At 50.0% G+C, this 115,343-nt stretch carries 83 protein-coding genes, 1 tRNA gene, 2 pseudogenes and 1 riboswitch (2 of these 87 cut by a window edge); of the genes and pseudogenes, 24 read left to right on the plus strand and 62 right to left on the minus strand.

From position 1 onward, the window contains the following. Positions 1–10,085, plus strand: partial view of a non-ribosomal peptide synthetase/type I polyketide synthase gene (locus ABEB26_RS09315; protein WP_345721703.1) — the 3' portion only. 2,311 nt of this gene lie to the left of the window's left edge; only the last 10,085 of its 12,396 coding nucleotides appear in the window; its start codon lies off the left edge, out of view; it ends in the stop codon at positions 10,083–10,085. Between the two features lie 135 nt (positions 10,086–10,220). Here ABEB26_RS09315 and ABEB26_RS09320 read toward each other — a convergent pair whose 3' ends face one another. Further along, positions 10,221–10,829, minus strand: coding sequence for a hypothetical protein (locus ABEB26_RS09320; RefSeq protein WP_345721704.1), 609 nt, complete (start codon positions 10,827–10,829; stop codon positions 10,221–10,223). A 402-nt stretch (positions 10,830–11,231) separates the two neighbouring features. On the opposite strand from ABEB26_RS09320, the gene ABEB26_RS09325 reads away from it, so the two are divergent. Together ABEB26_RS09325 and ABEB26_RS09330 are read left to right on the plus strand one after the other, a co-directional pair. Continuing rightward, on the plus strand, positions 11,232–15,146 hold the full coding sequence (locus tag ABEB26_RS09325) for an NACHT domain-containing protein (RefSeq protein ID WP_345721705.1): 3,915 nt from the start codon (positions 11,232–11,234) through the stop codon (positions 15,144–15,146). Positions 15,147–15,166: 20 nt separating this feature from the next. Further along, the gene (locus ABEB26_RS09330) at positions 15,167–16,540 is read left to right on the plus strand and encodes a caspase family protein (protein ID WP_345721706.1); all 1,374 of its coding nucleotides are present in this window, start codon (positions 15,167–15,169) and stop codon (positions 16,538–16,540) included. Positions 16,541–16,576: 36 nt separating this feature from the next. On the opposite strand, the gene ABEB26_RS09335 is transcribed toward ABEB26_RS09330, so the two are convergent. The 20 genes and pseudogenes from ABEB26_RS09335 to ABEB26_RS09430 form a co-directional block, all read right to left on the minus strand. Continuing rightward, entirely contained in the window at positions 16,577–18,193 is a 1,617-nt protein-coding gene (locus tag ABEB26_RS09335; protein WP_345721707.1) for a PAS domain S-box protein, read from the minus strand. Positions 18,194–18,514: 321 nt separating this feature from the next. Further along, a tRNA-Arg gene (locus tag ABEB26_RS09340) sits at positions 18,515–18,591 on the minus strand. Between the two features lie 469 nt (positions 18,592–19,060). After that, positions 19,061–20,020, minus strand: a pseudogene (locus ABEB26_RS09345) (hypothetical protein); the annotation flags it as partial. A 136-nt stretch (positions 20,021–20,156) separates the two neighbouring features. After that, positions 20,157–20,714 (minus strand): TetR/AcrR family transcriptional regulator, encoded by a 558-nt coding sequence (locus ABEB26_RS09350; protein WP_345721708.1) that lies wholly within the window; start codon positions 20,712–20,714, stop codon positions 20,157–20,159. A gap of 131 nt (positions 20,715–20,845) precedes the next feature. Further along, complete coding sequence (locus tag ABEB26_RS09355; protein WP_345721709.1) at positions 20,846–22,045, minus strand: M16 family metallopeptidase; 1,200 nt, start codon at positions 22,043–22,045, stop codon at positions 20,846–20,848. Beyond that, the gene (locus ABEB26_RS09360; protein ID WP_345721710.1) at positions 22,042–23,265 is read right to left on the minus strand and encodes an insulinase family protein; all 1,224 of its coding nucleotides are present in this window, start codon (positions 23,263–23,265) and stop codon (positions 22,042–22,044) included. Before ABEB26_RS09360 ends, ABEB26_RS09355 begins: the two co-directional genes overlap by 4 nt. Then, positions 23,262–24,527: an MFS transporter gene (locus tag ABEB26_RS09365; protein ID WP_345721711.1), complete on the minus strand. Its 1,266-nt coding sequence runs from the start codon at positions 24,525–24,527 to the stop codon at positions 23,262–23,264. The genes ABEB26_RS09360 and ABEB26_RS09365 overlap by 4 nt, the downstream gene beginning before the upstream one ends. Continuing rightward, positions 24,524–27,223, minus strand: coding sequence for a class IV lanthionine synthetase LanL (gene lanL, locus ABEB26_RS09370; protein WP_345721712.1), 2,700 nt, complete (start codon positions 27,221–27,223; stop codon positions 24,524–24,526). Before lanL ends, ABEB26_RS09365 begins: the two co-directional genes overlap by 4 nt. Before the next feature lie 68 nt (positions 27,224–27,291). Next, positions 27,292–27,444, minus strand: coding sequence for a hypothetical protein (locus tag ABEB26_RS09375; RefSeq protein WP_345721713.1), 153 nt, complete (start codon positions 27,442–27,444; stop codon positions 27,292–27,294). Positions 27,445–27,508: 64 nt separating this feature from the next. Beyond that, positions 27,509–27,661, minus strand: coding sequence for a hypothetical protein (locus ABEB26_RS09380; protein ID WP_345721714.1), 153 nt, complete (start codon positions 27,659–27,661; stop codon positions 27,509–27,511). A gap of 325 nt (positions 27,662–27,986) precedes the next feature. Further along, positions 27,987–28,781, minus strand: coding sequence for a bifunctional hydroxymethylpyrimidine kinase/phosphomethylpyrimidine kinase (gene thiD / locus ABEB26_RS09385; RefSeq protein ID WP_345721715.1), 795 nt, complete (start codon positions 28,779–28,781; stop codon positions 27,987–27,989). Beyond that, positions 28,782–29,402, minus strand: a complete 621-nt coding sequence (locus ABEB26_RS09390; protein WP_345721716.1) for a TenA family protein — start codon at positions 29,400–29,402, stop codon at positions 28,782–28,784. 114 nt (positions 29,403–29,516) lie between these two features. Continuing rightward, positions 29,517–30,167, minus strand: a complete 651-nt coding sequence (locus tag ABEB26_RS09395) for a CbiQ family ECF transporter T component (RefSeq protein ID WP_345721717.1) — start codon at positions 30,165–30,167, stop codon at positions 29,517–29,519. 11 nt (positions 30,168–30,178) lie between these two features. After that, positions 30,179–31,528: an ABC transporter ATP-binding protein gene (locus ABEB26_RS09400; RefSeq protein ID WP_345721718.1), complete on the minus strand. Its 1,350-nt coding sequence runs from the start codon at positions 31,526–31,528 to the stop codon at positions 30,179–30,181. After that, positions 31,521–32,036 carry an energy coupling factor transporter S component ThiW gene (gene thiW, locus ABEB26_RS09405; protein ID WP_345721720.1) on the minus strand — a complete coding sequence of 172 codons (516 nt, stop codon included), beginning with the start codon at positions 32,034–32,036 and terminating at the stop codon, positions 31,521–31,523. Before thiW ends, ABEB26_RS09400 begins: the two co-directional genes overlap by 8 nt. A 10-nt stretch (positions 32,037–32,046) precedes the next feature. After that, a complete protein-coding gene (gene thiE / locus ABEB26_RS09410) occupies positions 32,047–32,658 on the minus strand; it encodes a thiamine phosphate synthase (protein ID WP_345721721.1) in 612 nt (203 codons plus the stop codon). After that, on the minus strand, positions 32,645–33,469 hold the full coding sequence (gene thiM / locus ABEB26_RS09415; RefSeq protein ID WP_345721722.1) for a hydroxyethylthiazole kinase: 825 nt from the start codon (positions 33,467–33,469) through the stop codon (positions 32,645–32,647). The genes thiE and thiM overlap by 14 nt, the downstream gene beginning before the upstream one ends. Further along, complete coding sequence (cytX, locus tag ABEB26_RS09420) at positions 33,459–34,769, minus strand: putative hydroxymethylpyrimidine transporter CytX (protein ID WP_345721723.1); 1,311 nt, start codon at positions 34,767–34,769, stop codon at positions 33,459–33,461. Before cytX ends, thiM begins: the two co-directional genes overlap by 11 nt. 80 nt (positions 34,770–34,849) lie before the next feature. Further along, a riboswitch (TPP riboswitch) is annotated at positions 34,850–34,964 on the minus strand. A gap of 14 nt (positions 34,965–34,978) precedes the next feature. After that, positions 34,979–36,268 carry an NAD(P)/FAD-dependent oxidoreductase gene (locus ABEB26_RS09425; RefSeq protein WP_345721725.1) on the minus strand — a complete coding sequence of 430 codons (1,290 nt, stop codon included), beginning with the start codon at positions 36,266–36,268 and terminating at the stop codon, positions 34,979–34,981. A 149-nt stretch (positions 36,269–36,417) separates the two neighbouring features. Continuing rightward, on the minus strand, positions 36,418–37,614 hold the full coding sequence (locus ABEB26_RS09430; protein ID WP_345721726.1) for a hypothetical protein: 1,197 nt from the start codon (positions 37,612–37,614) through the stop codon (positions 36,418–36,420). Between the two features lie 146 nt (positions 37,615–37,760). On the opposite strand from ABEB26_RS09430, the gene ABEB26_RS09435 reads away from it, so the two are divergent. The 4 genes from ABEB26_RS09435 to ABEB26_RS09450 all read left to right on the plus strand — a co-directional run bounded on the left by ABEB26_RS09435 (position 37,761) and on the right by ABEB26_RS09450 (position 40,318). After that, positions 37,761–38,402: a DUF1990 family protein gene (locus ABEB26_RS09435; protein WP_345721727.1), complete on the plus strand. Its 642-nt coding sequence runs from the start codon at positions 37,761–37,763 to the stop codon at positions 38,400–38,402. Next, positions 38,395–39,117: a DUF1990 domain-containing protein gene (locus ABEB26_RS09440; RefSeq protein ID WP_345721728.1), complete on the plus strand. Its 723-nt coding sequence runs from the start codon at positions 38,395–38,397 to the stop codon at positions 39,115–39,117. Before ABEB26_RS09435 ends, ABEB26_RS09440 begins: the two co-directional genes overlap by 8 nt. Beyond that, positions 39,114–39,737: a hypothetical protein gene (locus ABEB26_RS09445; RefSeq protein WP_345721729.1), complete on the plus strand. Its 624-nt coding sequence runs from the start codon at positions 39,114–39,116 to the stop codon at positions 39,735–39,737. The genes ABEB26_RS09440 and ABEB26_RS09445 overlap by 4 nt, the downstream gene beginning before the upstream one ends. A 134-nt stretch (positions 39,738–39,871) precedes the next feature. Beyond that, a complete protein-coding gene (locus ABEB26_RS09450; protein ID WP_345721730.1) occupies positions 39,872–40,318 on the plus strand; it encodes an Rrf2 family transcriptional regulator in 447 nt (148 codons plus the stop codon). 84 nt (positions 40,319–40,402) lie between these two features. Here ABEB26_RS09450 and ABEB26_RS09455 read toward each other — a convergent pair whose 3' ends face one another. The 3 genes from ABEB26_RS09455 to ABEB26_RS09465 form a co-directional block, all read right to left on the minus strand. Beyond that, positions 40,403–44,521 (minus strand): Ig-like domain-containing protein, encoded by a 4,119-nt coding sequence (locus ABEB26_RS09455; RefSeq protein WP_345721732.1) that lies wholly within the window; start codon positions 44,519–44,521, stop codon positions 40,403–40,405. Positions 44,522–44,730: 209 nt separating this feature from the next. Then, the gene (locus tag ABEB26_RS09460) at positions 44,731–45,372 is read right to left on the minus strand and encodes a response regulator (RefSeq protein WP_345721733.1); all 642 of its coding nucleotides are present in this window, start codon (positions 45,370–45,372) and stop codon (positions 44,731–44,733) included. 2 nt (positions 45,373–45,374) lie between these two features. After that, positions 45,375–47,123, minus strand: coding sequence for a sensor histidine kinase (locus tag ABEB26_RS09465; protein ID WP_345721734.1), 1,749 nt, complete (start codon positions 47,121–47,123; stop codon positions 45,375–45,377). A gap of 479 nt (positions 47,124–47,602) precedes the next feature. Here ABEB26_RS09465 and ABEB26_RS09470 point away from each other — a divergent pair, with 479 nt between their 5' ends. Beyond that, the gene (locus ABEB26_RS09470) at positions 47,603–49,126 is read left to right on the plus strand and encodes an MFS transporter (protein WP_345721735.1); all 1,524 of its coding nucleotides are present in this window, start codon (positions 47,603–47,605) and stop codon (positions 49,124–49,126) included. A gap of 159 nt (positions 49,127–49,285) precedes the next feature. On the opposite strand, the gene ABEB26_RS09475 is transcribed toward ABEB26_RS09470, so the two are convergent. Next, complete coding sequence (locus ABEB26_RS09475) at positions 49,286–50,722, minus strand: undecaprenyl-phosphate glucose phosphotransferase (protein WP_345721736.1); 1,437 nt, start codon at positions 50,720–50,722, stop codon at positions 49,286–49,288. Next, the gene (locus ABEB26_RS09480; RefSeq protein ID WP_345721737.1) at positions 50,700–51,620 is read right to left on the minus strand and encodes a glycosyltransferase family 2 protein; all 921 of its coding nucleotides are present in this window, start codon (positions 51,618–51,620) and stop codon (positions 50,700–50,702) included. Before ABEB26_RS09480 ends, ABEB26_RS09475 begins: the two co-directional genes overlap by 23 nt. Positions 51,621–51,761: 141 nt before the next feature. Here ABEB26_RS09480 and ABEB26_RS09485 point away from each other — a divergent pair, with 141 nt between their 5' ends. Together ABEB26_RS09485 and ABEB26_RS09490 are read left to right on the plus strand one after the other, a co-directional pair. Further along, positions 51,762–52,751, plus strand: a complete 990-nt coding sequence (locus tag ABEB26_RS09485) for a class I SAM-dependent methyltransferase (RefSeq protein WP_345721738.1) — start codon at positions 51,762–51,764, stop codon at positions 52,749–52,751. Positions 52,752–52,826: 75 nt separating this feature from the next. Next, entirely contained in the window at positions 52,827–52,994 is a 168-nt protein-coding gene (locus ABEB26_RS09490) for a hypothetical protein (RefSeq protein ID WP_345721739.1), read from the plus strand. A gap of 57 nt (positions 52,995–53,051) precedes the next feature. Here the strand turns inward: ABEB26_RS09490 and ABEB26_RS09495 are convergent, their stop codons facing one another. The 21 genes from ABEB26_RS09495 to galE form a co-directional block, all read right to left on the minus strand. Further along, positions 53,052–53,960, minus strand: a complete 909-nt coding sequence (locus tag ABEB26_RS09495; RefSeq protein ID WP_345721740.1) for a hypothetical protein — start codon at positions 53,958–53,960, stop codon at positions 53,052–53,054. 99 nt (positions 53,961–54,059) lie between these two features. After that, the gene (locus ABEB26_RS09500; RefSeq protein ID WP_345721742.1) at positions 54,060–55,001 is read right to left on the minus strand and encodes a hypothetical protein; all 942 of its coding nucleotides are present in this window, start codon (positions 54,999–55,001) and stop codon (positions 54,060–54,062) included. Positions 55,002–55,109: 108 nt separating this feature from the next. Continuing rightward, entirely contained in the window at positions 55,110–55,655 is a 546-nt protein-coding gene (locus ABEB26_RS09505) for a hypothetical protein (protein ID WP_345721743.1), read from the minus strand. After that, positions 55,652–55,843 carry a hypothetical protein gene (locus ABEB26_RS09510; protein WP_345721744.1) on the minus strand — a complete coding sequence of 64 codons (192 nt, stop codon included), beginning with the start codon at positions 55,841–55,843 and terminating at the stop codon, positions 55,652–55,654. The genes ABEB26_RS09505 and ABEB26_RS09510 overlap by 4 nt, the downstream gene beginning before the upstream one ends. Positions 55,844–55,852: 9 nt before the next feature. Then, complete coding sequence (locus ABEB26_RS09515) at positions 55,853–57,037, minus strand: H-type lectin domain-containing protein (RefSeq protein WP_345721745.1); 1,185 nt, start codon at positions 57,035–57,037, stop codon at positions 55,853–55,855. 15 nt (positions 57,038–57,052) lie between these two features. Next, positions 57,053–57,526: a hypothetical protein gene (locus ABEB26_RS09520; protein ID WP_345721747.1), complete on the minus strand. Its 474-nt coding sequence runs from the start codon at positions 57,524–57,526 to the stop codon at positions 57,053–57,055. 12 nt (positions 57,527–57,538) lie between these two features. Further along, complete coding sequence (locus tag ABEB26_RS09525) at positions 57,539–59,620, minus strand: hypothetical protein (RefSeq protein ID WP_345721748.1); 2,082 nt, start codon at positions 59,618–59,620, stop codon at positions 57,539–57,541. A 2-nt stretch (positions 59,621–59,622) separates the two neighbouring features. After that, positions 59,623–61,692, minus strand: a complete 2,070-nt coding sequence (locus ABEB26_RS09530; protein ID WP_345721749.1) for a baseplate J/gp47 family protein — start codon at positions 61,690–61,692, stop codon at positions 59,623–59,625. A 1-nt stretch (position 61,693) separates the two neighbouring features. Next, positions 61,694–62,137 carry a GPW/gp25 family protein gene (locus tag ABEB26_RS09535; protein ID WP_345721750.1) on the minus strand — a complete coding sequence of 148 codons (444 nt, stop codon included), beginning with the start codon at positions 62,135–62,137 and terminating at the stop codon, positions 61,694–61,696. Positions 62,138–62,149: 12 nt separating this feature from the next. After that, the gene (locus ABEB26_RS09540; RefSeq protein WP_345721751.1) at positions 62,150–62,545 is read right to left on the minus strand and encodes a PAAR domain-containing protein; all 396 of its coding nucleotides are present in this window, start codon (positions 62,543–62,545) and stop codon (positions 62,150–62,152) included. A gap of 9 nt (positions 62,546–62,554) precedes the next feature. Next, complete coding sequence (locus ABEB26_RS09545) at positions 62,555–63,223, minus strand: phage baseplate assembly protein V (RefSeq protein ID WP_345721752.1); 669 nt, start codon at positions 63,221–63,223, stop codon at positions 62,555–62,557. Beyond that, positions 63,223–64,191, minus strand: coding sequence for a hypothetical protein (locus ABEB26_RS09550; protein ID WP_345721753.1), 969 nt, complete (start codon positions 64,189–64,191; stop codon positions 63,223–63,225). Before ABEB26_RS09550 ends, ABEB26_RS09545 begins: the two co-directional genes overlap by 1 nt. Positions 64,192–64,195: 4 nt before the next feature. Then, positions 64,196–67,846: a coiled-coil domain-containing protein gene (locus ABEB26_RS09555; protein ID WP_345721754.1), complete on the minus strand. Its 3,651-nt coding sequence runs from the start codon at positions 67,844–67,846 to the stop codon at positions 64,196–64,198. Between the two features lie 18 nt (positions 67,847–67,864). After that, entirely contained in the window at positions 67,865–68,440 is a 576-nt protein-coding gene (locus ABEB26_RS09560; protein WP_345721755.1) for a hypothetical protein, read from the minus strand. 14 nt (positions 68,441–68,454) lie between these two features. Further along, positions 68,455–69,747, minus strand: coding sequence for a hypothetical protein (locus tag ABEB26_RS09565; protein WP_345721756.1), 1,293 nt, complete (start codon positions 69,745–69,747; stop codon positions 68,455–68,457). Continuing rightward, positions 69,740–69,880, minus strand: coding sequence for a hypothetical protein (locus ABEB26_RS09570; RefSeq protein WP_345721757.1), 141 nt, complete (start codon positions 69,878–69,880; stop codon positions 69,740–69,742). The genes ABEB26_RS09565 and ABEB26_RS09570 overlap by 8 nt, the downstream gene beginning before the upstream one ends. Before the next feature lie 5 nt (positions 69,881–69,885). After that, positions 69,886–70,224 (minus strand): hypothetical protein, encoded by a 339-nt coding sequence (locus tag ABEB26_RS09575; protein ID WP_345721758.1) that lies wholly within the window; start codon positions 70,222–70,224, stop codon positions 69,886–69,888. Positions 70,225–70,238: 14 nt separating this feature from the next. Further along, positions 70,239–70,748: a hypothetical protein gene (locus ABEB26_RS09580; RefSeq protein WP_345721759.1), complete on the minus strand. Its 510-nt coding sequence runs from the start codon at positions 70,746–70,748 to the stop codon at positions 70,239–70,241. A gap of 10 nt (positions 70,749–70,758) precedes the next feature. Next, entirely contained in the window at positions 70,759–71,841 is a 1,083-nt protein-coding gene (locus tag ABEB26_RS09585) for a phage tail sheath C-terminal domain-containing protein (RefSeq protein ID WP_345721760.1), read from the minus strand. A gap of 569 nt (positions 71,842–72,410) precedes the next feature. Next, the gene (locus ABEB26_RS09590; RefSeq protein WP_345721761.1) at positions 72,411–72,887 is read right to left on the minus strand and encodes a PaaI family thioesterase; all 477 of its coding nucleotides are present in this window, start codon (positions 72,885–72,887) and stop codon (positions 72,411–72,413) included. Between the two features lie 24 nt (positions 72,888–72,911). Beyond that, on the minus strand, positions 72,912–73,898 hold the full coding sequence (galE, locus tag ABEB26_RS09595) for a UDP-glucose 4-epimerase GalE (protein WP_345721762.1): 987 nt from the start codon (positions 73,896–73,898) through the stop codon (positions 72,912–72,914). Positions 73,899–74,135: 237 nt separating this feature from the next. Here galE and ABEB26_RS09600 point away from each other — a divergent pair, with 237 nt between their 5' ends. The 8 genes from ABEB26_RS09600 to ABEB26_RS09635 all read left to right on the plus strand — a co-directional run bounded on the left by ABEB26_RS09600 (position 74,136) and on the right by ABEB26_RS09635 (position 83,210). Beyond that, positions 74,136–75,077, plus strand: a complete 942-nt coding sequence (locus tag ABEB26_RS09600; RefSeq protein ID WP_345721763.1) for an STM4015 family protein — start codon at positions 74,136–74,138, stop codon at positions 75,075–75,077. Between the two features lie 11 nt (positions 75,078–75,088). Beyond that, positions 75,089–76,021, plus strand: coding sequence for an STM4015 family protein (locus ABEB26_RS09605; RefSeq protein WP_345721764.1), 933 nt, complete (start codon positions 75,089–75,091; stop codon positions 76,019–76,021). Continuing rightward, complete coding sequence (locus ABEB26_RS09610) at positions 76,018–77,139, plus strand: STM4014 family protein (RefSeq protein ID WP_345721766.1); 1,122 nt, start codon at positions 76,018–76,020, stop codon at positions 77,137–77,139. Before ABEB26_RS09605 ends, ABEB26_RS09610 begins: the two co-directional genes overlap by 4 nt. Before the next feature lie 136 nt (positions 77,140–77,275). Then, complete coding sequence (locus ABEB26_RS09615) at positions 77,276–78,079, plus strand: STM4013/SEN3800 family hydrolase (RefSeq protein WP_345721767.1); 804 nt, start codon at positions 77,276–77,278, stop codon at positions 78,077–78,079. Then, the gene (locus ABEB26_RS09620) at positions 78,066–79,385 is read left to right on the plus strand and encodes an STM4012 family radical SAM protein (protein WP_345721768.1); all 1,320 of its coding nucleotides are present in this window, start codon (positions 78,066–78,068) and stop codon (positions 79,383–79,385) included. Before ABEB26_RS09615 ends, ABEB26_RS09620 begins: the two co-directional genes overlap by 14 nt. Further along, positions 79,382–80,248: an STM4011 family radical SAM protein gene (locus ABEB26_RS09625; RefSeq protein ID WP_345721769.1), complete on the plus strand. Its 867-nt coding sequence runs from the start codon at positions 79,382–79,384 to the stop codon at positions 80,246–80,248. The genes ABEB26_RS09620 and ABEB26_RS09625 overlap by 4 nt, the downstream gene beginning before the upstream one ends. A 303-nt stretch (positions 80,249–80,551) precedes the next feature. Beyond that, positions 80,552–82,063: a glycogen synthase gene (locus ABEB26_RS09630; RefSeq protein ID WP_345721770.1), complete on the plus strand. Its 1,512-nt coding sequence runs from the start codon at positions 80,552–80,554 to the stop codon at positions 82,061–82,063. Continuing rightward, positions 82,050–83,210, plus strand: coding sequence for a hypothetical protein (locus ABEB26_RS09635; protein WP_345721771.1), 1,161 nt, complete (start codon positions 82,050–82,052; stop codon positions 83,208–83,210). Before ABEB26_RS09630 ends, ABEB26_RS09635 begins: the two co-directional genes overlap by 14 nt. A 69-nt stretch (positions 83,211–83,279) precedes the next feature. Here the strand turns inward: ABEB26_RS09635 and ABEB26_RS09640 are convergent, their stop codons facing one another. Further along, a complete protein-coding gene (locus ABEB26_RS09640) occupies positions 83,280–84,245 on the minus strand; it encodes an asparaginase (RefSeq protein WP_012189385.1) in 966 nt (321 codons plus the stop codon). A gap of 291 nt (positions 84,246–84,536) precedes the next feature. Here ABEB26_RS09640 and fxsT point away from each other — a divergent pair, with 291 nt between their 5' ends. Further along, positions 84,537–86,768 carry an FxSxx-COOH system tetratricopeptide repeat protein gene (gene fxsT / locus ABEB26_RS09645; RefSeq protein WP_345721772.1) on the plus strand — a complete coding sequence of 744 codons (2,232 nt, stop codon included), beginning with the start codon at positions 84,537–84,539 and terminating at the stop codon, positions 86,766–86,768. Between the two features lie 367 nt (positions 86,769–87,135). On the opposite strand, the gene ABEB26_RS09650 is transcribed toward fxsT, so the two are convergent. The 3 genes from ABEB26_RS09650 to ABEB26_RS09660 all read right to left on the minus strand — a co-directional run bounded on the left by ABEB26_RS09650 (position 87,136) and on the right by ABEB26_RS09660 (position 90,977). Continuing rightward, positions 87,136–88,728: a choice-of-anchor Q domain-containing protein gene (locus ABEB26_RS09650; RefSeq protein ID WP_345721773.1), complete on the minus strand. Its 1,593-nt coding sequence runs from the start codon at positions 88,726–88,728 to the stop codon at positions 87,136–87,138. An 84-nt stretch (positions 88,729–88,812) separates the two neighbouring features. After that, entirely contained in the window at positions 88,813–89,586 is a 774-nt protein-coding gene (gene eutC / locus ABEB26_RS09655; protein WP_345721774.1) for an ethanolamine ammonia-lyase subunit EutC, read from the minus strand. Continuing rightward, entirely contained in the window at positions 89,586–90,977 is a 1,392-nt protein-coding gene (locus ABEB26_RS09660) for an ethanolamine ammonia-lyase subunit EutB (protein WP_345721775.1), read from the minus strand. Before ABEB26_RS09660 ends, eutC begins: the two co-directional genes overlap by 1 nt. Positions 90,978–91,306: 329 nt before the next feature. Between ABEB26_RS09660 and ABEB26_RS09665 the strand changes: the two genes are divergently transcribed. Continuing rightward, the gene (locus ABEB26_RS09665; RefSeq protein WP_345721776.1) at positions 91,307–93,565 is read left to right on the plus strand and encodes a hypothetical protein; all 2,259 of its coding nucleotides are present in this window, start codon (positions 91,307–91,309) and stop codon (positions 93,563–93,565) included. A gap of 236 nt (positions 93,566–93,801) precedes the next feature. Here the strand turns inward: ABEB26_RS09665 and ABEB26_RS09670 are convergent, their stop codons facing one another. The 3 genes from ABEB26_RS09670 to ABEB26_RS09680 all read right to left on the minus strand — a co-directional run bounded on the left by ABEB26_RS09670 (position 93,802) and on the right by ABEB26_RS09680 (position 103,564). After that, positions 93,802–96,051 (minus strand): glycoside hydrolase family 3 C-terminal domain-containing protein, encoded by a 2,250-nt coding sequence (locus ABEB26_RS09670; protein WP_345721777.1) that lies wholly within the window; start codon positions 96,049–96,051, stop codon positions 93,802–93,804. A gap of 448 nt (positions 96,052–96,499) precedes the next feature. Further along, positions 96,500–99,982, minus strand: coding sequence for an ATP-binding protein (locus ABEB26_RS09675; protein WP_345721778.1), 3,483 nt, complete (start codon positions 99,980–99,982; stop codon positions 96,500–96,502). A gap of 162 nt (positions 99,983–100,144) precedes the next feature. Further along, a complete protein-coding gene (locus ABEB26_RS09680) occupies positions 100,145–103,564 on the minus strand; it encodes a glycosyl hydrolase (RefSeq protein ID WP_345721779.1) in 3,420 nt (1,139 codons plus the stop codon). A gap of 337 nt (positions 103,565–103,901) precedes the next feature. Here ABEB26_RS09680 and ABEB26_RS09685 point away from each other — a divergent pair, with 337 nt between their 5' ends. Next, positions 103,902–105,950 (plus strand): S9 family peptidase, encoded by a 2,049-nt coding sequence (locus ABEB26_RS09685; RefSeq protein ID WP_345721780.1) that lies wholly within the window; start codon positions 103,902–103,904, stop codon positions 105,948–105,950. Positions 105,951–105,988: 38 nt separating this feature from the next. Here ABEB26_RS09685 and ABEB26_RS09690 read toward each other — a convergent pair whose 3' ends face one another. The 4 genes from ABEB26_RS09690 to ABEB26_RS09705 all read right to left on the minus strand — a co-directional run bounded on the left by ABEB26_RS09690 (position 105,989) and on the right by ABEB26_RS09705 (position 110,451). Then, a complete protein-coding gene (locus tag ABEB26_RS09690; RefSeq protein ID WP_345721781.1) occupies positions 105,989–106,939 on the minus strand; it encodes an NAD-dependent epimerase/dehydratase family protein in 951 nt (316 codons plus the stop codon). A gap of 59 nt (positions 106,940–106,998) precedes the next feature. Further along, complete coding sequence (locus ABEB26_RS09695; RefSeq protein WP_345721782.1) at positions 106,999–107,607, minus strand: TetR/AcrR family transcriptional regulator; 609 nt, start codon at positions 107,605–107,607, stop codon at positions 106,999–107,001. A gap of 322 nt (positions 107,608–107,929) precedes the next feature. After that, positions 107,930–108,745, minus strand: coding sequence for a tryptophan synthase subunit alpha (trpA, locus tag ABEB26_RS09700; RefSeq protein WP_345721783.1), 816 nt, complete (start codon positions 108,743–108,745; stop codon positions 107,930–107,932). 23 nt (positions 108,746–108,768) lie between these two features. Further along, entirely contained in the window at positions 108,769–110,451 is a 1,683-nt protein-coding gene (locus ABEB26_RS09705; RefSeq protein ID WP_345721784.1) for a class I adenylate-forming enzyme family protein, read from the minus strand. 122 nt (positions 110,452–110,573) lie between these two features. On the opposite strand from ABEB26_RS09705, the gene ABEB26_RS09710 reads away from it, so the two are divergent. Together ABEB26_RS09710 and ABEB26_RS09715 are read left to right on the plus strand one after the other, a co-directional pair. Further along, positions 110,574–111,113 carry a hypothetical protein gene (locus ABEB26_RS09710; RefSeq protein WP_345721785.1) on the plus strand — a complete coding sequence of 180 codons (540 nt, stop codon included), beginning with the start codon at positions 110,574–110,576 and terminating at the stop codon, positions 111,111–111,113. An 81-nt stretch (positions 111,114–111,194) separates the two neighbouring features. Next, the gene (locus tag ABEB26_RS09715; RefSeq protein WP_345721787.1) at positions 111,195–112,313 is read left to right on the plus strand and encodes a hypothetical protein; all 1,119 of its coding nucleotides are present in this window, start codon (positions 111,195–111,197) and stop codon (positions 112,311–112,313) included. A 22-nt stretch (positions 112,314–112,335) separates the two neighbouring features. Here ABEB26_RS09715 and ABEB26_RS09720 read toward each other — a convergent pair whose 3' ends face one another. Both ABEB26_RS09720 and ABEB26_RS09725 read right to left on the minus strand, forming a co-directional pair. After that, positions 112,336–112,884, minus strand: a complete 549-nt coding sequence (locus ABEB26_RS09720) for a hypothetical protein (RefSeq protein ID WP_345721788.1) — start codon at positions 112,882–112,884, stop codon at positions 112,336–112,338. Positions 112,885–113,032: 148 nt separating this feature from the next. Beyond that, positions 113,033–113,530: a pyridoxamine 5'-phosphate oxidase family protein gene (locus ABEB26_RS09725; protein WP_345721789.1), complete on the minus strand. Its 498-nt coding sequence runs from the start codon at positions 113,528–113,530 to the stop codon at positions 113,033–113,035. 122 nt (positions 113,531–113,652) lie between these two features. On the opposite strand from ABEB26_RS09725, the gene ABEB26_RS09730 reads away from it, so the two are divergent. After that, positions 113,653–114,585, plus strand: a complete 933-nt coding sequence (locus ABEB26_RS09730) for an aldo/keto reductase family protein (protein WP_345721790.1) — start codon at positions 113,653–113,655, stop codon at positions 114,583–114,585. 53 nt (positions 114,586–114,638) lie between these two features. On the opposite strand, the gene ABEB26_RS09735 is transcribed toward ABEB26_RS09730, so the two are convergent. Together ABEB26_RS09735 and ABEB26_RS09740 are read right to left on the minus strand one after the other, a co-directional pair. Further along, entirely contained in the window at positions 114,639–115,106 is a 468-nt protein-coding gene (locus tag ABEB26_RS09735; protein ID WP_345721791.1) for a hypothetical protein, read from the minus strand. Between the two features lie 233 nt (positions 115,107–115,339). Next, positions 115,340–115,343: pseudogene (locus ABEB26_RS09740) on the minus strand (lectin OAA family protein); its annotated part runs 389 nt beyond the window's last position; the annotation flags it as partial.

A 115,343-nucleotide genomic window follows, 5' to 3' on the forward strand; every position in this document is an offset into this window, starting at 1 on the left:
TCGATCCAGCGTTCTTCAAGATTAGCCCAGCTGAAGCGGCAGTCATAGACCCGCAACAGCGGATTTTGTTGGAATTAGCCTATCAAGCCTTAGAGCACGCTGGCTATGCAGGTGGGCGACGGCTTGGCAGGCGGGTTGGCGTGTTTATTGGGGTCGGAGAATCGGCATATCAGCAGTTGCTGCTCCCCCTAATTGATAGTGACTCACCATTACATCCCGCAACCGTCACCGGAACGATGCGCAATCTGATTGCGGGACGCATCGCCCATTGCCTTGATCTCAACGGGCCGGCAATCGCGATCGATACAGCATGTTCATCAAGCTTAGTGGCGTTACATCTGGCCCGAACAAGCTTGCTAGCTGGTGATTGCGATATGGCGATCGTCGGCGGAATTAATCTCAATCTGAATAATACAGCGCACCAGCTGCTGGGGCTGGCTGGGGCATTATCACCAAGTGGGCGTTGTCGGGCTTTTGATGCTCAGGCTGATGGAATTGTGCTAGGCGAGGGCGCAGGCATCATCATCTTGGAACGTCAGGCAATTGCCCAACAGCACAGCGATCCGATCTTGGCCTTGATTCGTGGTTCAGCGATTAACAACGATGGTCATGGCCTCAGTCCCATGGCTCCCAACCCAATTCGCCAAGCCGAGGTACTCGAGCAGGCCTATCGTAACGCGGCGATCGATCCAGCAAGTGTCTCGTATATTGAGGCTCATGGCACTGGAACGGCCATTGGTGACCCGATCGAAGCTCGCTCATTAGCCCAAATCTTCCCTCCCGCAACTGCTGGCGAAACTCGCCTGATTGGCTCGGTCAAAACTAATATTGGCCATTTGCTGAATGCGGCGGGCATTCCGTCGTTAATCAAAGTGATTTTAATGCTGCAACATGGCCAAATTCCGCCATCACTCCATTACACAAAACCCAATCAGCGCATTGCACTAGCAGCTAGTGGTTTGGCAATTAACAGCACATTAACTCCATGGTACGGCCCGCAACCGCTACGGGCGGGAATTAATAGTTTTGGATTTGGCGGAACGAATGCTCATGTGATTCTTGAAGCTGCGCCAAATGCTAACCAGCCACAAGTAATCAGCACGAATCATTCATTCCAACTATTAGCGCTTTCAGCACGAAACCAAACGGCACTAGGCCAGCTTGCTGAGGCATTAGCCAAACGTCTGCACAGCGATCAGACCCTCAGTGTGGCAGATGTGTGTTTCAGCATGACCGAACGCGAGATTTTTGAACAACGGGCAGCCATCCTGATTGATCCGACAAAGGAGCCACGAACCGAGCTTATTGCAGCCTTAGAGCAGCTAGCCACAGCTCAGCCCAACCCCGCAGTTATCCAAGCATCGACGAATGGTCACCACGGTAAAATAGCCTTGCTGTTTGCAGGCCAAGGCGCTCAGTATCCCCAACAAGGCGCAGTGCTTTATCAAGAGCAAACAATTTTTAAAACAACCCTCGATGCAGCATCAGCCCAGTTAGGGCTGATCAATGGCCGAACCCTCCTTGAGTGGTGTTTTGATCCCGATGTCGATAACACGATGCTGGCTGATACCGCGATTACGCAACCGCTGTTGGTTGCATTTGAAGTAGCCTTAGCGCGACTGGTGATCAGTTGGGGGCTTGCCCCAGATGCAGTGGTTGGGCATAGTGTTGGTGAGCTAGCAGCAGCATGTATCGCCGGAAGCCTCAGTTTTGAAGCGGTTTTAGAGCTTGCTCGAGCACGTGGTCAGCTCATGGCAACTCATGCCGAGCCAGGCATGATGGCAGCAGTTTTTGCCCCAGCAGCGGTGGTGCAGGCGGCGATTGCCCCGATGGCAGCCGATTTGAGCATCGCTGCCTTCAATACACCTAACCAAGTGGTGATTGCCGGAAAAAATCAGGCCGTTACGCAGGCCTTGCAACGCTTGGAATACGATGGCTATACGGCGATCAGCATCAACCAGCAGATGGCCTATCACTCGCCATTAATCCAAGCCGCCGCCCAACCAATCGCCGCAGCAGCGGCAGCGCTCGTCCCAAATCCGCCAAGCATCCCGATGCTGAGCAGCGTAAGCGTCGATTGGATCGGTGGTACTACAACGATCGATGCAGCGTATTGGGCAAACCAAGCAATTCAGCCAGTACAGTTTGCACCTGCAATCGAACGATTAATTAATGAGGGTTTTAGCACGTTTGTTGAAATTGGCCCGGGCAGCACGCTGGCGGCCTTTGTCCGCCAAACTTTGGCCCAACGCAATGGGCATATCGAGGCACTGTTGCGCAGAGGTGAAAATGATCATGCCAGCATTCGGACTGCCCTCAGTCGCCTGTGGGTCAAAGGAATTGATCTCGATATGGCGGCAATCGTCACCAGTTTGGCTGGTGGTCGGCGGGTCACGCTCCCAGCCTATCCATTTGCCCGTGAACGGCACTGGCTCCCAACGCCAGCAGCAAGCCCACAACCTAGCGCTATAACATTGCATTCAAAACAAACCGCCTTGTACAATAATCAGCAAATCGCTGCCGTAACCCTCAATCCCACGTCAAACGGCTATAGCTTGCAGCTCAAAACCGCCGATGGCCAGATTTTGCTCAAATTGGATGATCTTCAGCCCGAGCAGCCCACACCGCCGCCAGCGCTACCAACTCAGGGCTTGCTGCATGCGATCAGCTGGAACGAGCTAGCACTACCAACCCAAACAACCACAATCAATACCTGGCTGATTATTAGTCCGATGGCGCATGAACTTGCCACAAAGCTTGCCAGCGCAAGCCATGCACTTGGGCAGCAGTGCCTGATTGTAAGCAGTGATTCGTTAGCAAGCGAACGACCAACGTTCGCAGACCAGCCCTATGGCGTGATTTTCCTAGCGGATTGTGGCCGCTTGCCAACAATTATCCACGCCGATGAGCTTGATCAGGGAGTCTTAGAACTCTTACAAGCAACCCAATCAATTCTGACATGGCCCGACCAACCAGCAGGCTTATGGGTGGTTACAGCTGGCGCATATGCCCCAAGTGCTGATGAGGATGTTGCTGCTGAACGAGCACTGGTTGCCGGGCTGGGTGCGGCAATGCCTGATCAGAATACTGGCTTTCCATGTGTGGTGATTGATCTGCCATGGGCTGCTGATGCTGGGGAGCAGGCCAAAACGCTGGTTCAAGAACTTGGAGTGCAACCAATCAGCGGAGTATTTGCTTGGCGCGATGGCAAGCGATTAACCCGTACCATCGCGCCGCTGCCAGCGGAACTACCATCGCCCAATGGGTTGGCACCAGCCGAACCAGCAGGCCGTGTTATTGTGATTGTTGGCGGAGCGGGTGGGGTTGGGGCACAGCTGGCGCGACATCTCGCCACCCGCAACCAGCCAAAACTGATCCTGCTTGGTCGATCACCGCTTGATCCTCAACGAGCTGGGTTGCTGGCCGACCTTGAATCACTTGGAGCCGAGGCCCACTATCATCAAGTTGATATTTGTGATGCGCAGCAAGTTGAAGCCTTGATTGCCAAACTAACCATCACCACCAGAATTTTCGGGATTATCCAAGCAGCAGCAACCCTTGATGTTGGCTCGCTCTCGGCCAAGCAGCCTGAGCAATTTGCCGCCGTCCTTGCACCAAAAGTTAAAGGAACCTGGCTACTAGCCCGAACCCTCGAACGCTATGGGCAGCAACCAGCATTTTTTATCACCTGCTCATCGATTGCAGCGGTAATCGCGGGGATTGGCGGCGGGATTGCCGATTATGTGGCAGCCAATGCCTTTCTTGATGCCTTTGCCGCAAGCGAACGACGAGCCGGACGCACAATGCTCGCCTTAAATTGGGCGGCATGGGATGGTATTGGCTTGGCTGCAACGCCCTTGGTAACTAATCGACTTAAGCTGCATGGTTTGCCTCCATTGCAGCCAAACCATGCATTGCAAGCATTTGATCAAGCGCTAAATAGCCAGCATAGCCAGTTAGTGGTCTTGGCTCCATATAGCAATACTACATCGACCGAACTCGACACAAGCCTCCCAGCAGCCTCGCTTGAGCAAACCAGTTTAAGCAAACTGCCAGAAACTTCAAGCCCAATTGCCCAACAGCTTCAATCATTAATTGGCAAAGCCTTGCGGATCGCTCCAGCCAGCATTTCGCCCGATGCTTCATTTCTATCACTTGGGCTTGATTCGCTGCAAGCGGTTGATCTCGTGAAACAGCTTGAACAATCTACGGGTAGAGTCTTACCACTGACCTTATTTTTCGAATTCCAAACTATTCGAGCCTTGGCCGAGCATCTCGACACAACCGAGTGGCCGCAAACAGCGAGTGCCTCAACGGCATCAACAACAGGCGCAAGCGCTGAAGATTCGTTTGCGCTCGCACCATCACAACTGGCCTTCTACCTTGGTAACCAACTCTACCCTGAAATGCCAACCTTCAGCTTCGTGCGCCAAGATATTGCGGGGCCGCTGGATCAAACAGCCTTGCAAGCGGCTCTGGGCTATTTGGTAGAACGCCATTTGCTGCTGCGCTGCCAATTCGAGCCAATCGATCAACAGCAAACAAAACCACGCCAGCGGATCATCCCAGCCGATCAGCTGCCAATAGCGCTGTGGTTTGAGCAACACGAAGCACCAGCTGATTTGGAGTCGTTGGAAGCTGCATTGTTCAATTATTCCTTTGATCTGCATCAAGCGCCACTCTTTCGGGTTATGCTCTATCGTCGGGCTGAAAACCGTTGGGTGCTCTGTTGGCTACTTCACCATAGCATCGCTGATGGCTGGAGTATGCAGATTTTGCTGACTGAGTTGTGGCAGGTATATACCCAACAAACCCAAGGACAACCAGCCAAACTGCAAACCATCGCATGTCAATTTAATCAGTATGTAAACCAAACATTGCACAACAGCACTAGTGTACAGGCTGATCATGATCGGGCTTGGTGGGAAACCCAGATTCAACAACAACGGGCAGCCCTCGCATGGACGCTACCCCACGATAGTGTCGATCCAAAACCTAGCCAACCAGCGATCAGCAGTATTCGCCAACAGTTTGATCGTGAAACCAGCATTGGGCTACGCCATTATGCAGCAGCACTTGAGGTATCACTGTTTCATCTTTTATTAGCAACCTATGCCCATCAATTGGCAAACTGGAGCCAAGCAAATGCCATTAGCATCAATGTTGCAGAACATGGACGCGATATCAAACTCGCGGGGATTGAATCTATGGTTGGTTGCTGCGCCGATCAACTTCCACTGCTTTTGCAGGTGGAAAATAGAGCAACTAGCGCCGCCCTTGCCTCAGTCGTTCGCGATCAATGGACAACCATCCAACAGCATCGTACAATCGCGGCGCGTGATTTGACACACTTGTGCAGCGCACATTCGCACGAGTTGCGTGCGCCTGGAGCGGCCTCGTTCAGTCTTGCTCGCTTTTTCGGAGAGCTGCCCAACGATTGCCCAATAACTATTCACGACCTGGTTGCTCGCACGGCCACCCCATCTACGCAGCTCTCGTTGCTAATTTGGGAATTTAATCAGACGCTCCAATGCATGTGGACATACCAAACCAGCGCCTTTCAAGCCCAAACCATTGCCGACTTGGCCAATGGGTATCAGCAAGAACTCACGGCGATGGTGCAACCAATCGATGTCGATAGAACGACTCCTGATACACCAAGCCCTCAGTTCAGCCCAATCGAGCAAGTTCTTACCCCTCAGCGTATCCTTAACCAATGTTTAGGTCAACCAGAGCAAATTGCCGTTCGAGAGGGGGGCGCATCTTTAACGTATGGAGCGCTAGCCGATGCTGCGCATCAAGTAGCAAACTGGCTTAAGCTGCATAGTATCCAGCCAAATCAACCAGTCGGGCTGTTAACCCAACCAAGTATCGCCAGTATTGTGGGCATGGTTGGCGCTTTGTGGGCAGGAGTTACTTGGATTGGGCTAAATCCAGATTATCCTAGCCAAAAACTTCAAAATCAACTCCAACAGGCCGAAGCCCAGTTGCTCTTGCATCACGAGGATACGCGGCTGCTAGCCGAGCAGATTCAGCACAGTGGCACACCAACGTTAACAAGTGGCTGTTTAGATCGCCTCATGCAGAGTTCGCCTTTAATCCAAACGGCACAATCGAAGGTGCTAACCACAGCAGCCGATACGATCGCCTATATTATGTTTACTTCTGGCTCGACTGGAACACCCAAGGGCGTACCGATCACCCATCGATCACTGGCAACTTATCTTCAATGGCTGACTGAGACATTCGATTATAGCCCCAACGATCGGCTCTTGCTGACGGCGGCACTCAGTTTTGATGCAGCCATCAGTCAAATTCTTGGCCCACTGACCTCCGGCGGCACAGTGATTGTGCTTGAACCGCTGGTTATTCGTGATCCAAAAGCGCTGCTGGCTGCGATTGAGCAGGAGCGACCAACAATCTGGCGCTCAGTGCCTGCCTTATGGGAACGCTTGATCAGTAGCATTGAGCAACAAATCGCCGAAGGCCAGCCAGCCCCAGTGCTAGCAGAATTGCGGATAATTGGCGTAGGTGGTGAGGCACTACCTGCCAGCTATGTTCGCCGCTGGATGGATCTCTATGGCGAACGGCAGCAGATTGTTAATCATTATGGGCCAACCGAAGCAACCATCAATGCAGTTTGCTATCGGATTCCCGCGCGACCTACCGAAACAACCTTGCAAATTCCAATTGGCAAACCGATCAGTGGAGTTATTACTCGAGTGCTTGATAGGCAGGGCCAAGTTTGCCCACCGCAGGAGATCGGCGAACTACACCTTGGAGGCCTAGGTCTATCGCCAGGCTATCTAGGACAACCCGAGCTTACGGCACTCCAGTTCGTTCCTGATCCATCCCGATCCAGTGAGCGCTTATATCGGACAGGCGATCTTGTGCGCGAATTGTCCGATGGAAATCTCGTCTTTATGGGGCGAGCCGATCATCAAATTAGTTTAAACGGCTATCGAATTGAACCCCTCGAAATTGAAGCAGCGCTACTGGAGCATCCATCAATTACCAATTGTGTTGTTTGTCTGGAAACCGAAGATCAGCACTCGCCAATGCTTGTCGCGTATCTTGAGTCAAACGCTGAACTCCCATCAACCGCAATGGTGCGCCGCTGGCTACGAAACTTATTACCAGAGTTTATGATTCCCCAGCGTTTTTATCGAGTACCAAGTTTGCCAACCACCAACTCTGGCAAAATCGACCGATCGCGCCTGCAACTGCTACCGAGGATTGAACCAAATCTGAGTAACCATGGCAACCTGCCAAGCACCCCAACCGAGCAGCTGCTAGCCGAAATCTGGCAGAACGTATTGAAACTGCCAGCGGTGCAGCGCGAGGATGATTTTTTTGATCTTGGTGGCGACTCATTACGCTTGCTTCAGGTCTTGAGCCAGCTGAAAGGCAGGGTTCCCAACCTACCACGGGCCGCGATGCTCTATCAACAACGAACCTTAGCCGCCTGCGCTCGCCTCATCGATGCTGAAGTTGTTGCCCCAAACAGCCAAATACCAATGCCAAACCTTGCTGCTCGTAATGGAGACCAGCCTAAACTAGCCAACTTTGCCCTAACTTCGATCCAAAAAGGATTTCTACTGGCAGAAGCACTTGATCCGAATGCAGCAACAACGTGGTGTGCCAGCCTCATGGTAAACGGCCCATTAGATCTCAATTGCCTGAGGCAAGCTTTTGAGGCACTTGTACATCGCCATTTGATGCTGCGCGTGCGGATTGACAGCCAAGCACGGCCACCATATCAGCGCGAAGAGCCAAACCATCGCCCCCAGTTAAGCTTCGCTGATTTAATGGATGATCTTGCAGCTGGAATTGACGAGCAGCATGTGATCACAACTCACTGGCAAGCAGCCCAAGCTCAGCGCTTTAATCTCGCGCATGATCCACTTTTGCACATGCAGGTACTTCGGCTAAGCCCAAGCCGCCATGTGTGGTTAATTAGCGGCCATCATATTATTGGCGATGGCTGGAGCACATGGATCTTTGGCCAAGAACTGCTCTGGCTTTACGATAGTTTTGGGCGCGGCGAAATTCCGGCCTTACCAGCACTTCGTTCAACATTCATCGATTATGTCAATCTTTTACAGCAGCAGCCAAATCTGCTCTCGTCGCATGCTGAGTATTGGCGCAACACCTTTGCAACGCCCTATCATCGACCCATACTTTCAGTGAGCAGTCAAGCTTCAGTCAAGCCAGCCAGTTTTTTAAAGGAGATTCGCAGTTTACCTACGAACAGGGTTAAACAACTACGCCAAATCGCCACAGCTGCGGGATTGACTCCCTATCTTGTACTTTTGACAATCTTTGTCCATCAACTGCGTAGGCTGAGTGGGGTTGATGATCTGGTGATTGGAACCGCCCATGCTGGACGCGATCTCGATCTGCCTGATATCGAGCGAATCTTTGGATGCTTTGCAACGGCGCTACCGCTCCGCATTTCGCAGCCAAACCACACTCGCTCATCAGTGCACGACTTATTGCAACCAGTTGCGCAGGCATTTAGGGCAGCCTATCTCCATGCATTACCACCAGCGGAGATTAGCCGAATTCTTGCAACCACGATCAATCCTCAGGCAAGCGAGCTAGCAGCGATTACTGTGACTGGTGCTCAATTTTTCTTTACCTTCTTAGATTTCGATGCACTAGGAGAATTAACTAGTCAAAGCCTCACGATTGATTGGCAGGCTTCTGAAACGGAAATAAACCCGCCACTTGGAGCAACAGAAATTCTCTTAGCAGTGCGGGTGGTCAATGACACGCTTCAATTCACGCTCCAAGCTGCTGCGGATACGCTAGAACAAAGCACCGTGCACTCAATGATCGAGCAGATGCTTGCCGATCTCATGAGTCTAGCGCTACCAGCATCCGATCGTCCGATTCGCTTTAGTTCAGCCAATCAAGCCCCGAGCACCCTGCTACCATCAACGCTTGATGCTGCACTAATCGGCTATCTACCCTCAAGCCCAAGCATGGCAAAGGTGTTGGGGCTACAAGGAGCCAGCGATATTGTGCGCGAACAGCTGCGCCGCTTGTTGTTCCCCCAAGGTCAGCCACGTTGGGTTGAAGTGCTACAAACCTCAATTGGCGCTTCGGCCATGCTCTGTCTGCCATGGTTTGCCGAAGAACTGCATAGCGAGAATGCACCTCGCCTTGAAGCGGAAATTGCCAAGGGCATGCTGATAGCTCAAACCCAAGGAGTACGGTGTGTCTCGTTGGCAGGCATGCTCCCAGCGCTTAGCGGCTATGGGTTTGGGGTTCTACGGATGCTAGCAGGCAATAATCAAGCAACTCCGGCCTTGACTACTGGCCATGCTACGACAGTCGTCGCGGTTGTCCAAACCATTGAGGCAGCACTTAAGGCAACGAGCCGTCTGCTAGAAGGCTGCGCTATGGCATTTGTTGGCCTTGGTTCAATTGGCCAAGCGGTATTGCAGGTGCTGCTCAAGACCTTGCCCCATCCTCGTTCGTTGATTTTGTGTGATACGACAGGCCATATGCCCCGTCTGAAGGCACTGGCTCAATCCCTGACTCAGGATCTAGGTTATCAAGGAACTATCAGTGTTATGGCGAGTGAGGGCAAGGTTCCCGCCGCAATCTATCAAGCCCAAGTCATTGTTGCCGCCACCAGTAGCCCAGAAATTATCGATGTTGAACGCCTTCAAGCCCGAACAATTGTCATCGATGATTCTTTTCCAGCTTGTCTTGACACAGGAGCGGCGATCCAGCGGATGCAACGCGCTGGCGATGTGCTGATCGTGGGTGGTGGTCAATTGGCATGCTGCCCCAGCCAACGCACAATTGATCTGCCAATTGATAATCCCATGCTGCGCCAACGGATCATGGCCGAAGTTATTCCAGATAGCACAGCTAGTTGTCAACTTGAGGCATTGTTGTGGGCTGCCAATCCAAGCCTGCCCCTGACCCATGGGCTAGTTAGCGCAGAAGCCGCGTTACGCTATCGCCAAGCAGCAATCCAAGCTGGTTTCAGCGCTGCGCCATTACATTTACAGGGCTTTCAGCCTGATCTAAAGCTGCTATCCGCGTGGCACGACGAACCAGCGAAATAAGCTCATTTAGACCGTTGACAGTAAGCGGCCCTATCCAGCGCCGCTTATTGCTGCAAACTGAGGGCGGTAGAGGTAAACCCCTGACTTACATCTTGGGGTTTCAGTTAATGTTGCCCTAGTAACTGGCATATTTACTTACCCAATCAATTGTTTAATTTGCGCATCTAAGGTGATATTGTTTTGTTGCAAAATACCTTGGGCTTCACGTAATTTCTTACGAGCTTCAGTAATCAAGGTTAGTGCATGATGAATTTGGTCAGTCGTAGCATCATCGGCATCATGGGTGATAGTTTGTAGGGTCAGCATGAGTTGGCGCAAGCTCAAGGAGGTGGTTGTTGTGGCAATGTGAGGATCATTATGGTCAGCAGGCAATCCATCTGGCTGCATCATAAGCTGGTTATCATCACCAGTTGTAACCAGTGATCGATCAGCATTACCACCGATTGCCACTCCATGATCACGCTGATTCTGCTGGACAACTGATCCATAATAATGCTGGATGATCGTGCTGACCTTACTACCAGGCAGGGGATCATCACTTTTAATGTTGCGCAGGGCTAATTCTTGGTTAAGTTGTTGAATCGAGGCTAGCTCGCTATTAATCTGATTGGTAAGATTAATAGGGATCAACGCGTCGCCAAATTGGCTGGCTTGAGGCATCAGGATTGTTAAGTTTTTGCGGTGGATCTCACGTAAGCCCAAAAGGGTGGCATCGGGCAAATAGGGGTAGGTATCAGCACTCATAATATTCTCCTCTCGATAGTTAAATATACCATTTCAAAGTGAAAATCCTCAAATTAGGTCGACGATAATTTCCTAACAAGCCGAGCATACGAACATCATTGAGTATACCATATTTTTTCTACAAAAATTACTATAGACTATTTCTATGCCTAACATTTTTTAGCAAAAATCTCATTAGATTCAGGCGCTATTTCCGATTAATTTGAGGTACAATAGGCTGGCGTACACGACAATCAACAGTCAATTGTAAAATTGCCATTCAGGGTATGATCTCGGCGGCCAGCCCGATGGTTTGGCATTCGAGAATTTATGCTTAGCTACAAACGCTGTCAACCCATGCAGTTTCAAAGGCTTCTACTAACTTAGAGGTTAACAATCCACTCCAACAACAGAGGTCTTGCAATGAGCACTGATCAAGTTCACCACAATACGTATAATTTCATTAATGCCACTATTTCGCACAGTGCGATTGGTGATGGTGCGCAAACCATTAATCAGAACCAAGTCTCAACATTAGATCTTATCGAGGCGATTCGCCAAACCAGTATAAGCTTGCATGCATATCCTAGCACTATAGCCGACCAGTATATCGAGCGAACTGAAGTTCAAACCATTACACAATGGATCATCGAAGCACCTGTGACACAACAGTTGGGCATGTTGCTCGATCAGCCAGGTGCTGGTAAAACGGTGGTCTTGCAACATGTGCTGAAACAACTCGCGCAGGCTGGCGTTTTAGTGTTGGTGATCAAAGCTGATGCCCTGCGAGACATCCGTTCAGCAACAGATTTAGCCGCCTATCTCAATTTACCCGTAACAATCGAAACGATTGCCAATACCCTTACAGAGCAACGCCTCGTTGTCATGATCGACCAGATCGATGCCTTATCGCTAACCCTTGCCCGCGATCAAGGTACGCTTGATGTTATGTTGGAGACCATCGCGCGGCTCCGCCAAATGCCCCATGTACGGATCATTAGCGCTTGTCGTACCTTTGATTTAAATAATCATCCACGCCTAGCGGGCATTAAAGTCGATCAGAAATTTAGCTTAGAGCCGCTGAATCAAGCTCAGATCACCACGCTCTTAACTCGTTTAGCGCTTGGATCAAGCCATTTCTTGCCAGCTCATTGGGAGTTACTCAAGGTTCCGCTGCATTTAAGTGTCTATGTAAAAATTATGCGCGATGACCAAATTCAGCCGCCCGATCAGTTTCGATCGCTCCAAGATCTGTATGGCGAGTTGTGGAATTTGCATATCCAACACGCTCCGCCAGCAATTGATGCTAGCGAACTGGCAACCGTGATCTATCTACTCGTTGATAGGATGCAAGCAGCCCAACAAATTACGGTTGCTACAAGTGTGCTCGATTTGTATCCAAAAGCCTTGAATTATCTTCTGCATACGGGCTTATTGCATAAAACCCAAACAAACGTGGCATTTTTTCATCAAACATTTTTCGATTATTGCTATGCTCGGCGATTTGTTGCAACCAACCAATCGCTGGCAGCGACAATCCTTGCAGGCTCACAAGGGCTTTTTGAGCGTTCGCAGCTGGTTCAAGTTTTGGCCTATCTACGCGGCAGTAATCCAATAACCTATCTCCGTGAGCTAAAAGCTCTATTTGAGGCAAAAACACTACGCGCCCATCTCCAGCAATTACTCTTGCAATGGTTTGGCAACTTAAGTGCTCCAACAAGCAATGAACTTGCAATCGTTCGACGCTGGAGTAATGATCTCAATCAGCTAGGGCAATTTTTTAACTATGCTAGCCAGAATCTTGACTGGTTTAAGGTTCTTGACCAAGCAAAGCTTATCTTGGGGTTAATTCAAAGCCAGAATGAACAAAAAATCGATGTAGGCTTAGAATTTCTCTATCAATTTATCAATCAGCAAACTCAAACAGTTATCGATTATATCCAGCCCTACTTCGGTACAAACACCGAATGGGATGCAAAAATTGCAGCCGGGCTTACCCATATTCGTGATTGGAACAATGAAGCGGCGCTAATCATGTTTTGTCATTTATTAGAACAAGAGGTGATCAGCAGCCATCATCTTTATAATCTAGCATCCAATCCACAGTTTGCTTGCCGTGCCCTCAAGGTCTATCTCGATCAACGCTTGGATGGGTTGGTACAAACTGCAACCCAACCCAACGAAAAGCTCTCTACTGCACATTATGAGCTATCTACAGAGCTTGAGCACTATTTCTTTGGGGAGTATGCGGTTAGCGAAATTCTGCGTCAAGCTACAACCCATAATCCAAGGGCAGTCGTTGAATATATTTTGCCTTCACTGCTCAAAATAACCGATCTGCACGAACGCGAAATATTTACCGCTGAATCATACCCCTGTAGCTCAATTTCGATGTATTGGTATGGCGAGCATGGGCCAAATGATGCTGGAACAATTGCCCTGCTGATTGCTCAAAGCCTACGGACGTGTGCCCAAGTGCATAAACAGCTCTTCGAGCAGATTGCTGCTGAGCTAGTTACCCACGAAACTCTAGCCGCGCAACGAATTCTCGTGTATGCCTACATGGCTGAACCAGAATATTACAAAGACGCTATTGTTGATTACCTCTTAGCTGATCAGCGGCGCTTGAAAATTGGTGAGCCATTAGAAGACCCCAATTATGAATCGTGCATGCTCTATGGCTCAATCGTGCCATTTATCAGTGCTGAACAACGTCAATTCTTAGAAGCACGGATTCTTGAATTACATCCCGCCTGGGAGCGCCGCAATGGCGAATCATATGGAATTACTCAATTGCGCTTTCTAAAAGCAGTCGCTCCTGAATATCTCTCTGATCAGGCGTATCAACGCCGCCAAGAATTAGAACGCAAATTCCCTGAATTTCGCTTACAACCACCCCAAGGAGTTCATTCTGTATGGGTGGGATCGCCAATTGCACCAGATCAAATTGAACGGATGGGTGATTCAGCTCTATTTAAAGCGATGCAACACTATGATCAATCCACGGGATGGGGTGGGATTCGCGAGCACCATTTTGGTGGTGGAGCCGTCGAATTTTCGCGCCTGATTCAAGATCAAGCCAAAATTAATACCGATCGCTTTGTTAACTTTTTGGGCAAATATGGCTCTAGGCTTGAGCCAATTTATCTGTGTGCCATTCTGACAGGGCTAGCCGAATCGGCGCTAGCAGGCGATTCGATTTTTAGCTTGATTCAACAATATGCAACGCATGTTGAAGGCACAGCACGCATGGATATTTGTCGAGTCTTAGCCAAACGATCAAAAGAGGCTGTTCCAATCGCTTTAATCGACCTGCTGAAAGATTGGGCCTTGAACGATCCTGATCCGACAACTGAACCATTGAGCCAGCCCGATACTGATCAACTGCAACCGGAAGCCCACCTTCAACGCGGGATTAACAGTGTTCGTGGCACAGCAATTGAGGCCTTTTGTGTGTGTGGAATGGCACAAACCGCATTTCTTAATGAGGCAATATTTGAAGGTTTAACCGCTGCCACGAATGATCCGTCAATAGCAGTTCAAGCCAGCATCTTGTATAGCATTAATAAGGTTATGCATCTGAACCCAGAACGGAGTATTGAACTATTAGCCCACATTTTAAATCGCCACCCAACATTATTTGAAAGTGGCGTAACCCATCAACTGCTACATCGGTCGTACTTCCGTTTTTTCGCCCAAATTCGACCATTACTTGAACAACTACTTGCGCATCAGCATGATCAAAGTCGCGGGGTTGGGGCAAAAATTGTTTGTTTAGCAGCATTAAGCAATCCAGCAGCACGCGATTTGGCACAACGCAGCCTTGCCGGTGATGTGGTCTTACGTCAAGGAGCAGCTCAGGTATATGCCCGCAACATCACTCACCCAGCCTATTTTGCGGTTTGTCTTGAGCAACTCCTGCGCTTGATTGATGATCCTGCTGCCGAAGTGCGCAAAGCCGCTAGCGAATGTTTTGAACAACTGGATCTTGAGCACCTTGAGCCAACCCGCAATTTGATTGAAGCTCTATTGCAAGCACCCACACTCGTTGATGGTGTTGCTAGCCTAATTAAATATCTTAAGCTAATCGCGCTTGAGGATGTGGATTTAGCGCTTGAGGCAACCAAAACGATTGTGATGCGGCTTGAGACAGACCAACCAAGCGATGGTTTCCACCATAGCCGAATGCAAACAGAATTGATCAGCATTCCCTTGAATATCTATCTGCATGCCGATAATCCGACGATTAAGGCTCAGGCAATGGATCTATTTGAGCAATTTATTACCAGCCAGCCGGGGAATGCGCAGCAAATTTTAGCTGATTGGGATCGACGCTAACTGATTAATCTGGAGGAATTATGCAATTTGATCATGGATATGCCTTATTGATTGGGGTAGGAGCGATTAGCAAATATGCTGAATGGTCATTACCAATGACGGTTAACGATGCCACAATCCTTAAAAGCTTGCTGATCGATCAACATTTTTGTGGTTATCCTGATAATCAACAGCATATTCGGCTACTCACCGATACTGCTGCAACCAAAGATTCGATTCTCGATGGGCTTGACTGGCTAGCAACCTGTGCCGACAACGATCCAGCAGCCACGATTCTCTTTTTTTACTCTGGCCATGGCTGGATTGATAAACAAACCGGAGCCTACTATCTTGTCCAGCATGATGTTAGCCCAGTCAACCTCGCCGAGACGGCATTATCGGCCCACGATATTACCGAAAAGTTACGGGCAATTAATGCCCAGCGTTTACTAGCGATTTTCGATTGCTGCCATGCCCAAGGAATGGCAACCTCCAAGGGTGAGCTAGCTAAGCCTGTCGAATTACCAACCAACCTTGAGATTGCGGCATTACCAAAATCCTTGGTCAATGATCTAAAACAGGGCCAAGGCCGAGCAGTATTTACTTCATCATTAGGCAATCAGCGATCATGGATGCGCGATGAAACCATGAGTCTATATACCTACCATTTAATTGAGGCCTTGGAAGGCGCAGGCAATAAAGCGGGCGATACAACCGTGCGCATCTCAAACCTCATGAACTATCTCGGTGCAGTGGTTCCTGCTAGTGCTCAAATGATGGGCAGAGAACAAACGCCCTTTTTTGATACGGCTAGCGAAGATTTTCCGATCGCCTTGCTGCTAGGCGGCAAAGGCCTTGGAGTAAATGGCTGGGTCAAAGCAGAGCCATCAACATCGTCGATTCCTAGTCGCCAGGTTACGCAATCGGCAGGCGATCATGCAATTCTAGTTGGCGGTGATGCCAAGCATACTATTTTCAACACAGGTAATGGCAATCAATTCAAGCAATCACACTATACGCTTAAAGGCAATCAGATTGAAAACTCGGCAATTGGTGATGGCGCAAATGTCACCAATAAAGGCAATCTAAACATCAGCGGAAGCACGGTCGGTTCGGCTGTGGGCATTAATTATGGCACTATCAGCCAAGAATCGCCAGGCAAATCTGCGCCAATCACGCTCGGGGCAATCATTAAATTAGCCGAAACAATTGCTGAACAGATGCGTGATGAAGAATGTTGGGAACAACTTCAACTTGTTCTGGTTCAACTCAATGCCGCTCTACGGGCTGAAAAGCGAGCTGATACTCATGTACGTTCGACTAAAATTCAGCTAGCATCGAGCAGCATCACAGCGCTGACGGCCAGTCACAGCGAATGTATTGCCTTAGAACAGCAGATCAAACAACTGATTTAGTCAATCATAGAACCATCAATCGAGTAGCCTGCTCGCCTATTGCAGCGATCGGATTGCATAGGTGATTCCTTGTTGCAGGCTACTCTGAGTGCTGATTGCCCGGAAATCAACCCCCAATGTAACAAGCGTTTGGGCCAACTCGGGGCGAATACCTGTGATGATCACGCGAGCACCAAGCAATTGCACACTGGTAGCAGCCCGAATGAGTAATCCAGCCACCTGGGTGTCCATCACGGGAACGCCCGTCACATCGACAATCGCGATATGGGCTTTGTGCGTATGCACACCATCTAATAACGTTTCCATCAAGTGCTGTGCTCGTGCCGTATCAACACTACCAATCAATGGCATTAGCACGACCGTATCAGCAATTGGAATCAATGGGGTTGAAAGATCGCGCAAGGCTTGCTGTTGCGTCCGAATAATTTCTTCATGCAAACGCTGGCGTTCGGCCTCAGCCTGCTTTTGATCACGAATATCGTGGGCGATCAGTGAATAAAAACTGGGCTGTTGATCACGATCATAATGACACAAAACTTGATAATGCATTGGGAGTTGATTGCCCTGGGCTATTTGCAGATGATAATCACCCATCCAAGAACCATGGGTTTGAGCATGGCGCAAGGTTTGGTCAATCCATGTTTGGTCGCCAGCATCGCGGTAGAGCTGCCGCAACGTTAGCGGTTCAGCAGAGGGAGTTAATACATGCTGCACAACCTGGCGAGCAGCAGGATTTAAATATTGGATCTGGCCTGCGACATCGGCAATCATTACCAGATCAGGGGTTGCGCTTAAAATCGTGTCAAAGCGGGTTAAAAGGGCTTCGGCTTGTTTTTGTTGGGTAATATTCAGCAAAACGCCATCCCACAGCGTTGCCCCATTGTCCAATTTGGTGGGTCTTGAAGCACTTTGTAACCAATGTTCTTGACCATTGATCACGACTAGCCCTTCCCAATGCCAAGCAGCAAGGCTTTCTGCAGAAGCCAGCATGCCTTCATGAAAACGGCTACGGTCAGCAGGATGCATAGTTTCGGTCACAATGCTTGCTTGGTGCATAATTGCTTCCGGCTCCTGACCATAGAGATCACGGCTGCCTGTGCTGACAAATGGAAAGCTCATGGTCATATCAGGGTTCAGCAACAGTTGATAAACCATACCTGGTACGTTATCAATGATCCGTTGTAAACGCGTCTCGTTATTCGTGCGGCCTATTGAGGATTCGCTCGTCTTACTCAGATCACGTGAAATACCAACGGTTCCGATAATCGCCCCATCACGGTTGCGAACAGCATGCTTATTGGTCGCAAACAGATGCACTTCACCGCTATGATGGGTGACTGGCTCACAGGCTATCTCTAATGACTGGCCAGTTTGAAACACCTGAGCATCATCACGAATATATTGTTGGGTATAATCGGGCTGATTAAAATCGGCATCAATCACATCTTGGAGTTGTTGCTTACCCATCCCATAGTATTCGCGAAAGGCGCGATTGGCGTAGCGAATGTGCGAGCCTGGGCCTTTGTATAAAATTAAATCGGGGAGGGTATCTAAAATTTGTTCGTAGATTAAGAGCTGTTCCCGCAGGCTATCAATCGTTTGCTGAACGTCGTGAGGGGTTTGATCTCCAGCTTGATCGTTCTTTTTTGCCATTATAGGACTCCCCAAGCTATGGCTTGATCCCAACTGTGCGGATAGTATGAAAGAGCAAAAACTGAAATCCCAACGATCTATGGTCTGAATTAATCTGATGCGGAGAAGTGCAAGCGGATACCTAGTTAGGCATTAAGCTGCTGCATACATGTGCAGGTGACCAGCATAGCAGGTCAACAGGTCGATGTCACTAGGAAGATAGGCTAGAACGGTGACTAAAGCTAGGGTGATTCCTAGGGGTCATGCACGTATGTCCTGAAGATTATAAGCTATTCTGGTTAATAGGTCAGCTAAAGTTTTAGATTTAATGGGAGGAAGAATTGGCACGGACGGCGGGACTCGAACCCACGACCGTCGGTTTAGAAGACCGATGCTCTATCCAACTGAGCTACGCCCGCCAATAATGCAGGGTCATGCTTAACCATGACCCTTAGAGTATAGCATATTCTCCCAACTTGTTTGCCAGCGTTACTTTAGTTTACGCACAACTGGCGACCAGACTCGATAGCCGTTGGCAATAATGCTCGCTTGAACTGTTGCTGCGTTAATTTGGGCAGTATTGACAATAACTCGCCGTTCATTGGTGCTCACCGTTGCCCGAAAGCTAATTACAGCACTCTGCGAATTGGGAATTATGCCACTCCATTGCACACTATTGTTGCTAATGCTTGGTGTAGCCAAATTACTGGGGTTGATCGTGGCACTAGCTGGGACAATCGCCAAGCCATCCGGCAATTGATCATTCATGGTTTGAGCACTACCATTCCCAATAATCGTAATTGCATAGCGTAATTGTTGACCTTGATCAACCCCACCAAATTCGGCAAGTTTGCTTGGTTGGGGTGCAGCGCTGGCGACAACCGCAGCTGAATCGGCGTTGAGTTGTAGGCTTGAGCTATCGACAGCTTCAAAATGATCGCCGCGAATTTGATCAAACGAACTGACTAAATCATCATCATCCCAATTAGGATTAGGTGCACCTGAAATATACCAATCTGAGCCATTATCAGCCACAATGATGCCATAGCGTTGCATTGCCCGTAAAATAACTTGCATGTCGCTTGAAAAACCCGAAATATCAAAGCTTGATTTTAGTCGAAAGCGCATGCCCATGGGTGGTACATTCTGATCGGTAATCGATGAAGCAAAATGGCGGGCTGGCCAAACATAGGCTCGTTGTGAACGTTGGATGGTGAAACGAATTGCGTGCTTAATTTCGCCTGCCTGAACTTCTTCATAGCGCACTAAGCCAGGCAAAATCGGCAAACCCGCTGCATCAGCAGAAGTCCATGTATCAGGGCGCAGCGCATTTGAACGTAAATCAAAAATCGCCCCATTACTAGCATTCCAGGTTGTATCATTGAGCTTCGTAGCATTATAAAGCTCATAGAGTTTACATTCGCCCTCGCGAACGACTAGCACGTGGTGGTCACTGCCATGTTCACGCGGCGCGTTGGGCGGCACTGGATATTGGCCTGAGCCGGTCGTTGGGTCGCTCTCATCAGGATACTCAACAAAATTCACGGTTACGGTTGGTTGATTGGCGGGCACAACCACATACGGAATCCCAATATCGCCACCATTCCACTGGGCCGCGCCAAAATCGGGGTGCAAAGTTTCGCTACCACCGATACTCGCAATATATTGGCTCGAACGGGGATGCACTGGCAAGTTATCAATCGGCGTATTCCAAATATTATCAAGCGGGAAAACTGGGCACTGACCAATGGTTGGTGAGCTTTGGGGACTCGGCGGAAAATTGGTTGGATTGCTGGGAGTACTATTGGCAACTGGGGCATTCGGCCACTCGCCACTACAAGCGGCCATCAAACTAACAACAAGTGCAAGAACGATCATCCGACGCATCAAGACCTCCTTTGGTTTGCTGCGAATCATCAAGCATCGCCATAGGCAGTCTACCATAGCCTTTTGCCGCTGTCGCTATTTAGCTTTAATCAGGATCTTACTCGCTAGCACTTGGCTCGCTCATTGGCCGAATTAGCAATTTATTGACAAATTCGGCCATTTGGTCGGGCGTATATTGCGTGCCACGCTCAAACCACCAGCGCATCAACGACATCATGCTGGCCACAAAATGGTAGGAAACTAAATCGGTCGGCAGACTACGCCCGGCAAACGAGCGCTCGCCCTCAGAAATGCCAAATTCAATCATTGGCCCGAGCAATTGTTCAGCAATTGGGCTACGCAACAACACGCGCAAGACATCGCGATATTGATTGGCAAAACGAAAGGCATTCAGGGTATTTTGTTCGGCAGCAATTGTCGAATCGGGCGGAATTAAAAATTGCTGGCCCTCGATCAGCATTTCGCCAACCACCGCATACAAAAGCGCCTCTTTATCGGGATAATGGCGATAAAAGGTTTTATTGCCAACGTTAGCCCGTTGAATAATCGCCCGTACAGTCACCGCCTCGTAGCCTTGCTCAATAATTAATTCAATAAATGCTTGACGCAAAGCCTTGAGCGTGCGCTGAATTCGAATATCCTCTTGTTGTTGCATAGAATGTTCCCTCAAATCGATCAATCAGCCGTAATAGCTAGCTATATAACACACATTGTGTCATATACAGTATAGCATAAGCAATTAGATCGAATGAACCATGCACCAACATTGAGTCTATAACACAGCTACTAGCCTGAATGCTGGGCAACAATCAGCGTGCGATATTCTGGAATAAAGTGCTGCTGGATGCGTTGCGATACAGTCGCAACATCAAGCGTTGTTAGGGTTTTGTACAAATGCTCAAGGCTGGTTTGTTGGCGTTCGATCGTCTGTAATTCGCTGAGCAACTGTTCAGGCTGCTCGTAACGAATCGCATACCGCAACAACAAGTGGCGCTTAAGTTGGTCAAGTCGCGGCTCATCAAGCGTCAGGGCAAAGTGCTCAAGCTGCGTCTGCATTAGGTCAGCGAGTGCCTGCGGTTGGCTATGGCTAGCACTAATCGCACTATAGCCAAAATAATCATCACCACTGTATTCACCCTGCGCTCGTAACTTGCCCAAAGGGCTGCCCAGGCCCAATAATCCTTCTAAAACCAGCTCGCTGGTTAATCGGCGCTCAAGCCAAGGAATGGTTAATTGATCTTTATAGGCGATTCGAAGCGCTGGCTGGGGATTATTGCTAGCGATGTGTTGAATTGGCATGCGCGGATGGGGTGGCTCCTCAGGCAATTGATCATTAATCCAAGGATTGGGATGCGCTTCAAGCCAGCCAGATCGATCAAGTTGATTCAAACGCTCTGATGGCCCCGCTAACCAAAGCGTCATATGCTGGGGCTGATAAAACGCTTGATGCAGCACTTGGAGTTCAGTCAAACTAATTTTTGCAACATCAGCAACCGTACCTGTCACTCCATAGCGAATCGGATGTTGTTGATAGAGCGTTTCCAGCATTGTTCGATACAATTGATACTTGATTTGAGCATCACGCTGGCGAATTTCATGAGTAATAATTTGTTGTTCATGCTGCAACCACTCGTAATCAAAGCGTGGGGAACACAGCACTTCCAGCGCATGTTCCAACTCCGACCACACCAGTTTGGTCGTCCATGTATTAAATTGGGTTGTCCACCAGCTGGTTAATGCATGATATTGGGTCAGCGATTGTTCACCGAAGGCTACGGCAAGTTGCTTGCTGAGCAAATGTTCGAGCAGATGAGCAGCTCCAATTGGAATTACCATGGGTGGTTGGGGAGCAGCAATCCAAGCGCCACAACTGCCTAAAGGTATCACAATCCTAATCAGGATGCGTTGCCAAGTTGGCTGTTCAGCCAGCGCAATATTAAAGCCCTCGGCATGACGATAACGGCGAACTGGCGCGATCTGTTTCATTGGACACCTCGAATGTTGACCAAGGCGGCTGGTTGCAGCTGTTGTAACGCTTGACCCAAGGCGTGTGGGTCAGGCGAAAATGTCAGGGCTTGGCGCGGAGCGATCGGTTGGCCTAAGAGATCCAACATCACACAATGATCAAGCAAGCGGCGTGGATTCTCCCACAGCAAACACTGCTCACGATCAAGCATTGCTTGGGCATAGGCTTGTTCATCCAAGCCAAAGCGACCAGTTTGCAACTCGGCCAAGGTTTGCTCAATTAATTGTTGGGCCAAGGGTTGAGCTTGATCAACTAAAAGACTTTGCATTGCAACCATACCATTCAGCCGATTGGCATGAACTTTGATCGCATAGGTTAATTGATGTTGTTGGCGTAATACCTGCAACCAGCGCGATCGCGGAAACGCCCCCAACAAGCCAAGGCTTGCTTGAAACATGGCATAATTTGGTGCAGCCAAGGTTGCACCACCCGACCATGCCATACTCATTTGTGAGGGAATATGCGGTTGATACTCATGAATTAATAGGCGCTCTCGTGAGATAGCTGGAGCCGGATCATAATAACGCAATGGCTGGCGTTGGCCGATCCATGGTTGCAGCCATGCAGCAACCATCTCGCCAATTGCTTGCGCCGCATCGGCTACCACAAGATAGACAATTAATGGTGCTTGCTGGCTGATCATACGCCAGGCTGCTTCGGCCTCGCCAGGGTGCTCTAGCCCTTGACTAGCAATATTTGAATCATCAGGCTGAAGCGCTTCGAGACAGCGGGTAAGGCTGGCAAGTTGGGGGTTAGTCCGTTGTTGCAGATACTGTTGCTCAACGATTCGCCGCGCTTGTTGCATACGCAGATCGGCAGAATCAGCTTGATCAAACAATGGTTGCTCAAACAGCTCAGTTAACATCGGTTGGATGCGCTGCAAGGCTGCGGCAAGCTCACTTGGCGTAGTAGCTTGGCTGACCCAATACCAAGTCAGGGTTGTAATGGTTTCGCGCTGACTAGCCAGCCATTCGGGACAAAAGCCAGTTTGATTAAGCCATGTTTGGATCTGCTGCGGTTGTTGAGCACGCTGTTGGAGTAATTGCCCAAGCATATAGTTGGCAAATGGCGCTAAAGGAGATTGCCAAACCAACCACATGGTCGTTGTCCAAACTGTCGGGGCTTGAATGACACGCAGATACACGCCAGTAGCCACTTGCAATTGCACAACCTCGCTCATAATAAGGCTCCCTCAGAGCGTGGGTCTGGTTGCGGCTTGTGATAATACAATGCCCGCCAAGCACCGAAAGCCACCAAAGCGGCCCCAATGCTATAGACCCATTGCACCCCAATTTGGTCGGCAAGCGCACTACCAAGCGCAATTCCTAGAGGATTAGCAATATTAGCGATCATGCCAAAAAGATTGAAAACTCGCCCACGTAGATGACTTGGCGTTTCTTGTTGGAGTGCGGTATAGACTGGCATTTGATTAAAAACTAGCGCAATGCTCATCGTCGTTGTCAAAAAGAGGCTCAACGGAACCCAGGTTGACCAACCTAAACTCAGCGCACTCAGGCTAGCTCCAATTAATCCAAGGCTGATTGATTGATTGAGGCTGAGTTTTTGGCCCACCATCTGAAGTAGCAGTCCGCCAATAATTCCACCTACGAGGCTGGCCGTGCTTAACAAGCCATAAACACTGGGATCGGCGTTCAGCACAGTCGTTACCAGCGCTGGAGTCAGGGTTGAATAGAGTGCACTCCCAAAGTTAACCACAATCACAATACTACTTAAAAAGCCCAACAAATGGCTCAAGCGCAGATAATCGATTCCCTCACGCATATCTTGCCAGATGGCTTTAGGCGTAACAGCTCGCGGCGCTTTAGGGGTTGTTGCCGCCAACGATGGCAACCAGAGCAACCAAACTGCTGAAAAAATAAATGAAAGCGCATTCAAAGCCATGGCCCACTCAGGCCCAATCCAAGCGATCAGCAAGCCAGCAATGGCCGTAAATGCAACGCCCATCATGCGGCTAGCCATATTGGCGGCAATATTGGCAGCAAGTAAGGTTTCTGAGGCCAGTAGATCGGGCATGGCGGCACTACGGGCTGAGCCAAAAAACATGCCAACGATGCTAAGGGCAAAGCTTACCCCATAAAACAGCCACAATGGCGGCTGATCAGCGAAAAGCATCGCGCCCACAAGGCTGGCTACCAAGAGTGCCCGCACCAGATCGGCGACTACCAAAATAGTTTTGCGGTTCCAACGATCAACCAATGTGCCAATCAAAAAGCCAACCAGTAACGTGCCAAGCAGTCCAGCGATTGCCACCCCACCGGTTTGCATGGCCGAGCCAGTGCGCTGATAGATAAACCACATGATTGCCAATTTATAAAGAATATCGCCAAAGGTTGAGACAAGCTCTGCCGTAAAGAGAATGCGGAAGTTGCGGCTTGCAATAACCAAACGCCAGGCATGACTGGTTGAAAGTGGTTGTTTCATCCGATCCTCCCCTCGGCTACAACATTGGTTAATGGTAATGCAACAGGATGCGCTAGATCGATAGTGGGGTTAAGCCGAAGCAGGAATGACCCAACGCCAGCATTGCCAACCATCAAATCAGCATTAAACGCGCCCGAACCATCAGATTCCCAGAGATATACGCCATCGGCATTATGGCCGCGCAAAAGCAATAGTTGGGCTAAATCGGCGGCTCGCTCGCGCCAAATTGGCTTTCCGGTTGCCTTGGCAACTTCAATCAAAGCTAGGCCTGCCCCAGCAATTCCATGACAGATGCCTGCCGGAGCACCGCGACAGCCCAACCAAGCACTCGTCGCCGCTTGTTCGGCTAAATCAGCATAGCGTTGCTCGCCCGACCACGTATAGAGACGCGACCAAAAGAGGCTTACCCCACCAGCGCCATTACAAAAATGAGGCCAGACCAGCTGATTCTGGACTGAGTGGGGCCAACTAATGCCAGCGCCATGAGCAACTGTAAGCTGAGCATCAATCAAGGCTTGGGCAACGTGTCGAATCGGCAAATCAAAAAGCGGATCATTGGTTAATTCAGCAGCGGCAATTAAGAAACTGCCAATGCCTGCATTCCCATGAGAGTAGCCATAGTGGATGTCAGGTGCTTGACCCATCACTAATTCCCAGCCAATCCCACTATGTAATGGCACGGCATGCGCGACCAACTGCTTGGCAATCGTGCGAACGCGCTCAATCCATTCGGCTTGCGGGAAGGCTTGGGTTGCCGCCAGATAGATCCAGCCTAAGCCAGCTAAGCCATGAGCGAGATCGGCATGCGGACACTCCATCAGATCAAGCCGTTCAAGCAGGGCCAATAATTCTGCTGAAGCAGTAGTTAAACCGCGCTGTTTGGCAACCGCAATCGCCAACCATGCCACACCGCCACAGCCAAAATATAGCCCAGGAATCGTCGCCAAATGGGGATTACGTTCGATCCAGGTTAATGACCAAGCCAATGCCGCTTCAGCCTCAAGCAAAAAGCGCTCTTGGCCAGTCGCTTGATAGAGATCAAGTAGAAAAAGGCCCGTGCCAGTAGCACCATATTGAATTGAGATTGGCAACATCGTGTAGCCACCACCACCGTGCGGCCAATAGCTTTGCGGATTATCAGGCTGGGCAGTTTGGAGCAGCCAAGCTCCAAGTTTATGCGCAAGTGCTTGAGCATCAGGGAGTGGAAATACGGAGCCAGTTTCAGCAGCAGCGTGATCACCATTAAAGTAGCTAGTAATTTGCTCGCAAGACACTGGCTTTGCTTGGGCATCGTTGGTAGCCAGCAAGGCTAAGGTTAATTCGCGTAAATGGGGCGGCGCATCAGGGCGCAAACGAGCCAACAATTGACGAAAGCGATCCATTGTTGGCTGTTGATCAGCGGCAATCAACGGATTAGTCAAGGTTAATAAGAAGAAAAGGGTTGCGCCAAAGGAAAAATAATCATCAGCAAAACTTAACTGATGTTTGGAGTTACGGCTAGCATCACGCGCAAAACCACGCGTCCATCCATAAAATGCTGGCGTTTCAGCCTCAAGGCAATGGCTAATTTCAAGATCAATTAATCGAAGTTTACTGTCGGGGCACACCATTATATTATTTGGATTGAAATCATGCAACACTATTTGCTGTTCATGCGCTACACGCAACATCAACCAAAGAGTTTGGGCGATTTGCTCAACCTCACTTAAGCTTAAGGGTTCGCCAATTAAACTCCGCTGGGTTAACCACGCACGCAATGAAGTGCCTTCGATATATTCTAAAACAAGGAAATGATTATCTTCTTGAATGAAGTGTTGATAGACTTGGGGAACAAAACCACTTGCGCTGAGTTTGGTCAGCATGGCATATTCATGCTGAATTCGTGCTCGGGCATCGCGATCGTAACTATCGGTACAGGCAAAACGCCGACCTTCTTTGATCACGACTAAGCGTGGCGGCTCAAGCGAGCGATCATCAGCCAAATAGACTCCGCCTTTCGCCGTTTGACGGAGCGCCTTGCGAATCCGATAGCGCGTTCCGAGCATGCCGGACTGAGGCTTAGAGCGTTGGGTCAGCCCCGCAGCTTCAAAAGGGTCGGTTACCCAAGCGGGCTTGGAAAACCAAGGGTCACGTTTATCGGGAACTGTCGTGCCATCGGGAGTCTGCAGCAGTGGAATCACAACGCCAACAGGAGAAACGCTCATCTGCACAGCAAAACCACCATAACGATAGTGCACCAAACTACCAGGAACCAGCGCCTGATCACTTGGAATCGCTGGCCCAGCCAAACCAATGGTTGCCTGATGTAATTGTTGGGCTAAATCAACTGCCTGTTGATCATTCGCTGGATAAACGGTAATAAACTTACCTACTTGACTCCGCTGACCAGGCAATCCTTCATTTAATACTGCAAGCGAAGCAATACTTTTGCTGAGTTTGAACTCAACGCCAGCTGCAAGCAGAATTGGTAAAACGCGTTGGAGCACATGCGGAGCGCTGGTAGGAGTCGCAGAAACATGCAATTTCCAGCCTTGGCGCGGTAGGCGACATGCTGGCAAACCAGCAAGCTGCAACCATTGACCATCAATCGTCACCTGACGTTCAGGCAAGGCTTTGATAGACTCCGCAACTAAGGCCTGGAGCGGCTCTTGCAAATTAAGCTTAATAACGTTTGAGCTCCTTGATTGATCAGCCATAGCAACTTCCTTTAGCGTTAACAAGTGAAGCTGGGAGCCATGTGGCCCCCAGCTTCGCAAGAGAATCTTTATTGTTGTTCAACCACGCCCGTCCATCCGCAAGTCCATGCGCAAGTCCAGGTACAATCAGCAGCATCAGCAGCAGTATCGCTTTCGCCTTCGAATTTGTGCAATTCAGCGACGCTTACTACTTCTTCGTCGATCAACAAAGTGGTTTCCATGAAGAGATTCCTCACAAACTAAAAGCTGATAATCAAGAAAGAACAACAAGAGAACTAATGCGAATTAGAGTTGTTCGACGACACCCGTCCAACCACACGTCCATGCGCAAGTCCAGGTGCAATCAGCAGCATCAGCGGCAGTATCGCCTTCGCCTTCAAATTTGTGCAATTCAGCGACACTTACTACTTCTTCGTCGATCAACATGATGTTTTCCATGAATGGATGTCCTTTCTGAATAGATTCGGAAGGTTTAGAGAAGAGAGAGGTTTACTTGCAAGTAAAGATCAAACACTGTGTCTGCCGCTAGTATGCCAAATCGCCCACGCTTAATAAACTGCCAAAACGATAGTAAAAGCGATAGCTAGCTGATATATCACTTTTTTCAAAAACCGATACATTGTTGCAAATTCAGATAAGCTGATTTGATAAACAACTTTATTTAAATGTTATGATAAATAAGGTAAATTTCCACAAAATATTAAGTAGCCAGCACCATCTCTGGCTACTTAATCGCGATATAGTTCAAATAGCTTAATTGCGTTTAAACAGTTCGCTCACTCAGCCAAACCCAATGATTAACTGGACTATGACCAGCTCCAATCGATTCGGCACTAGCAATCGCCTCGTATAAAAATGCATGCGCTTGGCAAACCGCACTCACCAAATCTGCGCCTCGTGCCAGCAATGCCGTGATCGCCGCCGCATAGGTGCAGCCAGTGCCGTGGGTGTTGGGGGTGTCGATTCGCTCTGAGCGCAGTTCGAGCACCTGTTGACCATCGGCAAATAAATCCAGCGGCTGGCCTTTGAGATGCCCACCTTTGAGCAAAACTGCCTTCGCTCCAAGTTTCAGCAAATCATCCAAGGCTGCATACATCGTGCGTTCGTCATCAATTTCGCGGCCCAGCAACACGCTGGCTTCAGGCAAATTGGGGGTAATTAGGCTGGCAATTGGCACTAATTGCTCACGCAAAGCCTGCACCGCATCCTCAACTAATAGGCGATCACCACTCTTGGCCACCATCACCGGATCAACCACCAATGCCACAGGATATCGGCGCAGGCTATTCGCAACCGTTTCGATGATCGTGGCGTTGCCAAGCATGCCCGTTTTAATCGCATCGGCCCCAATATCAGCTAAAACCGCCACGATTTGGCGTTCGATCAAACTTGGGCTAACTAATTCAAAAGCTTGAACACCAAGCGTATTTTGCGCAGTAATCGCCGTAATCACACTACTGCCATAGACTTGATAGGTATGAAAGGTTTTGAGATCGGCCTGAATTCCCGCGCCGCCGCCCGAATCGGAGCCAGCGATGGTTAATGCTTTTGCTCGCATTTAGTTCCTCCAAACTGCTTCAAAAAAATCATATTCACATTGCATGGCATAGCGATAGGCTTGGGCGGTGCTGGCCAGATTGTAGCTATGTTGATTGACCAGTTGCTCCAATTGCCTCGCCAAGGTTTCAAATTCGTTGCTGCTATAAGTTTCGATCCAAGCACTATAGCGATGGCTGGCGGTTTGAGTAGCAGCTAACGATTGACCAAGGTAGGCATATAAACGCATACAGGGAGCCAGCGCCGCCGCCAATGTGCCCAAATCGCTTGACCATGCCGTCAGTTGTAGAAAATCGGTGTAGCGCTGGGTAGCCGGATTAGGCTGCACCACACTCAAATCAACCTGCCAATCGGCAGCAAAGGCTTGATGCAGTTGTAACTCTTGGATCACACCGCCAGCTAGCTGATGAAAGGTGCACACGCTAGCCCAATTTGGGGCTTTGGCCGCTGCCAAACTATAAGCCCGTGCAAAACTTTGCAGAAAAAAGCTATCTTGCCCAATATAATCAGCGAAGCGTTCGATGCCCAGTTGACCAGTTGCCAGCCCCTGCACAAACGGGTGCTGCAAACAAGCCTGGGCTAATAAACGATTAACCTGCCATAAATTCGCCGCATAATCCATGAACAATATCCTTAATTAATTGCAATCCCTCACCCCAACCCCTCTCCCACTGCGGCGGGCGAGGGGCTTTTGGTTTGGTGGTTCCCTTCACCTCGCTCGGCGGGGGTGAGGGAGTCAGAACCAAATCAGCAAACTGAGACCACTGAGCACAAGCAAACTCCAATCTTGCCAACGCCACGGGTACGATTGCAGTATGGTCGGGCATTGATCGCTCAGGCCACGGGTATGCAAAGCTTCGGCCAAATCATCGGCATGTTGCAAAGCTTGAGCTAAAATCGGCAAAACCAGCCAGCGCCCATTCCACAGCAAATACCAATGATCATTGCGAATACCCCGGCTGGCCAAGCTAGCTCGCGTTTGTTGGACAATCCGCAGCATTGCGGGCAATGTACTCAAGCTGCCTTCCAGCAAACGCACCAGATTTAGCGGCAAGCCAAGTTGGTATAGGCTGTCGATCAAAGCACTTGGCTCAACCAACGCAAACAGGAGTAAACCAATAATCCCCAAGCATGCCAGCCGCAAGCTCGCTTGGAGCGCAATCGACCATGTGCTACTCAAACCTAAACTCAGCCCAAGCAAGCCACAACTTATCAGCATGAGCCCAACATGCGGCCACATTGCAGCGCGAATCCGCCACCAAAGCCAGCCATAGATCAAACTCAGCGCCAACAATTGCTGCCACCAACAACCGAGCCAAAGCAAGCTATGCCCAATTGCTGCCACCAAAGCCAAGCATGCCAATGGATGCCAGCGCTGCGAACTCATAAATGGATCATTCATGCGCCAGCCGTTACTTGGGGCAAACGCAACCAACGCGATGTTAAGCTACCCAGCCAAGCCAAATCATGGCTACTAATCAAAGCCGACACCTGTTGAGCCAAGGTTTGTAACAGTTCGCGCAATTGCCAGCGGCCTGCATAATCCAAGCCGGCGGTTGGCTCATCGAGCAACAAAACCCGTGGTTTGTTCAATAGCGCACATGCCAGGGCTACACGCCGTTGCTCACCGCCACTCAACTGAAACGGTGACCGTGCCAGTAATTCAACTAACCCAAAACGCTCGATCAGCTGCTGCCGCCAGGTTGGGTCAGCACAGGTTAGTTCTTCAGCCACAGTTGGCCAATAGAAAAAGCTGCGCAGATCTTGCGGTAGACTAGCAAGATAAGCCGCCCGTTGATCGGCCCGTTGTTGAGTAATTGAGCGTTGTTGATAGCAGATCCAGCCTGTTTGTGGGCGCAGCACGCCACTGGTTAATTGCAAAAGGCTGGTTTTACCGCTACCGTTCGGCCCAACCAAACCAACCTGAGCACAATCAAGTTGCTCGCTAAAGTTGGCAAAAATTGGGCATTGGTTGCGCTTGTAGTTAAGTTTGTGCCATGTCAGCATTGGTTCGACGGTTAATTCATTTTGTGAAACAGACCATTCTTCGCTTTGCAAAATTTCGACAATAGGCCCATCGTAGATTAATTGGCCCTTTTCAAAGCTCAAAGCGCGAGTTGCCAAATCGCTCAGCAATTGCGGGCGTTGCTCGGCAATCACTAAAGTTGTGCCTTGCTGCTGCAATTGTTGAATCACCTGGCGCACCAACCGCACACCCGCCGCATCCAAAGCGGCACAAGGCTCATCAAGCACCACCAAAACTGGGTTACGCGCCAACAAATTGGCAAGTGCTAACCGCTGAATCTCACCGCCAGAAAGGCTCTGCGGTTGGCGTTGCAATAAATCCAGCAAACCAAAACGCTCTGCCAACTCGCTGACCTTGGCGGCAATTGTCGGGCGCGGCAAGCCTTGCTGGGCCAAGCTCCAATCCAGATCACGCGCCACCGTGTGGCCCAAAATTTGGTTGGCAGGCCGTTGACTCAAACTGCCAACCAATTGGCTCCATAGTTGCGAATTAAGTTGCTCAGTTGCATGGCCTGCAATCCGCACCAAGCCAGTTTGTTGACCAGGATAGCGATAAGGAATCAGGCCATTGAGCATACGACAAACCGTCGATTTGCCTGCGCCATTGGCTCCCAGCAACAACACAGATTCGCCCCGCGCCAAGCTAAACGACCACGGCCCAAGCTCAGCTGGCGATTGGGCATAACGAAAACGATACTTAGCAACGACAACAAGCTCACTCATCGGCGGACAATAAACGGGCTTTGCGCAATAATCCAAGGCTAGCCAACGCCAACAACGCGCCAACCAACGACGAAATTGCAAACGGCGTGAGCATGGCGATCAAGGCGGGACTTTTGCCCATTGCCAACGGCGCAACCAGCACCGCTGCCACCGTCGCGCCAATCAAACCAGTACCAACCACCTCGCCAAGCACTGCTAGCCAATCGCTGCGCCAATGTTGATAGAGCAAACCAGCCAAGAGCACGCCGATCATGCTACCAGGGAAGGCCAAGGGCGTGCCAGTACCTAATAAATTGCGTACCAATGCGATCACAAAAGCAATCGCCAAACCCCACCATGGCCCGACCAACACCGCTGCCAACACATTGATCAGATGTTGGGTTGGCGAGATTTTAGCAATTCCCGTGGGGATGCTCATTGGCGAAAGTGCCAAGCCCAAGGCCGCTAAGACAATGCTATAGGCTAAGCGCCGCGTCGATTGGCGCTGTTTTTGAATCAAACTAGTCATTGGTATTTCCTTAATCTGCGAGAAATTCACGACAGGCTTGGGTTGGATTGGTGGCATTCAGCAGTGCCGAAACCACCACAATTCCCGCCACGCCGCAGGCTCGTACCTCTGCAACGTTATGTTGAGTAATTCCGCCAATTGCCAGCACTGGGCAATCCACAGCTTCAACAATTGCTCGCAAGCCCGCATGACCTAAGGGCGCACCAGCATCGAGTTTAGTGCTGGTAGCGGCAAATGGCCCAACCCCGAGATAATCAACACCCAATTTTTCAGCCCGTTGGGCATCGGTCACACCCTCAGGCGAGTAGCCAATCAAGCCCTTGAAACTGGCGCGTGCCAAATCCAAAGGCAAGTCATCAACGCCCAAATGCACGCCATCAGCGCCAAGCGCCAAGGCCAAGCCCAAATCATCGTTGATAAGCAAGGGAATTTGGGCAATCCTAGTTAGTGGCAGAATCGCTTGAGCCAGCTGAGCGGTTTGCCGTACAGTCAGATTCTTGGCGCGAAGCTGTAATATGCCAATGCCGCCAGCCAGCAGCGCTGCTGTCATGGTCAAGGGGTCGCGCAAGCCAAGTGTGGCGGTATCCAACACCGCATACAAACGCCAATCAATCTGCATCATGCTGCTCCATGAGATAGTTAAGCAGACTGTTATCAATTAATTCAGCAATTGCCCCAAGCTGATCAAATAGAGCCACGCGAAAACTAGCTGGGCCAAGCGCATGCATGGCCGCAACTTCCGCCGCCATGCCGAAGCCAGCGATTGCGCTGACCGTCGCCAACATGGCATCATTGGTAACTGCGGCGAGTGCGCCAATCAGGCTGGTTACAATGCAACCAGCTCCAGTAATTTGGCTCAGCCATTGATGCCCATGCTCAAGCTGAATCCAGTTTGTGCCATCACTAACCACATCGATCACACCCGTTAGGCCAACCACACAGCCATAGCGCCGCGCCAATTGGCCTGCCACCAGCACTGGATCATGCCAATCATGACCGACATCAACGCCATGCGCCACACCTGTTTGATCGATCAAGGCCAAGGCTTCGCCCAAATTCAAGCGCAAAATGGTTGGCTGAACGATAGCGATTAATTCCAAGGCCGCTTGTTTGCGCCAAGCGGTCGCGCCAACCCCAACTGGATCAAGCACAATTGGCAGGTTTTTGGCTTGGGCAGCTCGTCCGGCTTGGGCTAGCAGTTGCATCCGTTCAAACGTTGGCGTGCCCATGCTCAAAACAAGGGCACGTTTGTTCAACTGGCTAAACTCGGCTGGCTCGATCGCCATAATTGGCGCAGCGCCAACCGCCAGCAGCGCATTAGCCACATCATTGGCCGTCACCAAATTTGGCACGACATGCACCAAAGGGCGTTGCTGACGTAATGAATGCCAACAATCGGCAAGGCTGCTTGATGTGAACTCTTTAGACCGCACGTTGCAAGGCCGATTGCTTGGTAAACAAACCAATGTTGCTCAACCCCCAATAGATCAATCCAGCGCTAATAAGGCTTGGAATCGTCGCCCCAAAGGTCGGATACCACGCATTCAGGCCATGAAACAGGCCAATTCCCAGAATCCAAGCTACTAAGCCACGCCAATTTAAGCCAGCGTGATACCAATAACGGCCATTGACACGATCTAATGCTGTTACATCAAGTTGGCGCTGGCGTAGACCAAAATGATCGACCAGTATAATCCCAAACAGCGGCGCGAAAATTGAGCCAAGCAGCAATAAAAAGCCTTCATACCGCGCCATTGGCACAACCAAAGCCACTCCAGTGCAGATTAAACCAAAGGCTAAGGCCAGCATTTTGAGGCTAATGCGGCTGCTCAAATGGCCTGCCGAAACTGCCGCCGAATAAATATCAGCAAAGGCATTGTCCGATTCATCGACCAAAATCAGGCTTAGAGCCAAGGCTCCACCAGCCGCGCCTAGAATTGCAGGCAGCACTTGTTGGCCAAGCAAACTGAGGGTAAAAACCACGCCCAAGCCATAAAACCAAACATTCGCGGCAAAATTGCCCAAACCACTGCCCCAAAACGTTGGCCGCGCACCCTTGGCATAGCGGGTATAGTCGGCAATCAAGGGCAACCACGAAAGTTGCATCGCAATCACCAAATCAAGCGCTGTGCCAAAACCCAGTTCACCAGTTCCCCGATGGGCAAATAACTCGGCGAAACTGGTCAATTGAAAGGCTTGGTAGGTCAGCCAAAGCGCCGAGCCAGTTACCAGCCAAATGCCCCAGGTGCGCAAAAATCGTCGCACAATTGTTAGCGGTCCGCCCCAAGCCATGGCGGTTACCAGCACGCCCCAAAGCACCGTCCAAATGCTGGCGGGCAGATCAAGCCCAGCGCTACGAGCAATTGCATCAGTCGCTTCGCTCATCACAATAATTTCAAATGCGCCCCAACCGATTAATTGAATCAGATTGGCCATGGTTGGGGCAATTGACCCGCGAACGCCCAAGGCTGGGCGCAACAAGGCCATGGTTGGCAAGCCTGTATCGCTGCCAATTACGCCGACCATGGCCAATAGTGCAGCACCAACTGCCGAGCCAAGCACAATCGCCAAACAGGCCATACCAAAACTCAAGCTTGGCACGAGCAAAGCCCCAGCGCTCAGCACCAGCAAGCCCACCCCAAGGCTCGACCATAAAGCAAAACAATCGTGGAATCCAAACGAACGTTGATCCGTAGCAATCGGATCAAGCACAGAATCAGGCGATTCCTGCATACAAAGCACCTCCACACGGGCGTGCGGTAGGCGTTGAGCAACAAAAAACCATCGCCAACGGGTAAAGGTTAGCGATGGTTTCCAATCGTCAAACGCTTCCCTACGCTGGTATAAACCAGATCAGGTTCTGAGGGTTAGCGGCATCAATCGGTCCGACCTCTCAGCCAAGCTCACTTGGCTCCCCTAGCTTTGGTGTGGTAGCCACACCTTTAGTTGTTGGTTTGCATTATATCCAAAGCTGGCGCTACGTCAAAATCGGCCTGCTTGCGATTGGCGGTAATCAAACGAATTGCTTGATCATAAAAGAAGTAGTTGTAGGCCCAATTAATCAGCACTACCAGCCGATTACGGAAGCCAACCAAGCTCATCAAGTGGATAAATAGCCACACCACCCAAGCCGGAAAGCCCCAAAATTGCAGGCCAAAGATATGCGCCACCGCTGCGTTACGGCCAATCGTCGCCATCGAGCCACGGTCGCGATAGGCAAAAGCTTGGGTTGGTTGATGTTGAAGCTGCTGCAAAATATTCTTGGCTGCCGTAACCGCCTGCTGAATTGCCACGGGCGCAACTTGAGGCAAGGGCTTGCCCGCCTGCTCAAGATAGGCCAAATCGCCAACAATAAATACCGAGGGATCGTCTGCCAAGCTCAAATCAGGCTGAACCCGCACCCGATTGCCGCGTGCTAAGGCCAATTCAAGGCTTTGAGCCAATTCAACCCCGCGCACACCTGCCGCCCAAATCAAGGTATGGCTGGCAATCACCTCGCCACCCTTGAGATACACCTGATCGGCGCTAGCTCCTTCGACGGCAGTATTCAAACGTACTTGCACGCCCATTTTTTCCAAGCGCTGAAGTGTTTTTTGCTGCAAGCGCGTTGGCAACATGCCCAACACTTTATCGGTGGCTTCGAGCAAAATCACCTGGACTTGGCTATTTTCAAGTTGTGGAAAATCGCGCACCAAAACATGCTTGACTAATTCGCGAATTGCTCCGGCCAATTCAACACCAGTTGGGCCGCCGCCAACCACCACAAATGTATGCAAGGCTTCGCGCACCTGTGGATCACGCTCGTAAGCCGCACGTTCAAACATGCTCAATAAATGATTGCGCAACTGCTCAGCATCATTTAAATTTTTCAAGCCAAAGCTATGTTGCTCGATTTCACGATTGCCAAAATAGTTGGTTTGGCCGCCCGCCGCAACAATTAAATAATTGTAATCGAAGCTGCCCATCGTGGTAAGCACGTGTTTGCTAGCGCGATCAATCTGCTCCACGCGGGCCATCAAAAAGCGCACGCCCGGCCAATTATGCATAATTCCGCGCACCGGATAGGCAATTTGCTCTGGCTCCAAGCCAGCCGTCGCCACTTGATACAGCAGCGGTTGAAAACAATGATAATTTTGTTGATCGATCAATAACACATCGACTTTTTTGCCTGCCAAGGTTTTGGCAGCTCGCAGACCTGCAAAGCCCGCCCCAATAATAATTACTTTTTGCATACTCGGCCTCCTGTTGTTACCGCACGTTGTGAATTCTACACCTTTGTGAAGTAAATAACAATAGGCAATTTGTACGATTTTTCACATAATGAGTTACAAAAATGCCCTGTTCGCGTAGAACAAGGCATTTTCAGGCCAACGGGCCAGCTTTAGTTACTTTTGTTTAATGATTTCTGTCTGTGACGAGCCCTATATTCAGCATCAGCCTGTTTGCTGACAACTTCCAAACCAGGATGTTGGGCGTTAGGATAGCCCAAATACGCATCAAGCACAGGGATGCTACTTGGCAACCCAAAACTATCTAACAGGTTGAGTAATGGTACATCCATACCGACTTTGCAATAAGCAGTATCGGCAATAATTGCCACAACTTGGCGTTGTAAAGGCGTTAGTATATGATCATGGTCAACCTTACGTGTTCCAAATACAACAAGCAATGCCGCTTTTAGATGACGTTCATACGGATGTTGCTCAATCGCCTGCACAAAATAAGGAGCACAAGTATCACGAACCGTAGATTCAACTTCCAATAACCAGCAGGCTAAATCAAGCCAAAAACCACCAGTTAATACTAACGATTCATACTGCATAATTAATCGAGGATCATGCTGCTCAATTACATCTACTAAATAATTGTTGATCGACAAGGGAATTGGCGCAGGTAGAGTTTCAGACACAATCACCATTGCGGAGGTCAATTTTAAGAGATCATCTGTTGCCTTAGTAAACAATTGCTGAGCAATTGATAAAGCCTCGGTGCAATTCCAGCGACTTAATAAAACCAAACAATCGGCCCGAACCACCAATTGATTATGCGTTGAGGAAGTTTCAATAACCTGTTGAATGGCTGTTTCGGTTGGTGTAAGCCGCTTTAGAAGAGCCAAGGCTTCCTGAAAAACCAGCTCATCCGATTCGTTAAGCAAGCTAACAAAAAACGCTAAATAGCCTTGGAAGGTTTGTTTAATCTGGGTAACAACCGTTAACTCTTGCTCACGTTGTTCTGCAACCTCGGCATTATCTATTCCCGCTAATTGAAGCAATGTTTGATGCGAATCATGCCAACTTTGGCCTTGGGCAATAAAGCGGACTATTTCAAGAATATCCCCACGGTCTGATTGATCCGGATCAGCAACTAACTCAAGCAAAAATGGAATTACAGCAAGACTAGCTGGATAGACCCCACATGGATGGGCAATTGAATTACCTAATGCGCCGAGCGCTTTTAGCCGAACAGCTTGATCAGGATCGGTTAGATTACGTAAATGTGCAGGAATATCGCTTGCTTCACCATAGGCATGGTGCAAGTTAGCCCAATCAATGCTATCCAACGTATCGAATCGAGGCATAATCTCTCCTCTACGAGCAACTATCAACGCACATAGTATAAACCTATCGAATCTATTTGAAAATATTTTCAGGCCAAAACTAAAAAATCGTGGTGCTGTTTTTGCATAGAGTTACGCCAGCAACTGAGTTACAATTGAGGTTAACGATGCAACGACGGCAATTTGGCTGGATGTTTGGGATTGGGTTGGGAGCAATCGGCTTGGTGCAACTTTGGCAGCGCCGTTTCAAACGCGGCAAAATCGCTCAAACACCGCAGACGGGCAGTGGTTCACTCTATCGTCGCCGCTATTGGGTCGATTTTCAGGCGCTCAATCAATCGCCCGAAAGCTTAGTTAAGCATATCAAAGCCAATTTGCCCGATTTCAGCCCTGGTTTATTTGCCGATTTTCGCAAAGCCACGGGCAATGAGCGAGTGATGCAGGTTGGCGATGAGTATGATATTGCGATTTTAGGGCCGTGGAATGGCTCGGTGCGGGTGTGCACCAACCAGCCGTTGCGCTTTGGCTTTTGCACCCTTGAGGGGCATCCCGAAGCAGGACAGATTCATTTTGAGTTTAAACCACACCCTGAACAAGCTAATGCCTGGCACTTTGAAATTGCTTCGGAAGCCCGTTCGCGTGATGGCTTGGTCGAAATGGCCTATCGCATCGGCAAAGTGGTGCAAACCCAAGTTTGGAGCACCTTTTGCCAACGAGTGGTTGAATTTGCCCAAGCCCAACAACTCGGCGAACTCCAAACCAGCACCATTGAACAAACACCGGAGGGCGAGGTCGTGATTCATGACTGAACAACCATTATGGCAACAATACCGACAGCAAATTGAGGCCTATCGCGATGCGCAGCTCAATTTCGATTTGCAGCGCGTCCACGAATATACCAAGGAAAATGGCTGGAATGTTGATGATTATGAGGCTGAATTACCACCCGAACCGCCAGGCCAGCCCCAAGCTCAAGGCTCTTGGCAAGCAGCTTGCGCTGTGCTGCGCGAATATCGTTTTCCACCGCCCGATCTGATCACCGGAATTTTTATTCCCGATCAGCCACTCGAACAGCGAATTATGCTGCTACGTGGCACATTTTTGGGCTTTAGCTTCTATTTTGGGGTAAAAATTGGCGGGGTGATCGACGAAACTCGCGATACTGAACACGGCCCTGAGCGAGTTTGGGGTTATAACTACCAAACCTTGCAAGGCCATTTCGAGCGTGGTCAAATTGAATTTACGATCGTTAAATTGCTGGAAACAGGCCAAGTGTTGTTTCGAATTCATGCCTTCTCGCAAACCGGACGTATTCGCAACCCGTTCTATTGGCTAGGCTTTAAGTTGTTTGGGCGGCATTTACAATTGCGTTTCGCCCGTGATGCGATGCAACGAATGCAAACTTTAGTCCAAGAAGCTTTGGCTGGTGTGCCAAGCCAAACCAGCCAACCAACGCCAATTCAAAGCACCGCCAACAATCCCGAAGCCGCCGAACAACTAGCCGAGGTTGTCGAAAAACAATGATCAGCAAACTAGGTTTTATCCATACTGCCGCCGTGCATAGCGCTACCTTTGAACAACTGGTTGGCGAAATTCAGCCAACGTGTGCTGTTGAGCATGTGGTTGTGCCAGCCTTGCTCGAACAAGCTCGTCAAGCAGGCTTAACTAGCGCAATCGCCCAACAACTTACTCAAATCATTGAACAACTTCAAGCCAATAGCGTAGAGCGAATCATTTGCACTTGCTCAACCCTCGGCGGCTTGGCCGAAACGCTCAATCCAATGGTGATTCGGGTTGATCGGGCTATGGCCGAGCAGGCAATTGCGCTTGGCTCACGAATTGCGGTCGTTGCAGCTTTGGCTAGTACCCTCGAACCAACCCATGCCTTGCTCAAGGCTGTAGCTCAACAACAGGCCAAAGCAATTCAAATTAGCAATTATACCTGTTTGAATGCATGGGAAGCCTTTTTGACCAATGATCAAGCCAGCTATTTACAACAAATTGCCGCTGTGCTTGCAATGATTGATCAGGTTGATGTGATTGTATTGGCCCAAGCTTCAATGGCGGAAGCAGCAAAATTATGTCAACAAAATATCCCGATTTTGAGCAGCCCACGCATCGCGATTGAGCGCCTGTTTGCATGAAATCAATCATCCTGATCAAAATATGGTATTGAGTCAATTGTTATCAAATCATCACCAAAGCGCCATTTGAGCGTAATTGACAGCGAGTTAAAATGTAACTATACTTGTTTCATATTCACAATGAGGCAAAAAATATGAGTGCAAGCAGTCGATTCGCTGTGGCGGTGCATATTTTGGCACTGCTTGAAACCAATGCAAATCAAGCTCTTTCCTCAAGCTGTATTGCAGCCAGCGTCAACACCAATCCGGTCGTTATTCGGCGGATTCTGGGCATGCTCAACCGAGCGGGCTTAGTCCACACCGAATATGGCGCTGATGGCGGAACCCGTTTAGCGCGTTCGGCTCATGAAATTACCCTCAACGATATTTATCATGCTACCGAAAATTGCCGGATTCTGCCCTTGCATGCCAGCTCGCCCAACCAAGATTGTCGCTGTGGGCGCACAATTCAGCCAGTGCTTAGTACCATTTTTAGCCACGCCGAAGCTGCCATGCAACAAGTATTGGCCAATAAAAGCCTCGCCGAAGTTGTGAATGAGATGCAGTGCAAGCCTAATCCCCAATCCATACCCCATCCGTAAATAGATCAATCATTCTAAGGATTAAAAATCAGCCTCTGCCCATAATTGGCAGAGGCTGATTTAGTTAAGTCAGATCGTGATAGTTTAGCGCTTCACGGCTGGCAGATAGATTTGATACGACTCGACCTCGAATTTCCAACTGAAATCAGCAGGCATCTGGCGACCATCTTTCGCTCTGATTCCATTGGCTCCGCCGCGAATGGTCACAGTGTAGATCTCGCCATCCACTAGCGTAGCGCTAGGCTTGAAGCTAAATCCGATAATTTCGGTCTGATCAAGGTTATAGAGATAGGTTGGTGTTCCGGCTACCAACTGATTGCTGGCATTGCGAACTTGGAAGGCATTGCTCAGCGATGCTTCGCTCAGCGGGGTTTCAAAGGCAGCCTCAATCTTGGTGGTTGTCACACCGCGTCCTCCAGGCACTGGATTCCAAGCATGGGGACTTAGCGGCCATGGCGTACCCACAACCAACGGCGACCAAGCGCTGTAGTTGCCACTAAGATCATAAGCCCGAATCCCATAGAAGATCGATTGATTGTCTTTCAAGCCCCACAATTTGGCATCAAGCTGGTTCGTCGCAGTAAAGATCATCTCTTTGCCACCCATATTGCGGGAGTAGAGAAACTCATTTGGATCATTGACCTCGCCAAAGCCAATCTCGTAGCCACCGAGATCCATTTCCTTGTTCGGTGTCCATTTGACCAACAGTTGACCGGGCAAGGGGGTCGCCTGCAGGTTGGTTGGAATTTTGGGTGCACGCTGGTCATTGACCACAATCAAGGTATCTAACTGCTGGACTGTTGGTTGATTACGGCCATCGTCGGCAAAGAGTGCCAGCTTATATTGACCACTTGGAATCTCGCTCAGATCCCAAACATGCTGGCCTGTGCCAAGTTTGATGTTATCGCTGATAACCGTGCTCAAACCTACATCGATTGGCTCAGTTGGAGTAATGACGCTGGAATAGACTAGTGAAACTTTGGCATCAGGGTCATCGGTATCGCGAGTTGCCCAATTGACCGTAACTTGGCTGCCAGTTGGAGCCGAATTACAAGTTACCGTCACGCCGGGGGTTGTCGCACCACCACAAGCCAATGTCGCACTATCAAAAATTGGGGGATTGTTCAGTTGATAGGCAACAACTTCATATTGGCTTGGTGGCCCCTCAATAATCAGGCTATACGTGCCAGGCGTGGCCGTTTCGAGCATAAAGGCCAAGTCATTGCCTTCAGTAATCACGGTGGTGTAGTCACGAATCAAGGTTTGAGTCGTGTCATTGACATTGCCTTCATTCAATTCCGTCCCATCAGGCAGAATCAAGCGGATAACTGGCTCAACTGAGGGAGTTCCAGCAAAGTGAATTCCAAAGTAACCACTAGCGGTCGAGGTAATCACAACTGGTACGGTAACTTCAGGGATTGCCGCAAATAATGCACCACCCGATTTCCCAGGATTGACAGGCCGTGAAACGATCCGTTGGCTGTAGCCTGGTTCGCCTTGCTCAATACTCTGAGCAATTTGGAGCGAGTTAATCAGGCGATAGTTTTTCGGATTGACTAGCTTGACAAAGCCCGTATTCAAGCCAACTGGCTTATTCAGATCAACAAATACGCTCACTTTGAAGATATTGAAACAGCAGCTCACCCGACCCAACATGCCCACTGTCGTACCACCACCCGATTGCACGAACTCACCCATTTGGAACGAAACCGAGCCAAAAGTAATATTTTTTGGTGGTAAAGCGCGGCCAAACTGGCCTTTGCGCAAGCCAACCGACATTCGTGCTGAGCCAGCAAAGCGTAATTTTTGCTGATCAACACAATTGGTTGAGCCAGCAGGGGTACAGCTACGAACCGTTACCGTGCCAACCCGCAGTTCCAACCCACCACGAACAATCACCGCCTCAAATTGGAATTTTGCATGCAGGCCTTTGCCGCCGCTAAATCCAGCTTCGTGACCAATGCTCACACTAGCGCTAGCAACTTCAAAGATCAACACTTTCATACTAGCAGTCAGCGAGAACTTGAATGGGTCAACCACCAAGGTTGCAGTTCCCTCAGCCGAAACCAGCGGAATTCCCGCGAGTCGAGCAACTGAGCTTACCTCGATGCCAACCCCGATTGTGACCGTGCCCGATTTGATCGAGAACGAACCACTCATCTTGGTCAAGGCAGCACCGCTATTGGCCAACGGAATACCAGGCGACGACTCAAAGGCCACCACCACATCCAACTCATTAAACGCCCCGGTTGGTAAGGTTTTGACCGTCACATCAACCGAGATTGTTGAGCCACCGCTGGGATCAAAGCCAGGCATGCTCAGAGTTGCGCCACCAGCGAACATGTAGCCAGCGCCATCTTTGCTGAAGAAGCCACGGAAACCAACAAAATTGGTGCCAGCAATCTTGAGTGGTGGCAACTCAATCCCACCGCCAGTTACCGAAACTTCGCCGCGCCCACTGATGCGGAGTCCTGCCACATCAGCAGTCAGGTTGCCCATGAGATCCGACATCGAAAGTCGAGCACTATCAGCGGCAAAACCACCATCATCAAGGAAGCGGGGATTTTCCAGAGCCATGCTGAAGCCAGCAATTTTGACGCTAAAGTTGGTTAGTGAGGCTTCGAAGCGCTTGATACATGGTGATTGGGCACAATTTTGGCTGCCGATCGGCGCAACATTCGGGCCGCCACGTACCACCATCACCAAGCCCGCCCCAACGCCACTGTTGCCTGGGATTTTTACGCTCAGGTTACCAGTAACGGTTAGGCTAAGGGTTTCTTGGGCTACCCCAAACTGACCAACGATGCTACTACCTTGTAAAACTCCACTCGAAATGTTGGGCGTGCTGATCGTCGCGCCGCCAAGGGCAAATTGTAACTTGCCATCTTTGTTGATGCCAAATTTGAAGCCTGTAATACCTGCTGCTGATTGACCGCCCATATCACTTGACCACAGCAGATCAACCGCGCTTGCTTTCAAACCATAGAAATTTTCCACCGTATCGCCGATTAAGCTCAACCCGCGTAGGCGAAAATTCAGTGGCCCCATTGCAACGGTGGTTTCAGCAACGGTAGCGCTGAAAACAGGTTTGAAAACTCCATTGACCTTGACCGCGCTAAATGTCAGCGTTACTTCGCGCGGCGTGGCTGATTCTGGTTGGTTCAGCACATTGCCAAAAATCAAGGTTGAGTTGACACTGACGGTTGAGGTGCCAGTCGCATTATCATGACCAATGCTCAAGGTCTGGTCGGTCATGCTGAAGTTGCCGCCAAACTTCCAATCAGGAATTGGCACCGAGCCGCCGCCAATGCTAAAACTGCGATTGGCATACTTGAGATTTTGCAGTGAAAAAACCAAATTTGGGTTAGCAGGATCGAAATTTGGCAGATCGGGGTTTGCAGCCCGCGAAACTTCGACCAAGCCAGCTTCAAATGCTCCAGTTGATAGGTCAATCTCTTTGACCGCAACACTCATGCCAGCCAGCGACATGGTGAAATTATCAACACTGCCTGAGAGCACGCCTTGCCGTGAATATTTGAGATTCACCACAATATTGAGATTAGGATTCTCAGAAGTGCTTGGGTTCAAGGCGGCAATGTTCAGATTAATCGGCAGTTCAGCCCGAAACTCGGCGGCGGCCAAATCAAACACAAAGCTCAGATCTTCGGTTTCGCTAGGGTCGCTGGTTTTATAAAAACTGCGCACACCCGAGCGATCAAGGAAGTGCAGGCTGATCGTGCTATTAGCAATTACGCCGATTGGATCAGCACTGCTTTGGTCATTGGTAATCGTTAGGCCAGTTGTATCAACCTCAAACACCTCTTTCGGCGTGTTGTTGGCGTTATAGGTTGAGGCAACCAGCGGCAAGCTAGCATTATCGCCAATAAATTTAACTGCGCCCGACAGCACCGACTGATCGGCAGCGAACACAAATTCGCCGAGATTCGAGCCAACCGCACCAACGCTGATCAATGGTGGTGCATCACCAATCGCCAGCGTCACATCGTCGCGGGCGATAAAATGCGTGGGATCGGTTGCAATAAACGTATTCGCACAAATCTTCAACGCATCAGCCATACGGCACTCGCGCGTTTGGGCCGATGATGATGTGGTCAAAAGTGTTGTGAGTAGAACGATAAACCCAATAAGTCCAGTACTCACCAGCAACTGGCTACGAAATGGCCATGAACTACGATTAATCATCGCTCCTCCTAATAACCGAAAAACCAAGACCGCTTTGGTTGGACAACGATAGAGAAACACACTCTATATTTGTGGTTTGGAATGATTGGGCCGTTGGAATCATGGAAATTAGGATACGAGAATACTTGGCAACCCACACCTAGCCTAGGCTAGTAATTTGGGCTATCAAAAGGCTGCTAGAAACCCTAACTAAAGATAGGGTTGACGCTTCATTGGGTCAGATCAAAGCCATGTTTGATGGCATACAGCGCCGCTTGAGTCCGGTCGGCCACTGCCAACTTGGTGAGAATTGTACTCACATACCCTTTAACCGTACCCTCAGTTAGATGCAATGAGCGGGCAATTTCTTTATTGCTCAGGCCGCCAACAATCCCATCGAGCACACTGCGTTCACGCTCGGTTAGGGTTGGTAAGAGCGAGGGCGGAGCAGTTGATCGGCGCATCAAGGTGCGCTGGGCTTCGGCATGTAAAAAGGGTTGGCCACTCGCAACCGTGCGAATCGCCAAAAATAGCTCAGCCTTGAGCACGTTTTTCAGCAGATAGCCACTTGCGCCCGCTTGAATTGCCTTGCTGACCCATTGATCATCACTAAAACTGGTCAGAACGATGATACGGCTGGTTGGCAGCACGTGTTGGAGTGCTTGGGTCGCCTGAATTCCATCGACGTTGGGCATCACGAGATCCATCAAAATAACATGTGGCTGCACGATTGGGGCTAATTCGATCGCTTCGGCTCCATTTTGGGCCTCGCTCACAATCAAAAATTCGGCATCCTCAGCTAAGAGAATGCGCAGCCCTTCGCGCACAATTGCATGGTCATCAACCAGCATAATTCGGATAGTGTTGGTCATGGCTAGCTCCTGACATGGGACATTTCACGTGGGAAGATGGCCTGCACCATCGTCCCTGCGGCTGCCCCAAGAGTAATCGTCAGCGTTCCGCCACAGGCTGCGACGCGTTTACGCATGCTGTAGAGACCTAATCCTTGGCTCGCTGGCTGGCTCGATTGATCGAAGCCAATCCCATCATCCTCAATACTCAAGATCAGCCGATTGCCATGAACGCGGAGGGTTACCGCCACATGGCTGGCCTGGGCATGTTTGCTGACATTATTCAATGCTTCTTGGATAATTCGATAGAGTGCATCTTCGTAGACGGCTGATTGCTGCGCATAATGAGTGGTATCAAAACTGACTTGAAGCGGATCGCCAATCACCTCAGTTGCATATTTGTGCAATCGCTGAAGCAATTTGCTCGGTTGATCGGGGGTTGCTGGTAGCGTAGGTTGAACATAACCCACCACCTGCGGATGATCACGCTCGATCGGGTGGAGATCGGTCAGCAATGAGCGCATTTCGGCAAGCGCTAGTTGGCTCAATTCGATTAAACGATTAACCCGACGCTCACCTTCAGCTGGGTCACGCTGCCAAGCCGAGGTAACGGTTTGCGAGATCAGTGTAATACTGAAGATCATTTGGGTTACCGAATCATGCAAATCACGGGCGAGCCGCTGGCGCTCATCCAACACCGCAATCCGTTCGCCGTGAGCATACAGCAAGCGTTGTTGACGACGATTGTCAATTACAATCGCCAGATGCTCAGCCGTAACTTGATAGGGATGCAGATCAGCATGCGACCACTCATGCGGATTAGAATCAGTCAGTACAACCAAACCAATCCGCTGGCTACGCACAATCAATGGAATGAAGGCCATTGCTAAGCGTTGTTCAGCCTCTTGCATGCGCCGCAAACCAGGTGCAACCCGCGGGTCGGTGCGCACATCGGCAATCGTCACCGTCGCGCCTGCATCAAGCAAATCGTCTAAGGCATCACGTTCATGGGGTTGGCGATCGTGGTTCGAAGATAACCCATGTTCTGGCGACCAACGCCCCTTGACCGTGCGAGCCACAAACTGGCCTTGGGCATCAAACTCATACAAAACCACGGTGCAAGCATAGCGACGGCGAGCAGCAATATGGTTAAGGTATGCCGCCACAACCTCGGCAACCGTGCGAGCACTACTAATGTTATGGCTGGTTTCAAACATCAACTGGGTTTCAGTCAAATGTTGCTGAAGCTGATCAAAGAGATAGGCATTTTCAATCGCCACCCCCAGCTGATCAGCTACAATCGCCAAATTGGTCAGATCATCAGTCAATACGAGGCGCTGCGATTCGATATAGAGAATTCCTTCAAGCTGCTCACTAATAATGATCGGAATCGCCAAATGCGACAAGCTTGGGGCATTATCGATCCAGACTACCTGACGAAGTTGGATAGCCGCCCCGATAATTCCTTGATCGGTCGGCAAAAGCGCATCAATCGCCAACGGAAGGGTGGCTGGGCCAATTCCCGCCCGACAGATCAAACTATCAGCAGCAGGCCGATTAAGCAACAACAGGCGCAGGGTTGCAAACTTAAAGTCCTCGCTAATAATCACAAGCGCCTGCTGAAGTAATGCTCCTAGATCAAGATGTTGGGCCATGAGATGAGCAATTTGGTTGACTGTGCGCAAACATGCTTGCCAATCAGTGGCGGTTAAAGTTTGGGATTCAGCAGAAGCAGCCATAAACGCAGCCTGCGCAGAATCTGATGGTTCCATGAGCTATCCTCACTCAATGCCGATATAGCGCAAGCCCTCGAAGTTGACGTTTGCCAACGCTAGCTCGATCAAGCAAACGAGCAGACATCAGATGAGTCACAGATCGGCTTCAGTGGCGCTGTGGAATCGATCGGATTGAGGGCGTTACGCAGGAATAAAATCAAAATATGCCCTTTTAATCATCAGGGCAATTTATTAAAATTTTGGAACAGCCTTATTTTACAAGATTAATTGGGTCTAATCGGCAATCAGAGATGCCAATATCTAGATGTGATCATCGATCTCGCAAACCAATGGTGCAGCCTCATGCGTTTGCTAACACTTCGGGTTGCCCAATAATTAATCGATTTTAAGCAAGGAGCGCTGTTTAGCCTTCAAAATTACGCCAATCTGTTAACGCCCGTGACAATCCTTGTCGGGGGCTAAAGCTGCATGCTATGATGCAGCACGGAGAGGAATTAGCGGTAGGAATCGCGCATATGACAGAAACACGTCGCTGGCCATGGGGCTTGATTTGGACAGCCCTGATCATTTTTTTGGCCGCTCTCGACCAAACGGTGGTAATCACCGTCTTACCAAATGTGGTCAGCACCTTGGGTTTAAGCGTTGATCAAGCGCTTGAACAGGGCATTTGGGTTATTACTGGCTATTTGCTTGGCTACACAGTCGCCATGCCGTTGCTTGGACGCATCGCCGATGCCTACGGCCATCGACGGTTATTTTTGGCAGCGCTAGGGGTTTTTGTAGTAGGCTCGATTGGCTGCGCCTTGGCCAATAGCGTTTGGTCGTTGGTCGCTTGGCGCATCGTTCAAGCCATTGGCGGTGGTGCTGTGCTGCCAATCGGCCTCGCAATCTCGATGGACGAAGTTAAGCCAATTCATCATGCAACCGCGTTGGGCGTTATGGGCGCTGCTGGCGAGGCTGGTGGGGTGCTTGGCCCTGCCTACGGTGGCCTGATCTCACAAATTCAACTCTTGGATGTTGATGGTTGGCGCTGGGTTTTCTGGCTAAATGTACCCTTAGGCGCAGCCTTGGCATGGGCGATTATCCGAACTTTGCCAAATCGGCCAGGCAATCGTGGCGCAGTCGATTATATTGGTGGCGGCTTGATCGCGATCAGTTTAACCGCGTTAACGGTGGCGCTTTCGCGCTCGCTTGGCAGTCTTGCCGTTGAGCCAAGTGCCGAAAGCGGCAATCTCGACCAATATGCAGTTGAGTGGACATCGCCACTCACAATTGGGCTTTTGGGGTTAACCATAGTCAGTTTTATTGGCTTTATTTGGTGGGAACGCCGCACCAAAACGCCATTAATTGAACTGAGCGCCTTTCGCACTCCAGCGTTTAGTGCCGCCAATATCACCAATTTACTGGTTGGCATGGCCTTGATTGTTGGAATGGTCAATGTGCCGTTTTTTGTTGGCACCGTGCTCTCAGGCGATGCCCTAAGCGGTGGCTTAACCCTCATGCGCTTGACGGTTATGATTCCCATTGGAGCCGTTTTGGGCGGTATGCTCATGCGGCGGATCAGCGCCCGCTTAGTTGCCAGCCTTGGCATGATCATCACTGCGGTGGGTTTTAGCCTGCTTGGCTTTTGGAACCTGGAAACCAACCAATGGATGTTAACAATTTATCTGTTGCTTACCGGAACCGGCTTTGGTCTGGTGTTACCAGCCTTGAGCGCCGCAGCGATTGGCACGGTTGCCCGCGAATCGATGGGCACGGCAGCTGGTTTGCTCAATGCATTACGCATGGTCGGCATTACCTTGGGCGTTTCAGCCTTGGCTTCGTGGAGTTTAGCCTATCGCAACAGCCTCAACAGTCGCTTGGTATTAACCCTCGAAGATTTAGAGAATGGCAAGGCGCTCGCAGCGTTCACCCAAAATGAGATGACGGTCTATCACAGCACTTTTTTTGCTGCCGCTGTGGTTTGTTTGATTGCCTTGATTCCAATTTGGTGGTTACCACGCGAACGCAGCGAGGGCGATACACCGCTGTTTGCTTAAATGTTACTTGAGGTTTGGGGAATGAAAGGCCTATGAGTTAGGAGTACAGGGGGATGAAATCCCCCTGTGTTTCCCGCCTTGAGACGGGACGGAAGGGTGGTGATCGCCAGTGGATTACCCATCATTTTTTTAAAAACCTACCATGCTACAAGTGAACTCTTAGTAGGCATTTTCATCACCACGAATCGCGTTGTAGGCAGTCCGAATAATAATTTTGATATCGAACATCGGCGACCAATTTTCGATATAGTAGAGATCGTAGCGGGTGCGCTCCTCGATTGACGTATCGCCCCGGAGGCCGTTGACCTGTGCCCAACCAGTAATACCAGCTTTTTCCCGATGGCGATGCATATAGCGTGGAATTTGTTCGCTAAATTGGGCAACATAGCGCGGTTGTTCAGGCCGAGGCCCAACCACACTCATATCACCCAACAATACATTGATAAATTGCGGTAGTTCGTCGATTGAGAAGCGCCGCAAAAATGTACCCAGGCGCGTGCGGCGATCATCGTTGGGGGTTGTCCAAGTGCCCAGTTTCTCAGCATCAAGCCGCATCGAACGATATTTAATCATCTTAAATGGCCTGCCGTCACGGCCAACCCGCTCTTGAATAAAAAAAGCTGGGCCTGGCGAATCAATTTTGATCAAAATCCCAATCAGCAGCAATAATGGCGAAAGCATAATCAAGGCCGCCGCCGAAACCGCGATATCCAACAAGCGCTTGACTGTACGATTTAATTGGCGATCAAGCGGCACAGCTCGCACGGTGATCAAGGGCAAACCACTTAATTCGCCAACCGAAACTTCGTTGTTGGTAATCAATTGAAATGCATCAGGATAGATTTTGATCGAAACGCTTTCATCCTCAACTTGCGAAACCAACTCAAACACATCGTTATATGAGGCTCCGCTGAGCGCAACAATCACCTCATCGATCGCGCAGGTACGCACGGCTAACCCAAGTTTGGCCCGTTTGCCCAAAACTGGCACATCATCAACAACTTGCTGGCCAGTTAGCACATCATCAGAAAGAAAGCCAATAATTTGGTAGCCAAGGCTCGGTGCTTTGCTCATTTGGCGATAGACCAATTGGCCAATTTCCCCAGCCCCAATAATCAGAACCCGTCGCGTATCATAGCCGCGCAAGCGCAATTGACCAATCACCCGATGATAGATCAAGCGCAAGATTGTCGTGCCAATCGTCGCCAAAACCCAGCCATAAACGAGGGTTTGGGTGGTGATGTTGATTAACGGAAACAAGTTATTCAGGGCGATAAACATAATTGTACCAATCGAGATCGCCCGAAAAATATGATAGCCTTCGTCGATGCGTGAGCCACCTCGTTGCATGCGATAAAGCCCATTCGCCGTGAATAGCGTGCCAAATAAAGCATTCAGCACCGCCAATGTCAGCAACACCTGCCCAAAGCTAGGTGGCTGAAATTCGCGCACAATCGCTGCCAAATTAAGGTAATAGGCCAGAAAAAAACCGCCGTTCACGCCAATAATATCGCAGCCCATCAGCAGCAACAGTACAACATAGCGATAACGACGCGTAACAACGGTTGTTTGATTAAGCATTGTGGTTGTTGCCATGGGTTGCTCGACGTGAGGCTAAGGGGCGTAATCGATTACGCCCCAAGGCTTGCCATTCTTTTAGGGTAATCCCAAGGTTAATCAGCCAATTCAATGGGGCCAAGGTGGTTGCTTCATAATGTTTACGGTGAAAAATCCGCATCGCATCATAAAAAGCCCGAATTGATGGCACGGCGCGACGGGTGCTCGAAACCCGTTTATAGTGCAAAATCGTCACTCGTGGATCATACCAAACTTGCCAGCCATAGCTCTTAGTCCGATAACACCAATCGATATCTTCGCCATACATAAAAAAGGCTTCATCGAGCAAGCCTACATCGCGCAAAACCTCAGTCCGCAACAACATTGCCGCCCCGACAATCGAATCAACCTCAGTGGTCTCGTCAGGGTCGAGGTACGTCATGTTATAGCGGCCAAAACGTGGCGAACGGGGAAACAGCTTCGATAAGCCAATCATGCGGTAGAGCGCTACCTCGGCTGAAGGAAACGCCCGCCGACAGGCTAAATCGAGCGAGCCATCGGCTAATACCAATTTTGGCCCAATGATGCCTGCTTTGGGGCGTTCGACTAAGGCTTCAACCATGCCTGCAATCCCGTTGCTTGGTACAACCGTATCAGGGTTGAGCACCAAAACGGCCTCGGGCGTTGGAGTTTCGGCCAAAATCTGGCGCAAGGCGAGGTTATTGCCCGCCGAAAAGCCAATATTTTGCGGCGAGGCGATTAACCGCACCCATGGAAACTCTGCGCGTACCATGGCCACGCTATTGTCGGATGAAGCATTATCAACCACCCATACATCAAGCTGGCCGTTCCAGGCTTGGTCGGAGAGAGAGGCTAAACATGGCTTCAGCACATCGCCCGAATTAAAATTGAGAATCACAACAGCAATATGTTTCATAGCCAGCCAATTATACTGCAAAATATCACGGCCAATTGTATCACTCGTGTAACAAACTGAAGCACAAATGCTGCCCATTGGCTTTGGTATAATAGCGCACTGCTAGCAGTTTCGAGTGTTTAAGTGGAAAGGATTTTCATTGTGACGATTCAAGCTTTACCAACCGAGCACTTAGCTGGATGTCCAGTTTGCAACCACCCTCAAGCTAATTTTGTTGGGCATTATCCTGAGGCCTATCTTGAAGAGGGCTTATCGCTCTATCAATGTACTGCTTGTGCAATCGTCTACCTCAATCCACGGCTCTCGCTACTTGGCACGCATATGTTAGAAGATCAAAGCCTTGTCTATCAATACGACGAGGTAACCCAAGCCCAGGCTGTTCAGGCTCGCGAAGGCATTATCGATTGGATTGAAGCCATGACTGAGCTAACGCCTGGTCGAATGCTCGATGTGGGCTGCAATCGTGGTTACCTGCTAGCTGCTGCCGCCCGCCGTGGCTGGCAAACGACTGGAGTCGAATTATCGCAAGTGGCAGCCGCTGAAGCCCGCAAACGCTTCGGCTTAACCATCTACTCAAGCCTCAGCGATCTTCCCAAAAACCAACCATTCGATTTAATTACCTGCTGGCATGTGGTCGAGCATTTACATGAGCCAGTTCAGATGCTTAGCCAGCTTGCCGAATCGCTTAGCCCAACTGGCGTGTTAGCAATTCAAGTTCCTGCCTATCGTTTTGCTGATGAATATGTGCGGCGGGGCAATAGCTCACATATTTTTTGTGCCTCGCATCCAGTTCACTATACTGCCGAAACATTAAGCATGGTTTTAGCCAAAGCAGGCTTCGAAACATTTTATTGCGATGAATCAGCTGAGCACTTATTATTAACCATCTATGCGGCCAAACCTTCACGCCAACTCTATCGTGAGCACTTAAACGAGATCCACCAAAAATTAATCTGGTTTGAACGCGATCATGCCACACTGGCCCAACAACTTCAAGCGATGAACACATATGTGCAACGACTTGAAGCAACGATTGAGGCAAAAAATCAGCATATTGCTCAGCTCGAACACCGCCTACAAACGATTAATAATGGTCACATTATGCGCTTGCTCAACAAACTTAAACGCTAAATGCTTTGAGGCTTAACCTAAATATTGCGCTACAATACAACAAACTCAGCTCGAGCCAATATTAGGAGTTCCGCGATGATTGATAAAAAGACCCAAGCCACCGAGGCCAAACGGATCTTGGCGCTGAATCCGCGTGACCTTGCTCAAGAAGTAGCTCGCCTTGCCGCGCAAACCGGCTTGCCTCAAACCAAAATTCTCGAATTATTGCGTCGTCAGGCAGCTGAAGGCGAACAAAAACGCTAGTTCTCAATCGAAAAAGCAGATTTGGCAATCATTTGATCGTGCCAAATCTGCCTAGTTCTAACGCCCATGATCTTGGCTAATCCGTTGGCGCTCAGCAAAATAACGTTGCTCTGCTTGTGCCAATGAGTGGCCTTGCTTATAGACTGAAGAAAATCCTCCAACCAAGATTAATCCAAAAAAGCCAATAAAACTACTATGCATCAATGATTTGCCTTGGAACAGCATAACGACAGCAGCTCCAAGCATACCTATCCCACCTATTAAAATCATCCAAGCAGCACCCATGGTTGGAGTCGTATAACTGTTTGATTCTGGATCAAAGGTTAAGTACTCATAACGCTCTTTAACCCAGCTACGTTCTAAGCGATCCAATTCAGAGAGATAATGTCGATCGGCTTCAGGTGCATGGTCAATCAAGCGTTGAATTTCCGCATGATAGGCTTGATTACGTTTGGGGTCATGGTAATGGGCTTTTTGCAGCTCGTGAAAACGCGTCTCAGCTTCTGAGCGGCTACTTTTGGGGTAATTATATGATAAACCTTTTAAGCTTGAAGGTTGAATCGCAGAACCATAGGTTTTTATCAAAGCCGCACGCTGTTTCAAATAGCGCCGTTCGGCCAATGTTTCTTGGAAGGCATTCCTCAGGCCTAAAACTATGATCAAGCCAAGACTTATAAATAGAATTGAGCCACAATAGAGCGGGAGTAAGAAAATACTATTGACCTTAGGCCATAGCATAATTCCTATAATCAACAATAAACCAGCTAATCCGATCAAGATCAGCGGATTTCCTGAGGATTCCCCCCGCTTAGCGCTACGAAGGCCAAGATATTTCGAGTGTTCTTTCAGCCTCCGTTGGTCTAATTCTGTTAATGGATTAGCACGAGAATCAAATCCTTTTTCAGTATATTGAGCATTTTGCTGATCGTTATCAATCCGTTCATAAATTTTAGATTGCTTAGACATCTTTAACATCCTTAATAGCATTAATTTCAATTTCTATTTTATGCATAATGGTATTGGTGATATCGTACAGCAAGGTGACTAATTAACTAGCTACAAGCATTAGAATGGTGTTCGATCGCGAAAACGATAATTCACTTGATTGCGTTGCTCGGTGTAATATTGCTCCAACTCGTAATATTGTTTGGCACGTTGATTATCGCGAATTGAAACGATGATGATTAGCGCGATAAATCCAACACAAAATAGAATCGTGATTAATGGAGCACTTTGCAAGAGAGCCAAACCGCCAATGAACGCTGCAATTACAATTCCAAGAATACTCTTAGCGATCGGCTGGCCGCGAGGTATTTTCAGTCGCTTCGTTTCACGATCTAAGCGAACATATTTAAGCCGTGCTTGCACCCATTCGGATTCAATTGCCGCCAAAGCCCTAAGATAATCACGCTCATGCTCAGGCGCATGGGCAATAATGCTTTTAACTGAACGTCGATATTGTTCTTGATCTTGAATCCCATAATAATGATTTTGCAGTTGACGAATTTGTGAGGCCGCCGAAAGCAATGGTGTACGATGAACCAGTGGTTTTTCCACAACTGGAGCCAACGGAACTTGTTCAGGGCTTAAACCCAGTTGGGCAATTAATTGGGCTCGTTTAGCCAAATAAGCTTTTTGAGCCTTGGCAAAACGGAATTGATTACGTACACCAAACAGCATCAAAATGATGAACGGCAAGAAAAAAAAGCCAACACAATATGCTTTAAAGACAACGAATATGCTCGTAATTGCGCTAAACACTAGTGTAAATCCCATCAGCATAAATGGCCGAGGTTCTTGTTTGACTGGAATCCCAAACTGTGATCGCTGGGGTCCAGTATATTTCATGCTTTCTTTAGCCCATTGCTGATCAAGCTGGGTTAATAGGTCTGCATTGGGGTCTGGCTCTAAGGCTTGCATTGCAGCATCATGTTCGCGTTTAGCAAGATCAATAAATTGGCGAATTGATGGTCGTTGGCTGCTGTGAATATCCCATTCTTCGTTCATAATCACCCTCTGCATTTTGTGCTGGTTAAATAATCAATCGCGTAACTTTCTTGCTGTGTGATACGTGCACCCAACAAGAAAGTTACGCGATTGATCAAAAAAAGAAGCTTATTCAGGCAAATTAGGGCTAGTTTGCGCAAGTTGCAGCAGCACTTCGCGGATATAGTCGGACTCAACTGGCTGGCGCAACTTGGCCTGAAACTGGCCATGAACCAGCAATTGAATCTGCCATTGATAAAAACCGCTGGCCGCCTGTGGCTCAGCTCCAAGCACTTGAATTGAATAAATTTGATGCAGCGATTCGACCATGCTACTTTGATAGCGTACTGGGGTCTGCTGATTATAATGCTGCAACAGCTCAGTTTGGCTGATTAGCACCGCGCCGATGCTCAACGAGAGCCAACGTTCAGCCTGCGCTGGCTCTTTGGTATAAATTGCGATTGTGCAGCCTTGGCTAAATTCACGCCATGCCTGCTCATCCTGCTGTTTCAGGCCAAAACTGGTCGGCGTGCTATAAATCGCCACACTTGGCAATTTGGCTGGCGGATTAGCTGCAGGTATACCAATCAGCACTTGAAGTTTAGCATCGGGATCGTTATCGAATAAATGATAGTGCAGCAACGCCCCAAGCGATTCGATCAGTTGCTGAATCATGCGGCCTCGATGGCCAGTTGGTCTGCCTCACGGGCCAATTCTTCTTCTAAAACTTGAATCGCGCCGCTGATTCGCAGCAAAGTGGCGTTCAGATTTTCACGTTTGGCTTCAAGCTCAGCCAGCATAGTTTGGCCTGCTTGAAATTCTTCTTTCAGTGTTGCTAAACGTTGTTCAAGTTGTTGACGCATGATTAACTCCTAACGCCCAATCGCAATCCAAGAAACCCACGAACCATAGATAATCGTATCGGCCCAAGTCTGGGCGACAATGGTACAACCTGTACGGGTCACCGACTCAGCAAAGCCATGAAAACGTAAGTTATTGCCACGCTCTGAATCAATCGCCACAATGCTTACAATAACCGAAGGAGCTTCAGTAAATCCAGCATAACTAATTGCTCGACGTACTTGGCTCACTTGATTATTACCGCGAAAAGCGCCAATATCAACATAGCCCCCTTGGACCCGTACCGCCGTGCTTTGGGTCGTGCCATCACCAAACCGCAGGCTACTAGCCACAAGTCCGACTAAATTATCATTGTTAATGTCGCCATCTTTGAAATGGAAACCATCACTACGGCCCTCAATCCGTCGCCAATAGCGATTACCATGATGAAAGCGAATACTCGGATACACCTCGCCTAGCGCCGCCGCATATTCTTGAAACAATTCTAAGAAGACAAATTTACCATCTTCACGAGCGGCAGTTGAACGGCGAATTTGTAAAATTGGCACATTCCGCGTTGATGCATCAAGTTGAACGGTTAGACTGCCACTGACCTCAACCTGCTGATCACCCCGAACCTGTAAAACTGGTTTGATCACATTTGCGCCATCTTTGGTATGGCCAAGGGTCACCCCTTGAAAACCACCAATCTCGACTCGATCAGTGGTTTCTTGCCAACGTAGCAGATGAAATTGATCTGCTGCGCCTTTACGCAGATACAAGGCATTGCCATTCAAGTGCAGATTGCCTTCAACTTGTAGTTTATTCTGCGGGTTGGTCGTGCCAATCCCAACATTACCGCCACTTTCTGCATTCAAAGTTAGTGGGTCGGTACCACGCGCGGCAATCGCCAGCGGCTGATTGGGGTTCGAACCAGTGGCCAAAATGCTGGCGTAGCCAATGCTCACGCCTTGGGTTTGGTTGCTATGGCGAAATTCAGCCAATGGAGCCTTCGGGCCATTGGTGGTGGCCGAAACTCTGAGCGAAGCTTGGGTTGCATCGGCTCCAGCGGTCACTTTGAGCGGCCCTTGGATACCATCACCGCCAGTTCGATTAACTTTCGCCTCATCCAAACGCGCAACTTCGCGGCTCATTTCGTTCCAGTCAGCGGCACGAATAAGCTGCCCACTTTGTTTATCTTGATGATTATAGGCCATTGCTGCTGACTCCCGCTAAAAGGTAATTTCCCAAATTAATGTCAATTTAAATTGCTCGGATTTGGTGATCGTGTCGAAAATCACGCGGTTGTACATCACGCCATCTTCGGTAAATAAGCCAGCCTCACGCAACTCGCCGTTACAATCGCGCTCGCCAAGCTCACCAGTAAGCCGGAGCATAATTCGCGGCTTGTTGCTACTATCGGTTACGTCAAGTTGCTCGATGCGGGCAATTTTCGTGATGCCAATTGGCTGAACCAGTGCGGTATGGGCTGGATTAAACGCGGCCTTCGAGCCTCCAAGCTGAATCGTCGAAACCCGCTGAATTACGTCGCCTTGCTTTTCGCGATTAAACAAGCGTGCAACCAGCGTGCGCCCGGCCACGGTAATATCGTTATGGGCGCTAATTTGCTCGACCAACTCACCAGCGCTGGTAAATTGCTGAATCGTCAAGCGTCCGGCAATATGCAAATGCTCACTCCTGAACATACACTCATCCTTCTATGCAAATGTATTGAGGCTATCAAAACTGGTGTAATCAAATTGGCCTGCCAGCACCAAGCTATCGTTCACATCATGCTGCTCATTGCTACGTTGCTGGCTCTCAAGGTCAAAGCTATCGCTCAGATCGTGTTGTTGATTGAGTAAACGGCCTTGAATTCGCAAATCAAGCCGATCAGCTTGGTCGTGTTCTTCTTGGAAAACTTGTTTATAGGCCACCAAGGCTTGCACACCTGCTGCCTTCACCCGATTAACCAAGTTTAAAATTTGTTGGCGCGGGTGATCGCCACCTTCATCAAATTTATCGGTGAAGCCCGCAATATGCCAAGGAATTGTGACCGTGAACACGCCATAGGTCAGGGCATACGACGAAACTTCGACCCGCACAATTGGCTCATCGGGCACAAAGAGGGTTTGATCAAAAGCTTGTTTATCGAAGGCTCCAGCAGGGTAAACCTTGCCATCAGCCCCAATAATGTCAGCATTCAAGCGCCAACGGGCCACGCCAGGTTTCAATTGCGGAATCGTACCAATCAAGCCTTCGGGGGGCACAATCCCATTGCGCAGCACTTGCGTACCTTCCAAAGTCAAACGATCGCCAATTTGCAAACGCCCAGGAAAGCGCACCCGCTGGCCACTTTTGATATCGATCAGCTCAATATTGGTTAGCTCACGAAATGGTCCATTCAGCATCGTAATCCAAATATGCGGCGTTTCGGGGCTACGATTGATATTATCGACCGCAAATTCTTGGTAGAACTTGAGATTATCGGCAAAAAAGAGCGCTCGTTTGGGAAGAAATTCTTCAATATCAATTAGTGCTTTGGCTGCCGCCACCGCCGGATCATTGCCGACAATGCCTAAATTAGCTGCCACAATATCCAAAATACCTTGGCGGGTCGAGGCTCCCCGTTTGAGCACGGCAATCAGGCCTTGCAAGCGCTCACGATAGGGCGCATGGCTTGGTTCAAGCGCATAATCCCAGGTCGTTTCCAAGGCATAGCGATTCAAGCGAATCAGATCATCGGCATAACTGGTTTGCAATGTGGGTAAATCTTCGGCCAAATCAGGAAAACGTTCAGCATTGACCAACTGTGGGTCATCAAGCAATTGATTGAGCAACGTCATTAAGGCTTGGCGCACCTCTTGCAAGCTCGAAATTCGCCGCACGCTCAAGCCCCAAGGCCGTAGCCGTGCATCATAGCCCAAAGCTGCATCAATAATAATTCGATTCAAACGCGCTACATCATCGCTCAACGGATTGGGGCTCGATTCACTTTGATCGAGCACATTCAGCAGTTGGCTGCGCCGCTCAGGGTTTGGCTCTTGGCCGTAAATTGGCCGCAAAAACTCACGATACAGGCTATAGATCAAGCTCCAAGCATGGGCGGGCAAGCTCAAATTGCTCAGCACAGCATAATGGCGGGTAAAAAATTGAGTATCAGCCAAAATTGCTTGATTCAAGGCTTGGGCGACCGCCAAGGCTAATTCGCGGCTAATACTGCTTGAGCCGTTATAGCGTTGAAGTTGCTGATATTCCTGTGGGCAGCGTTCGGCAATTTGTTGGGCAATGATTGCGCTGATCGGCGTGCGCTGCACCAACAATTCTAAAACCAAGCCTGCCTGAACCTCAGCCCCCAAAACATAGACATACTCCACGGTGTAGCGTCGCAGCAATTTCCAAGTTGTTGGATCGATCAGTTGATCAAGATAGGCTTGGAGTGGGCTTTGCTCGGTCAGAATTATTTGGCTCAAACGATAGGCATCAAATGAACGTGGGGTAAAGCGTGGGTTCATTTTGATCAGCTGCGATGTGCCACCCAAGGCCTCAAGATAGAGCGCAAAAATCTTATCGAGATCGCCGCGCTGCTCGATTGGAGCAATATAGCCTTGTGAGCCTTGGTTGGTCGCAGTCTCGACATGATGCGAACGCAACACATGGTACAGATCAAGCTCAGCTCGTTCGAGCCTGCGCCCAAACATTTCGGCGAACAGCAACAGCAACTCACCCGCCTCGGCTGGAGCATAAAAATGGGCCAAGCGTTGCAAGAGGGCGATCGTTTTGCCAGTTAATCGTTGCATAATTAAGCCTGTATTACAAAGCGCAGCGCAGGATCACTGGCACTATCGCTGGCAAGAAAAACCTTCTCAAAGCTGGCGATTTTGACGACCTTGCCGTTATTGCGCTCAGCCAACACACTCGCTGGATTAGTCGAGAGATTGTAGAGCTGGTAGTGTTTGGAATTGAAGGCAACTTGCAATACTTGAAGCTGGGCTTTGGCGATTGCCTCGATCTGGGCTAGCTCTAAATCCTGCTCTGGAGCCAGATCATCGAGATAGGCCATAATTGCGCGGCGCACTTCGTAGCAAATTTGGCGACGTTGACTATCGCTGGTCGTTGGCGCAACCGTCAACTCAAGTTTTCCCGTTAATTCCACCCGTTCGCTATAGATCAGTAGGTTAGCCAAAACGGGCTTTTCAATAATACTGACCTGAATCGCGCTATCCTCAGGGCGTTCATTGCTTTGGAAGGGCTTCGCCAGCATCCGCAAGCTAAAATCTTTGCGATGATACAACCGAATTTTCTTCTCGATTTCGCTGGCTTGGATGGCTGAGCCAAGCGTCAAACTTGCAATATATTCTTGAATTGCAGTCTCGAGTTTGCGACGTTTCTCATCGCGCTCCAAGCCCGGCTCAACCAATTTAATAAAGATTAAAATTGGCAAATCCTTTGGCTCAGCTGCTACCCGAATGCTGCCAGCATTGAAAAGCTCGGAAATTGCGCTTTCCAAACGCTTATCTTGCGGCGTGTGTTTGCTACGTTGCAATAAAATTGGCTGGGGATTGCTAATCGTCAATTTGGTTTGATTAATCACCAATTCTTCCCATAAAGCTGCGCTAGTTGCTAGCTCGCCGCTACGTCCAGCTAGCATCGCCTGCACCGGAAGCTCAATCGTTGTTTGATTGGTGGCAAAACTGGCAGGGTTGGTTACCAAAAAGCGTTGATTATCCAACGTGCGCAATTCACATGGCAATTCAACCAACAAAGTCTGATTCAAATTACTGCTACGGGTCAACTGCACAATGCCTTGAGCCTTGCTTTCGGCCTCGCGATAAAGCTGCAACTCCAAATTAATTAGATCATTTACGCCTTTGACTTGCAAAATTTCGCTGGTAAGTTGCGAGAAAAGCAAAGGCTGACCCATGCCCAAACGGCCAAAGTAGGCTTCAACAGCTTCGCGCACTTGGGTTTCAAGCAGGCCTTTTTCAGCCTTGGCAATCTGGTCGTTCGCCGCAATATGAATCACTACATCAACATTAATCGGTGCTGCTGGCTTAAGCACCACATAAATCCCAGCTGCCCGCACCTCATCTAAACGTTGGCGCAATTGGCGCTCGTTATGCTCGTTCATGCCATCAACAAACACTTCGATCGAGCCTGGACGACCTTCAGGATTATCATGAAAATCTTCGTGAATCCGCACCTCGCGGACTTCCGGCAGACTCAACAAGGCATTTTCAATCGACAAACTTGAGGCACGACCTGAAGCTAGCAAGGTTTGTTTGGCTCGTTCACGCAACTCTTGGTCGGTTTCGCGCTCGCGCCCACGAAAGCCAATCGCCTTGGGATTGATCACCGATTTGATGCCAGGCAAGGGTCGCGGCATCACGCTCACCGTTTGCTCGGCGGTGGTCATCTGCTTGCCGCGCTCTTCGGCTCGAACATGCACCTCAACCGTAGCCATGCCTGGCGCAATTCGGCCTTCTTCAGTCGTGATGTAGGCCTTTTTCGAGGGCGTTTGCTTGGGATCTTCCTTGGTGGTGATCAGCGTGCCAATTGGAATCAAGGTTTCTTCGCTGGTGCTATCACGCTGAAAGGTGACACTGCCTGTAGCAAAATCCGGCTCGTTACGCTTGATGCCTAAAATCGCCACCACCCGATCAAGTTGCGACCCCTCAGCCGTATCGATAAAACCAGCCTGATAGACCAGATCGAGCTGTTCGTAGAGCACCGCCAGTTCATAGGCAAACGATTCAAACAGCGAACGGACCACGCTTCCTTCTTCAAAATCGGAGAGCCGTGGCAAGCGCTGGCGCGAATCGGTAACCATGCTGGCATAAATATCATTAAATTGTTTTTTATGAATCGTCACGCTAGCCCTCCAAGGCTACTGCTATATTCACCACCAACGGCTCCGATTGATCGATTGGCCGCACCACAACCTGTAATTCGAGGGTTGAACGTTGATCCGAGCGCGGTATAATTGGCGCAATTGTGACCGAAACGACTTCACTGATGCGGCGTTCGAAGCCCAAACTTTCGCGCACATAAAACTCAGCCCGCAGATGAGTGCGGCGGCTTTGTGGCTCGCCAACCAGCAAATACAAGCGCGAGCCATAATCGGGATGCCCAAGCAAGCTTAATTCACCTTGGCGGGTCAATAGCCGATTAACAATTGCCTGTGCCAAATTAGCCCGACCGCTGACCAAAGCCAAATCGCTACGCTCAGCCATTAAATCAACCGCAATTCGATCAGACGATTGCATGCCAAGGCTGCGCCATGTTAGTTGTAAATCAGTTTCAAGGGATTCGGCCATTGCAAACCTCACTTAATCGCCAATCATGACTGTGCCAGCCGCCACCACCACAGCTTTAACCTTGACTTCATCGCAGGTTGTCGCTTGGTCGCCTGCGCGAATCGCTGGCTTGCCATTGATTTTGACGGTTTGGCTGCCACCTTCCAAGGTCGCTTGATTGTTGGGCGGAGTGATAAAACTCAGGTTGGGCGGCGTTGGGATGTGGGCTGGCGTATTCATTGCCTTCGAGCCAGCCACCGCCGCAGGCTGACCACCAATCTTTACATCGCTGCTTAGTTGATCGTTGATCATGCCGACAAATGGATGCGGCACTTGGACTGGTGGCGGCGGCGGCCCACCTGGTGGCTGCACGGTGTGCATACAACTTCCAGTCACTTGATCGCCTTTTTTAGCAGCTGGTTTGCCCATAACATCCCCTTAGTTCAAATCGATCGTGCTACCCTTGATTTTGATTGCGCCGCTAGCCTGAAGATCCAAGGTCGAATCAGATTTAAGCTCAATTGCGTTGGCTTGCACGGTCAGTTTGCCAGTTTCAGCAATCAAACTGAGATCTTTATTGGAGCTAAGGCTAATTTTCTCGCCAGCAAGATCAATCACCAAGCTAAATTTCTCGTTGCTGATGGCGATTTTCTCATCTTCAAGCGTGATCGTGTTTTCGCCATTTTTGCTGGTCAGAATGATTTTGCCTTCGCTATCCAGCAGCAAACTGCCACCTTCAGCGATGCTATGTTGTAGCAAAAACTCCTTGGGATTATTGGCAGGCGGACGATCTTCATCGTTATAAACGCGGCCCATAATGACCGGCGCATTAATATCACCGCCAATAAATGAGAGCACCACCAAATCGCCAATATTGGGAATACAGGCCAAACCAAGGTAGGGCGTGGCAACTGGCACTTTGCGCAATTCAAACGGACTGCCATCGGGCAACTGATAATTGCGTAATTGCACTGAACATTGATAATTATCGTTATCGCCCTCGTCGGCATGGGGAAAAACCGCCGTCACAATCCCCAACTCGCTGGTATGGATGCGCTGAGTGCTGCGTTCGGCAACCCGCTGAATAATCTGTAATAGTTCTTCCATTAACGCTGCTCCCAGCTAACTTCACTGACAAAGCCTTGATAGCGATTGAGTTTGTGGCTGACGCTCAGAATCTTGGCGCTCAGGTTATGGCTGGAATCAGGCATTTGCTGAAACTGAAGCGCATCGCCCAAAGCCAGCTCGGCCATCCCCAATACTTGGGCTTTGCCAGCTAAGGTAGCGGCGTAGGATTGAAAACGATTTTCAGCAATTTGACGTGCTTGATCTTGGCTGCGTGCGGTGGCATCGCTGATCCGCCAAACATTGCCTGAGCTTTTGCCAGCGCTGCCTTTGACCACTTTCTTGGTGAGCCATGAGCTGGCTTCAGTGCTTTGGCCTTGGCCGGCTGGACTAGTGCCATGAATTTCGAGGCCATCGATGCTCGCTTGAACTGGGCTGGCTGAAAATTGCAAAAGCTGCTGCGCATAACCTACTTGATGGGTAGTTTTGGCAGCGTAGGCTTTGAAATGCACAGCATCCTGAACATCGCTATAACAATCGACTCCACAGCGTTGGGCTAAATCATGGAGATGTTGACACAAGCTTTGGTTGGCTGAACACAAATAGCTGCTGAAGGTCAATCCATCGTCAACTGTGCCAAGTTTGAGTTTGGCTCGACCAAGCAGATCTTTGGCGATTGCTCCGCCTGAACGTTGCTCGTAGAGCGCGTTGAGATGCATACTGGTCAGCAATTGAGCGCTACTATATGCCTCAACCGTGATCGTATGCAGATTGGCTTGACAGCATGCAACGCAGCCAGTAAAGACCCGTTGCACGCTGTCAGCATCACCTAAATCAACGCTCACAGGATCGCCAAGTTTGGCATTCAGGCCGCTTTTGCTGACAAAAACCAGGCTACAGCGGTTGATTGGCGAGCGTAACGAGCCATAGCTTGCGCAACTCACCAACCAATCAGCTTGATCAGCGCTAAAACTGCTAGAACCAATTGTGATGCGATACTTCACCAACACGGCGCTACCCTGCTAAACGCTCGTCAAGCGTGTTCAACAATTGACCATAGGCATCGCTCAAGCGATCAAGGCCTTTTTCCAAATCGCCGTCAAGTCCAGCCAATTTGATGTCGATTACGTTGAACAAGCCTTCGATATCAAAGGTTTTATGCAACAGTTGCTTGATTTTGTTGAATTCATCGTCCAAGGGGCGACGAATCAATTGATCAGGCAAGCCTTTGATTTTATCGATAATGATTTTGTAAATCACATCAAGCCGCTTGACGGTCTCTTCGGGATAGAGATGGGCAATCTCTTCGACAATAAAGGGATGCAGTGATTGCAAACTCATGCCCAGATCGCTGGGATACGAGGCTTCAAACAGCACCCGATTAAGCCGAATTAAGCGATTTTGGTTGGTTGGAGTGCGCGAAAGCTCATACCACGCCCGCCCAAGTTGACCCTTCAAGGCCAAATAGCGGTAGAGTTGTTGCATTTCGCTGGCACTGCGGGTTTCGGCTGGCTTGGCTTCGATCAGGCCAATCGCGCTGCTCAATTGTTGGGTCACTTGATCAACCGTCGTTTGAGTGCTAATCGTCGCATCGCGCAGGGTATCGTTGATCGCCTGCAACACGTTGGTTGCATTAACCTCGCTCAAACTGCCAGCCGCTTGGTTTTGCAATAATTCCAAGGCAGCGGCGGTAAGTTTGGTTTGCACCAACGCTGCCAAACGATCGCCGCTGGGATTACGAATGCGCAACGCCAGCGCCATTAAACCTTGACCCGAAAAATCGCTAGCACTAACTGAGTTGAGCAGCCACATCGGACTAAATGCTTCAACACTGCGCTTAACCGTTTCATAGGTGGTTTTGATTACGCTGATCAACGATGTGCGAATCGTCTCAATCAAGGCCAGAATATCGGTAATTACCTGTTTGATGCTGCGACCCAGCGTATCCAACACATTCGCTACTGCTGCATCGATCTGAGCTGGTAGCTTGGTAACTGTGGTTAAAATCTTTTGGATGGCAGTAATTGCATCTTTGAAAGGTTGCAACTGGACTTTGACATCGGTAACGAATTTACGCACTGGATCGCCAAATTGGCGCTTGAACATGGCCGCAACCACATTTTGTAACACGCTTTCGTTGAGCGCGATAATGCGGCTTTCTTCGGCCTTGATCACTGGCTTGTAAACCCCAATGCAGCTATTCAAGGCGGTTTTGGTCGAGCCAGTCACTTGACCGAGCGTGGTGCTGAGGGCGGTCAACGGCGCTAAATCCAAATCGCGCAGCATCAAACCTGTGCCCGTTGAAAGATCGTAAGTTTGCATCAAGGTGCGGCGGCGAACCTGCAAGCCCTCAATTTCAGCCGCCGCAGTAGCGATTGTTTGACTCAAAGTCGTTGCGGCAGCATCCAAGTTGGTTGAGGTTACCCCAAGCTCTAGCTGGAAGGCTTCGCGGGTTTTGGCAATCTCATCGGCCACGTTTGGAAAGGTTAATGTTGCAGCATTGGCTCGCAATGAGGCTTCAATCGAATCCATCGCTGCTGAAACTTCATCGAGATAATCGCCACCAAGCACTTTTTTGAGCATCGTCCAAAATTCAGCATCAGCCAAATCTTGCAAGCCCGTTTTGGCGAGCAGTTTCTCCAGCGATACCGCCGATTTGATCGTGCTGAGCAGCGAATCAATTTCGTAATCGCGAATATTGGTTAATTCTTTGGAGGCTACATTAATCGCTTTGTTGATCAATTGGTTGAGCGATTCAGGCGAAAGCGTCTCGACCAAACTATACAATTGATCATACAAGCGTTGCAGTTCGTTCAAAATAATCTCAGGATCAAGCTTGGCGACCAATTTAGCCAACTCGGCATTAGCATCCTTGAGCGGAGCCAATAATTCCGAAGGCTTGAACTCTTCCAAGGTTTTGATCACCAGTTGATACGGCGCTGAGTTGAGAATTGCATCGGTGGCGATTGTGCCAGGATTAAATTCATCGATCATGCGCTCAATCACCAATACCTGATTTTTGAGCAAATTGACCAACTCTTGCAAGGGTTCGCGAATTTGGCGGAAGGCATCAAGCAATTCAGGCTTGACAATCTCATCAACTTTGACCGCTTCGATCACTTTTGCGCCAACTTTAAGCGCAGTTTTCTGCGGCGTACCCATGCTGGCAACATCAATCGCCCGCACATTGCCCTCTAATTTGGTGGTTTGCTCAATCACCAAATCAAAGACTGGTTTGAGCGAAGCATCGCCGATTTTGGTTTTGAAATCTTCGATGCCTTGACGAGCTTTGTTCAGAGCATCTTGCACATCAGGTCGATTGAGCACTTCGCTGATTTTGCCTAGCAATTGGCGAATTTGCTGCTCAAGCGTGTTGAAAGTTTGAGTCAATTTGGCATCAACATTGTCTTGCACATTTTTGACTGCCGCATCAAGTTTGAGTTTCAATTCCTCGATGCGCACAAAAAATTGCTCGATCACGCTGCTAATGCGGTTACAGCCATCTTTAATTTGGCGCACGACAGGCCCAACATCAACCTGACTGAGAAAGGCTTCGATCTCAGCGGTGACGTTGGTAATTTGGGTTTGCAGGCCATTTAACACGCCGCTGACGCTTTGGATGTTGGTTTCAATCGCGGTCGAAACGTTGCGAGCAGCTTCTTCGGCCTTTTTGGCGGCGGCCTCAAGATATTTGACAATATCGTTGGCCATATCGGTTAATTCTTTGATTGGGCTGGTGATTGCGCCCAAAACTTGGCCAGTTCGCGCTGTGAGTTGATCAAAATAGGCTTGCAAAAACACATCGTCGGTAGCGCCAAAATCGAGCACTTGGGTCAAGGCTTGTTGCAATTGCGCCACATCTTTGACCAGCATGCGTTGCAAGGTTTTATCGGATTGCTGAATCTGGCTCAAGCCTGAAAGCAAGGTGCTGCGGCTCAACTGCTGAAAGGCATCAATATCTTGGCTTTTTTCGAGTGCATCGAGCGCTTGTTGATACGATTTGAGGTAGCCGCTGCTGAGCAAGGTATTGGTGGCAGTCAGGCTATACAGGGGCAAATTATGGCGCAGCGTGCGCAATTGCACCACGTAAATTTCGGCCAAGGCCTCGGTGGTTAGCTCAGTCATTTTGGCCGGATCAGTCAGGGTATTCTTGAATGATTCGACAATTTTCAGCAGCATGCCCAAAATCCGCATGGGCGTTGAAGCCCCGGCATCAGCCAATTTGCGTAGCGGTGCAGTAAAACTATCAACATCAAGCCACGGCAGATCGGGGGTCGTGGTTGGCGTATCAACCTGCACCGGAATCACTGCATTGGTGATTTTGCCCATTGTGCCGTTGACATCGAAGGTTGGCGCAGGCAAGTTGATCGGCAGCGGCTTGCTGGTCACATCGCCAATCAAGGCATTGCGATTAACCCCGCCTAGTTGATCAAGCGGCGCGTTGATTCGCCCAGTAAAGCCTTCTTTGGTCAAGCCTTGGGGCATTACTGGCAAACTGACGGCAGGGCTAGTGCCATCAGGCGTAGCCGCTGCCAGATCATCTTTAATTGCTCCAGCGTTGATCTCGCGCATGCCATCGGCACCAACGGCGCTGGGGGTAAATTTCCCATCGAGCAGGCTGGTTAATTGGCCTTTGCCCGGTAATTCATTCAACAACGATTGCATACATCTCCCCGTAACACACTAGCCCAACAGGCTGCGCAGCGCTCCCAACGAATCGCTCAGACTGCTGGCGGCTTCACGCACCGGATCTAGCGCGGTTTTCAATGGTTCAACTGGATTGGTTATCTCGGGCAGCGAGCCAAAAGCCAAAGCATCGGGCAGGCTCGCCAGCGTGGTCAATTGGACAGCTTGGGTTTTGATGCTGGTGTTAACTTGAGCCGCTGCAACCTTGCTTTTACTTGGCGCTGCATATTCGACAATCTGCAACCGATAACTATATTGGTCTGGCTCGTAGGCTTGTTGAGTCACTTGAAATTGATCAAGCGTAACTTTGGCAACATAGCCTTGACCGACAATATCGGCGATAAACTCGACTGGCTCTTGTTTAAGATAAATACCGCGCAACTGCTCCAGCATGGTTTGGGCTTCGGCTCCATAACAGATGCCTTCAATTTGCAAACAAACCGAGTGTCGTCCAAGCTGTTGGCTCACATCGCCAGCCATACCTGGCACATGGTGATACACCGCCGCCCGCTGTTCGAGCGTTTGAATTCGATGCACCCGTTGTAAAGCAATGCCTGCTAGCTCAAGCGCCATGGCTCCGCTCCTGATTAATCGCTATAAAAACGCAAATATTCGCGTTGCAAGGCTTGGGTCAGAGCTTCTAAAACGTCGTTCACCAGTTGTTCACGTTGAATTTCGCCAGCATGATTGGAATGTTGTGAAGCAACCGATTGCTGGATCGCCTCAATCGGCGGTGGTTGGTCTCTTGGCGTTTGGGCCGCATTGGCGATTGCCAGCAGGTTTGATGGCTGAACTTGGTTGCTTGGCAATTCCAAGGCTGGCTTGGTTGGATGAATGCTCGGCGCTGGAATGTTGTGGTTGGTTGCGCTAGCCGCTGCTTGGTTGCCAACCGCTGGCGTAATCCATGTCCTCTGAGCGTTGGCGATTTCAGCCAGATCGAAGTTTCTAAGCATGGCCTCAGGTTGGTCAGCAGCCTGATTTGGGCTATTTGGTTGACTGAGGCTCTGCGGAATTGCCGCCTGCTGCCAAGCTGAGGCCGTGCTGTTGCCTGTAGCTTGCAGATTTGCTTGGATTGGTAACGACGGTTGAACTGGCTCAAGGCTCTGGCTAGGTAAAGCTTGTGGCAGCGCTTGGGCTGGCTCAAACTGAGCAAACGCCTGAGGTTGAGCGACCTCTGCCAACAAGGCCGTTTCAGCTTGGTTCGCGCCCTGCCAGAGCTGGGCAAAATCGGCTAGGCCTTTGATTGGGTTAGCTTGTTGTATCCAAGCTTGGTTGCCGCTTGGCTCAAGCGTTGGAATCGATGGCAGGCTTGCGCCATGCTGCGCTATTGGGCTTGGCGCAACATCCAAGTCAGTGCTGGCTGTTGCAATTTCCGATAAGCCTTGATTTAGCTGATTAGTTGTAGTTTGATCGGTCAAATCGGCTTGAAACGGCGCAGCTTTGGGCAACGGCGCGGCAGCCAACACCTGTCGAGTATCACGCAGCCTAGGCCGAACCACAGCTTTTGTAGCTTGGGTTTGGCTGGACATGGCTGAAACTTGCGGCTGAAACAGATCTGATTGTGGCTTAGCAGGCATGCTATTTGCAATCAACGCAGGTTGCCAAGCATCTGAATATGTTGGTTCAAGCTCAGCAGCTTGGGTCTGGTTGCGCGGTTGACCAGTGATCAATTGGGGAATCAAGCCGCTACTCAAGCCCTCAGCCCAAGCACTGAGTTGTTGTAATTGCTCAGCCAAAGCCAGCTCAGTTTGCCAATCGTCAGCCAACATGCTGGCTGGTTCTTCGCTTGGCAACCACATCGTTAAGCCATCCAGCCATGCGCTAAAATCGGCCTGAATCGCCGTGCCAAGAGTTATTAAGCTTGATTCGGGCTTATTCACTGCCAACATCCTCGGCTAATAATTGCAAATACAGCGTGATTTGAGCCATCGTCAAGGCCTGCACTTGCTGCGGTGTCCAGCCAAACGCCTTGGCAAGGCGATAGCTGGCCTGCAACAACGGCGCTTGCTGCAACTCAATTAATCGCTTTTTTTTTCAGTCATGCCACTAATTTCGCGAATATGCGCGATCAAAAAATCGACCATGCCCAAGTGCATGCGCTTGACTTGCTCCAAACTCAGGCTTGGCTCGACCAACGCCTCTTTGATCAACAACAGCGGAATCAGACTTGAATCCTGTTTGGCGGCTCGCATAATCAATTGAAACGTGCCAATCGTGATCGGCTGGAGTTGCACCACCAATTCACGAGCGGTTGCAGTGGCCTGACCAGGCTGAATAATGTCGGCTGGAATCGTCACGGCATAGCGTGCTTGAGCGCCAGCAAGCAATTCATCGGCAGTTAGGTGGTTGTCGCTCATGCAAGCTCATTCCTCTAGGCGCTGGTTTCGGCGCTGCTCATGCGAAGGGCTTTGAAGGTCACCGTTTCCATCACGAAATCGTCTTCGGGCAAGCGAAAACTCCACGTATCAAACTTGACCCCAAAGATTGTGAGCGTGCTGCTATTGTCAGGCGAAGCCGGATTAACCAAATTGATTACGATATTAAAGGATGGTTGGGCAATGGCTCCGGTTGGGGGTGGGCTTTTCGAGCCATCGCCAAGCAACAAGCGAATCAGTGCGCCGTTGATATGGGCGCGTTCAGCAGTGCCCGAAATATTGATATTGCCTGGGCGCAGCTCGGTGGCAAAGCGCCGACCAATTTCGTGGTAAGGCCGAATATCGTTTTGCACCACAATTTGCACATTTTGTAACCGCCCGACCACGCTTGAGAGGGCATATTCGCCGATCAAGGCATCGGCCAAGCCACCTTCGGCGGTGCTGCTATCATCGACCGCTAGCACCAACGACGCATCTGAGCCACGAAAAACATTGACATTTGGCATGAGTTTGCTCCTAACCCAAATACATCGTTACTAAGATGAAGTCGATACTGAAGGTTGGCTGCAATGTGAGCGACACTTGCACTTCACCAGCAATTTGCTGAGCGCGAGTCGCCGAAACATCCAACGAATAGCCAACCAAGGCCTCATCTTCGACCATACGGGTCAAAAAGGCATCAAGCGTCGCTTTCATTGCGCCGCGCACGCGGTCGTTATTCAACTTGCCAATGTAGGGATTACAGGCTGAGCGCACGCCATAGATCGCATAATCGACGATTCGGCGAGTAGTAATTTGATGCCAAGCCGAATTGGTGGCGGTGGTAATGCCTTTGACCACGCGCCAGCCTTCACGTTTTTCGACCACCAAAACTCGTTTTTGCACCAATTGTTCAAGCTGCGAGGCGCTAAAGTTGGTGGTCAAGCCTTCAATTGCCACAGTTTTGTTGGTCGGGCTGGATTGAACTGGTAAAGCGGCGATCAGGCCAGCCACAGCAGCAGCCAAATAACTGCCAGGCAAGGAAACTTGACTGACAGTTTGGGTGGCTGGATCGCTAACCGAGCTTTTAATCCCAGGTGCGACGAAAATCAAGCGGTCGCTGGCATAGCTATGACCAGAGATTTTAGCGATATCGTCGCCAAGCGCACTGCCGATTAAGCCGATGCGTTCGCGTTTAATGCCTGCGGTGGTGGTGAGGTGAGCGATTAAAGCATTGGCCATGCCCACGTTTGAGTTATCTTGACCAGCTAATAAGACCAAATTAACGATTTCATTTTCCAATTCAGCGAGGGCAGTTTTATAATTATCAACTGTTACGCCTTCGCTGCGCACTGCATAAACCGTTTTGCCGCCGTTATTATAAATTTGCTCCAAAGCCCGAACCAGGGTTAATTCGTTTTTTGTGCCGCCCTGCCAAGCGTCGCTAGCCCCGAAGATCGCCTTGGCCTCGCTGAAACTGCCCAAAATTTGAACTTGATTGATTGGACCACTTGCTGCCGTGCCAACAATGCCAATATAGCCCGAGGCGATGCGCCCTGCGCTAATCAGCCCCTCATCACGCACCGTGATGTAGGTGCCTGGCAAAATCACTTCAGCCATAATACCTCCCTAAACAATACGCACACCAAAGAAGCATTTACAGCATTACGTTGCTATAAACGAATTTGAACTCTTTTGAGCGATTCGGGTGGAAAGTAGGAGTAGGTTGTGGAATTGCTGCTACTATAGCATAGGCCAAAAGTCAGCGTCAACGGATTTTTCGGGCGATTTTGGCCTTGGCAACTCCAATTGCTCACACACATTGCACAAAGAGCATGCAGATCATGGCTTCTGACAGATAGGCGAGTTAGTTAAAACACGAATGAGAGTAGTAGGTTTTAGGGTTCAGGGGCTAGGGATCAGTATTTTGATCCACGAAGAGCACAAAGAGCACGAAGGTAGTTTTTTAGCCACAGATTAGCACAGATAGATATGATTATTCTCCTATGCTCAATGCCTGATCGCTAGCCCCTGACCTTTTGCTTTCAGATCTCATCCCTCATCCTTCTCTGCGCCTCTGCGTTAAATATCGATCCACGAAGAACGCGAAAGAATGCGGAATCAGAGGTCAGGAATCAGGCCTAAATCAGCTGAATTCTGGCCCCTGATCCCTGACACCTAGCTCCTCGTTAAGAGCGCATCCATTCATTGGGAACACGCACAGCCAAGACCGTGCCAGTTGCACACAGCTGATCGGCGGCGCTAAGCGTGCAGGTCACCAAGGTTTTGCGCTCGTTTTGCACCGCGAAGCGAGCACGCAACTCCAAGCTTGGGCCAAGCGGCGTTGGTTTGTGGTAGGCAATTTCAAGCTTACCAGTCACATACCAAATCGGCATGGGGCTGCTTAGCGCAACCCCAACCTGTTGAGCAGCCAAGGCCATGGCACTAATAATTGCGTGGCAATCGATTAATGCGCCAATGATTCCGCCATTAACCACATGAGTTGGCGAGGCACAATGCCATGGCTGTGGTTGCCAATGACAAATTGCTTCAGCACCATCCCAATAGCTTTTGATTTGCAAGCCATGAGGATTATCCTTGCCACAGCCCCAACAATGATTGCCCTGCAATTGATCTTGAAAGGCTGGTTGCGTCGTTGAAACCATCAATGCTGCTCCTTGAAGCAAAATTTATTCGCTATACCCATGAGGATGTTGTTGATGCCAAGCCCAAGCACTCTCGATGATACTCTCGATCGTGGCATAGCGTGGCTCCCAGCCCAAATCGCGGCGAATCGTTTCCGATGAAGCGACCAAGGTTGCCGGATCGCCAGCACGGCGCGGCGCAACCACCGCTGGAATCGCATGACCAGTTACATTGCGCACTGCTTGGATGACTTCTTTGACGCTGAAACCGCCGCCATTGCCCAAATTGTAGCGGCGACTGGCTCCGCCGTTGAGCAAAGCTTGCAAGGTCAGAATATGGGCCGAGGCCAAATCGCTCACATGCACATAGTCGCGCACACACGAACCATCGGGCGTTGGATAATCGTCGCCGAAGATCGCAATTGATTCGCGCTGGCCCAAAGCAACTTGCAAAACCAAGGGAATCAAGTGGGTTTCAGGGTCATGGTGTTCGCCAATGGTGGGCGTACAACCACAGGCATTGAAATAACGCAGTGCACCATAGTGAATGCCATGCACCCGTTCATACCAATAGAGCGCCCGCTCCATCCACGCTTTCATCTCACCATAGGGCGAACCTGGCACAATTCGTTCGTTTTCGTCGATTGGCATTTTGGCGGGGTCGTCGAAGAGATTGGCGGTTGATGAGAGAATAAAGGCCTTCACGCCATGTTCAGCGGCAACCGTCAGCAAATTAATCCCTGCCACCACGCTATCACGCAGATAATACTCAGGGTGCTGCATCGACTCGCCGACCAAAGTATGCGAGGCAAAGTTTAAAATCCCATCGAAAGGGCCATGGGCTTCAAAGGCACTGCGAATTTCAGCAATATTATTCAGATCACCCAAGACAAAGGTCGCAGCGGCAGGAACCGCTTGGCGATGGCCTTGGCGCAAATTATCAAAGATTACAACGTCATAGCCGGCATCAAGCAATGCGGCACTGGTTACGCTGCCAATATAGCCAGCGCCACCGGAGACCAAAATACGCATACAAACTCCTTTTTACACGGCAAGATCGTCGTGTAGCATCGAATTCGCTGGCTATTGTAGCCGAATCAGCTTAATTGTGGGTGAGAAGCATGATCAAGTCAGAAAGCAAAAGGCAAAAGGCAGAAATGGAACAAAGGGTGCAAGTTCTAGGGCAGCGATGTGACGTTGTTTGTCACAAAATAGGCTATGCTATAGCTAGGCCGCAATCGGCTTGCAATTGCTATTTGTGAGGTATCCATGATTTTTGCGTGGATGGGCTATTTTGGTCAATCAAGTTTGACCAACTGGGATGGCCGCTTAAAACTCGATCCAATTGGCCACCCCGTGCACCTACATTTGGAATACAATTATCGCTCGAAAACGCCTGCCCAAACTTGGCAGGATTATTTTAACGCTTGGCTGGCAACCGATGAGCCAGCTAAAACCACGGGCTTGGTGATTGGCCGCTGGTGGCAGGATTCAGCCCACGATGGCGATATTGATCTTGTTTTAGAAAGCTTGGTTAATGCCCGCGAGTGCTTGCCCTTGCTCAAAGCCCTGTTCATCGGCGATTTTACCTCTGACGAATGGGAAATTTCGTGGATTTTGCAAGGCGATTATGCTGCAATCTTGGCCGCCTACCCGCAGCTTGAATATTTGGCAATTCGCGGTGGCTCAAACCTTAGTTTTGGTGCGATTCAGCATCAACAACTCAAGGCCTTAATCATTCAAACTGGTGGGTTAGCGGCGCAAGTTGTGCGTGATGTGGCTGCCGCCAATTTACCAGCGCTTGAGCACTTAGAGCTGTGGTTGGGTAGTAATGAGTATGGCGGCAATTCAACGATCGACGATTTACAGCCGATTTTGCAGGGTGAGCGTTTTCCCAACTTGGTAACCTTAGCCTTACGTGATTGTGAATATGCTGATCTGCTGGCTCAAGCAGTGGCTAATGCCCCAATTGTTGAACGGATCAAAATCCTCGATCTTTCGCTGGGCAACTTGAGCGATACCGGAGCCGAGGCCTTATTCACTAGCCCAGCGATTCGTAAGCTTGAATTTCTCGATTTGCATCACCATTATATGAGCGATGGCATGCGCGATTGTTGGCCGACGATCGAAGTTAATTGCGATGTGAGCGATCAACAAATTGCCGACGAAGATGGCGACGAAGAATATCGCTATATCGCCGTCAGCGAGTAAGGAGCACAACAATGGCTCAATTGCCATGGATGTCGGAGCTGGCTCCATCGAATATTGCCGATTGGGATCACCCCAGTGTCTTGCAATCAACTGGTGTAGTACATCGCATCGGGCTTGGCTACGAAGATGATTACGATACCAAGACAGCGTGGATTGATCGCTTTGCTGATTTTTTGGCCTTGCCCAAGGTTGAAAAAACCACAGGTTTGGTGATTGGCCCGTGGTGGGAGCTTGATGATGGCAATGGCCCGGTTGATCAGGTGATTGAAACCTTGGTCAGTGCCGCGCCCCAATTGCCCAATGTACGCGCCTTATTTATTGGCGATATTACCAGCGAAGAATCGGAAATTTCGTGGATCGAGCAGGATGATCTTTCGCCCTTGCTCTCGGCGTTTCCCAATTTGCAGCATTTTGCAATTCGCGGGGCCAATGGCTTGAGCCTTGGTTCATGTCAGCATTCCCAACTCAAAACCTTGGTGATTCAAAGTGGTGGCTTGCCCAACCGAGTCGTGCAGGAAATTTTGCACGGCAAATTGCCAGCCTTAGAGCACCTCGAATTATGGCTTGGCTCCGATTGGTATGGCGGCGATGTTACCCTGACTGATCTCGAACCCTTGCTGAACGGTGAGTTATTTCCCAATCTCAAGGTGTTGGCCTTGCGCGATTGCTCGTTTGCTGATGATTTGGCGATTGCCATCAGCCAATCCAAGATCATCAATCGGATCGAAGTGCTCGATCTTTCGTTGGGCAATCTTGGCGACGATGGGGCCAAGGCACTTTTGGCATGCCCAGCGATTAAACAACTCAAACTGCTCGATTTGCACTATCACTATATCGAGCAGGAAATTGCCCAACAATTCAAACAATTGGGCATTGAAGTCGATATCTCCGAGCCACAAGATCCTCATCGCTATGATCGACGCTATATCGCGGTGAGTGAATGATCGTTATTGGCAATCCACATGATCGACGAGTTGCGCTGTGGCAGGCGGCCTTGGATCGTCAAGGTCAGCCGCCAGCCCATGTGATCAGCTACTACGATCTATTGGCAGGTCAAATTTATTCGGCAGAATGGATCAAATCTGGCGAGTTAGTACGGATTGAATCGCCTGGTAAGGATGAACAACTGTATCGTGAACTGGTACGGTTTGGCGCTGAACTAAGGCCTGAGCCTGAGTTTGAGCATTGGCCGATTGATGCTGAGTTGCCGCAAGAGCGCGGGCGCTTGTGGGGTAGTCGCCAATGGTATCGTGGTTATACCCGCTTGCTAAGCCAGCTCGAACAACAATTAACCAACTTGAATGCACGCTTGTTACAACATCCCACTGACATTGCCGTAATGTTCGATAAAGTGGCCTGCCATGCCCGGTTAGCGCAAGCCGATGTGCTTGTGCCACGCAGTTTGCCAGCAATTGGCTCGTTTGAAGAATTACAAGCAGCGCTGCAAACTCATGGCTGGCAGCGAGCTTTTATCAAACTAGCGCATGGTTCAAGCGCCTCGGGCGTGGTGGCTTATCGCACCAATGGCCGCCAAATGCAGGCCATTACCACGGTCGAGTTGGTTGAAACTAGTGCTGGTTTGCAATTGTACAACTCTCGCAGTTTGCGCACCTACACCCATTTGCGCGAAATTCAACCATTAATTGATGCCTTGGCCAAACAACGAGTCCATGTTGAAGAGTGGGTTCCGAAGGCGCGGCTGGCGGGCAAGGTCTACGATTTACGCATGTTGGTGATTGCGGGCAAAGCCCAACACACGGTTGTGCGCACCAGCACTACGCCAATTACCAACCTGCATCTATTAAATCCACGCGGCGATTTGGCGGCGGTACAAGCCCAGTTGGGAGCCGAATTTTGGCAGGCTGTGCGACAACAGGCCGAAGCGGCTAGTGCATGTTTTAAGCGTTCGCTGTACGCTGGGGTTGATTTGCTGATTGCCAATAGCCTGAAACATTGCTTGGTTGGCGAAGTCAATGCCTTTGGCGATTTGCTACCAAATGTGTTGGTCGATGGACTTGATAGTTATGAGGCAGAATTAGTGGGGCTAGGGAGCAGGGACTAGGGGCTAGGGGTCAGTAGCTAGAGGCTAGGGTTTAGAGCCAGGTATAAAATCCGTGCTAAAAACCGAATTCTCTCTATCTTCTAGAATTCAATTTCTGGCACCTGAACCCTAATTCCTAGCTGATCGAAAGAATCCCATGAAACAATACATTCCAACGCACGACATTGTGCTCATAACCTTGGATACTTTGCGCTACGACGTGGCGGTAGCTGAGTGGACGAATGGTGGCACACCCAATTTACGGGCACTGTTGCCAGACGGCTGGCAAGAACGCCATAGCCCAGGCTCGTTCACCTATGCTGCGCATCAAGCGATGTTTGCTGGTTTTATGCCCACGCCTGCTACACCTGGCCCACATGGCCGTTTGTTTGCGGCCCGTTTTGCTGGCAGCGAAACCACCACTGAGCAAACCTTTACCTTTGACGCACCAGAAATTGTCACAGGCTTGGCGCAGGTTGGCTATCGCACGATTTGTATCGGCGGCGTGGGCTTTTTCAATCGCCAAACTGCATTAAGCTGTGTACTGCCCGATTTATTTCAGGAATCGTATTGGGAGCCAGGCTTGGGAGTGACCGAGCCACGTTCGACCGAGTTTCAGGTGGCCTTGGCAGTTGAGCGCTTACAGGCAATCCCAGCCGAGCAACGAATCTTTCTGTTTATCAATATTTCAGCCTTGCATCAACCCAATTGCCACTATTTGGCTGGCGCGAAAGGTGATACGTTGGCAAGTCATGCGGCGGCTTTACGCTATGTTGATAGCCAGTTGCCAGCCTTATTTGCTGCGCTACGACGGCGCAACCCAAGCTTTTTAATGCTCTGTTCTGATCATGGTACAGCCTATGGCGAGGATGGTTTTTCTGGCCATCGCCTAGCCCATCCCACGGTTTGGACAGTGCCCTATGCTGATTGCTGTTTGGAGGAAGCCCATGCATCTGCGTGAATATGCCAATGCTACGCCTTACATGGGCTATAGCTATAGTTACCCACATAAATCGGCCTATCGCCAGCTGGAGCCACGCTCGTTACGCGAAGTTTGGGCCGACGAAGCGCATGATCAACTATTTCTATATTTGCACATTCCCTTTTGCGAGATGCGCTGTGGCTTTTGTAATTTGTTCACGACCACTAACCCCAACGAATCGATGGTACAGCGCTATTTGGCGACGTTAGAGCTTCAGATGCAGGCAGTTCACAACGAGCTTGGCGATGTGCAGTTTAGTCGCATGGCGATTGGTGGAGGTACACCAACCTATTTAAGTGCTAGCGAATTGGATCAGCTTTTTAGCATGAGCCAGCGCTGGCTTGGGGTCGATTCACGAGCGATTCCCTTATCGGTTGAAACGTCGCCCCACACTGCGACCGCTGATCGCATGGCGATATTAGGTCAAGCAGGGGTTGATCGGGTAAGCATTGGGGTGCAGAGCTTCCTTGATCATGAAGCCCATGCTGCTGGCCGTGCCCAACGCCGACCTGAGGTTGAGCAGGCGCTAGCCACAATTCGCGCAGCCCAAATTCCCACATTAAATATTGATTTAATTTATGGTTTGCCCAACCAAACCGTGGCAACATGGCTTGAATCGTTGGAAATTGCCTTGCAGTGGCGGCCCGAAGAGTTGTATTTGTATCCGTTGTATGTGCGACCGTTGACTGGCTTGGATCGGCGGGGCACAGGCTGGGAGCACGATTTACGCTTGGAATGCTATCGGGCGGGCCGTGAACGCTTGTTGGCGGCAGGCTATCAGCAAATTTCAATGCGTATGTTTCGCGCCGCTCATGCGCCAGACGACAGTCAAGCACCAAGGTATTGCTGCCAAACTGATGGGATGTTGGGCTTGGGCGCTGGTGCGCGTTCGTACACTCGCAAGCTCCATTATTCCAGCGATTATGCGGTTGGGGCTAGCTCGGTTCGTCAAATTATTCAAAATTACAATCAGCGCAGTTTGCTTGATTTGAGCCAAGTTGATTATGGTTGTGTTGTTTCGAGTGCTGAGCAACACCGCCGCTTTGTGATTCAATCGCTGTTACAGGTCAGTGGGCTGGATACGCAAGCCTATCGGGCGCAATTTGGCAGCGATGTTTTAGCTGATTTGAGCCAAATCAACGAATTAATTGAGTGTGGTTGGGCTGAATATCAGCATGGCGTGTATCAATTAACTCCAACCGGTTTAGAACGCTCAGATCTGATTGGCCCTTGGCTATATTCGCCGCAGATTCGTCAGCTTAGTGCGGAGTTTATCCTACGATGAAACTAGCAATTTTGTATCGTGGCCCCTTGTCGAGCTGCAATTATGGCTGTACTTATTGCCCATTTGCCAAGCATCAAGAAACTGCTGCCGAGCATGCCCACGATGAAGCAGCCTTGCAACGCTTTGTAGCTTGGGCAGCCCAGCAAATCCAGCTTGAATTAAGCGTTTTTTTCACGCCGTGGGGCGAGGCATTAATTCGGCGGCGCTATCAACGGGCAATTGTTGAGCTGGCTAATTTACCGCATGTCCAAAAAGTCGCCATCCAAACTAATCTTTCGGCGCGGCTGGATTGGGCCGAGGATTGCCCCAAACAACGGCTTGGTTTGTGGGCAACCTATCATCCGACCCAAACGCCGCGCGAACGTTTTTTGGCCCGTTGCCACGAAGCGATCGAACGTGGCATCCCGATCAGCGTGGGGGTTGTCGGCATACACGAACATCAAGCTGAAATTGCGGCCTTGCGCGAAGCCTTACCCAAACAAATCTATCTATGGGTCAATGCCTACAAGCGCGAAGTTGGCTATTATAGCCCTGAGGAAATTGCCCAGCTCACCGCGATTGATCCGCTGTTTCCAATCAACAATACCCGCCACCCTTCGGAAGGCAAGGTTTGTGCTACTGGCGAAAACGTGATTTCGGTCGATGGCGATGGCACAATCCGGCGTTGTCATTTTGTGCGCGAGCCAATTGGCAATATTTATAACGCTGATTGGCAAGCCGCCTTGCAACCGCGAGTTTGTGCTAATGCCACGTGTGGTTGTCATATTGGCTACATTCATATGCCCCATTTGGGCTTGCAACAGGTATTTGGTCAAGGCATGCTCGAACGGATTCCGCAAATTCCGATTGAGGTGTTGGGGTAAGTTTAACCGCGAAGGCCACGAAGGGCGAGGGATCAGGGGTCAGGGATCAGCTTGGCAGTGCAAGACCAACTACTCACTCCTCATCCCTGACTCCTGATCGCTGACCTCTCATAAACTCTGCGCCGCTGCGTTAAACTAGCCCCTGATCCCTAACCACTAGCCCCTCTGTTCTAGGCTCTATGTTCTTACGAGGGTTTGCATTCAGCCGTCGCTATGTGGTAGCATAGCAAGCACAGTCGAGGCCGACCATGCAAGCAAAGGCACGGGCGGCTTTCTTATCGCACTTCAGCGAAAAGCAGCATAATGAATGAACAACCGTTAAGGATTTTATATTTCGCCTCCGAGGTCGAGCCATTTGCCCGAACTGGTGGTTTAGCTGAGGTTGCCGCCTCGCTACCCCGCGCCCTCCAAGCCTTGGGCCATGAAGTGGTTGTAGCCATGCCACGGTATGGCCATATCGAGCCAAGCCGCTGGCAACTAGAGCCAAGTCAAATCACCCTGAAAATTCCGTTGGCCGATGCTACCGAACCTGCTACCTGGTACACCACAACCTTGCCTGATAGCGATGTCAAGGTGTGGATGGTCGAAAATCAGCGTTTGTTTGGTCAGCCTGAGGTGTATCTTGGCGATGGCGATGCTGAGCGCTTTGTATTTTGGGCTAAGGCCACGCTAGAAATTGCCCGTGCCCAAGGCTGGCAGCCCGATGTGGTTCATTTGAATGATTGGCATGCAGCGATTGTGGCCAACTGGTTACGCACCTCATATCGCGATGATCAGTTTTTTGCCAACACCGCCTCGGTTTATACCATTCATACCTTGGCCTATCGCGGGGTGTTTGGTCAGCGGGTGCTGGAGATGGCAGGCATCGCTGAGTATGGCTATATTGCCCATTCGGATATGCCAAGTTTGCATCGGGTGGTCGATTTGATGAGTCGTGGCATCTATTATGCCGATATGATCAATACGGTCAGCCCGACCCATGCTCGCGAGATTTTAACTCCTGCATTCGGCGAAGGCCTCGACCCATTATTGCGTGATCGGCGTGATCGGCTGTTTGGGGTCTTGAATGGCATTGACAATCGGCGCTATAATCCTGCTACTGATTCGTACCTAGCCCAGCCATTTAGTTACGACGATTTAACTGGTAAACAAGCTTGCAAAATCGCCCTACAACAGCAATTGGGCTGGGAAGTTGATCCAAGTAAGCCGTTGTTTTGTTTCATCGGACGACTGAATGATCAAAAGGGCTTGGGACTACTGGCCGAGACGATCGAAAATCTATTAAGCCATCATCAATTCCAATGTGTGGTAATGGGGACTGGTGAAGCCCGCTATCATGAATGGCTCAGTGATTTGCAGCAACGACATCCACAGCAAGTTGCGGTAGCCTTGACCTTCAATGAAGCCCTAGCGCATCAGTGTTATGCAGGAAGTGATGTCTTATTAATGCCATCGTTGGTCGAGCCAGGCGGCACGAATCAGTTAATTGCTCAGCGCTATGGCTGTTTACCGTTAGTTTGCGCGGTTGGTGGGCTAGCCGATACCGTTGAGAATATTAATACCTATGCCGGGACGGGCAACGGGTTTGGATTTACCCAGCCAGAGAGTCAATCGCTGTATGGCACCATGATGCGTGCTCTAGAGTTGTATCGACACCCAGAACTCTGGCAAGCCGCAGTTAAGCGGGCGATGCACTGTGATTGGTCGTGGGCACGTTCGGCCCAACGCTACGATGAACTCTATCGACGTGCCCTCGTCAGTCGTGCAGCGCGTCGGCCACGCGCTAGCTATGGAGACGCGAATGAGCGTTCGTGAGTCGCTGTGGACGATGGATTCGTTTGAAGAAGCCTTATTTAGCATTAACCACGGAGGAGCCGTGATCACTCATCTGCCGCGTTTGGTGGCGGGCTTGCCGCCCTCGGTTGCCGCTTTGTGGCGACAACTGTTCCGCGTTGATGTGAGCCATGGCACAATTCATCCACCAGACCGCATGCATGGCTGGATTGAACGCGCTTTTGGCAGTGTCGAAGCTGTATTGCACCAAGAAATTATTCGGGTTACCAATCAATGGACGCTCGAAGGTGCAATTTTCAACCGCATTCGCGGGCTGCGACCACAGCAAGGCCGTTATCAATCGGATATTGATCAAATTATCGCTGCCAGTGCTGGCCCTCAGGATGAAGCGGGCTTTTGTACTCCCGAAAGTGGCACGCCCGAAGATCGTTTTGGCCGGGTGCGTGGACGTTATTGTCTGAGCGCTTCCAATGTTGCCAAATTCGATGGCTGGCATGGCGTGCTGATCTTCGATCAACATAATCCTTTAAATTTTAACCTCGAACGGGTCGAGGATTATATTCAGACTGCTGGACGTTGGTTCGATGCGGTGCATACCGCCGATCCGCAGGCGGTCTATCCATTCTTTATTTGGAATTGCCTCTGGCGTTCGGGAGCATCAGTCATTCACGGCCATGCCCAGATGTCAGTCTCGCATGGCATGGCCTATCCCAAGGTTGAATTGTTGCGACGCACCGCTGAGCAATATCACAACCAACATAACGCTAATTATTTCCAAGATGTTTGGCGGGTGCATCGGGCCTTAGGCTTGGGCTTGAATATTCATAGCGACAATACCCATGGCTATGTCTCGCTCACGCCCATCAAGGAAAAAGAGGTCGTGCTGTTTGGCAACGATGTGCAAGAGTTGGCCCAATATCTCTACCATGTGCTTGATTGTTTTGTAACCGAGTTGGGGGTGCAAAGCTTCAACGTGAGCATCACCATGCCACCGCTCAACGACACGCCCGAATCATGGACCAATGTGCCAACAATTGTGCGAATTGTTGATCGTGGCGACCCCAACAGCCGTGGCTCGGATATTGGGGCGATGGAGTTATATGCCGCCACTGTTGTTGCTAGCGATCCATTTAATATCGCCAATGCGTTGGCTGGCCGATTTCCCTAATTTCTAATCGATTATGATTCCCTCACCCCCTAGCCCCCTCTCCCGCCCAGCAGGAGAGGGGGAATTCATTTATTCCGCGAACCACTCGCGCAATTCTTGAGGATGCGCGGCTGCACCCAAGGCAACCATCAATTTGATGCGTGCTTTGACTGGCGAAAGCTGCTGGGCAAACATTACACCAAGTCGTTTGAGATCGTGATATTCGCCAACATAGCCATACTCATCGTAGCAAATGCCCTTCAAGCAGCGCGTCGTCACCACCACTGGAATGCGTTTGTTCAGCGCTTCTTGGATGGTTGGCAACCACCATGGCGGCACGCGCCCACCGCCGAAAGCTGCAATTACAATCCCCTGTGAGTTGGTATCAATCGCCGCCCGCAGTTGACGATCATCGGCTCCTTGGGTGGCGTAAATTAAATCAACTCGCTCAGCCAAGCGCGAACATGGTATATATTGGCGACCACTGGGCTGATGATGGATTCGCACAGTTGCGCCCGTCAAACTGCCAACTGGGCCAAAACCTGGCGCATCAAAGGCATCAGCGGTTTGCGAATCGATTTTTTGCACCGTCGAAGCTGAAAACAAACGATCGTTAAAGGCAACCATCACGCCCAGCCCACGGCTTTGCGGAGCAGCAGCAGCCCGAATCGCCCCAGTTAAATTGGTAACGCCATCATAACCAACATCAGTGGCGATGCGCATCGAGCCAGTAAACACCACAGGTTTATTCGAATCGATCAATAAATCGCATAAAAAAGCACTTTCTTCTAAGGTATCGGTGCCATGGGTCACCACCACACCATCAGCCTCGCCCAGCAACAAACTATTGACCCGCTGAGCTAAATCGAGGGCCATAGTTGGAGTAATATGGCTACTTGGCAAATTGGTAAAATCTTGAAAGCTAACATTAAACTCGCCGCGTGGGAGCATCGCCGAAAAATCATCGCCTTTGAGCATTGGAACTGCGCCGCTCCATTGCGGTGTGCGTTTGGTCGAAATCGTGCCGCCCGTTGTAATAACCACAACGTTGTGCATATAGTCTCCCTGCCCGAAGGCTGTGAATCGTAAGTGGCTTCAGCCATTGAGTGTAATGAAGCTTGTTGCTCACGTCAAGCAAGGATTCGGGGGCGAGGGGTCAGGAATCAGGGTTCAGGGGTCAGCAGATAATCTGTGGTATTTTTTAGCCACGAATTACACGAATTTCACGAAAAAGCTCATCCTCCGTGCGCTTCGCGTTCTTCGTGGTTCCGTATCCCCAACCTATAGACAAACCCTGTGCCCAAGCGCTATCATATGCCTAGCACTCAATCGTTGGGAGATGTTGGGATGACGACCATGCCTGATGCTGAAACCCTGCAACAAGCCGAAGCCTTGCTAGCCCAAATCCCGCTTGATACTATTCCAGCCCATCAACGCCCACGGGCTGATTGGATGCTTGATGATCAGTTTCCGATCAGTAGTTTTGTTGGGCGCGAAGATTTGTTAAAGCAACTGGCTGCGGCCATGGCCTCAACTACCCCAACCATGATTGTGCCAACGCTGGCGGTTACTGGCATGGGCGGCATCGGCAAAACCAGCCTTGCACTCGAATTTGCCTATCGCTATGGCCATTATTTTGCTGGCGGCGTATATTGGATCAATGCCGAGTATACATTGGTTGACACATCAAAGGTTGATACCACTATCTTGCCCTCGATTGATCGATTGTGGCTCAAGTTGTTTCCTCAGCGTGATAGCAGCCAAATCTCGCCTGAACAGCGGCTCAACGACATTAAAAGCTTTTTCAATAGCCCAATTCCGCGCCTGTTGATTTTCGATAATTGCGAACGGCAATCGGTTTTTGAAGCCTATCGGCCAGGCCCGCAAAGTGGCTGCCGTGTACTGATGACTAGTCGCAACGCGGTTTGGTCATCGAGCAATGTTCGAGCAATTGCGATTGATCTGCTGACTGCGGCTGAAAGTCGCCAAATGTTGCAACAACTTGCCCCACGCGTGACCGCTGCAGAGGCCGACGATTTAGCCAAACTGGTAGGCTATTTGCCCTTGGCGCTACATGTGATGGGTGTGGCCTTGGGAACACTTGAACCCTCACTAGCTGTCGCCAATTATTATCAACGAGTGCAACAAGCCTTATTGAGTGAACTCGAAACCAGCGCCAACAACTTGCAAAACGTCCATCGCTCGCCAACTAACCATCAATGGAGCGTCGTCGCTACGGTGCGCGTGAGCTATGGCCTACTCAAGAGTCCATATCGCGATGAAGCCCAACTCCGCCATATATTGTTGCTGCTAGCATGTTGCGCACCAAACGCGCCAATTCCAATCAATTTACTCGTACGCGCAACCGAGCAGGATTCGGCAACTATTGGCGGATGGTTGTATGCGCTGCGCCAAAGTGGCTTTTTCGATCACGATCCGCCGCAACTGCACCCGCTCATGCGCGAGGCGATTCGAATTATCGAAGCCGAGGATTACCCTAGCGCCACCAACACCATGACCGCTGCTTTAATTGCTGAAGGTAGAGCTGCCTATAAAAATTGGAACCGCGAGGCAATGTTGGCTTTAGTACCCCATCTCACCGCCTGCCATGAAACCGAAAAAACCAAGGACGGCTATCCGGGCAATGTCCTAGCAATCCTTGCACAAATTAATAAACGCCAAGGCAATTATCGCCAAGCAGAACAGTCTATACATGAGGTATTGAATCATAAAATTAAGACTCATAATTCTGATCATCCAGAAGTATTAGAAACTCAATATATCCTCGCAAATATTTTACATGCCCAAGGAGCTTATACTGAAGCTTTAACTATCTATCAATCCATACTTCGTATACAACAACAGATCTTAGGTGCAGAACACCCCAATACCCTTACTACCCAAAATGGTATTGCTAGTGTTTTACGAGACCAGGGACTTTATACAGAGGCTTTACACATCTATCAATTTGTACTTAATAACAGACAAAACGTTTTAGGAAAGGATCACCCTGATACACTGAGTACCCAGCATAATTTCGCCAACATATTATATATTCAAGGGTTTTATACCAAAGCGCTGGAGATTTATCAGGAAGTATTAACCATTAAACAATATATTTTTATCGAGGATCATCCTCATACTCTGATAACTCAGAGTCAACTCGCAGATGTGTTTAAAACCCAAGGAGACTATCACAAAGCCTTAAATCTTTTTGAGACAATATTAGCTGCCCAAAAACGTATTTTAGGCACTGATCATCCTCATACACTAACTACTCAAGATAAGTTAGCAGATGTATTCCGTTCTTTAGGATTATATAGCGATGCTTTGCTTTATCATCAGGTGGTATTAGAAAGTAAGCAACATGCATTAGGAATGGAACATCCTTCCACTTTATCAACTCAATATAAAATCGCCAGTGTCTTTTATGACCAAGGTAACTATCGCCAAGCCTTGCAACTCTTTCAATCTGTCTTCAAGCTTAGACAAAAAGTTTTAGGTGTAGAACATCCAAACACCGTCCACACAAAAAAGTTTATTGAATTGTGCATAGCACGGCTGAAGCAAAAGGGGTAGGGCTAGCACAATTGATCCACGAAGGGGCGAGGCTATGGGCTATCACGAATCTTCCGATAGCCTATAGCTGTAATGGTTTATACGCTTAATAATCAGTACTCCCATGCCCTCACCCCCAACCCCTCTCCCACTGCGGCGGGCGAGGGGCGCATTCTTGGAGCGGTTCCTCCTCTCCTCGCTTGCGGGAGAGGGGGTCAGGGGGTGAGGGCATAATGGCGGTTGGCAACCTCATAAACCATTACAAATAGCCTATAACTTCTCTGCGTCTCTGCGTTAAACCTCGTATCATGTGCTTCTCGCGAATTACCCAAATTCCACAAATATACATCCTTCGTGTTCTTCGTGTCCTTCGTGGTTTCGTAGCCCTTTACTTAATCGTCATCGGTAGCGAGACCTGATACCACAACGCGCCACTTTCGACCGCGCCCATATCGCAGGCCGCACCCAAAAAGCCTGCCAAACCACGCTGATCGGTCACACTGGAGCTTGCGCATGAACCAGCATCGGTCGATTCGCTATAGCTAAGCGGCAAGTAGGTTGGAGTTGGGCCACCATACCAGCCCAAAGGCCGCAACACTGGCCAAGTATTTGGTTTATTGCCATTGCTGGTTTGGCTGCCACAACTTCCATCGCTCCACAAGCTAAAACTCATGCTCGGCGCTTGGCTGGCGTAGCCACATTGCGCTCCTGTTGCGGCGTTATTGCCCATAATAATGCTGTTATTGACGGTAAATTGATTGCCAGCATGATAGAGTCCACCGCCATCACCCTCAGCAGTATTAGCGGTTATTGTCACATGATCAATTCCAATCGTTCCATTAGGGCGATTATTTAGCCCAGCACCGCGCCAAGACCAGTTTTTGGCAATCGTGCTGTAACTCAACACAGCCAAGCCTGAATTAGCAATTGCACCGCCATCACCATCTAAAGCACTATTGTTGATCAAGGTCGAGCGTTCAATCTGAAGGCTACCCTGGTTGGCGATGCCGCCGCCAGCCAATGCCGATACATTCAGATCAACAATGCTGTGTTTGATGGTCAAACCTGCATTGGCGGCAATAGAGACCCCACCGCCTTCGTGAAAAGCCACATTTGATGCAAATTTGCTGGTGTTAAACTCCAGCACACTGCCTTCGCGCAGATAGAGGCCGCCGCCTTGGCCCGCAACATTACCCCACAACCTGCCACCTTCAAAAATACCATTGCTTTGCCGAATCACCATACCGCCGCCAAAATCGGTATTTTCATGGCCCAGCAACTCATTTACGTCAATATCCGATTGGCGAATATCCAAAATTGCCGCCCATGCCTCAAGTCCAGCACCTTCGGTTTCAGCTTTGTTATTGGCAATCTGGCTATTGCGAATCGTTAAACTGCCCGTATTGAAACTCATACCACCGCCGCTGCCACTCGATCGATTGGTTTCAATGCGGCTATTAATCAGGGTCAGGTTGGTATGCTGTGCGCCAATTCCGCCACCAAATGATGTCGCTTGGCTATCTTTAATGGTTACTTGGTTGAGGGTTAAATTGGTAAACTCGCCGCTCCAATTTGGCTCGACGAAAATCGCCCCGCTATGCTCAGCACTACCATTCGTCAGGATGATGCGCTGAATTTCGACCCGCGCTTGTTGGCTGACCCAAAAAATCCGCGTCGTATTGCCGCCAGAAAGCGTAATTTTGCCACCACCATCAATCACTGAGCCATCGTGCAAAAATTTTTGGCTGGTTAAAATGATCGTATGTGGATTCGCACCACAATTAAAGGTTAGCGTGCCACCTGGTACTTGTTCGCCTGGAAAAAGCTGAGCTAAACCAACGTCAAAGGCCGCCTCAGTACAACTAGCAGGTGTGCCAGTGCCCACCACCACGCTATCGGCAGCAACTGGACGGCTATCCCAAACGAGGCCCAAACCAAGTATGATCAATCCACTCAACAGGAATTTTTTACGCCCTAGCATTGCGGTTGCTCCTACTAGCCATCAATCCGATAGCAGCAGCATAGCAAAGCATCGCCGATAAAACTTGACATTTTCTACCAAGCTTTATGCAAGTGTCGCGGTTTGAGGATCGCCAAGTTGCTGGCGCTCGTCTTTGAGGGCAACTCCGGTCAAGCGCCGTTGCCGCGCCTGCCCCAACAAATAGATTAATAAATCGCTAGCCGCTGCGTAGTTCAAGCCTTGTGGGTGAATGTTGGAGATGCAGTTGCGCTCAGCATCGTTGCGACCTCGCTGCGGCGCATAGGTTAAATAGATGCCTAAACTATCGGCAACACTCAAGCCAGGCCGCTCACCAATTAAAACGACTACCAATTCAGCCTTGAGCAATTCGCCAATTTCATCGCCAATTGCCACCCGCCCTTGTTCAACCAGCACCAACGGCGCTAGTGACCAACCAAGCGCCCCAAGTTGCGGCATGATTATGTTCAGTAGCGGCACAGCATGGCGTTCGATCGCCACTGCTGATAAGCCATCGGCCACTACCAAGGCTACAGTATATGGTTCAGCTTGTAAGGCCTCAAGCTGCTGACGCGATTCAGCATACAAGCTTCGACCTAAATCTGGCCGCTTGAGATAGGTTGCCCGATCCAAGGCGGCGCTTTTGAGCCTGAGGATTTGGGGAAATTCAGGTTGTAATGCGCTGGAAATCGCCGCAAAATCAACCTGGGCATGGACTGCATCACGGGCCAAGGCATGGTCTTGTTGAAAGGTCAAATGAGCTTTGGTTGGCAGCGCATCGCCCACCCGACCGAGGCCAATGCGTGCATTAGTAAATTGGCGCAAGCGTTGCCAAAGCTCAGTTTCTGCTTGTTCGGCCATTACAATTCTCCCAATTGGGCGGCTGATTGCAACAAACGATGGCGCTCGTTGGTAATCAACAAGCCTGCTTGATCGCTAATGCCAATCTGTTGGAGCCATGCTTCAAACTCAGGCGCTGGGCGCAAACCCAAGGTTGTCTGCACAAAGCGAATATCGTGATACGAGGTGCTTTGATAATTGAGCATAATATCGTCAGCGCCAGGCACGCCCATCACATAGGTACAACCAGCGCTGGCCAACAGCACCAGCAAATTATCAATATCGTTTTGATCAGCTTCGGCGTGGTTGGTATAGCAGGCATCGCAGCCCATCGGCAGGCCCAACAATTTGCCACAAAAATGGTCTTCCAAGGCCGCTCGGCTAATTTGCTTGCCATCATAGAGATATTCAGGGCCGATAAAGCCCACGACTGTGTTAACCAACAATGGATCAAAGGCCCGCGCTACGGCATAAGCTCGCGCTTCGCAGGTCTGTTGATCAACGCCATGATGGGCATTGGCTGAAAGTGCGCTGCCTTGGCCAGTTTCAAAATACATTACATTATTGCCAATTGTGCCACGCTGCAAGGCGAGTGCCGCTTGATTGGCTTCGTTCAACAAGGCCAAATCGATGCCAAAACTACGATTCGCCGCCTCGGTGCCAGCAATCGATTGAAAGACCAAATCGACCGGAGCGCCACGCTCGATCACCTGCAAGGCGGTGGTAACATGGGCCAACACACACGATTGCACCGGTATGGCATATCGCTGACGTAATTCATCAATTAAATGTAGCAAACTGGTCATGGCTTGCGGGCTATCGGTCGCTGGGTTGATGCCAATTACCGCATCGCCACAGCCATACAACAAGCCATCGAAAATTGCCGCTGCGATCCCCTCGGGATCATCGGTTGGATGATTAGGCTGCAAACGCGAAGAAAAACGCCCCGCCAAGCCCAAGGTATTGCGAAAGCGCGTAATCACTTGGCACTTTTTGGCGACCGCAATCAAATCTTGGTTGCGCATAATTTTGGAAACTGCCGCCGCCATTTCGGGCGTGATGCCTGCCGCAACCGCCGCCAACTGCTGGCTATCGGTGTGATAATCGAGCAGCCACTCGCGCAAACCACCAACCGTCAAATGGCGAATTGGCGCAAAAGCAGTTTGATCATGGCTGTCGATGATCAAGCGCGTCACTTCATCAGTCTCGTAGGGAATTAGCACTTCGTTGAGAAAGGTAGTTAATGGCAGATCGGCTAAACACCACTGCGCCGCCACTCGTTCCTCGGCGCTAGCAGCGATCAAGCCAGCCAAAGCATCGCCCGAACGTTCAGGCGTAGCCTTAGCCAAGAGAGTTTTGAGCGAATCGAATTGGTAGAGGCGTTGACGAATTGAATGCTGATAGCTGGTCATAAGCAGTCTCCCACAGCACTGGCATGACCAATTATGGCATTCTTTTTGGCTCAAGGCAATTTTAGGGAGCTGAAACCGCGAAGGACGCGAAGATCGCGAATGTTAGCTTCATTATTCTATCGCATTTGTGGGCACTTCAGTCATTTAATAATCGAATCTTGGTGGTTTTCGCGCCCTTCGCGGTTTCGTCCTTCGTGCAACTTCGTGCTCTTCGTGGGTTACCTTACTTTCACAGAGATTTGCGGCTAATGTATGAGGGTAACAATGCTTGATCAATGCTACTATACCGCTATCGCTCTACGATGATGCAATTGATTTGAGGAGTATCTATGGGTAAGTTCTGGCAGCTAGGTCGCCGTGCAACGCTAACGTTCACGATCATAACCGCCTTATTTAGTTTAGCAATCACGCGTGCCCAACAACCGACCAATGCGCCAATTGATGGAGTATGGGATAGCACGATTGGCAATAGCCTGCAAACAAGCGGCAGCATCAACAAACTCTACATTGGCCCCGATCAGCGCTTATATGTGGCAGGGAATTTTGCCTACCTCAACAATCAGCTTGGCAATGGGTTAATATCGTGGGATGGCACAAACTGGCACACTCACGGCTTACAGCCAAACGACATTAATAGCATCAAGACCTTTGAAACCTACCAAAACCAACTCATTATTGGTGGGAGTTTCCAAAACCTTGCAGGTCAGGGCATTCGCGGGCTGGCCCGTTGGGATGGCTCAGAGTTTCAAGGCTTTGGGGCTGGCACACAAGGTACAAATGATTATTGGGATCATACGCCATCACAAGTCAACGATTTCGCGGTTATTAGCGATACCTTATATATTGTTGGCAATTTCTCGCAATTTGATACGATTGCAGCCAATTCGGTGGCCTATTGGAAACCAAGCGGAATTGGTGCGCTTGGCAATTTCGAAGATAAGGCGCTAAGAACCGCCTCCACGGGGCAACAATTGGTCGTTACTGGCGCATTTCAATATATCAATAATGTTGAAATCAATGGTTTGGCCCTATTTGCGAATGGACAATGGTCGTCAATGCCAATGCCCACAAATGTAGCCATCGATAAAGAAAATATTGTTAATTTTCAAGACACAATCTATGCATGGGGCTACCCAACGGAAAACCCACAACAAACCAATGTCTATGGCTATAGCAATAACCAATGGACGCAGATTGGTAATGATCTGCCCGAAGGGATTCGTGGTGTATTTGATGCCGATGGCTTGCATGCCTATAGCACGAATGCGATCTGGAAACTGGTGAATGAGCAATGGCAATCAGTGCAACTTCCTGCCAGTATTACGAGCATCAGCTCAGTCGTGGGCAATAGCGATCAGCTGTATATCGCAGGCCAGTTCATGGTCAATAATCAACCAAGTCAATTGCTGGCTTGGGATGGAACGAACCTAACCAGCCTAGCAACCACAAGTTTAGCTGTCCCAGTCTATGATATTGGCGGCGTAAATCGCCAAGTTGTCGTTAATGTTAATGGGCAGACCAACCTGCAACAATGGAATGGCACAATGTGGCAACAAATCTATGGGATGAGTCAGGGGAGCAAGCTGTTCACGGTTGACAGTGAGCGCACCTATTTGGTTAGTAGCAATCCATTTAGTGTCAACGCTAGCACACCAAGCGCACTTTGGGAGTTTAATGCCACTGGCGTTCTAACCAATCCAGTCGTCATTAACGGAACTGGAAACAATTGGGCACGCTCTGGAACAAGTTTGCTGACGCATGGCAATCCAGGTATGATCAATGGCCAAACCTATAGCAAAACGGTCCAGATCAACGACGATCACTCATGGCAATTGCACAATCTTCGTCACTCCTATGCGGATGCACGGATTTACCTAATTAGGAATCAGTTCTATGCCGTTTATATTCGTTCTGAACGCTATTCGTGGCTGATCACTATTGATGTTTGGCGCAACAATAGCTGGCAGGAAGTTGATGTATTACAACCGAGCGATCACAGTTATCCGCAAATCGCAGCTTGGCGTGATAGTTTATACATTAGTGGGGATAATTCGCTGTATTATATGAATCCTCATGGCATATTCGAACAGCTTGCTCAGTTTGATAATGGTATTAACCGCTTGGCGATTGATGGTAACGACTATTTATATGTTGGTGGTAGCTTTAACGCTGTTAATCAACAAACAACTGGCTCGCTCGTCCGTTGGGATGGTGCAACATGGCAAGGCTTGGCAACACCAGTCAATGGCCCTGTTGAACAGATTGCCGTAACCAGTAGCGATCTGTATCTTGCAGGCAATTTTACTCATGTTGGTTCGATGCCATCGTTAGGGGTAGCGCATCTGCGGATCACCCAACAGCCCCCAAGTAATACTGCAACGCCAAGCAATACGCCAAGTAGCACACCAACCAATACTGCGACAAGTACGGTCATACCAAGTAGCACGCCAACGAATACTGCGACACCAACCAATACCGCTACAAGCACCATCGTACCAACCAATACTGTAACGCCCAGCAGTACGCCAAGTAGCACACCAATTGAGCAACAACGCTATATAGTTGCAATTCCCTATGTAGTACGCTAGTTAAATGCTTTGAGAAATGAAGGGTAAAAATCAAAAGGGTCTAGAGCTAGAGCTGGAACCACGAAGGGCGCGAAGAACGCCAAGGTTCGATTATTAAATGACTGAAGTGCCCACAAATGCCATAGAATGATTAAGCCAACATTCGCGATCTTCGTGTCCTTCGCGGTTTCATCCTTTGTGCGCTTTGTAGATCAAAAAGGGGATCAGTGGGATTGCCACTGATCCCCAACAACCAACTAGTCCTGATTAACCTTGGCCACAATCTCATCAATTTGGCTGGCCTCGAAGAAGCCGAAGTTAACAAATTTGGCCAACGGAATTGGCTCGAAAATCGCACGGGTACTAGCGCTTTGGCCTTCGATAAAGGCTCCAGCGGTCGCATGCAAAATCTCAGCGCCAATCGGATCATCCAAGAATTCCTTGATGGAACTCATGCGCGTGAGCACTTTGCGAGCTGAACGTGGGTCTTCATTCACCATTAGATCGGCCACTAAGGGCAAATCAGCGCTGCAACCACCAGCCAAAATCTGATAGCTGCCACCTTCCATGCGCCAGGCTGCCCGTTGCTGATCATATAGACTGAAATCACGGGCATTGAGGGTTAGTTCAACAGTTTTGGTCTCGCCAGCGGCCAATTCGACCTTAGCAAAGGCTCGTAATTCTTTAACTGGACGTAGATAAGCCGAATTGCTCGGTTTGACGTACACTTGCACAACTTCTTTGCCAGCTCGCTCGCCAGTATTGGTCAGGGTGACGCTGACAGTCAAGGGCGTAGCCTCATCGATACTTGCAGCACTCAGCGCAATCTGATCATACCGAAAGCTGGTGTAGGATAAGCCATAACCAAAGGGGAATAACGGCTTGACCTTACGGACATCGTAGTAGCGATAGCCAATAAACAGGCCTTCACCATAACGCACCACTCCCGCCTCGCCTGGATAATTCAAAAAGGCCGGAGTATCAGCGAGATCATAGGGGAAGGTTTCGGCCAATTTGCCACTGGGGTTGACGACACCAGAAAGTACATCGACCAAAGCGCTGCCAACAGCCTGACCCGCCAAACCAGCCTCAAGCACCGCCCGCACTTGACCAAGCCATGGAATCGTCACGGCTGAGCCGTTGATCAAAATTGCCACCGTGTTAGGCTGAACTGCCGCCACTGCTTCAAGCAATTGATTATGTCCAGTTGGCATGTTCATATGCGCCCGATCAGCGCCTTCAGTCTCGTAGGCATCGGGTAGCCCAACCAAAACTAAGCTCAGGCTAGCGTTTTTGGCCGCAGCCACCGCCTCAGCAATTAATTGATCGTTGGTGTTGCCATCGTGATCGTAGCCAGCGGCAAAATTAACTTCAACCGATTGCCCAGCCAACCAGGTTTGCAGTGCTTCAAGCGGCGTATCAACCTGAGTTGCATTAATTTCCGAGCTACCAGCGCCTTGATAGCGTGGCTTTTGAGCAAAATTGCCGATCACCGCTACTGTGCTCTCAGCAGTTGGCTGCAATGGCAAAATGCCATCATTCTTGAGCAGCACCATCGATTCGCTAGCAGCGCGGCGAGCCAAAGCATGATGGGCAGCTTTATCATAGCTGGCTTCGGGCTGGCGTTGGGCAATTCCACGCAGAATAATCTTGAGCATGCGGCTAGCAGCAGCGTCGATAACGGTTTCTGAGAGCGCTCCCTTGCGTACCAAACCCGCCAAAAATTCAACGTGATTAAGCGCTGGTCCAGGCATTTCCAAATCGAGGCCAGCGGTTAATGCAGCGGCTTTATCGTTAACTGCGCCCCAGTCGGAAACCACAATGCCCTCAAAGCCCCATTCTTCGCGCAGAATTTCAGTCAGTAGTTGGCGATGTTCGGTCGCATAGATTCCATTAATTTTGTTATAGGCCGCCATGATCGTCCAAGGTTGGGCGCGTTTGACCACGCGCTCGAAGGCTGCCAAATACAACTCGCGCAAGGTGCGTTGATCGACTTCCGAGCTAATCGTCATGCGCTCGAATTCTTGGTTGTTGCAGGCATAATGTTTGAGCGATGTGCCAACGCCATAGCTTTGCACACCTTCGACAAACGCTGTGCCCAACTCGCCAGCCAAAACCGGATCTTCGGAATAATATTCGAAATTGCGGCCACCCAAGGGCGTGCGTTTGAGGTTAACGCCTGGGCCAAGCACAATTTGCACGTTATTGGCTAGGCATTCTTGGGCAATCGCCTCACCAATCGCTTTGGCTAGATCAACATCCCACGTTGAGGCCACGGCGGCGGCGGTGGGAAAACAGGTTGCTGGAATCGCATCAATAATGCCAATTGAGGAATTTTCAGGGGGTTTACGCAAGCCATGCGGGCCATCATTCATGTTGATCGAGCCAAGCCCCAAGCGTTCGACGGGGTGGGTGCTCCACATATCTTGGCCGATCGTCAGCGAAATTTTTTCTTCCAACGTCATTTGAGTCAACAAGTCGTTGATTTGTTGATCACTCGCGGTCATGATTCGACCTTTCCTTGCTACAAAATGCAGCATCTACGAGAACCAGTGCAACAGCGCAGCATGGGCAGTTGGCTAGCAGCGTTCCAGCCCATGAGCCAACGCCCCGTTGCGTCGCATTCCTAATTCACAATGTTGATTTGGATCAGCGAAAGACTATCACACCTGTTCTCAAAATATCGATCCTATACCAAATAATTGAAATGGTTCGTTGACTTCATAAAATAATCGATTCCCTCACCCCAACCCCTCTCCCACGGCGGCGGGAGAGGGGCGTTCCAATGGTTATGATTGGATGGTTCCCCCTCGCCTCGCTCGGCGGGAGAGGGGGCTAGGGGGTGAGGGAATGCCAATCGACGACGAATTCCACCCAATCATTATTAAGACCCTTGAAAGGTGGGGGTGAGGGAATCGATCAATCATTTAGTCAGTTAACCATCACAAGTAAATATTAAATAATGAAGCTTGAGCTTGGTTCTTGCAGCGTCGCTTGAACCAAGGGCATGCCTAGAAAATGATCGCGCAGTTCATCGCGCAAAATATTACTTGAAATATGGCGAATCAAACGCTGAGCCTGTTGGCGTTCAGTCAATGCCTGATCTGGCTGGCCCTGCGTTTCGAGCCATTCAGCTCGCCAAGCATGAAAACGCCAAACTTCATGAATATCGCCAGCAGGTTGTTCGTTGATCAGGCCTTCGCTCAGTTGCAAAGCTTCGACGATTTTGCCTTGAGCCGCCGCCAAACGAGCACGATAGTTGACGACCAACGATGTGCCAAACCACAAGCTTGAAAGTTGCTCAACAACTTGCTCCAACAAGCGTTCGCCATGAGCATATTCACCGAGTTTTAGGCTCAATTCAATATGCGCCACCCGTAGCATAATGCCAGCAATCACCTGTTGATCGCCCAAATCAAAAGCCAAAACTTGGCGAATTGCCTCAGCCATAGCGGCTGGCTCAGGTTGGGTTTGTTCGATCGAGATCAACAAACGCAGCGCAGCAGTCAATTGGCGCAAGGTTGCTAAGGCCTCATCATTAATTTGTTCCAGATAAGCCTCAGCCGCATCGAGCACCACCAGCGCCGAAGCATAATCGCCGAGCATGCGATACAAACGTAGCAATTCGGTGCGCGAATACATATTGAGCATAATCGGCCCCGAAATGCTCGATTGTTCGATCGATGACTGGAACATATGCAGTGCCTGTTGAATATCGCCAGTTTCGAGCGCGATACCACCAAGTACTGAGCGCGAAAAACCTAAATTCCAAGCATTGCCGATCATCACGGACAAGCGCTCGGCCTCACGCGCGTAGCGCACCGCTTGCTCCAAATCGCGGCGCGAATAGTAGAAATCGGCCATGCCCGAAAGGCTATCAGCCAACATCGGCAGATTATTCAACGAACGCCATAATTCAATTGCTTCGCGCAACATTTGCTCGGCCAATTCATGCTGACCACGGTTGATCGCCACCCGATGGAAGTCGTTCAAACAATAGGCTTGCAACTCGCGCATACCCAACTCACGCGCCAGGCTTAGGGCTTTTTCGCCCCATGGTTCAGCGTCGGTAAAGCGGCTGAGGTGGCCTTCGATCAAGGCTAAGAGCCAATAACAGCGGGCTTCCGACTGACGATCGCCCTGTTGGGTCGCTAATTCCAAGGCTCGCATGGTATCGCTACGGCTGCGATCAAGGTCGCGATGCAGGCTCGGCAACATCAACAAACGGGCGCGTTCAATCAAGACCATTGTCAACGATTCAGTATCATGTTCGCTGTCGCAGCGTTCGAGCACATGATCGTATAAATCGAGGGCTTGCTTGGTTTCGCCAACCAACTCAGTTGCCCGCGCATAATTCAGATACAAGCCGCGTACCACGCCCAAGGGCAACTCATACTGATGGCTTAACTCGTGAGCACGTTCATAATGGCGAATCGCCTCGCGCAAAGCATATTGACGATAGGCCACATCGCCAGCCAGCAAAGCATATTCAAAGGCTTTGGGATGCTCAGCATAAAGAAAATGGTTAGCCAAAGCTGATGCCAATTCCTCGCGTCGCGAAGGGTAAAGCGTTTCTAAGGTTTCGCCAACCACGCCATGCAAACGGCGGCGCTCAGTTTGCAAGGTTGTGCTATAGACCACTTCATGGACTAAGGCATGGCGGAAACGCAAATAGCCATTGGGATTGGTGCGATCTCGCCGTAGCAACTCACGATCAACCAACAAATCGATCGAATTGGTCAGTTTTTCGGCGGTTGAGCCAATCACCTCGGCCACCACCCGAATCGCAAAGCGTCGCCCAATCACTGCCGCAATATGCAAAAATTGGCGTAACTCGCTGGGCAAACGGTCGATTCGCGCTGCTAACAAGCCATGCACACTATCGGGCAATTCGATTTGATTGATTGCCTCAAGCGCCACCCAACTATTACCATCATGCATAATCGCTTCGCGATCGATCAAGGTGCGAATAACTTCTTCGACAAAGAAGGGATTGCCATCGGCTTTGTTGAGAATCGCCGTGCGTAAATGCTCGGGCAGACCATCAAAATGCAGCAAATTGGCAATCAATTCGCGGCCATTGGCTAGCGATAATGGAGCTAGATTCAATTCAAGGCCTTTTGAATCGCGGGCAGCTTCGACCAAACGCCAGCCAACCACTTCGCGATCAGGCCGCGAGGTCGCTAAAATTACCAACGGAATGTCGTTGTGTAATTGCAACAAACTTTGCAGCACATCAACCGAAGCCTCATCGGCCCAGTGAATATCTTCAATCGACCAAATCACCGGGGTATGTTGACCTTGGGCCAACACCAAACGCCGCACGGCGGTGATATAGAGGGCTTGCAACGCTTGGGGGCTAAGTTCATCGAAACGGCGTGAGGCTGGCAGCAACAACAAATGGCTCAGCGCTGGAATCACCTGATCAGCTTGATCTGCCAAGAGCGCCGTAGCGATTTGATGCAAGGCAGCGGCCATTTCATCTTCGCCATCGTTGAGCGAAACGCCAATTAATGAGCGCACCAAATCGCGCAGCAGGGCATAAGCACTTTCTTGGGTATAGGAGAGACAGCGGGCTTCGTACCAAACGACTTGAGGCAATTGCTCCAAACTTTGGTTGCGCCATTCGGTCAACAGCCGACTTTTGCCAATGCCCGCCTCGCCAACTGCCATCACTACCCGTCCGCGCTGATTGGCCAAATTATCGGTTACCGCCAACAGACTATCGAGTTCGTTGCTGCGGCCAACCATGGGGCTTTGTAAGCCTTTGATCCCACGGCCAGATGAGGGGCGCGGATTGAGGCCGCGGAGCTTGAAGACCGCCACTTGTTCAGAACGACCTTTGATAGCTTTTTCGCCCAGCGCCGCAAAATCAAAGACATGGGCCGTCATACGTTGGGTTTCAGGGCCAACCAAAATCTCGCCGTTGCTCGCTAAATCTTGCAAGCGGGCCGCCAAATTAACCGCATCGCCAATCACTGAATAGTGCTGGCGACCGAGCGAGCCAATGCCGCCTGCAATCACCACGCCAGTGTTAATGCCGATGTGCAAGCCCAAAGCGAGGCCTTCTTGTTGGCTAAGTTCAGCAATTGCATCGAGCATAGCACTGGCAGCGTGTACAGCACGAATTGGATCATCTTCGTGAGCCAGGGGAGCGCCAAAAATCGCCATAATCGCATCGCCAATAAATTTATCGACGACCCCGCCGTAATGTTCGATGATTGGCACCAAGCGATCAAAACAGGCATTAATCAAGCGATGCACCGCCTCAGCATCCATCTGCTCAGCAATCGAGCTAAAGCCCACCAAATCGGCAAACATCACCGTAACCCGCCGCCGTTCGCTGCGCGGTAACGGAGCATCGGCCAACATGCGGCCACACTGAGAGCAAAAACGAGCGCTGGCAGGGTTGAGGTTGAGACATTCTGTACATTGCATAGGCGGTGTACTCGGCGCAAAAATATTACTCCATTATAACGCGATTTTTCCTCTTTTTGAAACAAATGTTTACTAGCAATCTGTATGAATTCTGCTTAAAACCACGGCACTCGTTCTGGCTGAAGAACGAGTGCCGGGTACGAGGAGCAGGGTTATAGTACTTTAGTTGAATGGCAAGGTGATCGTGGATTGTTGGCCTTGGGCGCTGGTGGCGCTGGTGCGAACGCTCGCTGAACCATTGCCAATCGCGTTCCAAATTTCAATCCGTACCCGACCATTGCTCAAGTTGGCCCAAGCACCGCTGCTGCTCTTGAGGCCAGCGGTTTGGCTATATTGTTCGAAACCTGCCACCGGATCGGTTGGGAAGTAGTTGTAGGTTTCGGTGCGATCATAGCTGCCGTCGCCAGTCCAGTCGTAGGAAATGCGGGCTTGAACCCCGTTGCCCACGGCGGTGTTTGAATCGACGAACAGCTTGAATTGGGTAGCTTGGCTGTTGTAGGTGCGGGTCAAGCCAGAGATGGTATAAACCAAAGCATTGGTTGGTGTACCATCACGATTAGCGCCACCAGCCGATGGAATCGTGTCGGTGTTAGCGCCTGCGCCTGCGCTCAAGCTCAAGGTACCAGCCACATTTTGGGCAGCGCCATCGATGACGTGCAAGGTGTTACCACCAGCATCAATCTTGGTCAGCAGCCATTGTTGGTTGGTTGCACCGACATAGTCCCATTGATGGACGTTGCCACCATCGGCGGTTGAGGCATCAGCAACATCAAGCGCCTTGCCACTGTGGCGGGCAATAATTGCATAGTAGCCACTACCAACATCGCGCAAACACCATTGTTGATTAGTGGTATTGCCATATGGCCATTGATGGATGTTGACCCCGTTGCCAGTTGCGGTCGTGCCGCCAGCAACATCCAAGGCTTTGCCACTATGACGCGCGGTTACTTTGAAGTAGTTGCTACCAACGCTTTCGAAGCGCCATTGTTGGTTCAAGCCGCCAACATAGCCCCATTGATGCACATTCGCACCATCAGCGCTTGAAACACCATCAACATCCAAGGCTTTGCCACTGTGACGAGCCGTTACTTGGTAGTAGCTGTTAGCATCCAAGCTGACTGCTGAACAGCCTGCAACTGGCGTGGCGGTTGGTGGTACTGGGGTTGCCGTCGGATTGACGGGCGTTGCCGTCGGATTGACAGGGGTCGCCGTCGGATTGATTGGCGTAGCGGTTGGATTGACTGGAGTCGCGGTTGGTGGTGGGGTTGTGCCCGTGCTGCGAGCCATGCTGCGTGCAGGAATACTATTCAACACCACGCCATTCGAGAAGGTTACGGTCAATGGGCTACCAGTTGGATTCCAAGCAACGTAGGTACGCACACCATTTTTGTTGAAAACCGCATAGGTTGGCGTGTTGGCGGTGATCGAGGTATCGATCGAACCCAACTGCTTCAAGTTGCGAATCCAGTGATAGGTATGAGCCTTGGTTTCGCCTTCTTCTGGGGTGTAGGCGACCGTATCAAACTTGGTTGCAGCAGTTGCCGCATCACCAAAAGCTTGGAATTGCCAAATAACATCTAACCAATAACGTTCTGCGCCGCCGATGTTGCTGCGCATTTGGCTATAGTTTTTGTTGACATAGGCTGGATTACGGCCCAAGTACAGCGAACCACCATGGAAGGGCAAGAAGTTGATCCCGTGGATCATTTCGGGGTTGGCGCTGAACCAAGTTGCGTAGCTGCCACCATCGCCCCAAACCATCCCAACAGCGGGGTGATTGTTGTTGGCGGTGAAGCCAGCAGGGAACACAGCGTTATCAACATTGAACCAATATTGTTCGATGGCGTGGGTTTCATGGGTATACATGAAGATCCCAAGGTCGCGCAATTGGGTATTACCAGTGTTTGCGCCCCACAACAGCACGGCGCTGTTGAACATCATTGCTTCTGATGATGATTCGTGGTTGTTGCCAGCGCCGAAGCCAGCGTGGCCCGAAGCCCATGAGTGGCCTTCGTAGATGTCGAAGGTGCGCAAGCGCGGGAAGCGGGGATCGGTTGCGGTGCTGATGTTAGCAGCATCGTTGATCAACAGCTTGACCATCGAACCCCAGTTGCTATCGAGCGCCCAGTTTGGATCATATTGGGCCAAGATTGCCGCTGCGTAGATGTAATAGCCATAGTGGAAGTGGTGGTCGTTCAATTCAGTATCTGAGCCAAACGAGGCTGGATAGCCGATCACGGTTCCCCAATTGCTATTGTAGTAGAACTGGCCATTGGTATCGTTGGCGCTGGCGGTGAACCATTCTTGCAAACGGTTGCGCACAGCGGTAATCAACGTATTACGGGCGTTGGTGTTGCCCAATTGTTCAGCAATCGGAATCAAGTTGGCCAAACGTAAGAGCGCCTTACCAGTGTAGTAGGTATCAGCACCGCCAAAGTGGCTGGCTTCGAAGGCAACATCATTCAAGTGATTGTTGAGCGTGGTGCGGTTATAATCGCCAGCATCTGGCAAGGTTGGCAGCACGCCGTTGAAGCGCATGGCCGTGGTAAATGAATTACCATCGCGCAGGCGAATTTGACCACGGGCGGTGGTATAGCTGTAGTTGGTCAACGCCGTCGATGAGTTGATCGCGTGGTGGCGATACAAGCCCAAAACGGTGTTGGTATTGCTGCCTTCTTTGGCAACCGTGGTTGCGCTGAAGGTTGTGTTCAAGGTTGCCGAAGCTTGGTCGTAGCTCCAGCTCGCGGTGGTGTTGGTGACAAAGGCATAGGCGCGGGCTTTGAAGAAATTAAAGGTTGCCACGCTATTATCAGGCAGCACTGCTACCGAATAATAATCTTTGCCAGCCAAATTTGATTGAAAATTGTTCCCCGATTGGCCCCAGGTCGCGCCAGTTGGGGCAAAAATACCATAATGATGGCCGTTAACCGTGATACCAAGCGCATTCGTGCCAGCACCAGTCCAAACGCTTGGCGGAGCAGCCGCGCTAATCAAGGCATCGCCGCCACTCTTGGTCAAATAGACGAAGGGCATGCCATGGCCAAAGGTTGCGCGGAGCGTGCCGCCACCATTCCAATAGGCCGTGACCGTCCAATCCGAGTAGCCGTCAACTTTGGCATCAGGCGAATTCAAGCCCACCAAACCAAGGTTGAGGTCTTCGGAAGCATTGTAGTGAAACTCGCCGATATAGTTGGGTGAGCCAGTTGAAATTGCGGGAATTGTCGGGAAGGTCACGCCCAAGCCAGTCGCTTTGGCTTTGACAATCAACGGCAAGGCCGTCATATTTTCCGAATAAGGATTACCAGGGAAGCGCTGCCAGCCGAGCGAACTCCACCAATCGTTGGTGGGCATTGCGCCAGTGACATTGGCAGTACGTTTGGGAGAAACAGGATTCCCATTAAAATCATCGGGAACTTTTGCGCCTGCTGGCAAGGTGGTAGTATAACTGCCCAGCCCAGCTTGATCAGCGTTGGCAACAGGTTGGGTTGGAGAAAAGAACAAACTTGTGGTTAAAAATGTTAGGAGGGTTCCTGCAAGCCATGGTAATCGTCTTGAGCGATTAGGTAAATGTTGTGTATTCATGCACATCCTCGTGTAATTAATCAACATCGATAGCCGAAATGTTATGAACCCCTAGTCGCATGAATCAAGCAACCTCCTTCGATCAAAGAATCCATATACTGCTATCTTAATTTTTTCCTAACTATTATTCAATGACTAAAATAAGTCATTTAGCATGCGCTAAGCTTCTGAGTTGTTGTTTAATGGATGATCGTTCTATGCTATTATGCGCGGAATTGCATATAAATGTAATTTGTGCCCTCACCCCCAGCCCCTCGCTCGCTGGGAGGGAGAGGGGGTCAGGGGGTGAGGGCTTGCAGATTAACGAATCATTGCATATAGAGAATAGGAACCAAGCATGGCCGAGTTGCGCAACTGGCAAGCCACGAGTCTCTTAGAGTTACGTTTTATCTCCGATGCCCAAATTTCGCCCAACGGTGAGCAAATTGCCTTTGTAGAAACCTGGATCGAGGAAACCACCAGCAAGAGTGGCACTCGCAAACCCGATTATCGTTCAGCAATTATGTTAATTCAGGCCGATGGTGGCACGCCGCAGCGTATGACTTTCAGCGTTTCAGGTCGCGATAGCTCACCACGCTGGTCGCCCGATGGCAGCAAACTGGCCTTTATCTCAACTCGCGATGCAGGCGTGGCCCAACTGTTTGTGCTTGATTTAGCGCGTGGTGGCGAGGCCCAGCAACTAACCAGTCTTGGCTATGGTGTGGCCGAAATCAACTGGCGGCCCGATAGCCAAGCCTTGGCTTTTATTTCGCGCGGAGCCAAAGCCAAAGCGCAAACCCATGTCGAAAGCTTGCGTGACGAAAAAATTATTGAGCGTTTGCCGTTTAAATTCGATGGCGTGGGCTATTTGCAGCCAGAATATGCCCAAATTTGGCTGGTTGAATTAGGCCAAGAACCAAGCCAAATCACCGATCTAGCCTTTGATCATGCTGATCCGGCCTGGTCGCCTGATGGCAGCGAGTTGGCTTTTATCACGGTTTCGCGGGCCGAATTAGAGCATACCCGCCAAGCCGATATGTATCTATTAAATGTAGCAGCTGGCACATCACGCTGTTTGACCAATGCATTGGGTCCAGTGTATCACCCAACATGGTCGCCCGATGGTTTAGCAATCGCCTATATCGGCCATGATCAACATACTGGCAATGCTTCAAATGAGGCTTTGTGGTGTGTTAGTCGGGCTGGCGGCGATGCCCATTTGCTCAGTGTTGGCTTTGAATATGGGCTGGAAAATAGCGTGATCAGCGATGCACGCATCGGGCGCTTTCCCTATCGGCCTTATTGGCGCGATAATGGCATCTATTGTTTGGCAACTCGGGCCGCCCGCACTCGTGCCTATCGTTACAGCGATGGCGTGATGCATGAACTTACGCCGGAGGATAATCCCAGCATTTCGGGCTATAGCCAATCGTTGAATAAGCGCACGGCTTTCACCGCAGGCACGGCGACCCAACTCGAAGCGCTGTATATGGGCGATGCCGATGGCAGCATTCATCTGCTCTACGACCCCAATGCTGCATTACTTGCCAGCATCCAAACCATCGAGCCAGAACGCTTTAGCTATGCCAGCTTCGATGGCTTGGCAATTGAAGGCTGGGTGATCAAGCCTGTCGGATTTACCCAAGGTCAGCAATATCCTTCGTTGTTGTATATTCATGGTGGCCCGCATAGCGCCTATGGCCACAACTTTATGCACGAATTTCAGGTACTGGCGGCGGCTGGCTATGGCGTGATTTACACCAATCCACGCGGTGGCACAGGCTATGGTCAGCGCTTCCGCTCGTTAGTACGCCAAGATTTTGGCGGCGACGATTATCGTGATCTCATGGCCGCCGCCGATTTGGCCGAAACTTGGGATTGGATCGACAGCAAACGCATGGGTGTGCTTGGTGGCTCGTATGGCGGCTATATGACCAACTGGATCATCAGCCATACCGAGCGCTTTGCCGCCGCCAACACCCAACGCTGTATCTCCAATCTGATGAGCTTTTTCGGCACATCGGATATTGGGCCATACTTCGGCGAAGATGAATTCGGCGGCAAGCCTTGGGCTGATATCGATAAATTTATGGAACGCTCACCAATTCGTTATGTAAATTCAATTAACACTCCCTTGCTGATTTTACATTCGGATGAAGACCATCGCTGCCCGGTCGAGCAAGCCGAGCAACTGTATACCGCGCTCAAAGTGCTGGATAAGCCTGTACGGTTTGTCCGCTTCCCGCGCGAAGGCCATGAACTTTCACGCAGCGGCGAGCCATTGCATCGGATCGCACGGATCGAATATATTTTGGATTGGTTCGGCCACTATTTGCAAGGCCACGAACTCAAGCCTGCCGATCAATTCCGGCGCAGCGTTGCTGGCGAATGGCAAAGCAGCCAATAATTTCCACGATCAGATTGTTTTCAAGGCCGTTGCCACATCTAGGCAGCGGCTTTTTGCTGGGTTTGACCTCGATACCAATTAATCGTGGCCTGCAACGCTTGCTCCAAAGGCGTAGCAGCTAAGCCAAGTTGGCGTTCGATCGCTTGGGCATCGACAATTTGTGGCTCGGTATATTGATAGAACATCTCAACAAATTCGCGCATAAACGAATCCATCAGCCCAAACGCCTGAATCGCCATTTTAGGCAGGGCAATACTACGCACAGGGTAGCCCAACAATCTGCCAATTGTTTGCAGCATAGCACGTTGAGTTAATGCTGGCATGACCGGCAAATGCCAAGCTTGGCCCAGTGCCATAGGATGTTGGCCCAACAACGCCAAGCCACGGGCGACATCGCCGATATAGCTAAAACTATGCGGCAAGTCGATATTGCCCAACAATTGCCCTGGTTTGTGCTGCAACAACATTGGAAACACCCGATCGCCCAAGGTCGAGTTGAGCACACGCGGCCCAAAGAAATCGGCGGCTCGGCCCAGTGTGACTTCAAGCGTACCAGCCCGATGCGCCGCCAAATAGGTTTCGACCAATTCAGCTCGCATACGACCTTTGCGAGTATGCGATGCAAACGGTGTGGCCTCAGTCAGCGGTCGGCCTTGGCTCGAACCATAGACGTACAGCGTGTCGAGCACCACCAAGCGAGCGCCAGCCGCTGCGCTAGCCTGCATAATTGTTTGCTGAAATTGTGGCATAATCTTGGTCTGTTCAGCATAATGGACGTTAGCGCAGTGATAAACCACCTTCGCACCTTGGCACAACTCATTAACTTGAGCTTGATTAAGCAAGTCACCAGCGACGACCTCAACCGCTGCTGGCAGATCGGCCTTACCACTACGATTGATACAGCGAACACGCTGGCCTTGACGAATAAGCTCCTCGGCTAGCGTGCTACCAGCTGGGCCTATACCGAAAATTACCTGTAATGAACTCATGGCGATGCTCCTTGTACAATATTCAGTAATCGAACATTGTTCGATAAGGCTCAAAAAAATTACGAATTGGTCATTAATAAGCCCTGTAACAAGGCTTGGGTCGTGCGTTGGATACGGGCTTCGATCTGTTCGGCTTGGCTGAGGCGTTGGCTAAGCGCAAGGCTGACAATTCCATGCAAGGCGGCCCAGAGAATTTCGCTATCCTCGCGTAAATTTGGGCTAGTCACTTGTTCGTCGATCAGTAACAATTGCAAATCTTGCTCAACCAATAAACATGTCGGCCAAGCCGCTTGGTTGCGCAACTCTGGGTTAACTGTCACGCCATCCATGCCATGCATCACTTGATAGAGGTCGGGATTGGCTTGAGCAAAGTGCCAATAAGCCAAGGCGATGGCCTGCAAGCGCTGATATGGATCAACATGGGCGGCACTAGCTTGTTGCATGGCATTGGTCAATTGTTGAAAGCCAATTTCCAATAAGGCTTCTAAAATTGCTTCCTTGCTAGCGAAATATTCATAGACCATCGATGGGCTATATTCGATCAACTCGGCAACTTTGCGGATGGTCAAGCCCGACCAACCCTCGGCTTGGGCAATTTGGCGTGCGCCGCTGAGAATCCCCTCGCGGGTGGCTTGTTTGATGCGTTCGCGGCGTTCTTTACTGCCCATTGGCTGTTTCCATTCCAGCAACATAATTTCATCGAACAATGTTCGATAACAATATAGTTGTTCAGGAATGAATTGTCAAGAGGTAAAATTGGGGATTAGGGTTCAGTTGTTAGGGTTCAGGGTTCAGGAAACCGTAACCGCGAAGAGCGCGAAGAACGCTAAGGATGGCGAACGAGGAGTCAGTTATCAGTTGCCAAGAATTGGGGGCATGAAACCGTGAATCACGCTGGGAGCGGACATGGCCTAACGCATAGCACTAGCTAGTCGTCAAGCTGTCCGCCATTAACAGCGAGAAAGAAGAGTTGGGTTGAGAGGATTTAACTTATTGCTGATAGCCCTTGGCCTGATCAGCGGCATCGCGCAGACTTTGCACAAACTGTTGCGCTCCGGCAGCTCGCTCTTCAGCAGGCAAGTTACCAATGTAATCGAGCAAGGCACTGGCGCAAATTGCCCCTTCAGCCATTTTGGCAACCGAGGCTACATGTTCAGGCTTGGAGATACCAAAGCCAACCGCACGCGGCAATTGGCTATATTGGCGTACCCGCGCCAAGAAATCGCCTAAATCGTCGGCCAACGCGGCGCGAGCACCGGTTACGCCACGCAATGCCACACAATAGATAAAGCCCGACGACAGGCTGGCAATCTTGGCGATGCGGGCATCAGTTGAGGTTGGAGCCAACAAGAACACCAAATCCAGTTCATGGGCTTTGGCCGCCGCATGAAATTGGTCGGCTTCTTCAGGTGGTAAATCGGGCACGATAAAACCATCAGCACCCACCGCTTTGGCTTCGGCCACAAACCGCTCAACGCCATATTGAAACATGGGGTTGAAATAGCCCATCAGCAATAATGGAATGCTCATGCCAGCCGCCCGTAGTTGGCGCACGGTTTCCAAACAAAACCCAATATCCACCCCATTAGTTAGGGCAATATCGGTAGTACGTTGAATTGTCGCGCCATCGGCCAACGGATCAGAAAAGGGCATGCCAAGTTCAAGCATATCCGCGCCGCCAGCAACCAAGGCTTGGGCTAAACTCAGGGCGGAATCACGCTCAGGGTAGCCAATCGTCAAAAATGGCATCAGGGCAGTCCGACCTTGGCTGGCTAAGCGTTCAAAAGTTTGGGCAATTCGGCTCATAGCATCCTCAACTACAGCAGCCACTACTCACGAAACTGGCTGTCATTCCATTCGGCAAAGAGTTCTTGCAGGCGCAAACGTTGATATTTGCCCGTTGCAGTAACCGGAATTTCCGTGCCAAACACCACAACTTTTGGGCATTTAGCAAAGGGCATCTGGGTACGGCAATGCGCCAAAATTGCTTGCGCCTCAAGTTGTGCACCATCTTCGGGCACAATATACGCGCCCACTTCCTCGCCATACCAATTATTAGGGAAGGCAATTGCTAAAGCAGTCCGCACCCCAGGCACGGCTAACAGCACTTCCTCAATCTCAAATGGGCTATATTTTACCCCACCACGATTGATCAGTTCTTTGAGGCGGCCTGTGATAAACAAAAACTGACGACCTTGGGCATCCCATTGATAAAAGCCCTCGTCGCCTGAGCGAAACCAGCCATATTTAAAGGCTTCAGCGTTGGCATCAGGCCGATTGAAATAGCTCATCATCACATTATGGCCGCGAATCACAATCTCGCCGCGCTCGCCTTCGGATAAGGCATGGCCTTGGGGATCATGCACCGCCATTTCATTTGGCCAAATCGCCACCCCAATGCTCGGATAGCCAAAATCTTCCATCCAATGGCGATATTCGGCATCGCTCAGGTTGGTTGGCAAGAAGCATGAATAGCATGTGGTTTCGGAAAGCCCATAGCCGTGGAGCACCCGCACCCCAAATTGATCATAAAAGCGCTTGGCTAAAGCTACAGGCAACGTACCAGCACCACAAATTAAATAGCGTAGGTGGCTGCGTTCAAATTGGCTGTGTTCTGGTTTGCCTTCGCATAAATATTGCAAAATTGTTGGCACAACCGAAACAATCTGTACCCGCTCGTTGGCGATGCGCTGCCAAAATGTGCCTGCACTAAACGTCCGATTCAGCACCACCGAAGCCTGGGCCAACAATGGGGTAACCAAGGTCACCACAATCCCATTCACGTGGTGAATTGGCAAAATTGCCATCAAACGGCTGGTTGAATCAATCCCATGCCAGCGCATAATCCCAGTGCAATCGGCCAGTAAATTATAATGGCTCAATTGAACGCCTTTGGGAGCGCCAGTTGTGCCCGAGGTATAGACCAACAAGGCTTCATCATCAAGGCTTGGTGCTTGACTTGGCTCAAATGTTGCTGGTTGGGCAGCCAAGGCTTGTTCAAAATCAGCATCCAAGGCCACCACATGCTCAACACCTGCGGCATGGCTGCAAATAAGCTTGGCCCGTTCGAGATATTCAGTTCGTGCCAAAACCACCCGAACCGCAGCATTATCCAAAATAAAGCCAATCCGCTGATCGTCCTCGCCGACATTTTGCGGCGCAATTGTCGCCCCAATCAACCAACAAGCCGCATAAATTGCCACCGTGTCGGGGTGATTATAGGCCAACGTGGCAACCCGCTCGCCATGCTGCACCCCATAAACTGTCGTGAGCAAATTGGCAATTCGGGCCGCTCGCTCAAACAAATCGGCATAGCTCCAACGAATTTCCTCGCCAGCATGATCATTAAAATAGGCCAAATACTCGCGTTGGGCTTCACTCGCCGCCCGAGCTTGCAACAGCTCAGCCAATGAAGACCATGGCGTTTGCACCGTCGTGGCGGGAATTCCAGTGTAGGTATGGGCAGCATTCAACAACTGCATTGTCGTTGGATCAAGCTCAGGGTGCGTCATTGCACAAATACTCCTTAACGGATAGCACACAGCGAACAGCCGCACCATTATATACGATGCTGTAGCGAAGAATTAAGTTAAAATAGCGAGTCACAGATTCATACAAGCAAGGAAAGTGAGTGATGACAGAGCAACAACCAATGGCCGCCGCGCCAATCAAATATCGTGAAGATGGCGAGGTCGATTGGGCCAATATGTGGGAAACATTCTGCGATTTAGCACTTGAGGGTGGGCCATCTCATCGTGGGGTCGATGCAAGCATCCCAATCCAAATTAATGCCAATCCCCAGCATCCCAACTATCTGCAGGTCTATGCTGAACTATGTCGTGGCATTTACGAAGTCAGCGGTTTGAGCGCCCATATTAGTGAAAATCCCGAGTGGCTGGCAATCGAATGTTCGATTGTTGGTCAGGCTCAATGGCTAGCTGGGGCAATTAACCAAGAGCATGTTGCGGCACAAGCCACTGACCAGCAACTGCTTGTGCCAATTCACCAAGATTTTAGCCTCAAAAGCGAAATCAAAAGCGTAATTACCGTCGTTGCCAAAACTACTCACTACTGGACTGAGCACCTGCCACAGTCGGTCAAACAAAGTTTTGCAATTCAAGCTCAATTGAGTAAAGCAGGCCAAAAAATTAAACGGCTGTTCAAGCGCAGCTAAATCAATTGCTTGAAGGAAAGCTCAGCAATCCCCATTGCGTCTTAATGACATCGAAGAGTTATTTTCGTTCGGAGGATTTCAATGGGGATTCACGATTCGTTTGATGATATTGGCAACCAAGCAAGTTCACGACGCTCATTTTTGCGCAATAGCGGGTTGGCAGCCTTAGCAACCGCTGGGGCATTGAGTGCTTTCGATCAAGCGGCAGCCGCTAGCACGAAGCCAGTCCAGAGCGCAAGCATTGCAGCGGCCACAGGCGAGATTCCAGCCAGTGCCCAATTTGCCCGTCGAGCATTTCGCTCGTTGACCTTGCTAGCAATGAGTGCCGTCAGCAGCGACACGCGGTTTGCCCAAAAAGTTTATGGCTTGGCCTTAGCCGATTTAGAAATTAACCTTGCTGGTTTGCAAAACGCCAGCGATAACGTTACCAGCCTGAGTTACACTCCCAACCCCGACGACGACTACGAACCACGCCCTTGGTGGTGGCCACGACCATGGTGGCGACTCAAAGAACAATTATTCACGCCGATTGAGCGGATTCCTGCTGGTGGTTTGGTAGTGCTCGATCTCCATCGCAGCCTTGATGCCTTCAATATGGCCTTTCAATATGGTGACCAAACCTTGCAAGCCGAAAATTTGCGTTTAGCTCGCGGCGAATTACGCAGCCACTTGGTAACCTTGAAAGGCTCAAGTAGCTTTGCTGCATGGGAGCCAGGCGATGATATTTGCCCACCTTGGTGGCCATGGCCGTTCCCCCCAATCCGCAAACCAGGTATTCCAACACCACAACCATTGCTCGAACTTGGCACATTAACCAAAGGCTTGATCAACTATGGTTTAGGCCAATCCATGCACAATGCGGCACTTGGTCGCGCCCGCAGCAAAGCAATTATTGTGCAAATTCAAGGCAGCGCTCGCAAAATGGCTGGCTACGGTGGCAGTTTGGTTGGCTGGGAAGATGGCGATGATATTTGCCCACGCTGGCCGTTCCCATGGCCAGGCCCATGGTCGCTTGGCCAAGTGCTTGATCAATACAGCGCCAGTCCTTCGCCACAACCCTGGCGCGTCGTGGCTAGCGAAGTTTTGCGGGCCAGCACCATTTTTGCCATCGCCAGCAATCTCGGCGATCGTGGGATCGCCCAGGGCTTACGTGATATAGCAATCGTGCAAATTCAAGATCAAGTTGCCAAATTAGGCTAATTGTTGCGCCATTGCAGCCGAGCTACGCAACCCGTTTGCTCGGCTGCAACCGATTAAGTGGCCAAATCTCAAGTTCATCCAACTCGCGTAACAGCCGTTGGGTTGGCACAAACCGCCCGATTGCCTGAATCGAGGCTGGTTGCTCGGGCAATTGTTGAATAACTTCATGGGCAGTTAAATATTGGCTCTGTTGAGCGAACCATGGCCGCAGCTGAGCCACAGGCAAAACATAGACTTTGCTGGTAGCCGCCACATAGCTATACCAATATTCAGCCGCTGTGATGCTCAAACGGCTGGCGGGGTCGGGGTCGGCTTGCCATGTTGGGATAAAAAGCTGTTGATCGTTGCCAATTTCATCGTAATAGAAGGCAATTCGGATGCTGCGCTTGGAACAAGGCGGCATGCGCACTTTCCAGACAATATTGACTGCTAATTGTTGATACAACGGCACATGGGCAACATCATTAACTTCAAGCGTATCGCTAAAGCTCCGTAAATGCTTCATCAGTAACCGCTTAACTTCACGGCTTTGTTGATCGCGTAGCGAGGGAATTTGCAGAATTGTTGCCATTAGAATGCCTCATTTCGTAGTTGCTTCAGTAACCCATTTTGACTATACCAGAACAAAATTTCTATGTCAAGCACATATGTTCAGTTAATATAAAAAAAGGCCAATTGCAGCAAGCAACTGACCTTAATTTGGTGTCAACGATTAATATTTAAAGCTTAACCTTGCCATGCTCCCCAATTTCGGGGCGTTCGCCCGTGACCAACGCCGACAAAAAACCCGCCACTTGGACAAAGGTACTGTTAGGCGTATCCCAATATTCGACAATTTGCGGCTCAACCTTGATCAAAACAATATTGGGGTCGTTTTCATCTTTAAACCAAGCTTTGGCCAGCGGAGTCCAAAGTTCTTTGATTTTGGCGCGATCATCAACGATTTGGGCTGTACCGCTCAGCGAAACATAGCGCGAATCATCAACATCAACAAAAGCCACATTCACTTGCTTAGTTTGGCTTAACTCAGCAATTTTGCCACTATCACGCCCGGTCATAAACCACAAATCGCCATCAAATTCTTTTTGTTGCACTACCATTGGGCGGCTATGCAACGAATTATCACTAGCAACTGTGGTTAACATCGCCAACTTAAAGCCTTTCAATTGCTCAGCTACTTTGCTAATATTTTGTTGAATGCTTGTTTGATCTTGCATTGTAGTATCCTCCAAAACACATTTTCCACTGCATAATCAAGGCAAGAGCTATGCCAAGAACCATGCCAAATTCGTGGTATGATCAAATTGTAATTTCAGCATATCTTCCTGAGGAGGCTTCTGTGGAATATCGACGGCTAGGCAAAGCAGGCATGCGGGTAAGTGCGGTATCGCTCGGCGCATGGTTGACCTACGGCGGCAGTGTCGAAGGCGATCAAGCAGCCCAATGTTTGCGGGCAGCAATCGACAATGGCATCAATTTTATCGATGTTGCCGATGCATATGCCTACGGCGAAGCTGAAAAAGTGGTTGGCGGCGTGATCCGCGATTACAAACGCTCGGATTTGGTGCTTTCTTCCAAGCTCTATTGGCCTATGAGCAACAATGTGAACGATCAAGGGCTAAGTCGCAAGCACATTATGGAATCAATTGATAAAAGCTTGCGCCATTTTGGTACCGATTATTTGGATATTTATTTCTGCCATCGCTTCGATGCCAACACACCACTCGAAGAAACGGTTCGCGCAATGAGCGATTTGGTGCAGGCTGGCAAAATTCTCTATTGGGGAACCAGCGTCTGGGAAGCTGAGCAAATTGAGCAAGCGGTCAACATTGCCAAACAATATAACGGCTATTTGCCCCAAGTTGAACAACCCCGCTACAACATGCTCGATCGCCATATCGAGCCAGCGATCATCCCAACTTGCGAGCAACATGGCCTTGGATTGACGGTTTGGAGTCCTTTAGCCCAAGGCTTGTTAACTGGCAAATACAATACGGGCTTGCCAGAGGGCAGTCGCGGAGCCACCACCAAATGGCTTGATCGCGAACTCAATGAAACCAACTTGAATAAAGTGCGCCAATTAACTACGATTGCTGGCGATCTTGGCCTAACCACCAGCCAATTGGCCTTGGCTTGGGTGCTGCGCTTGCCTCAAATCAGCTCAGTGATTACTGGCGCAACCAAGCCTGAACACGTACTCGATAATATCAAAGCTGGCGAAGTTCAATTAAGTGCTGATGTTCAAGCCCAAATTGAAGCAATTCTGGCCTAAAATAGCAATGCCCCACCAACCAGCTAGTTGGTGGGGCAACTTCAAAGGCTTAATTATTTCATAGTCCATTCGCCGCTGCCACCAGTAACCGATGCGGCCACGGCCAAAGCTGCGCCAGTAAAATTACCAAGGTAATCGTTGCCACGCCAGAACTGAATCGTCACAGCGCCAGCAACCCCAGAAACCACCGTTACTTGGAAGCTGCAATCGCCAACCAGTTGATTGGCGGGTACGCCGATATAGGCACCAGCACTGGTTCCGCCACCAAGCCCAATCCCCCACATCGTGCCATAAAAATGGGTCTTTTGACCATTATCAAAGGTCAAATCACAGGTGCAGGTGCCATAAATAAAGGCGGTTGCAAAGGTTGCCGAGCCAGTTGCGGTTGTGGTTGAGCTTGCAGCTAATTTTTCTGGGGCGTTTTTATTCACGTCAGGAAATGATTGTTTGAGTGATTCAATAGTTGCATCATATTGAGCTTTTGCAATCGAAGCATAATCAATTTGTTGTTGGGTGGTCATGATCATTCCTTTACTACACAAATTCTGATGTCGTTTGAATCGATTCATGATTAAAACGTTGGATCAAGCACAATCCTGAATACTAAACAAGTATTTTTTATAAATCAATTACTATAACCAATCATAAAACTATAAATTTAACGTATTTAAAAATCATTAAGGTGTGATTTTTAAATTTAAACGCAAAAAAACCAGCCATGACCAAACGGCCATGACTGGTTGAAGATTAATCGTTAC

Origin of the sequence: Herpetosiphon gulosus, from assembly GCF_039545135.1 — a bacterium.
Lineage (GTDB): Bacteria > Chloroflexota > Chloroflexia > Chloroflexales > Herpetosiphonaceae > Herpetosiphon > Herpetosiphon gulosus.

Coding starts and splice junctions, on each gene's coding strand:
- ABEB26_RS09575 (WP_345721758.1), bottom strand. CDS start 70,224: ATGAGCGACAACCACCTAACTGCCGATGAATTGCTTGCTGGCGCTCAA.
- ABEB26_RS09725 (WP_345721789.1), bottom strand. CDS start 113,530: ATGCAAGATCAAACAAGCATTCAACAAAATATTAGCAAAGTAGCTGAG.
- ABEB26_RS09640 (WP_012189385.1), bottom strand. CDS start 84,245: ATGCACAACGTTGTGGTTATTACAACGGGCGGCACGATTTCGACCAAA.
- ABEB26_RS09520 (WP_345721747.1), bottom strand. CDS start 57,526: ATGTTCAGGAGTGAGCATTTGCATATTGCCGGACGCTTGACGATTCAG.
- ABEB26_RS09710 (WP_345721785.1), top strand. CDS start 110,574: ATGACAGAGCAACAACCAATGGCCGCCGCGCCAATCAAATATCGTGAA.
- trpA (WP_345721783.1), bottom strand. CDS start 108,745: ATGAGCCGAATTGCCCAAACTTTTGAACGCTTAGCCAGCCAAGGTCGG.
- ABEB26_RS09430 (WP_345721726.1), bottom strand. CDS start 37,614: ATGCCTCGATTCGATACGTTGGATAGCATTGATTGGGCTAACTTGCAC.
- ABEB26_RS09465 (WP_345721734.1), bottom strand. CDS start 47,123: ATGGAACCATCAGATTCTGCGCAGGCTGCGTTTATGGCTGCTTCTGCT.
- ABEB26_RS09355 (WP_345721709.1), bottom strand. CDS start 22,045: ATGAAACAGATCGCGCCAGTTCGCCGTTATCGTCATGCCGAGGGCTTT.
- ABEB26_RS09390 (WP_345721716.1), bottom strand. CDS start 29,402: ATGGATTATGCGGCGAATTTATGGCAGGTTAATCGTTTATTAGCCCAG.
- ABEB26_RS09630 (WP_345721770.1), top strand. CDS start 80,552: ATGAATGAACAACCGTTAAGGATTTTATATTTCGCCTCCGAGGTCGAG.
- ABEB26_RS09375 (WP_345721713.1), bottom strand. CDS start 27,444: ATGGAAACCACTTTGTTGATCGACGAAGAAGTAGTAAGCGTCGCTGAA.
- ABEB26_RS09590 (WP_345721761.1), bottom strand. CDS start 72,887: ATGGTTTCAACGACGCAACCAGCCTTTCAAGATCAATTGCAGGGCAAT.
- ABEB26_RS09500 (WP_345721742.1), bottom strand. CDS start 55,001: ATGAACGAAGAATGGGATATTCACAGCAGCCAACGACCATCAATTCGC.
- ABEB26_RS09580 (WP_345721759.1), bottom strand. CDS start 70,748: ATGCCAAATGTCAATGTTTTTCGTGGCTCAGATGCGTCGTTGGTGCTA.
- ABEB26_RS09585 (WP_345721760.1), bottom strand. CDS start 71,841: ATGGCTGAAGTGATTTTGCCAGGCACCTACATCACGGTGCGTGATGAG.
- ABEB26_RS09670 (WP_345721777.1), bottom strand. CDS start 96,051: ATGACCGCGAGTGATCAACAAATCAACGACTTGTTGACTCAAATGACG.
- ABEB26_RS09330 (WP_345721706.1), top strand. CDS start 15,167: ATGCAATTTGATCATGGATATGCCTTATTGATTGGGGTAGGAGCGATT.
- ABEB26_RS09480 (WP_345721737.1), bottom strand. CDS start 51,620: ATGAAACATATTGCTGTTGTGATTCTCAATTTTAATTCGGGCGATGTG.
- ABEB26_RS09425 (WP_345721725.1), bottom strand. CDS start 36,268: ATGCAAAAAGTAATTATTATTGGGGCGGGCTTTGCAGGTCTGCGAGCT.
- ABEB26_RS09660 (WP_345721775.1), bottom strand. CDS start 90,977: ATGACCAGCTATCAGCATTCAATTCGTCAACGCCTCTACCAATTCGAT.
- ABEB26_RS09505 (WP_345721743.1), bottom strand. CDS start 55,655: ATGATTCAGCAACTGATCGAATCGCTTGGGGCGTTGCTGCACTATCAT.
- ABEB26_RS09395 (WP_345721717.1), bottom strand. CDS start 30,167: ATGAGTTCGCAGCGCTGGCATCCATTGGCATGCTTGGCTTTGGTGGCA.
- ABEB26_RS09515 (WP_345721745.1), bottom strand. CDS start 57,037: ATGGCCTATAATCATCAAGATAAACAAAGTGGGCAGCTTATTCGTGCC.
- ABEB26_RS09620 (WP_345721768.1), top strand. CDS start 78,066: ATGCATCTGCGTGAATATGCCAATGCTACGCCTTACATGGGCTATAGC.
- ABEB26_RS09615 (WP_345721767.1), top strand. CDS start 77,276: ATGAAACAATACATTCCAACGCACGACATTGTGCTCATAACCTTGGAT.
- ABEB26_RS09560 (WP_345721755.1), bottom strand. CDS start 68,440: ATGGCGCTTGAGCTAGCAGGCATTGCTTTACAACGGGTGCATCGAATT.
- cytX (WP_345721723.1), bottom strand. CDS start 34,769: ATGCAGGAATCGCCTGATTCTGTGCTTGATCCGATTGCTACGGATCAA.
- ABEB26_RS09495 (WP_345721740.1), bottom strand. CDS start 53,960: ATGTCTAAGCAATCTAAAATTTATGAACGGATTGATAACGATCAGCAA.
- ABEB26_RS09635 (WP_345721771.1), top strand. CDS start 82,050: ATGAGCGTTCGTGAGTCGCTGTGGACGATGGATTCGTTTGAAGAAGCC.
- ABEB26_RS09335 (WP_345721707.1), bottom strand. CDS start 18,193: ATGGCAAAAAAGAACGATCAAGCTGGAGATCAAACCCCTCACGACGTT.
- ABEB26_RS09735 (WP_345721791.1), bottom strand. CDS start 115,106: ATGACCACCCAACAACAAATTGATTATGCTTCGATTGCAAAAGCTCAA.
- thiD (WP_345721715.1), bottom strand. CDS start 28,781: ATGCGAGCAAAAGCATTAACCATCGCTGGCTCCGATTCGGGCGGCGGC.
- ABEB26_RS09720 (WP_345721788.1), bottom strand. CDS start 112,884: ATGGCAACAATTCTGCAAATTCCCTCGCTACGCGATCAACAAAGCCGT.
- ABEB26_RS09360 (WP_345721710.1), bottom strand. CDS start 23,265: ATGAGCGAGGTTGTGCAATTGCAAGTGGCTACTGGCGTGTATCTGCGT.
- ABEB26_RS09490 (WP_345721739.1), top strand. CDS start 52,827: ATGATTGATAAAAAGACCCAAGCCACCGAGGCCAAACGGATCTTGGCG.
- ABEB26_RS09605 (WP_345721764.1), top strand. CDS start 75,089: ATGGCTCAATTGCCATGGATGTCGGAGCTGGCTCCATCGAATATTGCC.
- thiW (WP_345721720.1), bottom strand. CDS start 32,036: ATGACTAGTTTGATTCAAAAACAGCGCCAATCGACGCGGCGCTTAGCC.
- ABEB26_RS09650 (WP_345721773.1), bottom strand. CDS start 88,728: ATGCTAGGGCGTAAAAAATTCCTGTTGAGTGGATTGATCATACTTGGT.
- thiE (WP_345721721.1), bottom strand. CDS start 32,658: ATGATGCAGATTGATTGGCGTTTGTATGCGGTGTTGGATACCGCCACA.
- ABEB26_RS09695 (WP_345721782.1), bottom strand. CDS start 107,607: ATGGGCAGTAAAGAACGCCGCGAACGCATCAAACAAGCCACCCGCGAG.
- ABEB26_RS09680 (WP_345721779.1), bottom strand. CDS start 103,564: ATGAATACACAACATTTACCTAATCGCTCAAGACGATTACCATGGCTT.
- ABEB26_RS09445 (WP_345721729.1), top strand. CDS start 39,114: ATGATCAGCAAACTAGGTTTTATCCATACTGCCGCCGTGCATAGCGCT.
- eutC (WP_345721774.1), bottom strand. CDS start 89,586: ATGGCCGAACAAGCAGAAACTGAGCTTTGGCAACGCTTGCGCCAATTT.
- fxsT (WP_345721772.1), top strand. CDS start 84,537: ATGACGACCATGCCTGATGCTGAAACCCTGCAACAAGCCGAAGCCTTG.
- ABEB26_RS09365 (WP_345721711.1), bottom strand. CDS start 24,527: ATGAAACAACCACTTTCAACCAGTCATGCCTGGCGTTTGGTTATTGCA.
- ABEB26_RS09715 (WP_345721787.1), top strand. CDS start 111,195: ATGGGGATTCACGATTCGTTTGATGATATTGGCAACCAAGCAAGTTCA.
- ABEB26_RS09535 (WP_345721750.1), bottom strand. CDS start 62,137: ATGGCCGAATCCCTTGAAACTGATTTACAACTAACATGGCGCAGCCTT.
- ABEB26_RS09610 (WP_345721766.1), top strand. CDS start 76,018: ATGATCGTTATTGGCAATCCACATGATCGACGAGTTGCGCTGTGGCAG.
- ABEB26_RS09450 (WP_345721730.1), top strand. CDS start 39,872: ATGAGTGCAAGCAGTCGATTCGCTGTGGCGGTGCATATTTTGGCACTG.
- ABEB26_RS09540 (WP_345721751.1), bottom strand. CDS start 62,545: ATGGGCAAACCAGCTGCTAAAAAAGGCGATCAAGTGACTGGAAGTTGT.
- ABEB26_RS09525 (WP_345721748.1), bottom strand. CDS start 59,620: ATGCAACGATTAACTGGCAAAACGATCGCCCTCTTGCAACGCTTGGCC.
- ABEB26_RS09510 (WP_345721744.1), bottom strand. CDS start 55,843: ATGCGTCAACAACTTGAACAACGTTTAGCAACACTGAAAGAAGAATTT.
- ABEB26_RS09625 (WP_345721769.1), top strand. CDS start 79,382: ATGAAACTAGCAATTTTGTATCGTGGCCCCTTGTCGAGCTGCAATTAT.
- ABEB26_RS09470 (WP_345721735.1), top strand. CDS start 47,603: ATGACAGAAACACGTCGCTGGCCATGGGGCTTGATTTGGACAGCCCTG.
- ABEB26_RS09380 (WP_345721714.1), bottom strand. CDS start 27,661: ATGGAAAACATCATGTTGATCGACGAAGAAGTAGTAAGTGTCGCTGAA.
- ABEB26_RS09400 (WP_345721718.1), bottom strand. CDS start 31,528: ATGAGTGAGCTTGTTGTCGTTGCTAAGTATCGTTTTCGTTATGCCCAA.
- galE (WP_345721762.1), bottom strand. CDS start 73,898: ATGCGTATTTTGGTCTCCGGTGGCGCTGGCTATATTGGCAGCGTAACC.
- ABEB26_RS09705 (WP_345721784.1), bottom strand. CDS start 110,451: ATGACGCACCCTGAGCTTGATCCAACGACAATGCAGTTGTTGAATGCT.
- ABEB26_RS09350 (WP_345721708.1), bottom strand. CDS start 20,714: ATGCAACAACAAGAGGATATTCGAATTCAGCGCACGCTCAAGGCTTTG.
- ABEB26_RS09600 (WP_345721763.1), top strand. CDS start 74,136: ATGATTTTTGCGTGGATGGGCTATTTTGGTCAATCAAGTTTGACCAAC.
- ABEB26_RS09325 (WP_345721705.1), top strand. CDS start 11,232: ATGAGCACTGATCAAGTTCACCACAATACGTATAATTTCATTAATGCC.
- ABEB26_RS09455 (WP_345721732.1), bottom strand. CDS start 44,521: ATGATTAATCGTAGTTCATGGCCATTTCGTAGCCAGTTGCTGGTGAGT.
- ABEB26_RS09320 (WP_345721704.1), bottom strand. CDS start 10,829: ATGAGTGCTGATACCTACCCCTATTTGCCCGATGCCACCCTTTTGGGC.
- ABEB26_RS09690 (WP_345721781.1), bottom strand. CDS start 106,939: ATGAGTTCATTACAGGTAATTTTCGGTATAGGCCCAGCTGGTAGCACG.
- ABEB26_RS09555 (WP_345721754.1), bottom strand. CDS start 67,846: ATGCAATCGTTGTTGAATGAATTACCGGGCAAAGGCCAATTAACCAGC.
- lanL (WP_345721712.1), bottom strand. CDS start 27,223: ATGGCTGATCAATCAAGGAGCTCAAACGTTATTAAGCTTAATTTGCAA.
- ABEB26_RS09475 (WP_345721736.1), bottom strand. CDS start 50,722: ATGGCAACAACCACAATGCTTAATCAAACAACCGTTGTTACGCGTCGT.
- ABEB26_RS09440 (WP_345721728.1), top strand. CDS start 38,395: ATGACTGAACAACCATTATGGCAACAATACCGACAGCAAATTGAGGCC.
- ABEB26_RS09685 (WP_345721780.1), top strand. CDS start 103,902: ATGGCCGAGTTGCGCAACTGGCAAGCCACGAGTCTCTTAGAGTTACGT.
- ABEB26_RS09435 (WP_345721727.1), top strand. CDS start 37,761: ATGCAACGACGGCAATTTGGCTGGATGTTTGGGATTGGGTTGGGAGCA.
- ABEB26_RS09675 (WP_345721778.1), bottom strand. CDS start 99,982: ATGCAATGTACAGAATGTCTCAACCTCAACCCTGCCAGCGCTCGTTTT.
- ABEB26_RS09545 (WP_345721752.1), bottom strand. CDS start 63,223: ATGGAAGAACTATTACAGATTATTCAGCGGGTTGCCGAACGCAGCACT.
- ABEB26_RS09460 (WP_345721733.1), bottom strand. CDS start 45,372: ATGACCAACACTATCCGAATTATGCTGGTTGATGACCATGCAATTGTG.
- ABEB26_RS09665 (WP_345721776.1), top strand. CDS start 91,307: ATGGGTAAGTTCTGGCAGCTAGGTCGCCGTGCAACGCTAACGTTCACG.